The organism is Spirillospora sp. CA-128828 (assembly GCF_050945415.1).
Lineage (GTDB): Bacteria > Actinomycetota > Actinomycetes > Streptosporangiales > Streptosporangiaceae > Spirillospora.
This window is the reverse complement of the sequence record NZ_CP191986.1, coordinates 5,767,618-5,879,140: the sequence shown is the minus strand read 5'-3', so window position 1 is coordinate 5,879,140 and position 111,523 is coordinate 5,767,618. Positions and strand designations below refer to the sequence as shown.

The window sequence follows — 111,523 nt, the reverse complement described above, 5'->3', positions numbered from 1 at the left end:
CACCCGCTGCCAGCCCGAGAACAATCTGGGCTTCAGCGCGCACGACGGCGTCGAGATCGCGGCCATCATGCAGGCTCACCTCGACGCCCGAAGGTGTCGCACTCAGTTGGAGCAGCCGGCCGTCGACCGCGACCCCCACAGTTGACCGGTGGGCAGAGGCCTTGCCGGTGAACAAGGCTCGCAGAGCGACGACGAGCCATTCGGCGTGGAAGCGGTCGCCGTCTGGTCCGCGCATCATGAGCGGCGTGGACCAGCGGACGAGGCTCTCGATCGGTTCCCGCAGTTCGGCGCCCCATGGGGTGAGCGCGTATGCGATGGCGTTGCCCTCCTCGGCCAGCCGCCGCTCGACCACTCCGGCGGTCTCGAGGTCGCGGAGACGGTCGGTGAGCAGGTTCGTGGCCACACCGCCGAGCCCATCGAGCAGTTCGCGGTAGCGGGCGGGAGCGATGAGAAGCTGGCGGACGATGAGCAGGTTCCACCTGTCGCCCACGACATCGAGCGCCCGGGCGAGCCCGCAGTACTGGCCGTAGCTCCGACTCATGGCGACCACTTTACAATCTCAAGCACGCCTGACAATATCTAGCACCAGCCGATGGGGTGCGGCCAGGCATGACGCCATGCCCCAGGCGAAGCCCAGACCCAGGGAGGTGCGGACATGGTCCCGCCGGCGACGCCCAGTGGTGCGCCCGACACCATGCCCCAGGCCCGTGCGGCGTTGCAGGACGTTATCTCCAGCCTCGTCACACTGGTGCGGAGCGTGCCCGACGCCAACTCCGCTTCGGTCGGTACCTGGACGGTGGCCGATGTCGCGGCTCACCTCTCTCATGCTTTCCGCGTCGACACCGATGCCATCGCCGGAAGTCCGGTCCCCGAAGCCACGGTGACCACAGCGGGAATGGCCGAGGCCAACGCGAGAATGTTGGCCGAGGACGGCGAACGAGACCCAGCCGTACTCGCAGATCGCATCAGCGCGCTGGCACACGAGTTCGACGATGTCGCGTCGCGTTCGCGGGCGGCCGCCGTCGACTGGCTGCAAGGTACCCGCATGCCGCCTTCGGCCGTGGCGTGTCACCTGCTCGAGGAATGCCTGATCCACGGCCATGACATCGCCCGAGCGATCGGGCGCTCATGGCCGATCCGTCGTCACCATGCTCTGCTCGCGGTCGAGGGCGGCGTGTTCCCGCTCATCGCGGCTCTGCCGCCCACGGCCTTGCTGGACCAGGAGAAGGCCGGTTCTTTCCGAGCTCGCTTCGACCTGCGTCTGCGTGGAGGTGGACGCACGTCGATGGTCTTCGACCGCGGTTCGTTGACCCTTGACGCAGGGTGCACGCGTGACGTCGACGCCCATCTCTCTGCCGACCCGGCGGCTCTCATGCTGGTGTTCATCGGCCGACAGTGGATAGGGAAGCCGCTTGTTGAAGGCAAGCTCACCGCTTGGGGGCGCCGGCCATGGAAGCTCGCCCGCATGCTCACCGTCATTAGCCCCCCATAGCGTCCGAGCAGGCCGGCTCCGGCCGTGACCGTTGGCGGGTCAGTGCGCGAGCACGTCCGGGAAGCCGAACATCGCGGCCAGCGCGGGATCGTGGAACTTGATCACGCGGGACGCGCCGGTGGCGGTGGGGGCCAGCACCACGACGCCGTCGGCTCGGAGCGCGCCGTCAGCATCCCGGTGGTACACGACGGCGGCGGGCTGGCCGTTGGCCGCGGTGGCGATCATCCGCCAGTCGCCCGGTGCGCCCAGGACGTACGTGTCGAGCATGTGGATGCACATCGCGCGGCCCGCCTGCCATTCTCGGAACGGCGTCGCCTCCAGCGTGGCGTCCGCGCGCAGAACCTGTTCGAGCAGGCGAGCGTCGGAGCGCTCGAAGGCCGCGATGTAGCCGTCCAGGAGCGTGCGCGCTCGTTGGTCGGCCGGTTCGAGCAGTTCCTCGGACTCGGGCTCCAGTTCGTCCAGCCGGGCACGGGCGCGTTGCAGACCGCTCTTGACCGCCGCCGTGGTGGTGCCGAGGATCTCCGCGGTCTCGGCGGCGGAGAACGCCAGCACCTCGCGCAGGATGAGGATCGCACGCTGGCGGGCGGGCAGGTGCTGCAGGCTGGCGATGAGCGCCAGCCGCAGTGACTCTCGTTCGACCACCACCGCAGCCGGATCGTCGGCGGGCGGGGCGATCCATGCGTCCGGCAGCGGCTCCAGCCACGAGACCTCGCCCGGCGCAACCGGGTTCGGCGGGCGATCAGGCCCCTCCTGCGGGCCGGCCAGACCTGAGGGCAGCACCCGGATCGGGCGCGGCTTCAACGCCGTCAGGCAGACGTTGGTGGCGATCTTGTAGAGCCAGGATCGGATCGACGCCCGGCCCTCGAATCCGGAGTAGGACCGCCACGCCCGCAGATAGCTCTCCTGCACCAGGTCCTCGGCGTCCTGCGCCGAGCCGACCATGCGGTAGCAGTGCGCCAACAGCTCCCGGCGGAACCGCTCGGTCTCGGCGGTGAACCGGTCACGATCCGGTGCCGCCCGCGGATCCGATGTCACGCCGTGACCCTGGTGGTGCGGCACCTTTGGGCACTCTCTTGCAGAGGCGGCATCCGCGATCAGATCTCGTCGAGCTGCAGGACCATATGGCACGGCTCGCCGACCACGGCCGCCGGCTTATGGCTGCGCGTGTAACGGCGCAGGCCCGGATACTGTTTCGCCAACGGGATGTGGACGTCGTCGTAGTGGCGTTCGAACGCCTCGACGTCGGATGGGGTGTCGTAGATCACGACGAATCGCGCCATCTGTCTGACGGCCGGGTTCACGGTCGCGGTCATCTGCATCGACTCCTGTCATGGGAAACACCGGTGTGCGGTGCCACCGGCTCGGCACTAGCGGGCTTTTCAGGGGGTCTCTCAGGGCAGCAGGGCCAGTTTGCCGACGGTGGCCCTGGCTTCCAGTTCGGCGAGCGCCTTCGGGCCGTCGGCCAGTTCGTACCCCGTGGGCAGGCCGGGTGGAAGCACACCGGCCGCGATCAGCGCGGACAGCTCACCCATCAGCTCGCCGAAGATCTGTGGTGCGGTCTGGATCAGCACGCCGATATTGAGGCCGATGATGTGGACCTGGTGCTTGTACACCAGCTCCCAGTTGGTGATAGGGGCTTCGCCGCCCGCCACCCCGTAGACGACGACCCGGCCGGTGACCCGCTTGGCCGCGGCCAGGCCGGCGGCGAAGGTGGCGCCGCCGGCCGACTCCAGAACCACATCGGCGCCGGAACCGCCGGTCAACTCCATCACCTCGGCGGCGAGGTCGCCGCCAAGAGAATCCAGGACGTGGTCGGCCCCCAGCGCCAGCACTGTCTCGTGCTTGCCCGGCGAGGCGGTGGCGATGACCCTCGCGCCATAGTGCTTGGCCATTCTCACCGCTGCCTGGCCGGTCGCGCCCGCCGCGGCGTGGATCAGCACGACATGCCCGGCGGCGACGCCGCCCAGAGGCTTGAGTGCGGCCAGCGCGGTGGGCCAGTTCACGACCAGCCCCAGCGCCTCCTGCTCCGCCCAGCCCACCGGCACCGGCGCCGCCGCAGCGGCGGGCAGCACCATGTACTCGGCGAAAGCACCGGCTCCGACCCCGACGACGCGGGCCCCCCGTCGCGGGCCGGTCACCGCCCCGCCTACCGCGACGACCTCACCGGCGGCCTCGAAACCCGCCAGGTACGGTGGCCGCGGCCCGTCCAGGAACGTGCCGCGGGCCTTCGAGATATCGGCGAAGTTGACCCCTGCGGCGGTGACGCGGATCAGGACCTCGCCCTGGCCCGGGCTCGGCACCGGTGCGTCGGTGATCAGGCGCATGTCCTGCGGACCGTTGAGGGAAGTCTGCTGCAGCGCGCGCATGGTCGCGGGAATGCCCATGGTGGTCGGCCCTTCTTTCTCGGCGTACATGAGAGGGGCGCGGCCCCTCACGCGGGCCGCGCCTCCCACCATGTAGACCCCGGCCACCACCAAAAGGAATCGACGCTGCTGGGGGAGGATGGTCATGCGCCGGGCCGTGGCCTCTGATGCGGTCCACATCCCTCGATGTGACATGTTCGCAGCGAGTGGCGCTGAAGGGGTGTCGGCCGCACCCGCTAGCGCGCGGCCGCCGTGGGTCACCCCCTGTTGGGAAGCCGGGGATTTGGTGGCCGCCTCGCCCCTGGCCGACCCCGCCGGTCACGCCAGGGGCGAGGCCACGGGTCTTTGCGGGGTCAGCTGGTGTTGCGGTGGGCGAGGTCGTCCAGGATCTGCGCGGTTGCCGTGGCGCCGAAGCGGGTCGCGCCGGCGTCGGCCATCTGAAGGAGCGTGTCCAGTGTGCGGACGCCTCCGGCGGCCTTGACGCCGATGCCGGGGGAGACGCTCTGGCGCATCAGGCGCAGGTCGTCCAGCGTCGCGCCGGTGGGGGCGAACCCGGTCGAGGTCTTGACGAAGTCGGCACCGGCCTCCTCGGTCAGTCGGCAGGCTCGGACCTTCTGGTCGGCGGTGAGGTAGGCGTTCTCCAAGATGACCTTCACCAGGGCGCCGGTGACCGCCGCCCGCTCCACGACGGCGCGGATGTCGGCCAGGACGTAGGCGTCGTCGCCGGAACGGAGCCGGCCGATGTTCACGACCGTGTCGAGCTCTCGTGCGCCGCCGGCCAGGGCCGTGGCCGCTTCGGTCGCCTTGACGCCGGTCGCGCTGCCGCCGTGCGGGAAGCCGACCACGGTGCCGACGGCGACGCCGGTGCCGTCGAGGGCATGTGCCGCCAGCGGCACGTCGGCCGGTCGTACGCACACCGACACGACGCCGTAGCGGGCGGCCAGGGCGCATCCCCGGCGCACGTCGGCCGTGGTCAGCTCGGGTCGCAACAGGGAATGGTCGATCATCGCCGCCACCTGCTCGACGGTCATCGCGGCACTGGGCATGGTGATCTCCTATCGGCGGTCGAGATCAGGAAGCGGATGGTGAGGTCGCCTGAGGCGGTTCGACATGGAAGGCGACGTCGAGCGCATATCTATCGGCGGCATAGCGGGATTCGGTGAGCTCCACGGGACGGTCGTCACGGTCGAGGATGAGCCGGTGCTCCACGAGCAGCGCGGCGCCGGCGGCGAGCGCCAGCAGGTCGGCGTCCTGGGGGCCGGCCTGCCGGGCGCGGACGGTGGCGTGACCGGTGGCGGGGACGCGGCCCAGGGCGATGAGCGCCGCGTGTAGCGACCCACCGGCCAGGTCGGCCTCCAGCAGCGCCGCCAGGTCGGGTGGGAACACCGCCGACTCCAGGGCGACCGGTACCTCGTCGGCCAGCCGGACGCGCCGGATCGCGACCACCTTCGACGATGGGCGCAGCTTCAGCCGATCGGCCTCGTCGGAGGACGCCGGCCGCAGCTCCGCGCCGACCGGCCGGGAAGAGGGCCGCCGGCCGCGGCGGCGCATCTCGTCGCTGAACGAGACCAGCACTTCGGCGTGCCGCCGGGTGGGCGGGACGCCGACGAAGGTGCCCCTTCCCGGCTCCCGATAGACCAGCTCGTCATTCACCAGCCGCTGCACGGCGGCCCGGGCCGTCATCCGGCTGACACCGAACTCCGCGCACAGCTCGGTCTCCGAGGGCAGCGGATCGTGGGGACGCGCCGCCGCGACCCGGGCACGCAGCGCCTGTTCGATGGCGTAGTACCGCGGCGTGAAGTCAGGTTCTCTCCTGTGCACGAGGCTAAGCTAGCCCACTGGTTGTATATACAGCTAGCCCTCTAGCGATACCGAGCGCTTCAGTGACCTTGCGCACGCGGGAAGCTCGCGCTCAGAAGAACCCTGACTGCCGACGGATAGGGTGAGCACCGTAGTAGTGCCTAGGGTTCCGCCGCCGACGAGCCCGCTTGCGCGGAGCCCGGGGAAGGCTCCCCCTTGAACAGCCTGGCCCTCTCGCTCGTCCTTCTTGCCGCCGTCGCGCACGCGATCTGGAACTTCTCCGCGAAACAAGTGGGCCGCGGTGGAGCACCGTTCGTCTTTCTCTACTACACCGTTTCAGCCGTCGTTTTCGCTCCGGCCGCGGTGGTCTTCCTTGTGGCGGTCGAGCCCCAGCCTCCTCAATGGACCTGGCTGCTGGCAGCGGTGGTGACGGCGGCTCTGCACGTGATGTACGGGATCACGCTTCAGCGCGGGTACGCCGTCGGCGACCTCTCCGTGGTGTACCCCCTCGCCCGGGGCACCGGGCCGTTGCTGTCGGTCCTGGTGGCGATCTCCCTTCTCGGTGAACACCCCGGCCGGCCGGGCGAGGTCGGCGCGCTCCTGGTGATCGTCGGTGTCCTGGTCGTCAGCTCCGGCGCACCGGCGGAGGACGGTGCATCGCCTGCGCGGCGCCGTGCAGGCATCGTCTACGGCGTGCTCACCGGAGTCACGATCGCGGCCTACACGTTGTGGGACGCGCATTCGGTGACCGCCCTGGGGATCCCGCCGCTGGTCTACTTCGGCTCAGGCGCGCTCGCCCAGAGCCTGCTCCTCGCGCCGCTCGCGTTGCGGCAGAGGGCCGAGGTCAGCGAGTTGTGGCGGGACCATCGCCGCCAGGTGCTGACCGTCGGCCTGCTGTCGCCGGTGGGCTATCTGCTCGTGCTCTACGCGCTCCGGATGGCGCCTGTCAGCTTGGTCGCCCCGGCCCGCGAGCTGAGCATCGTCCTCGGCGGGGTGGCCGCATGGCGGGTCCTCGGCGAAGCGCACGCGGCCCGCCGCCTGGCGGGTTCCCTGGTGGTGCTGGCCGGTATCGCCGCCATCGCCATGGCCTGATCTATCTGCGCAGAAGGGCGCAGAAGGCCTTCGTGGCCGTTTCGATGTTGGCGACGGAACAGGTCTCGTCGGTGACGTGAGCCTGTTCCGGGTCGCCGGGGCCGAAGACCACCACGGCGGGCTCGCCGAGTTTCGCCGTCAGCACCGAGGCGTCGGTGAAGTACGTGGCGTACTGCGGGCGCCGTGCGGACGATCCCGGCTCCAGCCTCTCCAGGACGTCCGCCATGCCCGGCGCGGCGGGGTCGGTCGCGACGCCGGGCAGGTCCACCAGCCGCTCGATCCCGATCTCCGCGCCGCACAGTTCGGCGATCCTGGCGACGGCCTCGCCGGAGCCGAACTCCGGGATCGTGCGGACGTCGATGCGCATCTCGGCGTGGTCGGGAACCAGGTTCGGCTGCGCTCCGGCATGGAACGTGCCGACATTAACCGTCACCGGCCCGTGTGTCGGGCTGACGGGCCAGCCCTGGTGGCCGTGGACCCGCGTCGCCGCGGCGGCGAGCGCCACGAGGGCGTTGCGGCCCAGCTCCGGGCGGGAGCCGTGCGCGGAGACACCGCGGGCGGTGGCCCGCAGCCAGAGCGTTCCCTTGTGCCCGAGGACCGTCCGGTTGCCGGTCGGTTCGGCCACGACGAGCAGGTCGGCGGGGGCCAGCGCGTCCTCGCCGAGCCCGGCGGCGCCGTCGCAGCCGGTCTCCTCACCGAAGGTGAACACGAGCTGGACGGGGCACCCGCCGTCGCGCGAGGCCCGCACCGCCGCCTCGATCTGGCAGGCGACCCCGGCCTTCATGTCGCTGCTGCCGCGGCCCAGCAGCCGCCCGCCGCGCACCTCACCGCTCAGCGGGTCGAACGACCAGCCGGACGGATCGGCGGGCACGGTGTCCAGGTGCCCGGTGAACGTCACCGGCACCCGGGACACCGCCGGGCCCGTCCGCGCGATCACGTTGGCCCTGCCCCGCACCGGCTCCTGGAGCCGGACGTCGAACCCTGCGTCGTCCAACACCCCGGCGACGAGGTCGGCCGCCGCGCGCTCGCCGCCGCCCCGGGTGTCCAGCCGCACCAGCCGCCGCGCCAGCTCCAGCGCCTCCAGTACCTCGCCCATCTCCGTCCTTCCGCTCGAACCGCTCGCCGATCAGGGCGACGGGGCGTCCGCCCGCGTGCTCGCGCGGACGACCAGGGACGGCACGAGCGCGACGTGGGCGGACGGTCCGCGCCCGCCCCCCTCGCCGCGCTTGCCGCCCTCGCCCTGTCTGGCCGCCGCGGCGGCGCCCAGCAGCCGCACCGCCTCGGCCGCGATCCGCTCGCGCGGCTGGTCCACGGTCGTCAGCGCGGGCTCGCCGAGCCGCGCGAACTCGATGTTGTCGTACCCGGTGACCTGGATCGTCCCGGGAACGTCGACGCCGTGCGCCCGGCAGGCACGGGTGACCCCCAGCGCGATCAGGTCGTCGGCGCAGACGATCGCGTCGGGTGGATCGCCCGCCGCGAGCAGGCGTGCGACGGCGGTCTCGCCCCAGACCACGCTGTAGTCACCGAGGAGCACATGGTCGGGATCCACCGCCATCCCCAGTTCCTCTGCGCGGCGCCGGAACCCGGCGAAGCGCTGCTCGGTCGAGGAGTTGGTGAGCAGCGAGCCGACGAAGGCCGCCGAGCGGGCCCCGCCCTCCCGCAGATGGTCCATGACCTGGCGCATCGCGGCGATGTCGTCCACCCCGACCCAGTCGGTACTGGTGCCGCCGACGAACCGGTCGAGCTGGACGAGCGGCAGCCGGTCGGCCGTGGCCTGGACGGCCGGGCCGCTCTCGGTGCCGTGGCAGGGGCTGACGATGATGCCGTCGACGTTGCGCGCCACGAGCGTGGCCAGCCGCCGTGCCTCGATCTCCGGGTCGGAACGGGCGTCGCACAGGAACAGCTCCTTGCCCTCACGGCCGAGCGCGTGCTCGACGCTCTCCACCAGCGAGGTGAAGAACGGGTTGGAGATGCTCGGCACGACCATGCCGACGGTGTCGGTGCGGCTGTTGCGCAGCGCGCGGGCGATGGGGTTGACCTGGTAGCCGAGCTCCTCGGCGGCACGCCGCACTTTGCGCTGGACCCCGGCCGACACCGGCCCGCGGCCCGACAGCACGCGCGAGACCGTCGCGGTGGAGACCCCCGCGCGCTGGGCGACCTGGGCGATCGTGGGCCGCTGCAATCGTTTACCTCTCCAATCCGATCCGACAGCTGATCTCAGTGGTCAGAAACGCACTGACCGAAGCATAGACCCTTGACGGCCTGGGGGTCCGGTATCTACGGTTCACCAAACCGTACTGCAATCGATTACATGGAGGCGACATGGCGGAGCCGGCCGGGAGCGATCGGGCGCCGGGGGTGTTCCCCTCACGGCCGAACGCGCTGGTGGAACTGTTCGGCGCCCCGAAGGTCGTCATCGGCGTCGTGCACCTGCCGCCGCTGCCGGGCAGCCCCCACTACGAGGGCGTCCCGCTGGACGAGATCTGCGCGTTCGCGGTAGAGGAGGCACGGGCCTACCTGGAGGGCGGCTGCCACGGCCTCATCGTGGAGAACCACTGGGACATCCCGTTCCTCAAGCCCGGCGAGCACGGGTACGAGACCGCGGCCGCCATGGCCGTCGTGACCGACAGGGTCCGGCACGCCACCGGCGGACGGCCCGGCGTCAGCGTGCTGTCCAACGCGGCCGAGTGCTCGATCGCCTCGGCCTGGTCGGGAGGCGCGGGCTTCGTCCGGGTCAACCAGTGGGCCAACGCCTATGTCGCGAACGAGGGGATCATCGAGGGGCAGGCGGCCCACGCCGCCCGCTACCGCAGCCGGATCGGCGCCGGCCCGGTGAAGGTCTTCGCCGATGTCCACGTCAAGCACGGCGCGCACGCCATCGTCGCCGACCGCACACTGGCCGAGCAGACCGAGGACGCCGAGTTCTTCGGAGCCGACGTGCTGATCGCCACCGGCTCGCGCACCGGAGACGCCGCCGCCCTGGACGAGGTCGAGGGCATCGCCGCGCACACCGCGCTGCCGGTGGTGATCGGGTCCGGGATCACCGCGGGCAACGTCGGGGGGCTGATCTCCGCATGCGACGGAGTGATCGTCGCGTCCTCGGTCAAGGACAACGGCCGGTGGTGGGGCCGCGTCGACGCGGCGAAGGTGCGCGAGCTGACCGCCGCCGCGGCCAGGGCGGGCGTGGTCCTGCCGTGATCGTCTTCTGCGGCTACGCGAACGCCGACCTCACGGTCGCCGTCCCGGTGCTGCCGGGCCCCGGGGCGCGAGTCCAGGCGACCGGCGTACGCCGCGGCGACGGCGGGATGGGGGCCAACGCGGCCGTGGCCGCGGCCCGGATGGGCGCCGACGCCCGGTTCGCCGGCGTGGTCGGCACCGACCCGCTGAGCACGGAGTTCCTGCGCATCCTCGCCGCCGACGGCGTCCGGACGGACTGGACGTCGCGTGCGGGCACCCTCACCACGGCCGTCGTCCTGCTGACCCCGGACGGCGAGCGCTCGATCATCAGCCAGGACGACCAGGTCACCACCGCCCACGTCGCGGACGTCGCCGCCCGTGCCCGCGCGGCGGGGGCGGACTGGCTCTACCTCGACGGCTACCGGTTCCCCGCGGCGGCGGCCGTGCTGGGCGGTCCCGGCGGTCCCGCGCTCGTGGTCGACCTGGACGGCTGCGACGGCCCGCAGGCCACGCGCGCCGCCCTGGACGCCGCCGACCACGCGATCGTCGGCCGGGCCCAGGCCGCGGCCTTCCTGGGCGGAGGCGCCGACGCGTTCGCCGCCGCGGCGACGGCCCATCGGGTAAACCTGGTGGTCACCGACGGTGCTCGCGGCTGGACGCTGTTCACGCCCGACGGCGGGCGGCACGGCGGCCGGGCGATCGAGGTGACCGCCGTTGACGCCACGGGCGCGGGCGACTGCTTCGCCGGTGCCTACTGCGCGGAGCTGGACCGGGGCGCGTCGCCGCCGGCGGCGGCCCGGGTCGCCGCCGTCGCGGCGGGCCTGTCGTGCACCCGGCCCGGCGCCCGCGACGGCCTGCCCCGCCGCGAGGCCGTTCTCGCCCACATCCAAGCGACCCCTACAGAACCGACCCGGTCGGCGCTCGCCCGATCCCACCGAGAGGAGATGAGATGCGACGAACGGTGACGGCCGCGGCCGCGGCCGTCCTGCTGCTCACGACCGTCGGCTGCGACGTGCAGGCCCGGCGCGAGATCGCGGCCGAGAAGAAGGCGACCGAGCAGGGCCCGCCGCCGCCCGCGCGGGTGGCGCAGGCCTGCAAGGTGCAGGGCCGCACGCCCAAGATCGGGATCGTGCCGATCAACCTGCAGGCGCTGTTCTTCAACCAGATCAACACCGGCGCGCAGACGGTGGCCCGCAAGGCGGGCGCCCAGGTGCAGATCGTCAACGGCAACGACGACTCCACCACCCAGGCCAACGCGATCGACGACATGGTGGCCGGCCACTACGACGCGATCATCGTGGACGCGGTGGACACCGAGGGCATCAAGCCCGCGATCCGGCGCGCCAAGGCGGCCGGGATCCCGGTCGTCGCGGTGGACGCCACCGTCGACGACCCCGCGGTCGCCACCCAGGTCGGCACCGCCAACGCCGAGGGCGGCAGGCAGCTCGGGGAGGCGCTGGTGAAGTCGTCGGGCGGCAAGGGCGAGATAGGCGTGGTCGGCGCGCTGAACAGCACGATCCAGAACGAGCGGCAGAAGGGCTTCACCGACGCGGTCACCGCCGGCGGCATGAAGATCAAGACCGTCGTGGACGGCCGCAACATCCAGGAGAACGCCCAGACCGCCGCCGAGAACCTGCTCACCGGCAACCCCGGCCTGCCCTACGCCTACGCCACCGGCGAGCCCGCCCTGATCGGCCTGGCGGCCGCGGTGGTCGGGCAGCAGCGCACCGACGACCTGAAGGTCGTCGGCTGGGACCTGTCGACACAGGCGGCGGACGGGCTGCGGGCCGGCTGGATCACCGGCGTCGTCCAACAGAACACCTTCCAGTTCGGCTACGAGGCGATGAACGCCGCGATCGACCTGGCCTGCAAGCGGACCGCCCCGAAGGACGTGCCCGTCCCGACCCAGATCGTGACCCCGGCCAACGTCAAGGACTACCTGTACTACCTGGAGAAGTGATGAGCGATCGACCATTGGTCGCGCTGCGCGGCATCACCAAGTCGTTCGGCGCGGTGCAGTCGCTGCGCGGGGTGGACCTGACGCTGGCGCCCGGCGAGGTGCTCGGCCTCGTGGGCGACAACGGCGCCGGGAAGTCGACGCTGATGAAGGTCCTGGCGGGGGCGGTGCAGCACGACTCCGGCCAGATCACGCTCGACGGCCGCGACATCCGGTTCGCGAGCCCGGCCGACGCCCGCCGGGAGCGGATCGGCATCGTCTACCAGGACCTGGCGCTGTGCGACACCCTCGACGTCGCGAGCAACCTGTTCCTCGGCCGCGAACCGCGCAGGGGCCCGTTCGTGGACCGCCGGACGATGCACCGCAAGGCCGCCGAGACCCTGTCGGAGCTGCACGTCCGCGTCAAGTCGACCTACCAGGAGATCGGTCACCTGTCCGGCGGGCAGCGGCAGGCGGTCGCGATCGCCCGCGCCGTGTCGTTCGAGCCGAGGGTGCTGATCCTGGACGAGCCGACCGCGGCCCTCGCCGTCGCCGAGGTCCGCCAGGTGCTGGCGATGATCCGGGACGTGGCCGCGCGCGGCGTCGGGGTCATCCTGATCACCCACCGGCTGCAGGACCTGTTCGAGGTCTGCGACCGCATCACCGTCATGTACGAGGGCCGCAGCGTCGAGGACGAGCCGGTGTCCGCCCTGGACATCGAGCGGCTCGTCGCCATGATCACCCGTTCCGGGACCGGCACCGCAGAGGAGGTGGCCTGAGCATGAGCGCCCCGGCAGCGCCCGCGCCCACCGTACTGGCCGAGACGCCCGGCTGGTGGGAACGCGCCAACAAGGCGACCCTGGCCATGGCCGCCGTCACCGTCCTGCTGTTCGCCGGCTTCGGGATCGGCGCGGACAACTTCCTGAGCTTCGACAACATCTCCAACCTCGCCACCCAGGTCGCGATCACGCTGATCGTCGCGGTGGCCATGACGTTCGTGATCACCACCGGGCAGATCGACCTGTCGGTCGGCTCGACGGTCGCCTTCGTCGCGGTCGGCACCGCCGAGATGCTGAAGGCCGGCTGGGACTCGTCCCTGGTGATCGTCGCCGCGCTGCTCGCCGGTCTGTTCTGGGGCGCGGTGAACGGCTGGCTGGCGGCCTACCAGAAGATCCCGCCGTTCATCGTCACGCTGGCGACGATGTCGGTGATCCGGGGGCTGGCGCAGCTGTGGACCCAGGGCTTCTCCGTCCCGATCGACCGGCGGCTGTACGTCGCCAAGATCGGCGAGGCGAAGTTCCTCGGCTTCTCCGCGCTGGCCTGGATCGCGCTGGCCGCCGTCCTGATCGGCGCGGTGCTGCTGGCCAGGACGCGGTTCGGCGGCTACGTCAACGGCATCGGCTCGCAGGAGGAGTCGGTGCGCCGGGCCGGGGTGAACACCGACCGGATCAAGATGATCACGCTGATGCTGGCCGGGCTGGCGGCCGGCGTGGCGGGCCTGCTCACCGCGGCGCGGCTCGGCTCGGGATCGGCCAACTCGGGGCAGGGCTTCGAGCTCACCGTGATCGCGGCGGTGGTGCTCGGCGGCACCGACCTGTTCGGCGGCCGGGGCACGATGACCGGCACCATCATCGGCGCGGTGATCACCGGCGTGATCGCCAACGGGCTGACCCTGCTCGACGTGAGCCCGTTCCTCACCCCGATCGTCACCGGCCTGGTCCTGCTCGCCGCGATCTGGGTCAACCTGCGCGGCCGCTCCTTGGCCGACCTGGCGTCCCACCTGGTCCGCGGGCCATGACGGCGGACGGCGGGACCGGACCGGCCGCGGGGGGAGCGGTCACGGTGACGACGGTGACCGGCCCGGTCTCCAGCGCAGGGCTCGGGCTCACCCTCACCCACGAGCATCTGCGCAACGACCTCAGTGCGGCGGTCATGGCGCCGGACGACCCTTCGCTGGCGTTCCTGCGCGACGCCCGCACCGAACCCGGTCTGGCCTGGCTGCTGCGCGAGCAGCCGTACGCCTGCCTCGACCACTGCCGGCTGGACGACGACGCGGCGATGCTCGGCGACCTGCGCGCGTTCGCCGAGGCCGGCGGCGGCACCGTCGTCGACGTCACCCCGGGCGGCATCGGACGCGACCCGCTCGCACTGCGCTCGCTCGCCGAGCGCAGCGGGCTGCGGATAGTGATGGGTTCGGGCTGGTACCTGGAGCGCTACCACCCGGCCCACCTGTCCGGGACGGACGAAGCAACCCTGGCCGCCGATCTGGTCGCCGAGTTCGCGGACGGCGCCGGCGGCACCGGCGTCCGGCCCGGCGTGATCGGAGAGATCGGAGTCTCACCGGACTTCACCCCCGACGAGCACACGGCGTTGCGCGCCGCCGCGCGGGCGCAGCGCGAGACGGGCGTCCCGCTGTACGTGCACCTGCCGGGCTGGCAGCGCCGCGCGCACGAGGTGCTCGACGTGGTCCTGGGGGACTACGGCGTCTCGCCCGGCGCCGTCGTGCTGTGCCACATGGACCCGTCCCACGACGACCCGGGCTACCAGAACACCGTCGCCGAGCGCGGCGTCTGGCTGGAGTTCGACATGATCGGGATGCCGTTCAGCTACCCGGGCGAGGGCCAGTCGCCCGCCCCGCACGAGACGGCGCGCGCGATCGCCGGGCTCATCGGGCGCGGGCACGCCGGACGCCTGCTGCTCAGCCACGACGTGTTCCTCAAGAGCATGCTCACCGCTTACGGAGGCAACGGCTTCCGGTACGTGCCGGAGCTGTTCGTCCGGCGGCTGGCCGGGCTCGGCGTCGCCGCGGACGTGGCGCACGGGCTCCTGCGGGCCAACCCCGCCCGGCTGTTCGAGGACGCCGCGGCCTGACGACGGCGCCGCCCCGGACCAGTACATCCCACCCAGAAACGAACGGAAAGGATCACAAGTGAGCCGCGTCCTGATCGCAGGCGAGAGCTGGGTCACCCAGTCCACCCACATCAAGGGGGTGGACTCGTTCACCACCAGTTCCTACGTCGTCGGCGTCGAGCCGCTGCGGCGGGCCTTGGAGAGCCGGGGCCACCAGGTGACGCACCTGCCCGCGCACCTCGTCCCCGCGCAGTTCCCGGCGGACGCGGACGCCCTCGCCGCCCACGACGTGGTCGTGCTGTCCGACATCGGCGCGAACTCCCTGCAACTCGCTCCCGAGGTCTTCGAGCAGGCGGTGCCGGGCACGGACCGGCTCGGCGCGCTCAGCGCCTGGGTCCGCGACGGTGGCGGCCTCCTGATGGTGGGCGGCTACCTGTCGTTCACCGGCTTCGAGGCCAAGGGCGCGTTCCGCAACACCGTCCTGCACGAGGTGCTGCCCGTCGAACTGCTTCCCGAGGACGACCGCGTAGAGCTCCCCGCGGGGGCGCGTGCGGCGGTGACCGCCGCGGACCACCCGGCCCTGGGCGGCGTCACCGGCGAATGGCCGCTCCTGCTCGGGTACAACCGCGTCCTTCCGAGGCCCGGTACCGAGGTCCTGGCCACCCTCGGCTCCGACCCGCTGGTCGCAGTCGCGACGTACGGGTCGGGGCGCTCGGCCGTGTTCACCTCCGACTGCTCGCCGCACTGGGCTCCCACGCCGTTCTGCGAGGAATGGGACGGCTACGCCCAGGTCTTCGGCGGACTCGTCGAGTGGCTGGCGCGATGAGCCGTTCGCGCCGGCTGCTGGAAACGTGCGCGGAGCCGATGCGGCGGGCGGTGGCCATGCGGTTCGCCGAGGAGGTCCGCACAGGCGTGATCGGCGACCAGGCATACGCCGACTACCTGGCGATCGAGGCGTCCTTCGTCGAGACGGCGGCACGGCTGCACGGCCTCGCGGTGTGGGACGCACCCGGCCGGCAGGCGATGGAACGCAACTCCCGCGCCGTCCACGCACTGATGACCGAACAGGCCGCCTATTTCGACGCCGCGCAGGCGGCGTGGCCCGTCCGGCCGCGCCCGGACGCGGCGGGGCGGGCGGCGATCCTGTCGGAGTTCGCCCTCGCGAGTGCGCGCGAGGGCGGCTATCCGGCGGTGATGACCGTGCTGTTCGCCGCCGAGAGCCTCTACCTCACCTGGTGCACCCGTGCGTACCGTGAGGGACGCGTCCAGGCGGGCCCGGTCGCCGACTGGGTGGCCTTGCACGCGGACCAGGCGTTCCGCGCGGGCGTGGACGCGCTCGCCCGGGAGGTGGACGCACTGCCCGCCGACATCCCGGACGAACTGCTCGCCCGCTGGTTCACGGGGATGCTGGAGGCCGAGATCGCCTTCCATGACGCCATCTACACCTAGGCGACCTGCTCCCAGTGCTGTCGCCAGGTCAGTGATCGTTGATGGCCAGGCCCGCGGCGGCGGCTTCGGAGTAGGCGTCGTCGATATGGACGGTCTGGCGCCCGGCCCGCTGGAGCAGGCTGCCGGCGGCGGCGGCCCGGTAGCCGGTGCCGCAGTGCACCCAGATGACTCCGTCAGGTATCTCGTCCAGCCGACGGGCCAGATCGGGCAGCGGGAAATGGACGGCGCCGTCGATGTGCCCGTCCGTCCACTCGCCGGCCATGCGTACGTCCAGCACGACGTCCGGCGGAGGCAGGTGGCCGGGTACGCGGCCGGATCGGGCGGCGGACAGGTCGGTGAACGTCGCGACGGGTGTGTCCTCCAGTCTGCCGCTGTCGCCTCCTGCCCACTGCTCGGGAGCGCCGGTGGCGGCGGCGGCCGGACGGTCGATGCCGATGCGTGCCAGTTCCCGCTGGGCGGCGGCGAGCTGTTCGGGACTCTCGCCGAGCAGGGTGAGCGGCGCGCCCCAGGGGGCCAGCCAGCCGAGCCACGTCGACATCGATCCGTCCAGACCGAAGCTGAGGGTTCCGGCCAGGTGCCGCTGGGCGAAGACCTTGCGGGAGCGCAGGTCCACGACCCACTCCCCGGCGGCTATGCGGTCGTGCAGTTCGGCGGGATCGGCGGCTCGGGCGGGGGTGAGGTCGATCAGATCGGCACCGGCGCGGTTGCGGACGCCCATATGCGCGTAATAGGCGGGATAGACGTCGAGTCCGTCCAGGGTCTGGTCGACGAAGTCGTCGGCTTCCAGGCGCAGCGCCGGGTTGGCCCGCCTCTCCCGGCCGATGGTCGAGGACGCGGCGTCGGACTGGCCCGCCGAGCAGAAGCTCCCGAAACCGTGCGTGGGCCAGACGTGCGCGCCGTCGGGCAGCAGGTCGGCAAGGCGCTGCGCCGAGGCGTGCTGCCGGTAGGCCAGGACGTGAGTGTGCTCGGAACCGACCAGGTCGGTGCGGCCGGTGGTGCCGAACAGCAGGGCCCCGCCGGTGAAGACGCCTTCAGGACCGTCTGGGCCGGAAAGGATGTAGGACAGGTGGTGGAAGGTGTGCCCGGGCGTGGCCACGGCTCGAACGCGGAGCGCGTGGGAGACGGTGACCTCGTCGCCGTCGGAGATGCCGGTCCGGCCGAAGTCGACGCCCTCCTCGGCGGCGATCAGGTACGTCGCACCGGTCGCCTTGGCCAGGGCCAGACCGCCTGAGACATAGTCGTTGTGCAGGTGGGTCTCGGCCACATGCGTGATGCGGACGTCCAGTCGCCCGGCCAGGGCCAGGAAACGGTCGATGTCGCGCTGTGGGTCGACCACCAGCGCCACCCGCCCGTCGTGGGCCAGGTAGCTGCGATCGCCCAGCGACGAGGTCTCCACCACCTCGACGTGCATCATCTATGGTCGCTCCTCATACCCCGGAGGTAGACGCCGACGCGGCGCTGTTCTTGGCCTCCGACGAATCGGCGTACATCTCTGGCGTGTGCCTGCCCGCGACCGACGGCGGCAACCTGGCTCGGATCGATCATCTTCCCCGGCGACCTCGGTGGCGACGCCGGCGTCCTGCCACCACAACTCGCGGGCAAGATCAGCGAGGCGTGAACTTCGAGCGCGGCTACGCGGCTCCTACGGTGCCTCGGTCTCCGCGGCGAGGTCGGGCAGTAGTCCGCACATCGCCTCGTGCTGGGTCGGGCCCATGACGTGCGTGAGGGCCTGGACGACCGTCTCGGCGAGCACGCCGGACGCGTCGGACAGCAGGCCGCGGGCCTTCTCCGTGAGGGCGACCTCGATGCCCCGCTTGTCGCCGCAGACCGACTTGCGGGTGACCAGGCGGCTGTGCTGGAGGCACATGATCTGGTAGGTCAGCCGGGTCTTGGGGCGACCGAGGAGCTCCGCGATACGCGTCATGCGCAGGCCCTCCCCGGGCTGCTCGGCGAGCAGGCAGAGGATCAGGAACTCGTCGTGGGAGACGTCCAGCCTCTCCTTCAAGACGGAAGTCAGCCGCTGCTCCACCGCCCCCATGGCCGCCAGCATCACCATCCAGGCCCGCAGTTCCTTGGGCAGCAGTCCGGCGCCCTGCGCGGACGGGCATTCGGGCAGAGTGCCGGGGTGCTCCTCGGGGTCGGCCATGCGATCAAGTCTACCTGTTGTCCAATTTTGGACGTGGTTGTTCAGATTTGGATAATAAGCTAGCGTGCAGTCATCCAAATTTGGACCACATCGCTCACTGGAGAAGACCGTGACCGTCGCCGTCGAAACCGGCCTGTGGCAGCTGGATGCCGTAGCCTCCACCGTCGCCGTGCGCCACAAGACGATCTGGGGCCTCGTCACCGTCAAGGGCACCTTCACCGCCGTGGGCGGGCAGGGCGAGGTGCGGCCCGACGGCTCCGCCGTCGGCACCCTGACCCTGGACGCGGCCTCCCTCGACACCAAGAACAAGAAGCGCGACGAGCACCTGCGCTCCGCCGACTTCTTCGACGCGGCCAACCATCCCGAGATCACCTTCGCCGTCCGCAGCGCGGAACCAGGCGACGGCGACACCGTCCAGGTCTCCGGCCAGCTGACCGTGCGCGGCATCAGCCGCCCGCAGCCCCTCACCGCCCGGCTCGCCGCCGCGGACGACGGCGCGCTCACGCTGGAGACGGAATTCACCGTCGACCGCGCGGAGTTCGACCTGAACTGGAACCAGATGGGCATGATTCGCGGCCTGACCACGGTCACCGCGGCCCTGCGTTTCGTACGGAGCCCGGCCTGACGACCCGTCGACCGATGCTCACGCGGCGGCCCGGTGCATGCGCTACGCCTCGTTCAGTGGCCGGACCGGCACCAGGCGCACCGCCGCGTCAGAGGCCCGCCGGTCGCCCTGATCGGCATGGCGCCCCCGGCGGGCCCCATCTCCCCGGTGTTGCGGCGGTGTGGCTCGACGTACCCGCGGTCTACGTGCGGATCGCGCCGGACTTGGCGTCCACGTGGACGGCGACCGCGCCGCCCGCCGGTATCGTCACGGTCGCCGTCCCGCCGGACACCGTGACCGCGGTGCCCGCGCAGCCGTCCGATGTGAGACCGCCCGTGATGACATCGCAGTAGACGCCGTCGGCGAGCCCGGTCCGGTAGGACGCCGTGGACGGGCTGGAGGAGTCATTGAGGCCGATCCAGCCCTTCGAGCCGCGGCGGAACCCGATGACGTCGCCCGCGGTCGCGGTGAAGTCGGAGACCGTCGTGGCGGACGCCGTCGCGTTGTGCCAGCCGACCATGCCCTTCATCCCGGTCGACAGGGTGATGCACTGCCAGCCGTTCGAGCAGTCCGCACCGGTGACGAGACCGCTGGTGTCGGCGGGCGGCGACTGCCCAGTGGACGACCACGTGAACCCGTCGAACACCGACGGCTTTCCATACGGGTAGGCGAGCAGGAAGTAGTTCGCCAGGGTGTAGTCGCTGCCGTTCTTGTAGCTGAGCGTCGACCCGTCCCGCTCGGTGTCGTGATTGGTGATCATCGCGAACGTCTGGGAGCCGCTCGCGTCCAGCGACCAGGACGGGATGCCCGACAGGTTCGACAGGGTGCCGTTCTGGAACTGCGTCTTCAGGCCACGCGCGTAGGAGAAGCCGAGCACGTCACCGTTCGAGGTGAAGGCCGACGGTTTCAGTTCGGCCGTCGTCGCTCCTGGGACGACCTCCTGCGTGATGTAGGGCGCCTCGCCCTCGGCGGTGGTGGTGTGGAGGGCGCCCTTGATGGCGGCGAAGTCGCTCTGCGCGATGTGCTTGGCGGCGTCGATCCGGAACCCGTCCACGCCCAGCCCGATCAGGTCGTTGAGGTACCCGGCGATCTTGTCGCGCATGTAGTCGGCCTGGGTCTTGAGGTCCGACAGAGACACCAGTTCGCAGTTCTGCACCTCGGACGTGTTGTTCCAGTCGTCGATGCCTCCGTCGTCGTCGTTGCAGTACCCGTCGTTGGGGTGGTGGAAGTCGCCGTATCCGTACGGGACTGCGGGGTAGGAGAACCCGCCCGGATCGAACGTCGAGCCGCCGTATGAGGTGTTGACCGTGTTGTTGTGGCCCGCCATGTGGTTGATGACGGCGTCCACGTACACGCGGACGCCCGCGTTGTGGCAGGCCGTGACCATCGCGGAGAACTGGGCGCGCGTGCCGAGCCGGCTGGTCAGACCGTAGGAGACGGGCTGGTACACCTCCCACCAGGGGTGGGCGCCGTCGCTGGTGGAGCCGAGGCTGACCGATTCGGCGGGCGGCGCGACCTGGACGGCTCCGTATCCGGCGGGGCCTAGGTGATCGCTGCACGCCGCCGCGACCGACGGCCAGTTCCACTCCCAGAGGTTGGCGGTGACGTCACTGTCGTTGAGGGAGGCGGCGGCCTTGGCGGGGCCGGGTAGCAGGGCGGTGGCGGGTATCGGCCCGCTGAGGGCGAGGACGACGGCGGCGAGCAGGGAACGATGGCGGGGGACTCTTGCACGTTGCATTGCGGCGAACTCCTGTCACTAGGCACTTGCGGGGTGCCTGGAGGGGCGGGGGACGGCCGTCCGCGAGCACCGTGAGAATGCTCCCTTCTTGCAGTCTGGTCAAGAGTTTGCGCAAGATTTCAAAGCGCTTGCAGAAAGATCGCAGGCTGACCCCCTCCGTGGTCGGCCGCATACCCGGGCTGGTGAGCTGGCTGGCGGTGGCCGGGGCCGAGCGCGGCGCCGGTGAGTTCACGTCGATGCCGAGTAGCTCGCCGTCCTGCCGCCTGCGCGCATCCCCCGAAGCACAAGGATCGACCCCGGATTGAGGCACTCCGGCCGGTCGCGGGTCCGCTCCGGGACCGGTCCCCCGCGCACGGCCGTACCGTGCGGGCGTGACCATAGCGCGCGCCCCGGCGCCCAGCACGCGGATGCGGTGCTGGGGCCCGGATGGAGGACCATTCCGTGATTGCGAAGCGGTCGGCATAAGCGAGGACGGAAATCATTTCGGACGACAAGGAGTTCAACGTGGAGCATGACATCGCGGTTGAAGAGCCGCTAGAACACATGCGGTCGTGGTCTCGTTCGGCCGGGGAGAGGGATTGATGCACGCGCGCCCGCCGGGCCGCCGCCACGGCCGCAGAGGATGCCCCTCCCGAATGGCAAGATATGCCCGGCCTCCGTCGAGACACTCCTGGCCGCTCGAACGAAGATCGCTCATCGTCATGAGCGTGGTGACCGCTGTTGGCGTCGCCTCCATGCTCTGGGCAATGCCGGACCGCCGTGCCGAGGGGCCCCAGGCCACGGCCCGCGTCCCGTCCGCGAGGCCTTCCTCCCCGTCCCTGGAGGGGTCGGCCGGACTCGCACCGACATCGACACCGACGAGCGCTTCCCCCCTCGCACCCGAGACCCTGCTGCCCGCCTGGAGGCCACCTGCCGTGAAGGCACCTGGCCACGCGCAGGTGACGGCGGTCGAACTGACCCGCCCGGCCGACGGCGATCTGATCGATGAAGACCGCGATTTCACGGTCGAGGGTACTGTCCGCAATCTCGGCGACGCCGATCTGCGCGTCTTCATCTACGCCGTGGAACGCCGAAGGTTCTACCTGGCCGACTACGGCCCGGAGGACATTGACGGGAACGGCCGCTGGAGCATCCAGTCCACCGGTATCGGCTACGAATTTGGAGACGACGGCGACGCCTACCAGGTGCAGATCGTTCGCGCCGACGACACGTGCCGGGGCCGACTGCGCGGCCTGGAACTCGGCGACGACCATTATCCGGAGTTCTCCGTCCTGCCGGACGGCTGCCAGGTCCGGACCCAGGTGCGCGTCATCGAGGGGGAGGAGTGAGCGCGGCACAGGGGCATCCGACGAGCCGACCACATGGGCGTGCGTGAAACTGGCCGGCCCTGTCGAATACACGCAGCCCGAACCCGCCGCCAACCGGCTGATCTTGCTCTGCGCCTTGAGCGTCCGTCCGGTGGTCGGGCTATTGATGCCTAGGGCTGTTCAGGATGCGGTGTCTTGACCGGCGTCACGTTCAGACCAGTGCCTCGCAGACCCAATGGACCTCGTAGAAGGGACCGGGGTCGGGACGCTGTCTGACGCGGAGCTTGTCGAAGCGCGGGTAGTGCCACTGGCAGGACTCTTGCAGAACGATGGGTTGCAGGTCGCCCCCGGAGTCCTCACACCACCATTTCCGGCCCCCTTCGGTGTACAGGGACGTCTCCTTGTACCCGAGCTCCACGCAGTAGGGCGTCAGGCGATCCAGACCACCGATCTCGCGCCATTGCTTGGTGGGGCGCGTGACCGTGACCGTGGGCTTCGTGCTGGGTTTGTCGGTGCTCTTGGGTGGGCTGGGCGACCTGCTCGGCGACCTGCTCGGCGACGTGCTGGGTGTCGGCGAACTTGACAGGGGACTCGGTGCGGCGGTCGGCGACGAAGCCGCCACGACCGGTCCGGAGGGCCGGTCGTTGTCGGTACCGCGGCTGAGGGTATAGACCGCCGCGCCCGTCGTCCCCAGCAAGACCAGCGCGGTCACCCCGGTCACGACACCGGTCATGGCCCACCTCCGGCGCCTTGACGAACGCGGCGGAACCGCCCCCGACGGCCCGCCAGGCGGCGTGCCCACCGGAGAGGCCGGAGGAACGGCGCCGGACGGGGGTGGAGGTACGGCGTCGGACGGGACCGGCGGAGCGGCCTCTGATGAGCTCGGTCCGGGGCGCCACTCGTTGTGGATGAGGTCGATGGCCGTCTCGTCCGGAGCCTGCTCGCCCAGGAGCTGGACGAGCAGGGCCTCGGCGGTCGGCCGCCGAGCCGGGTCGGGGTGGAGGGCGGCCTGGACCATCGGCAGGAGGCCCTGCGGCACGGCCGACAGGTCGTACCTGGCCTGTTGCGCGCGGGCGGCGAGAACGGGCAGCGTCCCGAAGCCGAATGGGTTGCGCCCGGTGGCCGCGTACGCGACGAGCGTTCCCCATGCGAAAACGTCGCCGGCGGTGCTGACCTGTCCCTCAAACGCCTGCTCTGGAGCGACGTATCCGGGGCTGCCGATGACGGCGCCCCTCTGGGTGTGGTGGTCCTCGGAGTCCAGGGCGCGCGCGATGCCGAAGTCGATCACGCGGGGCCCGTCGGCCGCGAGCAGCACGTTGCGCGGCTTGAGGTCGCGGTGCACCAGCCGCACGGCGTGGATCGCGGTCAGGGCGGTCGCTACGCCCACCGCGAGGCTGCGCAGCGCGCCGGGCGGGAAGCGGCCGTGCGCCTTGATGTAGTCAGTGAGAGATGGCCCGTCGATGTATTCGGTGACCATGTAAGGAAGCCCGTCGGCCACGCCGTGGTCGAGCACCCGTGCCGTGCAGAAGGATGCGACACGCCGGGCGCTGGCTATCTCGGCGTCGAACCGCGTGCGGAACGCCGGGTCGCGGGCCAGATCGCGGCGGATCACCTTGACGGCGACCTTTCGCCCGGAGGGAGCCAGCCCCAGATAGACGACGCCCATGCCGCCCTCGCCGAGCCGGTTGAGGAGCCGGTGCGTGCCGACGGACGCGGGGTCGCCTGATTCGAGCGGGCGCACGCTGGCGCCGGCGGCGGACCAGCCCAGGGGGTTCTGTGGGGTCATCAATTCGGTTGTCCTGTGACGGGTGTCAGCGGCGATCGTGGGGGAGCGGCGCGGCCGAACGGTGCGGGGGGTGGTTCCCAATCGGTGGGCTGGCGTCAGGTTGAGTTGTGTGCTGTGGAGCCACCATCACCTCCGGCTCTATCGACCTACCTCCACCCGAGTCGGGACCGCCGCTCTAGGACCCGTGTTTGTCCAAAGCCGTAGGGGTCGACGTCGTTCGGCGGGACAGATGGGATGCGAGCGGATCCACAGGTCCGACCGCATGCCACTGCTCCGTCAGCCCTTCTTCATCGTCGAGCGCTGGATCTGGCCGTACAGCTCCTGTTCATGGAGACCTCCTTTCATGGGAGATCCCTATTCAGGGATCTTGTTTGTAGGGTCCTTGCGCTCCCGAGTACGGGTTTGGCCTATGAGAAAGTTCAACCCCGACACCTCGCAGGTGCCCGCAGGTGCTGACTCCTTCACCCATCTGGCACAGCGGGGGGCTCCGGGAGTCTCTGACCGGGCTGTCGGCGCCGCTGGACCGCAACCAAGACGTTGAGGTGCTTGGCCTGAACCGAGCCTGGGGTGCAGGCGGTCCGGCCGCAGATGCGGCGGCTGCACCAAGGCCGACCGCCCGGAGCCCCGGCCATCGGTAACCCATACCGATGACCTGCGTGCGGGCCGACTTGTTGACCAGGAGTTTCACCTTGAGTGGATTCCGTTGGAGGGGTTGACGTGCCATGTGCCGCTCCAGAATCTTGTCTGAGACAAAGAGGTGATCGAGGTGCATGAGTGGCGAGAGCGACTCACGGGAAGACGGGAAACACTGATATGGAGATCTCCAGACGACGGGTGATGGCAGGAGGGGCCACCCTCGCTGCGGCAACGACGGCCTTCCCCGCACTGGACTCCCCGGCGAGAGCGACCACGGCGAACCGGGCGCTCTCCGACCCGTCGCCGCAAGAGATCGCCAACGCCATCGGCACGTGGGACGCGCGCCGCACCACCCCGCGCGGCGAGGAGTTGTGCTTCCTGTCCGCCTCCGACCTGCTCCGCGCCATGCGGTCCAGGCGCGCCTCTCCGGTCGAGGTGGCCAAGGCATACCTGGCGCGCATCGACCGGCTGAACTCCAAGGTGAACGCCATTGTCTATCGCCACCCCGAGGAATTGGTGCTGGCCCGGGCGCGGGACGCGGAACGACGGTATATGAACGGCACCGCACGCCCAATGGAGGGGCTGCCCTACCTCATCAAGGACCTCTTTGATTTCTGGAAGGAAGCCCCGAACACCTTCGGGTCGGTGGTGTTCAAGGAAATGGGCTTCCGCCCGCCGTCCAACTCCATCTACATCCAGCGCCTACTGGACGCGGGGATCAACCCGATGGGCAAGACCAACACTCCGGAATTCGGCCATGAGGGTACCACTGACAATTACGCCTTCGGGCCCACCAGCACGCCGTTCGACCTCACCAAGAACGCCGGTGGCAGCAGTGGCGGAAGCGCAGCCGCCGTGGCTGGTTTCCTGACGGCCCTCACCCAGGGTTCGGACGCCGGAGGCAGCGTTCGCATCCCCGCGGCGTTCACCAATACGGTCGGGTTCAAGGCCACCTTCGGGCGCATTCCCCAGGACGCCCCGCCACTGCCGTATAACCCGATGCTGCACCCGGGCCCGATCTGCCGGACGGTGGAGGACACGGCCCTCAGCATGGAGGTGATGGGCGGGTTCCACCCCGGGGACAAGTTCAGCATCCAAGACCGGCCCGCCTACCTGCGGAGCCTTAAGCAACTCGGTGGCAGACTCAACGGTAAGCGCGTCGCGTTCAGCCCGAATCTGGACATCTTTCCGGTCGAGAGCCAGGTGGTGAAGGCCGTCCGGAACGGGGTGGCCGCACTGTCCGCGGCCGGGGCCAAGGTGAGCGAGATTCCGATCGGCATGGACAAGATGACCGCCACGGATCTGCTGTCGGGGACACAGCGGCCGGTCACCCAGGCGATGCTCAGCGACCTGTGGGTGATGCTGCAGAGCGCACTGTACGGCTTCGCCCGGGACCTGTTCCTGCACTACGGAATTCCCGTGGACCTGATGAAGGAGCCACACGCCGGCAAGCTGAACCCGGAGTTCCGCAGGATGCTTGAGCGCGCTGCGAAGACGAGTGTCATGGAGTACAAGCACGGGGAGTTCCTGGAGATCGCCGTCAATGATGCGGTCGAGGCCGTCTTCGACCAGGGTTACGACTACATCGTCTGTCCCACGCTTACGACTGTTTCGGTGACCAACACCGCCGACGGCAACACGCTGGGCCCCGCCTCGGTCAACGGCGTGCCGACCGAGCGCACCATCGGATGGTGCATGACCTACCCGTTCAACTTCACCGGCCACCCGGTGGTCAGCGTGCCCGCCGGGTTCGCCGACAAGATGCCTGTCGGAATGCAGATCGTCGGCCGCCGATTCGCGGACGTGGACGTGCTCAACGCCGCAAAGGCCGTTGAGGACCACAACCCCTGGTACGGCCGGTACCCGAAGGAGTTCTAGCGCGAACTATCCGCGGAAATCGACCTGATCCCCCCGGGGCTGCGGGTTACTTGAGACTCTGGAACCAGTTGAGTGTGTCGGGTACGCCTCGGCTGAGCGAGTCCATGTGTGTCGTGTCGGGGCCATAGTCGATGACTTGTGGTTCGGCGCCGTGTGCACGCAGGGCCTGCATACAGCTGAGCGTGTTCGTGTGGGCGACCTGTTCGTCTCCGGACCCGGCGAACAGCCGGACCGGGACCCGAGGCATCCAGTCGCAGGTGCCGTCCGAGGATTGCATGGCCCGCAGCAGCGGCCCGGAGGGGTGCAGCAGCCACCGCCGGTACCGGGGTGTGAGCAGTTCGATGGGGGTGTTCGGCAGTTGCGGCATGATCTGGGTGTCCTGGTCCTTGGTGCCGTCGAACAGACCTTCCACGATCTTGTCGTATGGGGATCTGAACACCTTGGACGGGGAGTCATAGAGGTCGTACATGCGGCCCCAGGACACCGTGATGTAGGCGAGGTAGAACACCGATGCCTTCGGTGCGAGTGTGGTGTGGGTGGTGAGTGACGCGGGGATCTGCGCGTGCCGCAGGTCGTAGGGCCCGCTGATCGGCGCGAGCGCGCCCAGCCGCAGGTAGGGGTCCGCGCCGCGCTGCAACTCGCGGCCCAGGGCCATCGCGGCCGCGCCGCCCTGGGAGAAACCGGTCACCATGACGCGCCGGTCGAACCGGCCGCCGTGGGCGGCGGCGACCGATCGTGCCGCGCGCAGCATGTCCAAGGAGGCCGACGCCTCGGAGTCGGCGTGCATGTAAGGATGCGGGCCGGGGCCGAGTCCCAGCCCGAGATAGTCAGGGGCGACGCCCGCGTATCCGGCGGCCGCACAGTAGATCGCGGCGGCTCGGCTCTGTCCGTCCTCGGCGATCGAGCCCGCGTAGTTCCTGGACGCGTGGGTGCCGTGGGTGAAGCTGACCGGTCGCAGTGTGGCCTTTCGCGGCGTCCGAGGCAGGGAGACTACACCGCTCGCGGTGGTGGGACGGCCGCCGGGGGAGACCGTCCGGTAGACGACCCGGTAGGTGTCCACCCCGTTGCGGGGACGCGGCGATCCGAACATCGGGTCGATCTCGGTGAGGTAGGCGCCGGTTTCGGCGGCCGACATGCCGGCGATCCGGGTCACCGACACAACGGCGCCACGCTGAACCGCCGCCGCGGCTGGATGAGCGTCCGGGACTCCGGCAGCAAGGGTGAGCACGGCAGGAACCGCGGTGAGAGCGATCCCGGCACCGACCAGCTTGGCGTGGCGGCCGCGGCCACTACGATCCGTTGGCTTCATGCCGCTGACGCTAGGCCGCGCCCTGAGCGCGCCCCATGGGCTTGAGCACCGGACGCTGGTGTACCTGCCGACACCCGCCACCCTCGACTTACGCCCCTGGCGCTGCATCCCCCGAGCCGCATCCCCCGAGCCGCGTCCGGGGGCTCCGCCGGACCTTCGGTGCCTATTTCGGTGGAAGGGTGCTGGCGTAGCCGATACCTCGGTCTACCCAGGTCGCCAGGTCGGGGCCGGGCCGGGCGACACCGATCCAGCCGCGCATTTCCCGGCCGCGCATGATGGTGGGCTCTGCGCCGGGAAGGTTGAGGGCGTTTTCGTGGTCCGCGGGGTCGAGCCGTAGCATGAGCCCGCCCTGGCCGCGTGCCACGATGGCCATGTTTCCGTTGACCAGCCACGCCAGCCCGCCGAACATGCGCCGTTCTGTCACGTCCGGCCGGTCACCGACCAGTTCGCGTACGTGCTCGGCAAGTTCTCGGTCGTAGGTCATCGCCTTAGTGTCCTGCCTGGCGGCGTTTGCAACGGCAGGCGGTCGAACCCGTTTGGCGGCCGGCACCGTTCATCGTGGTTGACCGCCGTTACCTTCTAGGAGACCCGGACGTTCCTGCTCAGTCTTCGGAGACTGCGGCCTGCTTTGGCAAGCCCAGTTGAGGAGGGCGAAGCCCAATGCCAGACCCAGCATCGTGTACACGCCCCGCGGCCAGAAGATGTGGCTGTCGATGAAGGACCAGCAAGAGATCAGGAGCACGGCCGCGCCAGGAAGAACTCTGTTACCACTCTGGGGCAGCAGCGCTACCGCGGTGGCCACGACCGCGACGATGAGGGCGTAGACGCCGACGTGCCCGAGCGCGTCGGCCATGTCATAGAGCGGGTTCTTCAGCGCTTGCAGGTCCGCCGCCTGGGGAGCGTGCTCGACCGTCGTACCTGCCGCGATGCCGGCGACCGCGTCGAGCCCTGTGTAGAAGGTGGCGTAGACGAAGACAGCGACCCAAGCGACCACGGTGGCCACCCCCGCGAGATCACCGCGGGGTCGACGCCACAGGGCGGCAACCAGCCCGACCGGCAGCAGCGGGAAGACCGGCAGGAGCACAATGTGCAACTGTGCCCAGTCCGCGGCGGTCGCGCTGGACAGCCCGTGAGGGTGCACCAAGCCCGCAATAGCGAGGACCAGGGGCGTAGCGGTTACCAACGCCATGCTTCGGATGGTCGACACGCAGCGATCCTAGGATCGCCCGGTCTACCTGTCCGGTCGCGTAAGTGGTTCGTAATGCGGGGACGAGATCGAGGTCACCCGGCGTGCCGCGAGCGGCGACGGTGCACTGGGTGTTCACCGCGCAGTCGAAGTTGTGCTCGCAAGGCGGATGCTGTGGGGCGTGTATCGAACGCGGCCATCCCGCGCGTCGCGCAGACAGGAGGCAAGACGTCACGGCCGTTCCGCCGTGCCCGATCTTGTCAGCCGAGACCGGTGGGGTGGTCAGTTCTGCTCGCCGGCTGGTTCACCGGCCGGGAAGGGACCGCATTGGTCGAGTCGATCGTCGGTTCGTGGTCGCTGGTGTCATGGCCGTCATGGTGACCGTTGTGATCCAGACGCTCCGACTGGTTCTGGTGCGGCCGCGGATATGGGTGACCGAAGACGAGAGCGTCATCTGGGACGGTGCTGCGGCCACGTACCAGCGTCGTGGCGGTCCGTCATGGCAGTGAGCCAGGTCGATGGCAAGGGGAGGAAGAGACGGCCCATCTGACGCCCTTCGGGGGGAGATGGGTGCTCTGCGCCGAACCGGAGCACGTTCGCCGTTCCGTCGGGGGCGGTGCTCCAGGCCAGGGCCTACAGGACCGAGTAGCGGATCGACGCGGCGCCACTGGAGCAAGCGGTCGTCCGCTACCTGGGACCACCGGGGCGCGTGCTGTTCCGTGGAGGCGGCGGCTGCGGCCTCGTGCATCTCGGTGCCACTCTCCCCCCTTGCGGACGCTCGTGCTCCCGGCCGGAGACCAGTCACGCTCAGAAACGCGCGGCTACGCGGCCGACGAGGTCGGCCAGGAGGCAGGTGTGCAACGGACGGAGGCGCATATCTTCGCTGTAGTCGATCGGTTGGCTCCGGGGGTGTCATCGGTCGTCCGCTATGCGCGTCATTACGCGTTGTATGCCGCGCTCGCGTCTTACGTTCGGGTGAACGATCTCGTTCCGCTACGCCGGGACGGCAGTCTCCTCGGGCTTCTCCTCGGCCGGGATGCGGTGCAGTCCCTTGCGGTCGTACCAGCCCGTCACCCCGAACCCGAACAGTGCGGCCCCGGCCAGGCCGGCGGCCATCATCACCCAGCCCCGGGTCAGGCCCGCGTCGGCCTGGGCGTCGTAGTAGAGGATCGAGCGGATACCGCCGGTGATCTGCCGCAGCGGTTCGAACTCCGCGAGGAAGCGGTAGAAGCCGGGCAGCGCCTCGATGGGGGTGGTGGCACCGGCCGTCGGCACCGCCATCCCGATATAGACCAACGTGACCACCAGCATGCCGGGCGTGCCGAACACGGCAAGGAGTGTGAGCGCACCGATCCCGGAGACCGCGATGGCGCACACCGAGTACAGCCACAACAGCGGCAGGTGGGAGGCGTCCATGCCCATGATGCCGACCGCGCCGACCATGACCAGGGTGCCCATCAGCAGCGACAGACCGATCATGAGCGTGCTGCTGATGGCCAGGGTCTGTACCCGGGTCGCCCGGATCAGCGGGCGGTGCCGGCGCAGCGGGCCCATGTCGTTGTGGGTGTAGCCGAGGGCGTGGTCCACCTGGCCGCTGATGACATTGGCGGAGAGCATGCCGCAGACCACGAGGACAAGCGCGTAGTAGAACGCGGTCAGGCCCAGGCCGCTGTGCGAGTCGAGCGGATGGCCGTCCTCAACCGTGACGGCGGCCGGGTCGGCCAGCAGGACCCGTGCCACGGTGGGCAGCTTCGCCTGCTCGGCGCCGTTCTGCGCGGTCAGCTCCTTGCCGACCTTGAGCGAGGCGCTCTCGGCCGCCGCCGTCGAAGCCGCCCGAGCCAGGCTGGAGCCCACGCTGCCGGCGGACTGGTTGGTCAGTACCGTCAGGATCGGACGAACCGGGGTCCCCGTGGTCGCGGTGCCGGCCAATGCGGTGACGGAGGAGGTGAAGTCGGCAGGGACGACGAGCGCGCCGAACAGCTCGCCCTTGCCGAGTTCCTCCTTCACCTCCTTCATGTTCATCACCTTCCAGTCGATCTTGTCCCCGCTTACAGAGGACTTCTTGATCGACTCGGTGATCTGCGCCCCCAGGTTGACCTGCCTGCCACCGACAGCGGCCCCCTGGTCGGCGTTGACCAGGCCGACGGGCAGCTTCTTCATGTGATCGACCGGATCGATGTTGGCGCCGACGTAGAACACGGTGAACAGCAGCGCGAGGATGCCCGTGATGACGCCGTTGGCGATCCATAGCGGTTTGGCGCGCAGGACGCGGAAGGGGTGAATTCCATTCATGACTTACTCCGGTCTGGACAACACGAAGAACGAGAGCACACCGGGTCAGGAGGGTTCGGGGCGTTTCGCCGGGGGCTGCCAGCCGCCGGTCACCTCTTTGACGGGCTTGTGGGGGAAGCGGCGCTGGGCGTACTCCTGCGCGTGTGAGCCTGGCAGGACGTACAGGGTCTCGGTCTTGTCCTGGAGCGGTCGCAGCACGGTGTCCATGAAGGCCTTGCGGTCCTCCAGGTACGGGCCCAGGACGTCCTCGCCGCCGGGGCAGACGGCCAGGCAGTACCCGGACTTGTAGCCGGGGGGAGAGGCCAGGCTCTGCCACATGGAGGCGTTCTCGGAATCGGTGACCCGGGAGCGGTAGTCGGCGGCGTCCTGGCTGTCGGCAACGGTCTGCGCCCAGTCGGTGAACCCGCTCATGAACTCGCGGTAGTTGTGCGTGGTGCAGGCGAAGAAGTCGAAGTCCCCGTCCTTGCTGATGGCGCCGACCGGGCAGGCGGCGACGCACAGCTTGCAGTCGATGCACGGGTTGTAGTCCAGCGCCTGCCCGTGCCCACTCACCTCGGCGTCCACCAGGACGGTGGCCAGCAGCACGAAGCTGCCGAACTTGGGGTGAATGACGTTGCGGTGCAGGCCCATCACCCCGAGTCCCGCGGCCACCGCGACCGTCTTGTGCGCCACCACCCAGATCCGCCCGGGGAAGCGGCCCATCTCCTGGGGGAACCCGACCGACGGATTGAGCGCGTGATGGCCGGTGTCCTGCAGTGCCCGGGTCACGCTGCGGGCGGCATGGTTGGCCTGCTCGTCGGTCTGGTGGAACTCCTGGTTGGCCACACTGCGGGCCGGGGAACGGCAGTTGTCGCGGTTCATCCGGAACACCATCGAGATCAGGGTGCGGGTGCCGGGCAACGCGGCCAACACGTGCTCGCGCTCACCGGCCAGGTCGGGGTGGTCCACGCTGACCGCGGCCGCGTCGTCCGCACCTGCCGCCAGACAGAGCTCGCGCAGCCAGGCCGCGTCGATCACTGCCGGCGGGGTCGTGATCTCACCGGCCCTGCGCCGGGCGAGTACGGCCTGGACCGACGGGTGCGCAGCCAGCTTCGCCGGCAGCTTGGGATCATTGGCCGCAGGTCCGGGGCGGGTGGAGTCGGGTTCGGGCTGGTTCATGTGACCGTGTTGAGCAGGTCGGCGGGCACGTCGGGTCGTTCCAGTGAGATGAAGTGGCCGGCGTCGGGGATCTGGGTGTACTCGGCGTTGGGCAGCTGCCGCCTGTTGGCCTGCCGGTCTGAGAGGCGGGACCAGTCCTTTTCCCCGTAGATGAGGTGGACCGGTGCGGTGACCTTGGGGTAGCGGGCGCGGGCCGCGACGAGGCTGGGAAGGCTGCGGTACACGGCGCGGGCGACGGTCGGGTAGCCCGGGTGGCGGCCGACGTCGAGGAGTTCGTCCAGGTAGTCCTCGCGCAGTGCGGCCGGGTCCGCGAGGCCGCCGGCCAGTATGGCGCGCATGACGGGCTTGGGTTCCAGTCGGGCGAGCACCGGGCCCACGCCTGGTGCGATGACACCTGTAACGATCAGTCGTGCCAGGAGGCTGGACCGGGCGATTCCACCGGCGTAGTCGTAGGCATTGATCGCTACGACGCGTTGGACCCGGTCGGGGAGGTCGGCCGCTGTGGTCAAGGCGAGCACGGCGCCCATCGACTCTCCGAGCAGTGTCACCTCGTGCAGGTCGAGTTGTGTGATGAGTCGTTTGACGGCGGCGCGCATGGCGGGCTCGTCGTAGGAGGCGCCGGGCACGATCTGGGAGTAGCCCATTCCAGGTAGGTCGAGCGCGTACACGGTGTATCGCTGCTGGACCAGCGGGATGAGGTGGCGGAAGTGCTCGGCCTGGGTGCGCACGGTGTGCAGCATGACCAGTGGCGCGCCACTGCCACCGGTGAGATAGCGCAGCCGGCCTTGCCCTTGATCGCGCGACCCGGCCGGGTCGAGGAAGTGGCTACTGGTTCCGGGGATGGTGATTCCGGATCCGGTGTTGTTGATCATCGACATGTTCGTCTCCTCGCAGCGAAGTCATGGCCCATGGGTGCTGTTCCAGCGGGTACCCGATCGGGCAACTGATCGCGCCCCTGAAGGTCTGCCGAGCCCGGGCCGCCATTCGGGGCTCAGCCCTGGCCGGCCTCCGCCTGTGCGGACACCTCGGCCCACTCCTGCCAGGTGGTGAGCCGCTCGGTGTACAGCTGCGGGATCACCTGGAGGGCGAGGGTGCCGAAGAAGACCCGCAGCGGGGGGTTGTCGGCATCGACGATGTTCAGCAGCGCCGGGCCGACACCGTCCGGACCGGGACTGGGGAGGGCAGCGAAGGCTGCGCCGGTCGCCTCACGCACGCCGTCGTAGGCGGCCACCGGCTCGGACCAGGTGGAGGAGGCGGCGAACTCGGTGCCGAAGGCACCGGGCTGCACCACGGTGACCTTGATGCCCAACCCCGCGACCTCCTGGGCCAGGGAGTCGGCGAACCCTTCCAGGGCTGCCTTGGAGGCGGTGTAGGCGCCCGTGGTCGGGAAGGCGGCAACGCCGAGCAGGCTGGACAGCATGATGATGTGACCGCTGCCCTGAGCGCGCAGGTACGGAAGCGCCGCCTGGGTCACCCACAGCGCGCCGAACACGTTCGTGTCGAACTGGGCGCGGACGTCATGTTCGGTCAGCTCTTCAAGCATGCCGAACAGGCCGAAGCCAGCGTTGTTGACCACCACGTCCAGACGCCCGAAGTGCTCGTGGGCCACCTTCACGGCCTCGGCCACGGCGGCCTTGTCCGTGACGTCCAACGGCAGCGGCAGGATCGCCTCGCCATGGGCGGCGACCAGTTCGGCCAGGGAATCGGTGGAACGGGCGGTCGCCGCGACCTTGTCACCGCGCGACAGCGCCGCCTGGGCGAACCGGCGGCCGAAGCCGCGGGAGGAACCGGTGATGAACCAGACCTTGGACATGGACGGCGCTCCTCGGAAGTGGTACGAAGTCAACATGAGCGACTGTAGCTCAACATGGAACTAAGTACCATATAGGGTCTGTGTACACTTGCGGTATGGCCGAGACCTCCAAGACCTCCCCAGCCCGCGCCACCCCCCGCCCCGCGCAGCCCTCGCTGCGCGAGCGGACCCGAGCCGCGATGCGCGCCGAGGTCAGCGACGTCGCGTTCCGGCTGTTCGCCCAGCAGGGCTACGACAACACCACCGTCGAGCAGATCGCCGCCGAGGCGGGCCTGTCCCGCACCACCTTCTTCCGGTACTTCGGCACCAAAGAAGAGGTCGTCCTCGGCAAGCTGGGCGAAGTCGGCCACCAGATCGCCGCCGCACTCACCGCCCGCCCCGCACACGAGCGTCCCTGGGATTCACTGCGCCGCGCCTTCGACGTGATCACCCAGACCGATCCCGACCAGCCCGAGCAAACCCTGAATTTCATACGGCTGCTCAACGACGCCTGCGCACTGATGACCCACCAGTGGCAGAGGACACAAGGCTGGCAAAGCATCCTGGTCCCGGAGATCTCCCACCGACTCGGCAACGACCCGGCCAGCGAGCTTCGCGCCCGCGCACTCGCAGCCTCAGCGATCGCCTGCCTGAACGCCGCCATCGACACCTGGACCATCAGCGACGGCAAGACCCCCCTGTCCGCACTCCTCGACCAGGCAATGAGCACGCTGAGCGAACTGACCGCGTAGCCCTGCGCACCACGGTGATCGAGGATGTGCAGAGGAAGTCCAGCATCTGTGCAGGCGACTGCGGAAAATTGACCAGCGGCGCGGCGCCAGGCCCGGCGCCGAGTCTGGCCACTCCCTCGGCGTCATCGCCGCCGAAAACTCACATCCCCAAGACCTCGCTGCACTGCTACCTCCGCAGCGCCGCCGACTGCTCGGGCCCGAGGTCGGCGACCAAGCCGTCGTGGTCGCTGGCCTGCACGCCATCGATCGGCGGTGTGAACACCCGCCGGCTGTCGCGGATCGCCAGCGTCGGACCACCGGTTTCGGCATACCGGTTCGCACGCAAGGGTTCACGCACGAAGCTGTGAGGCCAGCCCGGGCGATGTCGACCATCTCGTTGGGACAACAGGGGATGCTGCTGCAGGCCGCGCGGTGGCTGTGAGCTGCGTCGTTCCGGATCGGGCGTGATCGTTTCCTTGGACGGTCGGCGCGCTTCCGGCAACGTCAGGCAGTTCCAGCGACGTCCCCAGGGCCCTTACCGCCGAGCAAGTCCAGTGCGATCATTTCGGCCGCTTGGATGAGTTTCACTGCAGCGGCCGTGTCCGGGCTGCCTTTGATCTGCTCAAGCACAGCGGTGACCGGCGGCGGCCAGCAGGAGATCGGCGAGCTCACCGCCTCGGCCATCCTGGGCGGTCAGCTTTCCATAACGGGCGATTCGACTCATGACCCGCGAGGCTACCGATGGCATGCGCGACCACCAACGCGAGCTTGGAGGTCAAGGATCCAGCAGGCCTGCCGGGTGAACCGCACCGGGTTTGTAGAGCACCTATCCGGACACCTGCTGCTCGTGGCGGGTGGGGTGTCCGGCCTGCCGCCCGATGGTGCTCTCGCGTACGACGAGCCGATGCGGTGCCCGGATTTCCAGACCGGGCATCGGCGCCGCGCTGCCGATCCGCTTGAGCAGCCGCTCGACCGCCGTCTCGGCGATCATCTTCTTGTCCGGTGAGATCGTCGTGACGGGCGGATTGGAGTACCTGCCGTCCTCTATGTCGTCGTAGCCGACGATGGCGACGTCCTCGGGTATCCGCAGCCCACGGCGGGCCAGCGTGTGCATGGCGCCCAGGGCCACCAGATCGCTGTAGCAGAAGACCGCGTCGGGGGGCTCGTCGAGTTCGAGCAGGTGGGCCATGGCGCCGGCGCCGTCGGAGCGGTTGAAGCGCGGCGTGGCGATGATCAGGTTCTCGTCGACGAGGACCCCGGCGCGTTCGTGGGCCAGCCGATAGCCGCGGGTGCGCAGTTGGGCGGCCTCACCAGTCGGGTAGGGCTGGTCGCCGATCGCCGCGATGCGGCGCCGCCCGAGGCCGAGCAGGTGCTCGGTCGCCTCCCGGGAGGCGGCGACGTCGTTGATGCCGACGTGGTCGAAGGAGCCGTCGCTGACCCGCTCACCCAGCACGACCAGAGGCAGGCTCGGATCGCGGGCGGACAGATCCGACTGGCCGAGCCCCAGTGGGCTGAAGATGACCCCGTCGAAGAGCAACTGCTGGGAGCCGCGGGTGAGGAACATCCGTTCATGTTCCGCGCCGCCGTCGGTCTGGTCGATCAGGACGTTGTATCCCTGGACGCGGGCCGCACGGATGACGCCCTGCAGCAGTTCGACGAAGTACGGCGTGTCCAGATACGGCACGACGAACGCGATCTGGCCTGAGCGCCCGGCGGCGAGGTTGCGCGCCAGCACGTTCGGCCTGTAGCCGAGTTCGTCCACCGCCTTCTGCACCCGGGCGCGAGTGGCCTCCGCGACCGGCGCATAACCGTTGACCACGTTGGACACGGTGCGGCTGGACACGCCGGCGCGCGCCGCCACGTCGCTGAGCGTGACGCGTCTTTCCATCAGTCACCTTCGCCTGGCATCGGGGGTCGACCTGCTGAAGTTTTGCCGCGTTACCTCATGCAGCGTGGCAAGACCTCGGGTAATACTCTTGCAGCGCTGCAAGCGCGTAACAGAGATCACAACCCGCGAGGAAGTCTTCGGATACCTCGCGCCCATCGCCGGCCTCCGCCCCGTCTCCCAGCCCCGCACCCCAGCACCTCACTCAGGAGAATGCTCATGCCCCCCAGCAGAAGGCCGGTTCCCTCCGCCGCGCCGTGACCGCAGCGGTGTCCGCCGTCGTCGCCGGCGCGCTCCTGGCGGCCTGCGGCGGCTCCGGCGGCGGAAGTTCCGCCTCCGGCGGCCCGGTGCACATCAAGGTGTGGGCGTGGTACCCGTCGTTCAAGCCGGTCGTCGACGAGTTCAACAGGACCCACAAGGACGTTCAGGTCGACTGGGTCCAGCCAGGTGTCGGCCAGGACGAGTACACCAAGCTGAAGACGGTGCTGAAGGCCGGGCAGGGCGCCCCGGGCGTCGTGATGCTGGAGTTCCAGGAGCTGCCGACGATCCAGCTCACCAAGGGCCTGCTCCTGACCGACGAGCCCACCCTGGTTCAGCCGGTGAATGATCGCAGTGGCCAGCCTCCAACTTCGCTGGTGCCAGCCGCCACGAGGCCGCCGTAGGGGTTCAGGGACGAGTAGAGGTCCCACAGTCGATCTGGATTCCAGGGGTGATCGCAACAGGTGATCGGTCGGTTGTGGGGCAAGCCGAGTGAAGCGCCGGCGGGAGTCCGCCCAGGCAGGACTACCGGCTGGCCGGAGATCGGGGGAAGGAGCGAGTGGCAATAGAATGCCCGAATGCGCTCAGGTCCCGCTCGCACTTGGATGGCCGGTTACCGGTGTGGGCATGGCTGAGCCGCGAGAGAGCATCACGTCCACTGCCGCGTTCGGGGACGCCTCCCAGGAGAGGTTCGTTCTGTCGCGCCGGTACGCGGCGGGCACGGGCGGGGCCCGTGGGCTGCTGATCACAGTTCTCGGTGAGTACGTGCGCCCGGCCAGGCGACCTGCGCCCACGTCCGCCTTCATCGATGTGCTGGGTCGTCTCGGCGTTGACGAGAAGGCCTGCCGGCAGGCCCTGACACGTGCCTCGGCGGACGGCTGGCTCACCTCCAGACGTCAGGGGCGCTACACGTGGTGGCATCTCAGTCCTGCCTTCGAAGAGTTCCTTGACCTCGGCGCACAGCGGATCTTCGGCTTCACCGCGACCCAGCGGGAGTGGGATCGCCGGTGGCTGGTGGTGCTGGCGCGAGGCGCCGAGACCAACCGGGCGGGCCGTCACCTGCTGCGCACGCGGTTGAGCTGGGCGGGCTTCGGTAACCCGGTCCCCGGAGTCTGGATCAGCACCCATACCGATCGGGTGAAGGAAGCCGAGTTCATCCTGCAGGAAGCCGGGATGCACGAGGATGCCCAGATCTTCCTTTCGGAGTACCTCGCCGGCGGAGAGCTGTCGACTCTCGTCGGTCAGGCGTGGGACCTCGACGAAGTCGAGCGGGAGTACGCGGCGTTCCTCGCGGCGTTCAAACGGCAGCCTTCCAGCGATCCGCTGGTGCGGCTCACGCGGCTCGTGCACGCCTGGCGTCGGCTTCCGCTCGTCGATCCCGCGCTTCCCAAGGAACTGCTCCCCGAGGGATGGGGCGGCGTTCGCGCCGCGAAGCTGTTTCAGCGGCAACACGCCAAGTGGCTTCCGGACGGGACGCGCGAGTGGGGACGGATCAGCAGGCAAGCCTGATGGCGCACCGGACCTGGTCCCCGCCCGGAACGGGTCATGCCCAGGCGCGTCGGAGGGCCGTGGCGGCCTGTTCTAGGGCGTCTCTGGCGGCGGGGATGGCTGCGGGCATGGTGAAGAACGCGTGGATCTGGCCGTCGTAGCGGACGTGCTCGACGGCGACACCGGCCTCGCTCAGCCGGTCGGCGTACGCCTCGCCCTCGTCGCGCAGTGGGTCGTACTCGGCCGTGATCACCAGCGCCGGAGGGGCGGTGGCCAGCGTCGAGGCGTCGGCGTAGAGGGGTGAGACGCGCGGATCGCGCGGGTCGGCACCACCACTGAGGTAGTGGCCGGTGAACCAATCTATGGCCGCCTTGGTCAGCAGCAGGCCTTCGCCGTTCTCCTCGACCGAGGGGTGCGGCCGTGCCAGGTCGGTGGCCGGGTACACCAGCACCTGCAGGGCGAAGACGCCGGGTAGTTCGCAGGCGAGCACGGCGCTGAGGGTGGCCCCGGCCGAGTCCCCGCCCACGGCGATTTTCGCGGCGTCGCCGCCCAGCGCCCCGATCTCGCCGGACGCCCACTTGGCGACGGCCGTGACGTCCTCGACGGCGGCAGGGAAGGGATGTTCGGGCGCCAGCCGGTAGTCGACGTTCACCACCAGGCAGCCGGCGCGACGGCACAGGTCCCGGGCCGTCGCGTCCGACCCGGCGGCGCTGCCCAGCGTCCATCCGCCGCCGTGGATCCAGATCAGGACGGGGTGCGGGCCCTCACCGTCCGGCCAGTACAGCTTGACCGGGACCCCCGCGGCCACCAGGTCCTCCGTCCGGGCCGCTTCCGTCGGCTCGCCCGCCAGGGCCGACAGGCCCGTGTACGCGTCGCGGGCCTCGAGTACGGGCAGATCGTTGAGCGGCGGCACGCCGGGCGCTTGGAGCATGTCGAGCACGGCCTGCGCTGCGGGGTCGAGGGCCATCGTCTTCTCCTGTCCTTGTAGGAGGCTCGCTGAGCCGGTGAGCCGGTGAGCAGGTGACTGCACCCGAGGGGAAGGAAGGCCGTCCCTGGGACGGGCCGCCTTGTCACTGAACAGATCGATGTGAGACCGCTTTATATCTGTCGACAGTGCGGAGGTCAAGGTCGGGGCTGTTGCCCCCCAAAGATGGCGCTGTCCTGCTGGTATTCGATAACTCTGTCTTCGACAGACTCTTGACGCCGATTCCAGGAGATGTAGATTCTTGCCCACTTCTCCATCTTCAGGAGTCATCATGGGCGCTCTCCCCGTCTTCTCCCCAATCAGATCGATCGCCGGGGTGGCTTTGTGCGCCCTGGCGCTGTCGGGCTGCGGATCAAGTCTTGGCCAGTCCGGCGGCGGGAAGTCCGGTGGCGACGTCAAGATCGGTCTCCTGGTGCCCCTGTCGGGCGTGTACGCGCCGCTCGGCCAGGACATGCGCAACGGCTTCCAGCTCTACCTGGACCAGCACGGCGGCAAGCTCGGCGGACGCACCGTCAAGGTCGTCACGGCCGACGAGGGCGAGGGCCCGCAGACCGGCGTGCCGGCCGCCCAGAAACTGGTGACTCAGGATCAGGTCACCACGGTGGTCGGCGTGGTCAACTCGGCCACCGCGCTGGGCCTGCGGGACTTCTTCGACGAGGCGAAGAAACCGCTGATAATCGCCAACGCCGGGGCCGACGCCATCACCGGCGCCCGCAAGTCCCGGTACATCTGGCGCACCAGCTTCAGCAACGGCAAGGTGTCCGGCGCCCTGGGGCCGACTGTGGCCAAGGAGGTCAAGGGCAGGGTCTACCTCATCGCCCCTGACTACGCCGCTGGCAAGGAGATGGTGGCCGGGTTCCGCAAGACCTTCGAGGCGGCGGGCGGCAAGGTCGCTGGCGAGAAGTACACCCCATTCGGCACGACCCAGGATTTCCAGCCGTACCTGTCGGCGATCCGAGGGTCGGGCGCCAAGGCCGTGTACACGTTCTACAGCGGCGCGGAGGCGGTGAACTTCGTCAAGCAGTACAAGCAGTTCGGCCTGACGGGCAAGGTGCCGCTGTACGGGCCAGGCTTCCTCACCGAGGGCGGGGTCCTCGCCGCACAAGGCCAGGCTGCCGTGGGCGTGAAGACCTCGCTGCACTACTCCACCGAGCTGGACAACCCGCGCAACAAGGAGTTCGTGGACGCCTACCGCAAGAAGACCGCCAAGCCGCCGACCGTCTTCGCCGTCCAGGCCTACGACGCAGCGGCAGTGCTCGACAAGGCGCTGGCGTCCGGTACCGGTGGCGACGAGCTGGTCAAGGCGCTGGGCGGTGTCGGGACGATCGACAGCCCGCGCGGGCAGTGGACCTTCGACGGCGACCACAACGTGCAGCAGAAGTACTACCTGCGCGAGGTCAAGGCCAACGGCGGCACGTACGTCAACGCGATCATCGGCGACCTGGGCTGAGCGGGACCGGATGGCAACCTACTTGGTCACCGTTCTCAACGGGCTGGCGATGGGCTCCCTGTTGTTCGCGATCGCGCTGGGCCTGTCCCTGGTGTTCGGCATGATGGACGTCCTCAACCTCGCCCACGGCGCGATCTACCTGGTCGGCGCGTACGTCGCGGTGGCGGTCGTCGGCGACGCCGGAGGCCTGCCGTCCTTCGTCCTGGCGGTGCTGGCCGCGGCGGCGGCGGGGGCCGTCCTCGGGGGCGTGCTGGCCGGATTGAGCCGGGCCACGCCGCACCATCTCGACCAGGCTCTGCTCACACTCGGCGTCGCCCTGGTGACCACCGAACTGCTGTCGGTGGCCTTCGGCAATGACGTGCACTCCATCGCCGCTCCCGCGCCGGTCGGCGGCAGCATCGGGGTGGCCGGTGAGACCTACCCGGTCTACCGGCTGCTGGTGATCGCTTTTGGGGTCGGGCTGTCGCTGGCGGTCTACGTCCTGGTCGAGCGCAGTTCGCTGGGCGCGGTGATCCGGGCCACCGTCGCGGACCGCGCCATGGTCGCGGCGCTGGGCGTCAACACCGGCCGGGTGCTGGTCGGGGTGTTCGCGGCGGGCGCCGCGCTGGCCGCGGCAGGCGGTGTGCTGGCAGGTCCCATCCTGGGGGCCCAGCCCGGCCTGGACGACAAGGTGATGCTGCTCGCACTGGTCGTGGTGGTGGTCGGCGGCCTGGGTTCGGTTCGCGGTGCGCTGCTCGGCGCCGTCTTGATCGGGCAGGTGCAGGCGCTGGGCACCGCGCTGCTGCCGGAGTACGCCTCGTTCCTCATCTTCGCGGCGATGGCGCTGGTGCTGCTGCTGCGCCCGGCGGGATTGCTGCCGGCGCGGGCGGGGGTGCACGCGTGAAGCCGGCACACGGTGGCGCGCACACCATGAAGGTCGACGCGTCCACGCCCGGCCTGCTCGACACCGGGATCGATGACGGTGCGGCGGGCGGGCGGACGCGCCGCAAGACCGTGATCGCCGTGGCCGTCTTGACGCTGTTGTTCGCGGTCCCGGTGGTGGTCGGTCCCTATCCGGTGACGACCATGACCCGGATGCTGGCGTTCGCGGTCCTGGTACTCAGCGTCGACCTGCTGACCGGGGTCACGGGACTGCCGACGCTGGGGCAGGCGGCCTACTTCGGTGTCGGCGCCTACACAGCCGTGCTGGTCGGGCTGCACGTCACGCCGGACGCGATCGTGCAGACGCTCGCGGGCCTGGTGACCGGGCTGGTCGCGGCAGCCGTCACCGGTTGGGTCGCCGTACGCGCCCGCGGGATCGTGTTCCTCATGCTCACCCTCGCCATCGGCGAGTCGGTGCACCAGGTCGCCGACTCCTGGTCGGCCGTGGGCGGCAGCAACGGCCTGGCAGGGATGCCCCCGATCAGCCTGTTGGGCGGCCCCACGCTGCTCGCGGCGGGGTTCGTCTATTGGTGGGTGCTGGCCGTGGCGGTCTCAGTGTTCGCCGCGGTGGCGCTGGTCGCCCGTTCCCCCTATGGCCGGACGCTGCGCGGCGTGCGTGACAACGAGCCGCGGATGCGGGCGCTCGGCTACCGCCCGGCGCTGGCCCGCTACGGGGTCTTCTGCCTGGCCGGAGCGGTCGCGGGGGTGGGCGGTGCCCTGTGGGCGGCGCAGGCCCGGTTCATCTCGCCCGGGGACCTGGGTTTCGAGGTCGCGGCGCTCGCCCTGCTCAGCGTGGTGATCGGAGGCTCAGGCAGCCTGTGGGGGCCGTGCCTGGGCGCGGCTCTGGTGCTGCTGGTCCGGGACAACCTGTCGGCTTATGTGGGGGGCCACGGGCCGCTGGTGCTGGGCGCGGTATTCATCGCGGTCGTCTTCCTGATGCCACGCGGCCTGGCAGGCCTCACCCGTGCCCGTCGCCGGAAGGAGAAATCGTCGTGACCCCCGTTCTGGAGTTGCAGGGGCTGACCCGTTCCTACGGCGTGCTCACCGCGGTTGACCAGGTGAACCTGACGGTCGCCCAGGGGGAGCGGCACGCGCTCATAGGCCCCAACGGCGCCGGCAAGTCCACGCTGTTCGCGACCGCGGCCGGGACGCTGCGTGCTTCAGCCGGACGCGTCCTGTTCCGCGGCCACGACGTCACCTCACTGCCGGAATCGGAACGAGCCCGCCGCGGCATGCTGCGCACCTACCAGCACTCCAGCCTGTTTCTCGGCTGCTCCGTCCTGGACAACGTCGCGCTCGCCGCCCAGCGCGTCCAGAAAGTGGCCCACCGGTTCGACCGGGCCGCACGACGATTCCGGCACACCGAGGCGGAAGCTCGCCGTCACCTGGACTCGGTCGGGCTGGCCGGGCGGGCACACGACACCGTGGCCGACCTGTCCCACGGCGAACGGCGACAACTGGAAGTCGCGATGGTCCTTGCCACCCAACCCGCTCTGGTCATGTTCGACGAGCCCACCGCGGGGATGTCCGCAGCCGAGACCGAACGGTTCGTGACCCTGATGGAGCAGCTTCCCCCGACACTGACGGTTCTCATCGTCGAACACGACCTGGATGTGGTGTTCCGGCTGGCCGACCGGGTCACCGTGCTGCACCTGGGCAAAGTCCTGGCCTCCGGCCCGCCGGAAGCCATCCGCGCCGACGAGGCCGTCCAGCGCGCCTACCTCGGCTCGGCCAGGACCGAGGACCTGTTCACCGACGCCGGAGGATCGCGATGACGAACCTGCTCACCGTCTCCGATCTGCACGCGGGCTATGCGGGCACCACCGTGCTCGACGGCATCGACTTCACCGTTCCAGAAGGCGCCGCGGTGGCGCTGCTCGGCCGCAACGGCGTGGGCAAGACCACCTTCATCCACACGGTGATGGGAATGCTCAGGCCCTACTCCGGCAGCATCCGCCTTCACGACCGCGAACTCGCCGGGCGACCCGCGCACACCATCGCCCGCAACGGCGTCGCGATCGTCCCCCAGGGACGCCGCGTGTTCGCGCCCCTCACCGTCGAGGAGAACCTGCGCATTGCCGCCGAAGGCCACCGGCGTGGCCGCTGGACGCCTGCACGGATCTACGAGCTGATGCCCCGTCTGGCCGAGCGCCGCACCCACCGAGGCGATCAGCTCTCCGGCGGCGAGCAGCAGATGCTGGCCATCGGCCGGGCGCTGCTGCGCAACCCGCGGCTGCTACTGCTGGACGAGCCGTCCGACGGCCTCGCCCCCGCGATCGTCGACCACGTCGCCGAGGTGCTGAAGGGCCTGCGCGCCGAGGGCATCACCGCCGTCCTGGTCGAACAGGACCTGCACATGGCCTTCCGCCTCGCCGACGAGGTGGCCGTGATGCAGAAGGGACGCATCGTCCACCGGAGCCCCACCGCTGACTTCCGCCGCGACCGCGACCGCGCCCACACCCTCCTCGGCGTGGGCTGATCAACCGCGCGGCCCATCTCGGCCAGGACTCGGGGAGAGAGAGGAAACCACCACATGAGACCGCCCCGCCCCACCGGCAGATCATGGATTTCCGTCTTGTTCACCTTGATCGTGGCGGCCGGCCTGACGGGCCTGGCCTCGGTAGGCCACGCCACCACGTCGCGGCAGGGAGAACCGATCCGATCCTGCGCCGGTCTGGCCCAGCTGACCTTCACCGACGGCACCCGCGTCACCAGCGCCGAACAGACCACCACGACTCCGGCCATCTGCCACATCACTCTGCTCGTCCCCGAGAGCATCAACATCGCGATCTCCCTGCCGGTGCACTCCTGGAACGGACGCTTCCAGGGCGTCGGAGGCGGCGGCTACGACGGCATCCTCACACCCCCGGACGACGCCGCCAAGGCGGGCTACGCCGCGGCGTCCACCGACACCGGACACACCGGAACCCCGCTGACGGGCGACTGGGCATGGTCACCCACCGGAATGAAGCGGAACCAGATCAAGGACTTCGCCTACCGATCGCTTCACGAACTGACCGTCAAGGGCAAGGCCGTGGCCCACGCCTACTACGGGCGCCAGCCCGCCTACTCGTACTGGAACGGCTGCTCCACCGGCGGCCGGCAGGGTCTGATGGAGGCCCAGCGCTACCCGCAGGACTACGACGGCGTCCTCTCGGCCGCGCCCGCCATCAACTGGGACCGATTCCTCCCGGCCGAACTGTGGCCCCAGGTTGTGATGCGGCAGGCCCACGACGTGATCCCGCAATGCAAGTTCGACGCGATCAACCAAGCCGTGATCAACGCCTGCGACGCGAAGGACGGCGTCACCGACCAGATCATGGACCCGCGTGTCTGCCGCTTCGATCCCTCGACGCTGATCGGTATGAAGACCGCCTGCGGCACCATCACCGCCCAGGACGCGGCCGTCGTCAAACGCATCTGGCAGGGACCGCGCCGCAAGAACGGCTCGTTCCTCTGGTACGGACTGACGCCGGGGACGACGTTTGCCGGACTCGCCGGAAGCACCGCCGGAAGCGTCCCGACACCATTCCCGATCACGGTCGACTGGTTCAAATGGTGGCTGGCCAAGAACCCCGCCTTCGACTGGCGCAGCGTGACCACGGCCAATTTCGCGGACTACTTCGACCAGTCCCGCACCGAATACCACGACGTGCTCGGCACCGATAACCCTGACCTGCGTGCCTTCCGCAACGCGGGAGGGAAACTGATCATCTGGCACGGGTCGGCCGACCAGCTCATCTTCCCCCAAGGCACCATCGACTACTATCAACGCGTCACGGCCACGATGGGCGGGCCGCACCGCACCGGCCAATTCGCCCGGCTCTTCATGGCCCCCGGCGTCGAGCACTGCGCGGGCGGCACCGGCGCCGCCCCGGCCGATCCCCTCCCCGCGCTGGTGACATGGGTGGAACACGGCAAGGCCCCCAACACCCTGCTGGGCCGCAACGGCGACATGACCCGGCCACTGTGCCGCTGGCCCGCCGTGCCCCACTACAACGGCCACGGCAGCACCAACGACGCCGCCAACTTCCGCTGCACCCCAAAGCACTGACACGCGCCAGGCCAAACCACCGCCCCGACCACAACCGACAGGGCGCGTCGGGGCGGTGGAGTTGCTGGATGAGGAACATATGCGCGGTTGGCGAGGGCGGCCGCCCTGGCGGTTGAGGTCCGGCGTGGCGTAGCCAGCCGGTGTTGAGCGCTGCGACGGCTTCGGGGATCAGCGGTTTGAAGCGCCGGCGGTGGCGATCCGTTCATAGAAGTGGGGGCCGCTTTGATGGTGATCTGTTGACCGATGAGGTGGAGGGGTTTTCGACCACCGCTGCCTCTCCGAAGCCTCCATGGCTGGCTCTGGTCCGTCGTGCCGTTCCGGTGCCCTTCAACGGCTCGGTGGCGCGGCTGGCGATCGGGTTCCTGTCCGCGAACCGCGTGCGCCGCTGGATCCGGGAGGGCGGTTGAGGATTCCGTCCCACAGGTGCCGGTTATGCAGGGTTTGGGCAACACGACCCAGGCGTGACTTGATCCGCATGGTGCCTTGGTCGCGCGGTGCTGCGCCCTCTGCTGGACCTGCCCGGTTCTGAAATTGAACATCGATCGCTTGACGGGAGGATGACTTGCTGAAGCGAGGAGGTCTTGACCTGCACTGATCGGGGAGCGAGGCGCGGTGTGAGCGCGGGCTACGGTCATGTCACGGTCGGGATCTGGCTGATTTCACAGGGTGATGGCGGTGCACCGACTTTGCGTCCGCGCACCACCTAGGGCCGAGTGACCTGTTGTTTGCCGCGCCGGCACAACCACTACGTCCGGTGCCGCCGCTGTTGCCGGGCGGTGGTGACCTGGGTGCGACGGCGCCGAACTCGGCCGGCCGTACCTACCGGCACGGCACGTTGACGGGCTATTCGATGGGCCGTTGCCGCTGCGCGCATTGCCGCAGGGCGTATGCGCATTACCGGGCGATGCGCCGGGCGCAAGGTAAGGATCAGCCGTGCCAGGGCCGGGTGCTGGCCGGAGGAGCCGATGTGCAGATCGTACGGGAACGCCTGGGACATGCCAGCCTGCGCGCCACCGAGCGGTACCTGCACACCCTTCCGGATGCGGGTGACACCGCGCTCGCGGCGCTGGCGTACACCCGCAATGGGATCCGGTTGACCGGCGGGTGATGGCGTGTCCCACGGTCATATCACGGTCAAGGGATCAATTCTTGCCTACCGTGAGTGACAGCCGGTGCTGCCACCTGGGCTTGTGTGGTGGGCGATACTGGGATTGAACCAGTGGCCTCTACCGTGTCAAGGTAGCGCTCTCCCACTGAGCTAATCGCCCTTGCGAGGTGGAGACGGGATTTGAACCCGTGTACACGGCTTTGCAGGCCGTTGCCTCGCCTCTCGGCCACTCCACCAGAGCGAGACCTGACGGGGGCCTCTCAGAGCGGACGACGGGATTCGAACCCGCGACCCTCACCTTGGCAAGGTGATGCTCTACCAACTGAGCCACGTCCGCTTGTCTGTCCGGAGGTCGCCCTCCGGGCTCGCATGGACAACTCTAGCGGAATCCGGGAGTGGTTGCGTACTGAGCGGGCTCCGAGTCGGTGAGCTCCGCGTGGAGGGTGTTCCAGAAGTCGAGTTCCTTGTCCTCTTCGAGGTGGGCGATGCGGCCCCAGAACTCGCGGTCCTCGGCCTCGTGGGCGGCGGCGAGGGAGATGGCGGGCATCAGGGTGGTGCTGGCGTCCGCGGCGTCGAGGTCGGCCGGGGTGACGTCGGCCGGGAGCGCGACGGGGGTGGACGGGCGGTGGTGCTTCCCGCGTTTGCGGACGCGGATCGGCGGCGTCGTGGGGGCCTTCGCGGCGGCGGCGCGGCCGGCGGCGAGCGCGACGGTGCCGCAGAGGACGAAGGCGAGGATGCCGCCGAGGACGACCTCCTGGGTGGGGAGATGCTCGGGGGCGGCGGAGTGCTCCTGCTCCTGGGCGTGCGTCGAGGTGACGGGGGAGCCGATCCGGTCGACGGTGGGGGCCGGCGCGGCGTGCTTCGGGGCGTACTTGGCCTCGACCTTGATCTTGGATGGGTAGCCGAAGCCGACGACGTTGTCCATGTCGCGGGTCTTGCGCATGAGCTTGTAGCCGTCGGCGTTGCCCTCGATGGTGTGGAGGGTGTGGCCGTCGACCTTCTCGACGATGCCGACGTGGTCGACCTGGTCGATGTCGCCGGAGCCGTTCCAGTCGTAGAAGACGATGGCGCCTGGCTCAGGGTCGTGGCCCCAGGCGTCGTTCTTCTTGAACCACTTGGCGTGCTCGATGGTGGAGGCGAACTGCCCGGCCTGATCGGTGACGTCCGCCTTGTCGGCGGCCCAGGCGAGGAACATGTCGCACCATGGCGCCGTCGAGAAGTACTCGTCGTGGTCGCCGTCGACGTTCTTGCGGTACCACTCGCCGAACTTCGTGTAGCCGTCGCCCTTCTCGGTGTAGCCGAGTTCCTTCTGGGCGATGTCGAGCAGCTTCTTGCCGATCGGGTCCATCTCGCTCCCTGCCGCACCTCGCTCGTTCGGGCAGGGTGACGCCCGACCGGGGGGACGGAACGCGCCAAGGCCCCAGACCGCGGTTCCAAGGTCACGTTCCGATCTCGACGGAATGTAGCGGAGGTAAACGGGGAGCGGCAAGTCGTTCCGCACAACCGGCCAAAAGGGACTACCTAGTAGTAGCCACGCGGGAGGACGGTGACCGGGCACGGCGCGGCCCGCAGGACCTTGAGGGCGACCTCGCCGACGAAGACGCGGTGGGCCGCGGCGTCCTCGCTGGACGCGCAGACGAGCAGCTCCCCGTCGAGCCAGTCCACGTCGTCCAGGGCGTCGGCGACGTCGTCGCCCTCGGCGAGGTCGGCGGAGACGTCCTCGGAGAGCAGGTCGGCGGAGTCCAGGGCGAGGCGGATGGCAAGGGCCAGGTCGTCGCGCAGCCGCTCGCCGTTCACGTCGCCGATGGCCAGCGTGACCAGGCGGAGCGGCACCTCCAGGCGGTCGGCGGCCTGGGCGGCCCGGATGACCGCCTCGTCGCACTGGGGCCGCCGGACGTACATGACCGTGATGCGGGCCAGGTCGTCCGGCGGGGTGTAGCCGGACGGGGCGAGCATCACGGCCTCCGTCGCCGAGTGCAGCAGGTGGTCGGCGGCGGCGCCGACCCCGATGCGGCCGCGGGCGCCGCCGTCGGGGGAGCCGACGACGATCAGGTCGGCGCCGATCCGGCTGGCGAGCACGGTCAGCCCCCTGCCGACGCTGCGGCCCTCCTGGACGAGCAGGTCCGCGGGCTGCCCGTCCAGGACGTCCGGTAACTGGTCCAGGACCGCGCGCGCCTCGCCGGCCGCGGCCGGGAGGTCCGGCGGGTGGACGGTCGCCACGCTCAGCCGGCCGCCGGTCAGCATCACGATCCCGCGCGCGAGGTCGAGTGCCTCCCGGCCGCCCGCGTCCTGGACGTAACCCGCGAGCACATGTTCACCGATCATGTCCTGAGCATTCCCCCGGAGGCCCCCGGCAGACCAGGGGAGATATGCGGTAGTTTTTCCTGGTTGTCAATGTTTGGGGGGATTTTCATGGGGGCCGAGGTGTCCGACCTCGAAGCCGGCCGCTGGACCATCGACCCGGTCCACTCCGAGATCACCTTCACGATCCGGCACCTCATGACGACGGTGCGCGGCTCGTTCCCCGACTTCGGGGGCGAGGTGGTGATCGCGGACGACCCGCTCGACTCGACCGCCCGCGCGGAGATCCGGATGGGCTCGATCGACACACGCAGCCCCGAGCGGGACGAGCACGTCCGCTCCGCCGACTTCCTGGACGTCCGGCGGCACCCGGTCATGATGTTCGCCGGCACCGGATTGGAACGTGCCACCGTGGGCCGCCGCGCCCGCGCGCCCCGCTACCACCTGGTCGGCGACCTGACGATCAAGAACGTGACCCGCCCCGTCCGGCTGCTGACCGAGTTCCACGGCGTGGACTCCGACCCGTGGGGCGGCGTCCGCGCGGGCTTCACCGCGACCGCGTCCATCAGCCGCCGCGACTTCGGCATCGAGTTCAACGTCCCGCTGCAGGGCGACCGGGTCATGCTCGGCGACGAGATCGCGATCTCCCTGGAGATCCAGGCCCTCCGGGCCGGCGCCGAAGCCCCCGCCTGAGCGCCCCTCAGGACCCCGGGCGGGTGAGGGCCAGGAGGTCGCGGGCGGGGCCGGCGGGCCGCTGGCCGGACGGCCAGACCGCGCGCAACGGCCGGGAGAGGTCCAGCTCGGGGACGGGGACGCGGATCAGCCGCCCGGCGGCGAGTTCGTCCGCGACGGCGAGGTCGCTCACCACGACCGGGCCGGCGCCCGAGACGGCCGCCGCCTTGAGCGCGGTGGTGGACGCGAGCTGGAGCAGCGGCGGCGCCGTCCCGCCGTGCGCGGCGAGCGCCCGGTCGAGGACCTCGCGCGTCCCCGAACCCTCCTCGCGCAGGACGAGCGGCGTGGCCGCCAGTTCGGCCGCGGAGACCCCGGAACGCCGCCGCGCCCAGGCGTGGCCCGGGCCGACCACGACCACGAGCCGGTCCGCGGCGACCACCGTGCCGTTCAGGCCCGGCGGCGTTCGCACGCCCTCGACGAACCCCAGGTCCGCGCCGCCGCCGTGGACCTGCTCCGCGACCACGGTCGAGTTGGCGGTGCGCAGCGTCACCGCCACGCCGGGACGGACGGTCTTGAGCGTCACCAGCCACCCCGGCATCAGGTACTCGGCGACCGTCAGGCTCGCCACGACGCGCAGTCTCCCGTCCCGCTGCTCTCGCAGCGCGTCGATGCCCGCGCCGAGCGCCTCCGCCGCCGTGACCACCTGCCGGGCCCACTCGGCGACCAGCGCGCCCGCTTCGGTGGGGCGGGAGCCGCGCGGCGACCGTTCGAGCAGCGCCACGCCGATCTGCCGCTCCATCGAGCGGATCCGGGCGCTGGCGGCGGGCTGGGTCACGCCGAGCTCGGCCGCGGCGCGCCCGACGCTGCCCAGCCGGACGACGGCGAGCAGCAGTTCGAGGGCGGCCAGATCGGGGACGCGGTGCGAAACGGCCATGACGCCGATCCTACGGTGCCCATAAGGGTGCCTTATGACCTCATAGAGGCATGACCTCTACTGATGGCTCATGCGAGAGCGGAGCCTGGGTCTCATGAGCCTCCACTCCGTGACCGGCGCCCCGCTGAGCGCGCTCGACCGCCCGGCCGACGTGTTCCGCCACCTCGGACCCAACTGGTATGCGGCCGTCATGGGCACGTCCATCGTCGCGAACGGCGCGAGCGCGCTGCCGGTTGACGTCCCAGGGCTGCACGGCTTCGCCGTCGCCGTGTGGGCGCTCTCGCTCGTGATGCTCATGGCGCTCGTGGCGGCGCGGGCCGTCCATTTCGCCCGGCACGGGGACGTGGCGCGGTTCCAGCTCCTGGAGAACCCCGCGACCGCCGTGTTCTACGGTTGCCCGCCCATGGCGCTGCTCGCCGTCGGCTACGGGACGCTCGTGCTCGGCCCCGGCGTGATCGGAACCGGGGCGGCGATCGTGCTGGACGCCGTCCTCTGGACCGTCGGAACGATCTACGCAGTGGCCGCCGCCGCCGGCGTGCCCTACCTGATGATCACCAGGCACCGGCTCGAACCGGGGTCCGCGGATCCGACCTGGCTGCTGCCCGTCGTCGCGCCCATGGTCGCCGCCGCGCTCGGGCCCGCGCTCGTGCCGCACCTGCCGGAGGGGCAGGCCCGCGCCACGCTGCTCTACGGCTGCTACGGCATGTTCGGCGCGAGCCTGCTCGCCACGCTCGTCCTGCTCCCCGGGATCTGGACGCGGCTCGCCGGCGGCCGGCCGTCGCCGGTCGCCCTCACCCCGACGCTCTTCCTCGTGCTCGGGCCGCTCGGGCAGTCCACGACGGCCGTCGTCCAGATCGCGGAGGCGGCGGGGCGGGCCGCCCCCGGCTACACGGCGGCGATGCGCGCCTTCGCCGTCCTCTACGGCACGCCGGTCATGGGTTTCGCGATGCTCTGGCTCGTTCTGGCGGGGACGGCGAACGTGCGGGCGCTACGCGGCGGCATGCCGTTCGCGATGACATGGTGGGCCTTCACCTTCCCCGTCGGAACCTGCGTGACCGGCGCGTCCGGCCTGTCCAGGATGACCGGCGTGGACGCACTGGCCGACCTTGCCGTGATCCTCTACCTTCTCCTCGTCGCGGCCTGGGCCGTCGCCGGGTTCCGGACGCTCCGGGGCGCGCTGAGCGGCCACCTCTTCCTGCCGGCCGCCCGGGCCGTCGCCCGGCCCTGAGTGCCAGGAATACCCGCCCGTCCGGCACGGTTCGGTAGGATGGTTGAAAGTTCTACTACCTGGAGGACGGCATGCAGTTCGGGATCTTCACGGTCGGCGACGTCACCCCCGACCCGACGACCGGGCGCGTCCCGTCCGAGGCCGAGCGGATCAAGGCCATGGTCGCGATCGCGGACAAGGCCGAGGAGGTGGGGCTGGACGTCTTCGCGACCGGCGAGCACCACAACCCGCCGTTCGTGCCGTCCTCCCCGACGACGATGCTCGGCTACATCGCGGCCCGCACCGAGCGGCTGATCCTTTCCACCGCGACGACCCTGATCACCACCAACGACCCGGTGAAGATCGCCGAGGACTTCGCGATGCTCCAGCACCTCGCCGGCGGCCGGGTGGACCTGATGATGGGACGCGGCAACACCGGCCCCGTCTACCCGTGGTTCGGCAAGGACATCCGCGACGGCATCCCGCTCGCCATCGAGAACTACCATCTGCTCCACCGGCTCTGGCGCGAGGACGTCGTCGACTGGGAGGGCAAGTTCCGCACGCCGCTGCAGTCCTTCACCTCGACGCCCCGTCCGCTGGACGGCGTCCCGCCGTTCGTGTGGCACGGCTCGATCCGCAGCCCGGAGATCGCCGAGCAGGCCGCCTACTACGGCGACGGCTTCTTCGCCAACCACATCTTCTGGCCCAAGGAGCACTTCCAGCAGCTCATCGGCCTGTACCGGCAGCGCTTCGAGCACTACGGCCACGGCTCCGCCGACCAGGCGATCGTCGGCCTCGGCGGGCAGGTCTTCATGCGCCGGAACTCGCAGGACGCCGTCCGCGAGTTCCGCCCGTACTTCGACAACGCCCCCGTGTACGGGCACGGGCCGTCCCTGGAGGAGTTCACCGCGGAGACGCCCCTCACGGTCGGCAGCCCGCAGCAGGTGATCGAGAAGACGCTGACGTTCCGCGACCACTTCGGCGACTACCAGCGCCAGCTGTTCCTGATGGACCACGCCGGCCTGCCGCTGAAGACCGTCCTGGAGCAGATCGACATGCTGGGGGAGGAGGTCGTCCCCGTGCTGCGCAAGGAGTTCGAGTCGCTGCGCCCGGCGCACGTCCCCGCGACAGCGCCGACCCACGCCTCCCGCCTCACCGAGGAGGTGCGATGACCACGCTCGCCCTCGTCTCAGCGGGCCTCGGGCAGCCGTCGTCCACCCGCCTCCTGGCCGACCGGCTCGCCGCGGCGACGTCGGACGCCATAGCGGCGGACGTCGCCGTCGAGGCGATCGAACTGCGCGACCACGCCCACGCCATGGTCGACGCGACCCTGACCGGCTTCGCTTCCGGGACGTTCCGCTCCGCCGTCGAGACGGTGACGAACGCCGACGGCCTCATCGCCGTGACGCCCGTCTTCAACGCCTCCTTCAGTGGCCTGTTCAAGACCTTCTTCGACGTCCTGGAGCGGGGTTCCCTGGACGGCGTCCCGGTGCTTCTGGGCGCGACCGGCGGTACCGCCCGGCACTCGCTGGCCATCGACCACGCCATGCGCCCGCTGTTCGCCTACCTGCGCGCGGCCGTCGTCCCGACCGGCGTCTACGCGGCGTCGGAGGACTGGGGGAGCGGCGACCGTGCCCTGCCCGACCGGATCACCCGGGCCGGCACGGAACTGGCCGCCCTCATGGCCGCCCGACCGGCTGCGCCGAAGGACGACCCGTTCGGCGACCCCGTCCCCTTCGAGGAGCTTCTCAGCGGCCGATGATTCTTAAGGCTTGGCTTATATAAGCCGTTCCTGTAGCTTGGCCTTCGTGCACGCATTCGATGTGCTGGGCGACCCGGTCCGCCGCCGGATCCTGGAGATGCTCGCCGACGGCGAGCGCTCCTCCGGCGAGGTGACGGCGGTCATCCGCGAGGAGTTCGGGATCTCGCAGCCCGCCGTGTCGCAGCATCTGAAGGTGCTCCGGGACAGCGGGTTCGCGGTCGTGCGGGCGGAGGGGACGCGCCGGCTCTACGCCGTCGACTCGGCGCCTCTGCAGGAGGTCGACGCGTGGCTCGACCGCTTCCGCCGCTTCTGGACGCCGCATCTGGACGCGCTGGCGACCGAGATCGCCCGCGGCAAGCGCGCACGCCGCCAGACGGAGAGCGACCCAGGGAGCGAGTCATGGTCGAAGTGACGGGACAGATCAACGCCGTCCGCCGCACGGTCGGCGAACGCGTACTGGAGGCCGGCACCGCACGGACCTGCACGGTCAGCCAGGTCTACGACACCGGCGTCGAGGACCTGTGGGACGCCGTCACCATTCCCGAGCGCATCGCCCGCTGGTTCCTGCCCGTCTCCGGCGACCTGCGGCTCGGCGGCCGGTACCAGCTGGAGGGCAACGCCGGCGGGACGATCGAGCGCTGCGACCCGCCCAAGAGCTTCTCCGCCACCTGGGAGTACGGCGGCCAGACCAGCTGGATCGAGGTGCGGCTGACCCCCGAGGAGGACGGCAGGGCGCGATTCGAGCTGGAGCACATCGCGCACGTCGACGACCGATGGGGCGAGTTCGGCCCGGGCGCCGTCGGCATCGGCTGGGACATGGGGCTCCTCGGCCTCAGCCTGCACCTGGCGTCCGGCGGGAGCGCCCCGGACGAGGTCGGCGCCGACTGGCCCGTGACCGACGAGGGCAAGGAGTTCAGCCGGCAGAGCGGCGAGGCATGGTTCAAGGCGCACGTCGCCTCGGGCGCCGACGAGGCGGCCGCGCGCGCGTCCGCGGACCGCACCATCGCCGCCTACACCGGGGCGGCCGAATGAGCCGCGGCCTTCTCGCCTGACCGCGATGGCGGCGTCGTCCGCCATCGCGGTGCGGCGCGTCCGCGGACACGCCTCGCGCGGCGGCTTCCCGGCCCGGCAGGCCCCGGACGGGACAATGGCCGGGTGGACGTCCGGGTCGGCGTCCGCGTCGAGGGGGTCGTGCAGGGCGTCGGGTTCCGGCCGTTCGTGCACGGCCTCGCGACGGGGCTCGGGCTGTCCGGGCTGGTCGGAAACGACGCGGGCGGCGTGTTCATCGAGGTCGAGGGCGCACCCGACGCGGTCGGGCGGTTCCTGGACGGCCTGCGCGCGCGCCCGCCCCGGCTGGCGGTCGTCGAGCGCGTCACCACCCGTGAACTGGACGCGGACGGGCGCGACGGGTTCGCCATCGTCGGCAGCGACGGGTCGGGGGAACGCCGGGCGCTCGTGTCGTGGGACTCGGCGACCTGCGACGACTGCCTCCGCGAGATGCGCGATCCGGCCGACCGGCGCTACGGATACCCGTTCATCAACTGCACGAACTGCGGGCCGCGCTTCACGATCGTCACGGACGTCCCCTACGACCGTCCCAACACGACCATGGCGGGCTTCGCGATGTGCAAGCCATGCGCCGCCGAGTACGAGGACCCTGCCGACCGCCGCTTCCACGCCCAGCCGGTGTGCTGCCCCGGCTGCGGCCCGTCCCTGACCCTGCGCCCGCACGCCGCCGCCGACCCGCTGAACGTCGCGCGATCGATGCTCGCGGAGGGCGCCGTCCTCGCCGTCAAGGGCCTGGGCGGCTACCACCTGGCGGCGAAGGCGGACGGCGACGCGGTCGCCGCGCTGCGCTCCCGCAAGCACCGCGAGGACAAGCCCTTCGCGGTGATGGTCCCCGACCTGGCCGCGGCGCGGGCTCTGTGCGTCCTCTCCGAAGCCGAAGAGGCGCTCCTCACCGGGTCTCGGCGTCCGATCGTCCTGGCCCGCCGCCGCCCGGACGCGGTGCTCGCCGATGCGGTCGCGCCGGGGAACCGGGCGGTCGGCCTCCTGCTGCCCTACACGCCGCTGCACCACCTCCTCGTCACCGAGCCGATCGTCATGACCAGCGGAAACGTCACGGACGAGCCGATCGCCCACCGCGACGACGACGCACTGGAACGGCTGTCCGGCATCGCCGACGCCTTCGTCATGCACGACCGGCCCATCCATACGCGTACCGACGACTCGGTGCTGCGGGTCTTCCGCGGCCGGCCGCTCCCGGTCCGCCGGTCGCGCGGGTACACGCCGGAGCCGGTTCCCGTCGCCGAAGGCCCGTCCGTGCTGGCCTGCGGCGCGGAACTGAAGAACACGTTCTGCCTGACCCGCGGCGGCCGGGCGTTCCTCTCCCACCACATCGGCGACCTGGAGAACTACGCGACCCTCCGCGCCTTCGAGGAGGGCGTCGAGCACTTCCGGCGACTGTTCGACATCACCCCCGAACTCCTCGCCCACGACCCGCACCCCGAGTACCTTTCGACCAAGTACGCACTCGACCAGGACCTGCCCGCCGTCGCCGTCCAGCACCACCACGCGCACATCGCGTCCTGCCTCGCCGACAACGGGGTGGACGGGCCGGTGATCGGCGTCGCGTTCGACGGCACCGGGTACGGGACGGACGGGACGCTCTGGGGCGGCGAGTTCCTGGTCGCCGACCTTCGCGGCTTCGAGCGTGCGGGGCATCTGGAGCCGGTCCCGATGCCGGGCGGCGCCGCCGCGATCCGCGAGCCCTGGCGCATGGCGGCCGCCTACGGCGTGCCGGACGATCTGCCGGTCGCCCGCCGCCCCGGCTGGTCCACCGTCGCGGACATGGCCCGGCGCCGGGTCAACGCCCCGCTCACGTCCAGCATGGGCCGCCTGTTCGACGCGGTCGCCGCCGTCCTCGGCGTCCGGGACCGGATCAACTACGAGGGCCAGGCCGCCGTCGAACTGGAGCAGCAGGCCGACCCCGCCGAGTTCTCCGCGTACTCGGTGTCCCTCAGCGGAACGTCCGCCTTCACGGCCGCGGGCGCCGACCTGATCGGGGCGGTGGTGGCCGACTTGAGGGCGGCCGTCCCCGTCCCGGTGATCGCCGCGCGGTTCCACAACGGCGTCGCGGCGCTGATCGTCGACGCGGCGTCCCGCATCCGCGCGGGCAACGGGCTCGGCGTGGTCGCTCTCTCCGGTGGCGTGTTCCAGAACATGCTCCTGCTGGAACGCGCTGTGTCGGGCCTCACCGCCGCGGGTTTCGAGGTGCTGACGCACCACCGGGTCCCGCCCAACGACGGAGGCGTCAGCCTCGGCCAAGCCGCCGTGGCCATCGCCCAGGAGCGACCGTGAACTCACCAGGCGGCACCGCTCACTGCGCATCCGCTTGCGCCTACTGACCGCCGATCGCAGTGATCTGCTTTCACGGCGGGATTCGTTGCCTTCAAGTACGCTCGAAGGCAACATGTCCGATCATGTGCTGACCATCGGAGAGCTGGCGCGCCGCGCCGGCGTCGCCGCCTCGGCCCTCCGGTACTGGGAAGAACTCGGCCTGCTTCCCGCGCCCGCCAGGATCTCCGGTCAGCGGCGCTATCCCGAATCGGCGGTCGCGCTGGTCGGCGTCATCCTGATCCTGCGCGACGCCGGGTTCTCGCTCACCGAGCAGAAGGCCCTCCTGCCTCTTCCCGGCGCGGGGCTGGACGAGTGGCGCCGGCTCGCCCGTCGCAAGCAGGCCGAACTGGACGAGCAGATCGCCAGGGCGCAGGCGGCCCGTGACGCCATCGAGCACGCTCTGCAGTGCCCCCACGAGGACCTCCGGGACTGCCCCAACTTCTCCGGTCTCGTCGCCGCCCGCCTGTCCGGCCGGTCGCTCCAAGAGGCCCACCGGCACTGAAGCCGCCGGTGCGGGGCCGCCCCGTCAGAGGCTGCCCAGGACGCGGGTCACGGTGATCTCGATGACCACGCGGTCGGGGTTGGGGCGCGGGGGCTTGTACCGGGCGGTGTAGCGGTTCTCCGCGTCGGCCACGGAGGCGGCGTCGGTCCTGAGGGTCGCGCGGCCCTCGATGGTCGACCAGCGGCGGCCGTCCACCTGGGTGACGGCGACGGGCAGGCCGGCCTCGCCGGCCTGGCGGACGTGGCGGGCCTTCGCCGAGCCGGCCGAGGTGATCACGCGGACGGTGCCGCCGTCCAGGGTGGCCCCGACCGGGACGGCATGAGGGGTCCCGTCCGGACGGAGCGTGACCAGGGTGCACAGGTGGCGTTCCCGCCAGAACGCGATGAGGCGTTCGTCGGCCGCGTCGAGCCGGTGTCTCCGCTTTCCGTTCACCCGGAGATCCTAGGAGGTCACGTTCGCGGCAGGTTTTCCGGTCTGGCGGGGTATGCCTGGCATATGATTAGTTAGCGGAAGCAACTATTCGACTGGGGAGGGTCGGCGTGCCGTCCAAGCACTATCCGTGGGTCGCGCTCAGCAACACGACGCTGGGCATGCTGCTGGCCACGGTCAACTCCTCGATCGTGATCATCTCGCTGCCGGCGATCTTCCGCGGCATCCACCTGAACCCGCTGGAACCGGGCAACGTCAGCTACCTGCTGTGGATCCTGATGGGCTACATGCTCGTGTCCGCGGTGCTGGTGGTGACGCTCGGGCGGCTCGGCGACATGTTCGGGCGCGTCCGGATGTACAACGCCGGGTTCGCGGTGTTCACGGTCGGGACGCTCGTCCTCGCGCTGGACCCGCTGCACGGGAGCGCCGGGGCGATCTGGCTCATCGGCTGGCGGGTGTTCCAGGGGATCGGGGGCGCCATGCTGATGGCGAACTCGGCCGCGATCCTCACCGACGCGTTCCCGGCGCACCGGCGCGGCATGGCGATGGGCGTCAACCAGGTCGCCGGGATCGCCGGGACGTTCATCGGCCTGGTGGCCGGCGGGCTGCTGAGCGAGATCAACTGGCGGCTGGTGTTCTTCGCGTCCGCGCCCATCGGGATCATCGGCACCGTCTGGGCGTACCGCAGCCTGGTCGAGACCGCGACGAAGGCGGTCGCCGCGAAGATCGACTGGCTCGGCAACGTGACCTTCGCCGCCGGGCTGACCGCGCTGCTCGCCGCGATCACCTACGGCATCCAGCCCTACGGCGGGCACGACATGGGCTGGACGAACCCGTGGGTGCTGGGCGGCGTCGCGGGCGGCGTCGCGGTCCTCGTGCTGTTCTGCTGGATCGAGACCAGGGTGCCGCAGCCGATGTTCAACCTCGCGCTGTTCCGCATCCGGGCGTTCACGGCAGGCAACGCGGCCGGGCTGCTCGCCGCGATCTCGCGCGGCGGGATGCAGTTCATGCTGATCATCTGGCTGCAGGGCATCTGGCTGCCGCTGCATGGCTACGACTATGAGGACACACCGCTGTGGGCGGGCATCTACCTGCTTCCGCTCACCGCCGGGTTCCTGGTGGCCGGGCCGATCTCCGGGCACCTGTCCGACCGGCACGGGGCGCGCGCCTTCGCCTCCGGCGGGCTGGTGCTGTCGGCGCTGGCGTTCGCCGGCCTGCTGGTCATCCCGACCGACTTCGGGTACACGACGTTCGCGCTGCTGATCTTCCTCAACGGGATCGGCTCGGGACTGTTCGCCGCCCCGAACACCACCGCGATCATGAACGCCGTCCCGGCGGACCAGCGCGGGGTGGCGTCCGGCATGCGCGCCACGTTCATGAACGCCGGCATGGTGCTGTCGATCGGCGTCTTCTTCTCGCTGATGATCGCGGGGCTGTCCAACACGCTGCCGAAGACGCTGACGCAGGGGCTGGCCGAGCACGGCGTCCCGGCGGGCCCGGCGGCCGAGGTGGGGAACCTGCCGCCGGTCGGCACGCTGTTCGCCGCGTTCCTCGGCTACAACCCGATCCAGAACCTGCTCGCGCCGTTCCACGTGCTGGGCGGGCTCGCGCCGGACGACGTGGCGACGCTCACCGGCCGCTCGTACTTCCCGCACCTGATCTCCGAGCCGTTCCATCACGGGCTCGTCATCGTGTTCAGCATGGCGATCGCGATGTCGCTGGTGGCGGCGCTCGTGTCGCTGCTGCGAGGACGGCGCTACGTGCACGAGGAGGACGTCCGGGACGAACCCGCGCTGCAGGGCGCGGGCCGCGACACCGCCTGATCCGGCCCCGTTCGAAGCCCCCGGCCCACCCCGCCCGGCCGGGGGCTTTTCCACGCCGCCTATTGACACTGTTCCGCAAACGTTTTCATAATTCTCGGCATGAGCGCGGACCGTACGGGCGCGGACGGCGCCCCCGCCGGCGGACGGCGGGGCGCCGACGGCCCGCGGGCCTCGATCCGGGCCGTGGCGAACCTCGCTGGAGTGTCGCCCTCCACGGTCTCGCGCGCGCTGAACTCCCCTGAGCTCGTCAACGCCGAGACCCGGCGGCGCGTGCTCGAATGCGCCGAGCGGCTGGGCTACCAGCCGAACCGCGCGGCGCAGTCGCTGGTCCTCGGGCGGACCCGCAACGTCGGGCTGATCGTCCCCGACATCGCCAACCCGTTCTACGCGCCGTTCATCAAGGGCGTGGAGGCGTACTTCAGGGACACCGAGTTCGCCGTCTTCCTCGCCGACACCGACGAGGACACGGCGACGGAGATCAGGCTGGCCGAGGCCATGATCGAGCGGGTGGACGGGCTGATCCTGTGCGCCCCCCGCATGTCCGGGACGCGGCTGAGCGCCGTCGCGGCCAGGACGACCGTGGTCCTCGCCAACCGGACCAGCCGGAACGCGCCGTCGGTCCTGCTGGACTTCCAGCCCGGCATGGACCAGGCGGTCGCGCACGTCCACGCGCTCGGCCACCGCCGGTGCGCCTACCTGGCCGGCCCGCCCAACTCGTGGTCGAACCGGCAGCGGCGCAGGCTGCTCGGCGCCGCCTGCGCGGAACGCGGCATCGAACTGGTGGACCTCGGCCCCTACGAGCCGCGGTTCACCGGCGGGTACCGGGCCGCGGACGAGGTGCTCGCCGCGGGCGTGTCCGCGGCGTTCGGCTACAACGACCTGGTCGCGCTCGGGGTGCTGTCCCGGCTCACCGCGCGCGGCGTCCCGGTGCCCGGCGAGCCCGGGTCGCCCGGCGGGCTCAGCATCGTCGGGTTCGACGACGTCCCGATGGCGTCGATGACCAATCCACCCCTCACCACGGTCGCCAACCCCGTCAACGCGCTGTCCCGGGCGGCGGCCGCCGCCATGCACACCATGCTCGACCCCGGGGCGTCGAAGGCGCCTCCCCCGCCGCCGGCCTCCGCGCTGGCGACCCGACTCCTCATCCGAGGCACCACCGGGCCGGTGTGATCCGGCCCTGCCCGTGGGACCGCATGTCCCGCCAGGAGGACCCACCCCATGAGAACCCCCCGATCCGCCCTCCTCACGATCACGACCGCCGCCGGCCTGCTGCTGGCCGCCTGCGGGGCGCCCGACTCGGGCGGGAAGTCCGCCTCCGAACCGGCCGCGGCGGACGTCAAGCTGCCGTCCAAGCCCGTCACCCTGAACATCATCGACGTCGCCGGGAACCTCCAGCTCACCCAGCAGATCTTCGAGAACTACCAGAAGGAGCACCCGAAGCTCGTCAGCAAGGTCACCTACACCAAGGCGACCGCGCCCGAGCTGGCCGGCAAGGTCAAGGCGCAGCAGGACGCCGGGCGCCTCGACATCGACCTCGTGCTGACCGGCACGGACGGCCTGTCAGCCGGCCTTGAGCAGAACCTGTGGGTCGACCTGGCCGGCAAGTACTCCGCGAAGCTGCCGGACCTGAAGTCGCAGTACCTGGAGCCGGCGTCCAAGATGCAGGACCTCGCGCAGGGCAAGGGCGTCGTCGTGACCTACTACCCGTCGGGCCCCCTGCTGGAGTACAACCCGAAGAAGGTCGCCGACCCGCCCAAGACGGCCGAGGCGCTGCTGGCGTGGGCGAAGGCCCATCCGAAGAAGCTGGAGTACGCGCGCCCGTCCAACTCCGGGCCCGGGCGCACATGGCTGATGGGCCTGCCCTACATCCTCAAGGACTCCGACCCCAAGGATCCGAACAACGGCTGGGCCAAGACCTGGAAGTACCTCAAGGACCTCGACCAGTACATCGAGTACTACCCGACCGGCACCACGCAGACGATGAAGGAGCTGGGCGAGGGAACCCGCGACATCATCCTCAGCACCACCGGCTGGGACATCAACCCGCGCGTGCTCGGCCAGGTGCCGAAGGACGTCAAGATCCAGCCCTTGGACGGCTTCACCTGGGTCACCGACGCGCACTACATGGTCGTCCCGAAGGGCGTGTCGGGGGAGAAGCTCGCCGTCCTGCTCGACCTGATGAAGTTCGCGCTCCAGCCGAAGCAGCAGGCGATCACCTACGACAAGGGCTACTTCTACCCGGGCCCGGCCGTGAAGGGCGTGACCCTCGACATGGCGCCCGCGGAGAGCCAGCAGGCGATCAAGGAGTACGGGCGCCCCGAGTACGACTCGCTCATCGCCGGCAACCCGAAGGCGCCGCCGCTGGACGCCAAGGCCCTCGTCGCCGCGTTCGACCGCTGGGACCGCGAGATCGGCGGTCAGAAGGTCAAGAAGTCATGACGGTGGAGACCGCGCCGGAAAGGGTCTCGCGCGCGGCGTTCGGGCATCTGCGGCTGGAGGGCGTGACCCGCCGGTTCGGCAAGGCCACGGCGCTGAGCGGCTTCGACCTGCGGATCGAGGGCGGCGAGTTCATCGCGCTGCTCGGGCCGTCCGGATGCGGCAAGTCGACCGCGCTGAACTGCCTGGCCGGCCTGCTGCCGCTGTCGGACGGCGCGATCTGGCTGGACGAGGAGCGCATCGACACCCTGCCGCCGGAGCGGCGCGACTTCGGGATGGTGTTCCAGAACTACGCGCTGTTCCCGCATCTCTCCGTCCGCAAGAACGTCGCGTTCGGGCTGTCGGTCCGGCGCGTCGGGAAGGCGGAGACGGCCCGCCGGGTGGACGAGGCGCTGCGCACGGTCGAGCTGACCGAGCACGCGGACAAGCTGCCCGGCCAGCTGTCCGGCGGCCAGCAGCAGCGGGTGGCGATCGCCCGCGCGATCGTGCTTCGGCCGAAGCTGGTGCTGATGGACGAGCCGCTGTCCAACCTGGACGCCAAGCTCCGCATCCAGATGCGCACGGAGATCCGCCGCATCCACCAGACGCTCGGCCTGACCACCGTGTACGTGACGCACGACCAGGAGGAGGCGCTCGCGCTCGCCGACCGGGTCGTGGTGCTGCGGTCCGGGCGGATCGAGCAGATCGGCACCCCCGAGGAGGTCTACACCTACCCGGCGAGCACCTACATCGCCGGGTTCATGGGCTACCGGAACCTGCTGGAACTGCCCGTCGTCTCGGCGGGCGACGGGACGGCGACGCTCGGCGAGCCGGACGGGCCGCACCTGACCGGGGTGAGCCGGCAGCCGGTCGGCGGGGCGCGGGCGGTCGCGGCCGTCCGGCCCGAGGACTTCCACGTCGCCGGGCCGCCGGACGCGGCGCAGGGGGAGAACCTCCTGACGGTCCGCGTGGAGGTGTCGGAGTTCCACGGGCGCGAGGTCGCCGCCGAGGGCGTCACCGACGACGGCCGCGTCGTCCACTTCCGGTCCCCGGAGCGGATCGCGCCGGGGGAGCGGGTGGCGCTGACCGTCCAGCCGGAGCGGGTGCTCGTGTTCGATGAGAGCGTGCGGGACGCGGCCGAGGCACTCGACGTGTCCACCGCCGAGACGCTCGGCGGGACGGGGGCGCGAGATGGCGGTTGAGGCTCCCGTCCGTCCCGAGGCGCCGGCGCCCCGGCGCGGCGGCCTGCGGCACCGGCTCGCCGAACGCGGCGTGGACCGGGTGCTGCTCCTGCTGCTGCCCGCCGTCCTCGTCGTCGGCCTGCTGTTCCTCTACCCGATGATGTACGGGGTCGGGCTGTCGCTCCAGCCGAAGAACGGCGGCGGGCCCTTCGCCAACTACGCCGACTTCTTCCGCGACTCCTACCAGCGCGACACCGTGTGGAAGACGCTCAAGCTCGCGCTGCCCGCCTCGCTGATCAACGTGGGCGCGTCGGTGCCGATCGCCTACCGGCTGCGGGGCAGGTTCCGGGGGCGCCGGCTGCTGACGGCGCTGCTCGTCCTGCCGGTGACGCTCGGCACGGTCCTCGTCGCGGACGGGCTGCTGCGGTACCTCGGCCCCAAGGGCTGGTTCAACCGGGTCCTGCTCGACCTCCACCTCGTGGACGAGCCCGTCCGGCTGATCTACAACTACTGGGGCGTGCTGTTCTCCCTGCTCATCACCGGGTTCCCGTTCGCGTTCCTGCTGGTGCTGGCCTACATGTCCGGGATCGACCCGACGCTGGAGCGAGCCGCCGCCACGCTCGGCGCCGGGCCCTGGCAGCGGATGCGGCGGGTCATCCTGCCGCTCCTGGCGCCGGGCCTCGCCACCACGTTCGTCCTGGCGTTCGTGCTGGCGTTCTCGGTGTTCCCGTCCGCGAACCTCGTCGGCGAACCGGCCGGCGAGACGCGGGTGATGGCGATCGCCGCCTACCAGGCGGCGTTCGAGAAGTACGACTACTCGATGGCCTCGACCATCGCCGTGCTGATGGGCGTGTTCGAGCTGCTCGTCATCTCCGTCACGCTGCTGCTGCGCGGCCGCCTCTACACCGGCCCGGCGATGGGAGGTAAGGGATCATGACCGCCGTGTCCCGCCCGCGGGGCCTGTCGAGAAGGGGCCTGCCGAAGGGCGGGCTGAGCGGCTGGCTCGTCTGGGCCTTCGTCGCGTTCTTCCTGGTCAACCTCGCCGCGCTGATCCTGTCCGTGGTCGTCAACTCGTTCGGGACGAAGTGGTTCGCCGGGTGGTTGCCGCAGGGCTTCACCAGCGCCTGGTACTCCGACGCGTGGGACGAGTTCGCGCTCGGCGACGTCCTGACAGTCACGCTGGAGATCACGCTCATCGTCGTCGCGCTGTCGCTGCTGATCGGCGTCCCCGCCGGGTACGCGCTGGCGCGGCGCGACTTCCCCGGCAAGCGGATCGTGATGTTCCTGCTGCTCCTGCCGGTGCTGCTGCCGCCGATCACCTACGGCATCCCGCTCGCGACCGTCCTGTACAAGGTGCATCTCGCCGGGACGATGACGGGTGTCGTGCTGGCGAACCTCGTCCCGGCGCTGCCGTTCGTCGTCCTCGTGATGACGCCGTTCGTGGAGCAGATCGACACGAACGTGGAGTCCGCGGCGCGGATGTGCGGTGCCCGAACCCGGCAGGTGTTCACGCGGGTGCTGGTGCCGCTGCTGCTGCCCGGCATCCTCGCCGCCGGAATCCTGGTGCTGGTCCGGACCGTCGCCATGTTCGAGCTGACGTTCCTGGTGGCGGACGCCGACAGCCAGACCCTGATCGTCGCGCTGTACAGCGCCGCGTTCACGCCCGGGATCCGCGCCGCCCAGGCCATCGACGCGATGGCCGTGATCTACATGGCGCTGTCCGCGGTGCTGCTGGTCATCGCCCTGATGTTCGTCAACCCGACGCAGATCGTCGCCCAGGTGAGGGAGGCCCCGGCCGAATGAGCGCTGTCCAGTTCGACTACACGGGGGAGCGGGTGCTGGTCACCGGCGCCGCCGGGCTGATCGGCCGCGCGCTGGTGCGGCGTTTCGCCGACGCGGGCGCCGCCGTGCTCGCCGTGGACGTGGACGCCGGCGGGCTCAAGGTCTACGGCGACGATCCGCGGGTGACGACGATGCCCGGCGACCTGGCCCGCGAGGACGTCGCCGACGCCGTCTTCGAAAGGCTCCGGGAGGACGGCGGCCTGGACGTGCTCGTCAACAACGCCGCGATGACCGAACTGCGCACCCCGTTCATCGACATCGACGCCGGCGTCTGGGACGCGGTGATCGCCGCCAACCTCCGCTCGGCGTACCTGCTGTCGGTGCGGGCCGTCCGGTACTGGCGGGACGCCGGACGGGGCGGCGCGATCGTCAGCATGTCGTCGCCGGGCGGGTCCCGCGCGCACGAGAACCAGAGCGCCTACGACGTGACCAAGGCGGGCATCGAGGCGCTCAGCCGGGCGATCGCCGTGGAACTCGGCGGGCTCGGCATCCGCGCGAACTGCATCGCGCCGGCCAGCGTCGTCGGGGAGATCCGGTCGGCGACCGACATCCCGGCCGGCCGCACGACCTCGCCGGAGGAGGTCGCGGACGCGGCGCTGTTCCTGGCGTCCCCGTCGGCGGCGCAGCTCAACGGGCACGTCCTGCGCGTGGACGGCGGGCTGCACGCGCGGCTGCGGACCGATCCGTCCCAGGAACAGCAGCGCGACCAGGACTAGGGCGAGGCGGGTCCCGGGCAAGGGCCGGGCGACGCCGGCGGTTTCGTGGAGGCCGTCGGCGTCGGCGTGCGGCCAGGCGGCAGGGCGGGCCGGGTCCGGCGCAGGTTGTGGCGTTTCATCACGGACTGGAGGTCGGGGGCGCCGCCCCGCCCGGTGGCGTCGGCGAGAGCCGGGCATGCCCAGGCGTCCTGGCGGCCCCACGAGTAGCTGATGTCGAACGCCGGCCGTGGCACGAGCCGGTCCCAGCGACGGAGGATGGACCGCAGCTGGGCCTCGTCCGGCAGCCGCCAGTTCCGCTCGCCGTCGTTGCAGGACTGGCCGAACGTCTGGAACACCGGGACGATCATGCCGCGGGGGAAGCCGGCGCGGGCGGCCTGCCCGACCATGGTGTCGATCGCGTCGAGGTCGCAGCCCTTGCCGTCCGTCCGGCACGGGTAGGGGTCCAGGCCGATGAGGTCGAGGTGGGTGGCCGACGGCTTGAGCGGACGCATCGGCCAGTCGGTCAGCGACGCGAACGCCTTCTGGCCGGGTGCGTACCGGTGGACGATGTCGGCGCGCCGGCGGATCTCGTCGACGATTCCCGGGCATTCGTCCGGGTTCGGCTCGTCGGACAGGTACCAGCCGTAGACGCGGTCGTTCCCGGCGAACCGCTTCACGGTGTCCACGAAGGCGGAGGCGCTCTCCTGCTGGAAGCCGCCGCAGGTCGTGTTGCCGACCCAGAGCAGCGCCCGCCCGCCTTGCGGGAGGGACGCGATCTCGTCCGCGTCGGGGTCGACGTCGAACAGGTCGTAGCCGAGCGAGGCCGCCTTGGCGCGGTCGCCGGCCGGCATGTTCAGCGCGAGATGTAAGGTGCCGCTCGCGGTCTCGTGGGCCACGGGACGGGCGGAGGCGTCCCCGGGCGAGGGGGCGATCAGGTACCCGAGGGCGGCTCCGCCGAGGGCGGCGGCCGCGGCCACTGCTGCCAGACGCGTCTTCATCGGCTCTCCCGGCGTCGCTGGTGTCCCCAGCGTCGCACGGACGGAGCGTGATCACGCCGATACAGCGAAGACCGGCCGCCCGCAATGGAGGGGGCGGCCGGTCCGGAACGCGCGGAGCGGCGGGGTCAGACCCGCCAGGACTGGACGAGCGCGTCCAGCGTCGCCTGGTCGTAGACGATCCCCTGCGAGGTCAGTTCCGCGGCGACCATCTCGCCGTCGCCGTGGTGCTTGGCGAGCAGCCGGTACACCGCGTACGGGAACCAGTGGTTGTCGCTGATCCGCTGGATCTCGGCCTCGTCGCAGCTGTAGCCCTCGGCCCTGACCTCGGCGAGCGTCCCGGCGACGTCCCCGTGGCGCCGTTCGAGGATGTCGATGACGATCGAGCGCAGGTTCTCAGGGTTGGGGACCGCGGGCGCGGGCTCCTCGATGGTGGAGCCGTAGGAGCTGCGTCCGTTGAGGCTGCCGCGCGTGGCGGCGCTGACGACGGCCAGTTCCGGTTCCGGCTCGGGCGCCGGGGCGGGAGCGGGGGCCGGCGCAGGCGCCTCGGGCGCCCGGGCGGCGGCCGGAGCCGCGGCCTGGGTGGACGCACCGGAAGTGGACTCGGCGGGGGCGTCGGCCTTGGCCTCGGCGCCGGACTCGATCGCCTTGCCGGAGTATCCGGGGACCTGGATCTGCGGGAAGGGGCCGGTGTTCCGCAGCGGCATCAGCGTGATCTGGTTCAGCGTGACCGGCCCGGCGATCGCGCGCGTCTGCGGCTCGGGCTGCTTGGGCTCGTCCTCGTCCCTGTCGGACACGTACCTGTGCAGTGTGCGCAGCAGGACGAACAGGCCGAGCATCGACACGATCGGCGGGACGGCGGCCGTCGCCTGGTAGGAGAACGTCTTGTGGCCGACGTGCCCGACGTTGAAGATGAGGCTGGCCGTCCAGCCCGCGAGGGCGATGGTCAGCGGCAGGCAGAAGTCGAGCCAGCTCAGCAGGGCCCGGCGGCGCAGGACGAAGGCGTCGACGGCCAGCAGGAAGAGGCCGAGCTCCCCGACGATGATGAACAGGTCGACCAGCAGGGGGAACGACTCGGCCTTCCAGCCCCGCAGGCCGTGTTCCAGTGCCCAGTGGTAGAGCCCGGCATAGGACTGGGCGAAGCCACCGGCGGTGGCGGTCAGGACCGCGGCCGCCATGAAGGCGATGGCCCCCCACCGTGTGATGACCTGTGCCCGGTTGGCAGCGTCCATGCGGCGTGTGCTCCCAGATTTCCTTACTCAACCAAAAGTTATCGCTGGGAGACTATCCATTTCTTTGACGTTTCGTGGGGGATTCGCATCACGTCTCGGTCGCATTCCCGGCGATTCGGGATGAGGCGCCGCGCGGACGTGCGCCCGAGGCGTCAATTGTCGCAATTGCCGTAATAGTCCACTTTTGGCCACGGTGGTCCGGTGCGGGGCGACGGTCCTGCCGCCGTGTGCCCGGGCTTTGGCGGCGAGTGCCAAAGCTCGTGCGCAGCCTCGTGCTGACTCGCTCATTGACCTTCCTGACGGGCCATAGAAGCCTTGCGGTGGCGTCCGAGACCCCGCCCGCCGACCGGAGGAGCGTCATGCCCACGCTCGTTGACAGCTCGGCCCACCATGGTCATGACCAGGCGGATGAGGGGGCGGAGACGCTGCCGGCGATCCAGGACTGGATCGAGGCGCGGCTGCACGACCCGTCCCTCTGCCCGGCGGACATCGCCGCGGCGCACCACATCTCCGTCCGCCAGCTGCACCGGGTGTTCCGGCCGACCGGGACGACCGTCGCCCGCTATATCCGCACCCGCCGCCTCGAACACTGCCGCCGGGAGCTCGGCGACCCCCTCCTCGGCGCGCAGCGGATCGGCGCGATCGCGAACCGGTGGGGCCTGCCCGACGCCGCCGCCTTCAGCCGGGCGTTCCGCGCCGCCTACGGGCAGACCCCCACCGCCTACCGCTCCCGTGCGGCCCGGCGCCCTCCGGCAACGGGCCGACCTGGAAAAAGACTCGCGGTCGGGCCCACTGGTGTCGCATGATTCCGGCATGGTGGACACCTCTCTCTATGCGGCGTTCGTCGTCGCGGCCGTCGCTCTCTGCCTCACCCCCGGGCCCGACATGATGTTCATCGTCGCGATGGGCGGACGCGGCGGTCCCGGCACGGGGGTGATGGCCGCCGTGGGCGTCGCGACCGGCGCTCTCACCCACGCCATCGCCGCGACGCTCGGGCTCTCCGCCCTGTTCACCGCCTTGCCCGCGCTGTACCACGTCCTGCGCTGGGCCGGTGCCGCCTACCTGCTGTATCTCGCGGTGAAGGCGTTCCGGGACCGCGGCGAGACCGGCGAGGGCACGGCCGTCGTCGGCCCGGGGCGGCTCCGCGCGTTCTGGCAGGGCGTCCTCACGAACCTGCTGAACCCGAAGGTGATCCTCTTCAACATCGCCTTCCTGCCGCAGTTCGTGGACCCCTCCCTCGGGCACCCGATGATGCAGCTCCTCGTCCTCGGGATCACGCTCGTCCTCATCGGGCTCGCCGTGGACGCCTCCGTGGGCCTGCTCTCCGGCCGGCTCGCGAACCTGCTGCGGCGCAGCCGCCGGGTGGCGCGGGGCCTGAACCTCTTCAGCGGGACCGTCTTCACCGGGCTGGCGCTGCGGCTCATCGCCGTCCCCAAGTGACGCGCCCCGGGTTTACAGTTCAGATGACCCTGGGAAAAGGAGGCGGCTGTTGGCACCGTACGCGGCGTCCTCCCCGCCTCCCGCGTTCTGGGCCGCGCTCGACTCCGCGCAGCGGTCCGCCCTGCGCGCCGCCGCCCGTCCGAGGACGTTCCCGGTCAGGGCGCCCCTGGTGTATCAGGGCGACGAGTCCGACCATGTGATGATCATCGAGCGGGGCTGGGCCAAGGTGACCTCGTCCACCGAGGACGGTCACGACGTGGTGCTGGCCGTCCGCGGCCCCGGCGACCTGCTCGCCGAGAGCGCGGTGCTCGGCGGCCGGCCGCGGGCCGCGACCGTCACCGCGCTGTCGCCGATCCGCGCGCTGGTCGTGCCCGCGGCCCGCTTCACCGGTTTCCTGGACGCGCATCCGGCCGTGTGGATGCTCGTCACCGGAACGTTCGTCCAGCGCATGGACGACTCGGACCGGCGGCTGACGGCGCACGTCACGAGCCGGGGCCCGCAGCGCCTCGCGGCCCTCCTCGCCGACCTCGCGGAACGCTCGCTCCACCACGTCCCGCCCGCGGCGGACGGGTCGATCGAGATCGGGCCGCCGCTGTCCCAGGAGGAACTCGGGAGCTGGATGGACGCGTCCAGGGAGACCGTCGCCCGGGCCCTGAACGGCCTGCGCCGCGAGGGCCTGATCCGCACGGGCTGGCGCAAGATCACCGTCATCGACCTGCCCCGGCTCCGCGAGTTCGGCAAAGAGGCCGACTGACGGCCGTGCGCCCGGACGCCGTCCGGCCGCCGGAACTTGTCAATGCCAAGATAGGATTCCCGCATGAGCGGCGACGGCTACCACCACGGGAACCTGCGGCACGTGATCATGGCGGCCGCCGTCGAGGCGATCGCCGAGTCGGGTCCGGCGACCTGGAGCCTGCGCGAGCTGGCGCGCCGCGCGGGGGTGTCGCACGCTGCTCCCGCCCACCACTTCGGCGACAAGACCGGCCTCCTCACGGCCGTCGCGGCGGAGGGCTACACCCTGTTCGCGGACGCTCTGGAAGCCGCCGGCGGCGACCTGCACGATGTCGGTCTCGCCTACGTCCGCTTCGCCGCCGGCCACCGGGCGCATTTCGAGGTCATGTTCACCCCCGCGCTCTACCGCGGCGACGACCCCGGCCTGAGCGCCGCCCGCGCGCGTGCCGGCCGGGTCCTCGCCGAGGGGGTGCGCGACGTCTCGGCGGGCCGCCCGGAGGACGGCCGGACGGCCGCGATCGCCGCCTGGTCGATCGTGCACGGCTTCTCCCACCTGTGGCTGAGTGGCGCGCTGCCCCCCGCCCTCGGCGACGATCCCGTGGCCGCGGCCGGTCCGGTCATTCGTCTCCTCTTCGAGCGCTGATCTCTTTCCGGGCCCCGGCCGGCACTGCCTCCCGCTCTTCGGACCGGGTGTCGGAGGACCGCTCGGGGACGACGGCGAGGTCGGCCCGGAAGCGGCGGTTGAGGGCCGCGCGGACGCGGCCGGCGACCGTCCTGCCGCGCGGGCTCTCGACGTCGCCGACGGGCGGCGGGACGTCCAGGTCGACGGCCGGTGCGGGACGCGAGTCGGTGATCGCGGCGATCGCCTCGTCCGGGAGCGGCCGCTCGGCCTCGCTGTACCCGCCGTCCGGCGACCGGCGGATTATCCCGGTCTCCAGCCCGTGGTGGGCGAGCGCCAGATCGCGGCGCTGCAGGCCGACGCAGAGGCGGTAGGTGACGGCGTAGGTCAGCACCGGCCCGAGGATGATCGCGCCGCGGAAGAACCAGGTCGTCAAGAACAGCGGGACGTCGAACCGGTCGGCGAGCACGTCGTTGCCGCCGGCGAGCCAGAGCGTCCCGTAGAAGGCGACGCCGCCCATGCCGATGCCGGTGCGGGCGGGGACGTCGCGCGGCCGGTCCAGCAGATGGTGGATCTGGTGGTCGCCCGTCACCCAGCGTTCCAGGAACGGGTAGACGGCGAGCCCGGTGAACAGCAGCCCGGGCACCACGAGCGCCGGCACGACCACGCTCAGCGCGACGGTGTGGCCCCACGCGTTGATCTCCCAGGCGGGCATGATCCGCAGCGCGCCCTCCAGCCAGCCCATGTACCAGTCGGGCTGTGATCCGGAGCTGATCGCGCCCGGGTCGTACGGCCCGAAGAGCCAGATCGGGTTGATCTGGACGAACGCGGCCAGCAGGGTCGTGATGCCCATCACCCACAGGAACAGCGACGTCGTCTTGGCGATGAACACCGGGAAGAACGGGTAGCCGCGGACGGTGGTGTTCGAGCTGCCCTTGCCGGGGAACTGGGTGTGCGTCTGCCGCCAGGTCAGCACGATGGCGTGCAGCGGGATCAGGGCCGCGAGCAGGCCCGGGATCAGCAGCACGTGGATGATGTACAGGCGCGGGATGATGTCGGTGCCCGGGTACTCCCCGCCGAACAGGAACATCACCGCGTAGGAGCCGACCAGCGGGATCGAAGCGGTGACGCCCTCCAGGATGCGCAGGCCTGTGCCCGACAGCAGATCGTCCGGCAGCGAGTAGCCGAACAGCCCGTTCAGCATGACGAGCATGAACATGGCGATCCCGATGAGCCAGTTCAGCTCGCGGGGCTTGCGGAACGCGCCGCTGAAGAAGTTGCGCAGCAGGTGCACGAGGATCGCGCCCATGAAGATGAGCGTCGCCCAGTGGTGGATCTGCCGGACGAGGAGCCCGCCCCGCACATCGAAGCTGATCTTGAGGGCGGAGGCGTACGCCTCGCTCATCTCCACGCCCCGCAGCTTGGTGTAGGAGCCGTTGTAGACGACCTCGTGCATGCTCGGCTTGAAGAACAGCGTGAGGTACACCCCGGTCAGCAGGATGATCACGAACGCGTACATCGCGATCTCGCCGACGAGGAAGCTCCACTGGTCCGGGAACGCCTTCTTCAGCGCCTTGCGGGCGAAACCGGTGGTGCCGAACCGCTCGTCCAGGGCCCGTGCCGTGCCGTCCACGGCCCTCGGGGGCCTCCTGGTGCCGGCCCGCGCCCCACCGGGCGTGCTCATCCCCGCCATCGTCAACATCCCTCCATCGCGCTCTGGGCATGCCGCGCTTCTGGGATTAAGACCGAATCAATGCGGACGGATGTGACATCGGCGCGGTGTGCACCGCGTCACACCGCGGATCCTCAGTGGGCGGGCGCGGTGAGGCGGCTGCCGCGCTGGTAGCGGGGACGCCAGTGGGCCCGGTAGCAGAGCCGGATCGGCGGCGGCAGCAGCCGCAGGACCGCGCGGCCGGTGGCGGCGGGGGCGCCGTCCAGCAGCCAGGGAAGGAAGACGCCGAGGCCGCGCAGGCCCAGTTCGCGGCGGAACTCCACGTCGAAGGTGCCCCATTCGAACGGGGTGAGCGTCTCCTGGATCAGCGGCAGGACGTTCGACTCCTTGAAGTCCAGGAGGGCGTCGACGGACGCGCGCAGATCCCCTGTGTACTGCGCGAACGCGGAGCGGTCGTGGTGCTCCAGCGCCGCGTCCACGCCGTCCATGAGGGGAACGACCTTCACCGCCTGCAGAGCCATCGCGTCGAGGACTACTCCGACCCGCCCCGGCGCACCGGCGTCCTTGGCGTACATGACCGTCCACAAGGCGGCCTTCTCCGCGTGGTCCTGGAGGCGCCAGTGGCCGGTGAACAGGGACCAGCTGTTCGCGGTCGCCGCACCGTCGAGGCCCGTGCCGGTCCGTCCCGCCGCCTCCAGCCCGGCGGCGTCGCGGCGGAACGCGTCATATGCGGCGTACAACATCGTCAGGTCGAACCGTCTTGCCACGCTGTCCATGCCGCCTCCGATTCCCTCCGTGCCGCTACAGAGGAAGATGCGTCGGACACCCCCGAATGTGACGCCGTGCGGGGCCTGACTTGTGTGATCTGCCCCACGGAAGGCGGGATATGCGAGCCGCCCGGGCGCGTCGTCAGCCGCGCGCGGCGAGACGCTCACGCTGGGGAACGACGGTGTACTTGGGGTCCTTCGCCGACTGCATGCCGGCGTGGAAGACGCCGAAACGCGTGCAGGCCGAGCCCGCCAAGAGCGCCGCCCCGCTGAGCGCCGCCGCCGTGCGGCTCCGCCCGCCGAGCAGGGCGCCCCCGGCGGCGCCCGCGGCCGACAGGATCTCGCCCGCGTGCATGAGCCGGCCGGCCTTCTCCACCTTGTACGGCTCGGCGGCGAGCCCGGCTCGATGTTCCATCAGCCTGGCCGCGGCGACCTCCAGGGCCGTCCCCGCGACGGCGGCCGTCCGCATCGGGCCGGTCTCGCGGACGGGCGACGCGACCAGCGCCATTCCGGACGCGGCCGCCGTCCCGGAACCGACGAACACGAACGGCAGTTCTCGGTGCACCTCATGCCAGGCAGGCACCGCTGTGTCGGCGACGAGTACGGCGGTGTAGGCGGCGACGCCGGGGCCGAGCGCTGCGGCGACCGCAGTGGCGGCCCGGCCGAGCCGCGGGAACAGCCCGGTCACGTCCAGCACCGCGGCGGCGCCCGCCGCCGGACCGTAGGCGGCCAGCGTCCAGGACCCCATGCTCATCGGCGACGTCGGCTTCATGACGCGAAGCATGTTGAAGAACCGTGCGGGCCGTCCGAGATCGTGGATCAGCGCGGCGGTGGACCCGCCGAGGGCGAGCAGCGAGGAGACCTTCAGCGCCCGCGCGGCGGCGGGACGTCCGGTCAGCTGCGCGCCGGCCGCCAGCACCGAGCCGGCGCCGGCCAGGCCGCCGAGGAAGAGGTACGCGGCGACGTCGCGTGCCTTCCAGACGGGCGGGTTCAGGACGGGCTTGCCGTAGTAGGACGTGAACTCCGCCTCCGGCACCATCGCCTTCTCGCCGCGCCGTCCGCCCTGCCGCCCCTCACGGCGATGCAGCCCCTTGCCCACCTGGGCGTCGCGGCCGGGCTTCGCGCCCCGCACGCCTTCCTTGCCGACATCGGACGTGCTCACCGTCAGGCCCCCTCACGGCCGTGCGCCGCGAAGACGGCGGCGAGCCCGCCGAGCAGCGCGGCGGCGGCCACGCCCGCGTGCTTCCACATGGACGGCAGGTCGCGTGTGGTGACGACCGGGTCCGGTGGCAGCCCGTACACCTCCGGCTCGTCCAGCAGCAGGAAGAAGGCGCCGTCGCCGCCGACGCCGTCGTCCGGGTCGTGCCCGTAGAGGCGCGCGTCCTCCACGCCGAGGTCGTGAAGCTGGTCGACCCGCATCGCGGCCCGCTCGCGCAGTTCGTCCAAGGGCCCGTACTGGATGGAGTCGGTCGGGCACGCCTTCGCGCACGCGGGCTCCTGGCCCGCGCCGAGCCGGTCGTAGCACAGCGTGCACTTCCACACGCGGCCGTCGTCCTTACGCTGGTCGATGACCCCGTACGGGCAGGCGGGCACGCAGTAGCCGCAGCCGTTGCAGATGTCCTCCTGGACGACGACCGTGCCGAACTCGGTGCGGAACAGCGCACCGGTGGGGCAGACGTCCAGGCAGGCCGCGTGCGTGCAGTGCTTGCACACGTCGGACGCCATCAGCCAGCGGAGGTCGGTGTCACCGGGCGCGTCGCCGTGGTCGACGCCGGACTCGGCGTTCCCCATGGGCTTGTCCTGCTCGATGAACGCGACATGCCGCCAGGTGTCGGCGCCTAGCCCCTGAGTGTTGTCGTAGGACATCCCGGTGAACTCCAGGCCGTCCTCAGGAATCGCGTTCCACTCCTTGCAGGCCACCTCGCACGCCTTGCAGCCGATGCACACGGACGTGTCGGTGAAGAAGCCCATGCGGGGAGGGGCGTCGGGATAGCCCGCGTCGGCGGCGACGTCGGGTTCGGCTCCGGCGAGCAGGTTCCGTCCGACCAAACTGCCCATTCCAGGACCTCCCCTCCACGGCGCCAGCCCCTTGCCGACTTCCCGAAGAGGCGCCTCCTACACACGTTCAGCAGGTTCGACGGGCCGTTGACGGTGGTTTCGGCGGCTGTATAGCTTCTGGGGATGACGGTCGAACGCGCCGGTTACGCGGGTCCGCTGGACGAGACGCTCGGCCTGCTGGTGACAGAGGCGTCCGACCGGGAGGTCGTGGCCGAGCTGGAGGTCACCGACAAGCTCATGCAGGGGTACGGGATCGTCCACGGCGGCGTCTACTGCGCGATCACCGAGACCGTGTGCAGCGTCGGCGCGGCGCTCACGGTCGGGCTGGGGAACCGGGTCGTCGGCGTCAGCAACCACACCCGGTTCGTCCGGGCCGTGCGCGGCGGCAGGCTGGTGGCCCGCGCCCGCCCGGTCGACCGCGTGGACGACCACGTGACCTGGCAGTCGACGATCACCGATGAGAAGGGCCGCGTGGTCGCCGAGGGAACGGTCAACCTGCTGAGACTGTCCCCGAAGATCTGATCGGGCGACGACGCCGTCAGATGTTCGTCGCCTTCCACTGGCGGTCGGCGATGGGGCGCCAGGTGTCGTGGCGCTCGTGGAAGAGGGCGAACGCCTGCGAGCCGCTCCAGTCGTCCGGCAGCAGCTCCGCCGGGAGGGCCGGGTCGAGGAACGGGAACCGGCGCCATTCCTGGACCAGCCTGGTGTGCGCGGCGAACGTCCCGGGATCGTCGGCGGGACGCAGCGCGCGGACGGCGTCGAGGAAGTCCTCGTAGGCGAGCTCGATCTCGTCCAGGTCCCATGCCTGCCGGGCCACCCTCCGCGCCTCGGACAGGTCGCCGAGCCGCCCGACGAACAGGGTGGAGGTGCCGGCGACGCCGATCTCGGCGAGGACCTCCCGGACCTCCGGCTCGCGTTCGGGGTGGGGGCTGACCCACACGCCGGGGGAGAGGTTGCCGAGGCCGCTCCAGGCGAGCCGCGTGCGCAGCAGATGACGGAGCCGGCGGCTGGTCTCCGGGACGGTGGCGAGGACCATGAGCCACTGCCCGTCCCATTCGCCGACCGGGCCGCCGAAGCCGTAGATCCGTTCGGTGCCGTCGGTGAGCAGCCGCTCGCCGGACGGGGTGAGCCGCCAGGCGGTGCGCCGGCCGTGCCGTTCCCCGGCGAGCCAGCCTTCGCCGCCGCTGCGGGCGAGCGCCTGCCGGACGGCCTTCTCCTCGACGCCGAGCAGCCCGAGCGCGCGCAGGAACGTCGCCGTCCACACCGGTTCGCCGGCGGGGAGGACGAACTCGCCGAGCACGGTCAGCAGCAGCGACCGCGCGCTCGCCGCGCCGAGTTCGCGGCGGCGCCGGAACCTCGGCTCGGGGTGCGCCGCGTCGTCGCCGGTTCGGGCCATGTGCTCCTCCTTCTGGGCCCTTCTGGGGCGCGACCGTCCATGGAACGCTGTCCAGTATCGCGCGAGTCCGGACGGGTTCCGTGCGGGTTTCCCGCGTGAACGTCCATCATTCCACAAGTCTCTTGACTAGCGTTTTGTCTCTGTAGAGCATTAGTGGCACGGTTCCCGGCGAGGGGAGACCCCGATGACCGCTGAAACGGCGACCGCCCCGGTCCCGCCCGACACGTTCAACGCCTCCGAGTACCTGCTCCAGACCGCGTTCCGGCCGGACACCGCCGGTCGGACGGCGCTGACGGGCCCGGGCGGCGATCTCAGCTACGGCGAGCTCGCCGAGCTCGCGGGGCACATCGCCGCCGGGCTCGGGCGGTGGGGCCTGCGCGCCGAGGAACGGGTCGTCCTGTTCATGGCCGACGGCCCGCTCATGGCCGCCGCGATCCTCGGGGCGATGCGGCTCGGCGCCGTCCCGGTCCCGGTGTCGACGATGCTGACGGGCGCCGAGCTGGCCGCCCTGCTGAACGACGCGCGCGCCAGGGTCCTGCTGGTCAGCGACCGGTTCGCGGTCGCCGCCGAGTCGGCCGTCGCGCACGCCCCCGGCATCGGGCGGGTGGTGGTGGAGGGCGAGGCGACGCTCCGGGCTCCCGCGGGCGTGCAGGTGAGCCCGTTCGAGGACCTGGTCCAGGAGGGGCGGGCGCACGGCGGTGAGCTGAGCGAGCCCTACATGACCTCGGACGACTCCAGCGCGTTGTGGCTCTACACCTCGGGGACGACGGGCAAGCCGAAAGGCGCGATGCACCGGCACGCCAACATCCGGCACGTCGTGGAGACCTACGGCCGCCAGGTCCTCGGGATCACCCCCGAGGACCGCTGCTACTCGGTCGCCAAGCTGTTCTTCGCCTACGGGATCGGCAACTCGCTGTTCTTCCCCCTCGCCGTCGGCGCCACGACGATCCTGGACCCCGACCGCCCGACGCCCGCGTCGGTGGCCGAGCGGCTGGCCGAGTACCGTCCGACGCTGTTCTTCGCCGTTCCCACCTTCTACGCCGCGATCCTGAACGCCGACGTTCCGGTGGAGGCGTTCGCGTCCGTCCGGCTGGCGGTGTCGGCGGGCGAGCCGCTGCCGGCCGAGCTGTGCCGCCGCTTCACCGAGAGGTACGGCGTGGAGATCATCGACGGGATCGGCTCGACGGAGTGCCTGCACATCTTCCTGTCGAACCGTCCGGGGCAGGTCCGCGCGGGGACGACGGGCACCGCGGTGCCCGGCTACGAGCTGCGGGTCGTGGACGCCGACGGGACCGAGGTCAAGCCGGGAACGCCGGGCTCGCTGCTCGTGAAGGGCGAGTCGATCGCGACGGGCTACTGGTGCCGTACCGAGACGACCCGCAAGGTCTTCCAAGGGGAGTGGCTGCGCACCGGCGACACCTACGTGGTGGACGAGGACGGCTACTACACCTGCCTCGGCCGGACGGGCGACATGCTCAAGGCCGGCGGCATCTGGGTGTCGCCCGCGGAGGTGGAGGGACGGCTCCTCGAGCATCCGGCGGTGTCGATGGTCGCCGTCGTCGGGCTTCCGGACGCCGACGGCCTCGACAAGCCGATCGCCTGCGTCGTCCTCAAGGAGGGCGCGTCGGCGGAGCCCGCGGAGCTGATCGAGTTCTGCCGGGCGGGACTCGCGTCGTTCAAGCGTCCCCGCGAGGTCCTGATCGTGGACAGGCTGCCCACGACGCCGACCGGCAAGCTGCGCCGCTTCGCCGTCCGCGAGATGGCCGCGACCAGGCTCGCCGCACCCTGAAATCCGCCCCGGGGCCGCCCCCGCCCGGGGGCGGCGCCGGAGATTGATATGCTACAAACTCTTGACGTATTGAACGAAACTTGTGGAACATGGTGGAGACGACACCGGCGGAAGGACATCTCATGAGCACCGCCCCGCATGTGGAGTTCCGGGTGGACCCGTCCGGCTACCGGCACTGGAGCCTGGACGTCGACGGCCCGGTCGCCACCCTCACGATGGCGGTGGACGAACAGGGCGGGCTGGTCCCCGGCTACGAGCTGAAGCTCAACTCCTACGACCTCGGCGTGGACATCGAGCTGTACGACGCCGTTCAGCGGCTCCGGTTCGAGCATCCCGGGGTCCGCACCGTGGTGATCACCAGCGGCAAGGACAAGATCTTCTGCGCGGGCGCCAACATCCGGATGCTCGCCGCGTCGCCGCACGCCTGGAAGGTCAACTTCTGCAAGTTCACCAACGAGACCCGCAACGGCATCGAGGACGCGACCGCGAACTCCGGCCAGACCTACCTGGCGGCGGTCAACGGCACCGCGTCCGGCGGCGGGTACGAGCTGGCCCTCGCCTGTGAGCACATCATGCTCGTGGACGACCGCTCCTCGGCGGTGTCGCTGCCGGAGCTGCCGCTGCTCGGCGTACTGCCCGGGACCGGCGGACTGACCCGGGTGTCGGACAAGCGGCACGTCCGCCGTGACCGCGCCGACTACTTCTCCACCAAGGCCGAGGGGCTCGGCGGCAAGAAGGCCGTCGCGTGGCGCCTGGTGGACGAGGCCGTCCCGCGCACCGCGTGGGACACGACGGTCGCCGAGCGCGCGAGGGAGCTGGCGGCCCGCTCGTCCCGCCCGGACGACGCCGAGGGCATCGCGCTCACGCGGCTCGGCAAGGAGCGCACCGAGACCTCCATCACCTACCGGCACGTGTCGGCGAAGCTTGACCGCGAAGCCGGCGCCGTGGAGATCACGATCGCGGGCCCGGACGCGGCCCCCGGAGACCTGCACAATGAAGGTTTCTGGACGCTCGCCATGACCCGCGAGCTGGACGACCTGATCCTCGACCTGCGCACCAACGAGCTGGAACTCGGCACCTGGGTCTTCCGCACGACCGGCACGGCGGAGCACGTCCTCGCGCATGACCGGCTGCTGCTCGAGAACGCCGGTGACTGGCTCGCCAACGAGATCGTGCACTACCTCAAGCGGACCTTGAAGCGCCTGGACGTGACCAGCCGCAGCATCATCGCGCTGATCGAGCCGGGCAGCTGCTTCGCCGGTTCGCTCCTGGAGGTCGCGCTGGCCGCCGACCGCACCTACCACCTTGAGGGCGTCTTCGAGGACATCGATCCGGACGCCGACCCCGCCACGATCAGCGTGGACGCGATGAACCTCGGCCCGCTGCCGATGAGCAACGGCCTCACCCGGCTGAGCACCCGGTACCTCGGCGACGACGACGCCCTGAGCGCCGTCCGCGACGCGGCCGGCAAGCCCCTGGAGGCCGGTGACGCCGAGCGCCTCGGCCTGGTCACGTTCGCGCCCGACGACATCGACTGGGACGAGGAGGTCCGCATCGCGATCGAGGAACGGGCGAGCTTCAGCCCGGACGCCCTCACCGGGCTGGAGGCCAACTACCGCTTCCCCGGCCCGGAGACCCTGGAGACCAAGATCTTCGGCCGGCTGACCGCCTGGCAGAACTGGATCTTCACCCGTCCGAACGCGTCCGGCCCCGACGGCGCCCTCCGCCGCTACGGCACCGGGCAGCGCGCCGACTTCGACCGAAAGCGAGTCTGACCGATGGCGACCACCGCCGACTACACCGAGAAGATCCCGAACAACGTCGACCTGCACGAGGACCGGCGGCTGCAGCGCGCCCTGGAGTCGTGGCAGCCGAACTTCCTGTCGTGGTGGGAGTCGATGGGCCCGACCCTGCCGACGCAGGAGGTGTACCTGCGCACGGCCGTGAACGTCGGCCGCGAAGGCTGGGCGCACTTCGGGCATGTCGCCATGAAGGACTACCGGTGGGGCATCTTCCTGGCCGAACGCGACGGCGACCGCCGCATCGGCTTCGGCGCCCACAAGGGCGAGCCCGCCTGGCAGAAGGTCCCGGGCGAGTACCGCGCGGACCTGCAGCGCCTCATCGTCATCCAGGGCGACACCGAGCCCGCGTCCGTCGAGCAGCAGCGCAACCTGGGGGCGACCGCGCCCAGCCTTTACGACCTGCGCAATCTGTTCCAGGTGAACGTCGAAGAGGGACGCCACCTCTGGGCGATGGTCTACCTCCTGCACGCCTACTTCGGACGTGAGGGGCGCGAGGAGGCCGAAGAGCTGCTACACCGCAACTCCGGGAGCGAGGAGTCGCCCCGCATCCTCGGTGCCTTCAACGAGGAGACGCCCGACTGGCTGTCCTTCTTCATGTTCACCTACTTCACCGACCGGGACGGCAAGTACCAGCTCGGCACGCTGAAGGAGTCCGGCTTCGACCCGCTGTCCCGGACCTGCGAGTTCATGCTCAAGGAAGAGGCCCACCACATGATGGTGGGCACGACGGGCATCGACCGGGTCGTCGAGCGGACCGTCCAGCTCATGAAGGAGCACGACACCGACGACGTCACGCCGCACGGCGCGATCTCCCTGGACGTCATCCAGAAGTACCTGAACTTCCACTACTCCGTCTCGCTCGACCTGTTCGGCTCCGAGACGTCCAGCAACGTGGCCAACTACTACACGGCCGGGCTCAAGGGACGGTGGATGGAGGGCCGCCGCAAGGACGACCACCGCCTCACCGACGACGCGATCATGGTGGACGCCTTCCTCGACGGCGCCATCGCCCAGACCGAGGTGGCCGCGCTCACCGGCCTGAACACCGACCTGCGCCGCGAGTACATCTCCGACTGCCAGAGCGGCGTCAACCGGTGGAACCGGATCCTGTCCGAGGCCGGCCTCCCGCAGCGGCTCTACCTCCCCAGCGTCGCCTTCAACCGCAAGGTCGGCGCGTTCTCCGGCATCGAGGCGGGCCCGGACGGCGAAGTGCTCGACGCCGGTGAATGGGAGCGCCGCAAGGGCGCCTGGCTTCCGACGGAGGTCGACAAGACCCACGTCCGGTCGCTGATGAGGCCGGTGCACGAGCGCGGCAAGATCGCCGGCTGGATCGCGCCGCCCCGCAACGGGATCAACGGGCAGCCGTTCGACTACGAGTACGTGCGGCTCTGATCAGGAGACCCGTACCGGGAGGGTCTTCCAGGCCCGCAGCCTGTTGTTGTGGTGGCGCACCGGGGCGCCGGCGAGTTCGATACGCCGGACGCGGCGGGCCAGCGCGGTCAGGAGCGCCTCGGATTCCAGGCGCGCCACGTGCTGGCCGGCGCACTGGTGGATGCCCATGCCGAAGCCGACGTGGCCAGACGGGTCGCGGGACAGGTCGAACGCGTCGGGCTCGTCCCAGCGGCGGGGGTCGCGGTTGGCGGCGCCGAGGAACATGAGGATCTTCCGGCCGTCCGGGACCACGGTCCCGGCGATCTCCCGGTCGCCGACCGCGGTGCGGAAGAACGTCTGGACGGGCGACTGCCACCGGACGGCCTCATCGAACGCCGTCCGGGTAAGGGCCGGGTTCCGCCGCAGCCGCCGCCACTGGTCCGGGTTGACGGCGAAGGCGTAGAGGACGGTGGCGAGGCCGTGGACGGTGGTGTCGACGCCCGCCGACAGCAGGGACCGGACGACGAGCGGGGCCTGCTCGTGCGTGATGTCGCCCCGGTCGGCCGCCGCCCAGATCTGCGCGCCGAACCCGTCCGGTGCAAGCCGGTCACGGGCGCACTGGGCGTTGACCCAGCCCGAGAGTTCGGCCACGCGCGGCTGTCCCTTCCCCACCAGGTCGTTCACCGGCCCGAACGCGTTGAACAGGTGGTCGCCGTAGGGGAGGAGGTTTCCACGGCCGTCCGTCCCGAGACCGACGGCGTCCGGGAACACGCGAAGCGGGAACGCCTCGGCGAGACGCGCCACGGCGTCGCACGATGTTCTGCGGGTTTTGTCGGTGGTGGTCGGTAGCTTTCCGGGCATGCCCGGTTCGTGTGGAACCTGGCGGTCGAGCAGCACGCTTGGTGGCGGCCGGGGCGCGGTTCGGCGCCGGGGTTCGCCGATCAGTGCCGCCAGTTCACCCAGGCGCGGGTGGCGTTCGCCTGGTTGCGTGGCGGGTCGGTGACGGTGCAGCAGCAGGCGCTCGAGGACTTCCATCAAGCCATGAGCAATTTCTTTGCCGGTACCCACCGGCGCCCGACCTGGCGTAAGGCCGGACGTCATCAGGGGTTCCGGATCGTGGCGGTCAAACCCGGCGACGTGCGGCGCGTGTCCCGCCGGGTCGGCCAGGTGAAGGTCCCGAAGGTGGGGTGGGTGCGGTTCCGCTGCTCCCGGCCCGTCCCCGACACCGCCAAGTCTTACCGTGTCACCCGGGACCGGGCGGGGCACTGGCATGTCGCGTTCGCCGCGATCCCCGACCCCATCCCCGCACCCGGCAGCGGCGAGCCTGCGCAGGCTCGCCCGCGCCCAGCCGGGTTCCAAGCGGCGGGCCAGGGTCAAGGGCCGCGATCGCCCGGCTGAAAGCCCGCGAGACCGACCGCCGCAAAGATTGGATCGAGAAGACCTCCACCGGCCTGGCCCGCCGGTTCGCCGTAATCGGCGTCGAGGATCTCAACATCGTGGGGATGACCCGGTCTGCGCGGGGCTCGGTGGAGGCGCCGGGCCGCCGCGTGGCTCAGAAGGCCGGGTTGAACCGGGGCATCCTGGCCAACGGGTGGGGCGCTCTGGTGCGGCGGCTGGAGGACAAGGCGCCCGTCCGCGTCGTGAAGATTGATCCGCGTAACACGTCGCAGACCTGTAATGCGTGCGGGCATGTCGCCGGGGAGAGCCGTGAGAGTCAAGCGGTCTTCTTGTGCGTGGCCTGTGGGTTCGGGTCAACGCCGACGTGAACGCGGCAACCTCAACCACCACCATGGGACGATCGCTGCCGCGTCCGCAGGCGACCACGGCTTTCTATCCGCCACGAGGGCGCGCAGCCGACGCGGCTCCACGACGGTTTCGCCCGTGTAGGCGACCGGTTCGCCGGACAGGATGTCGTCCAGCAGTTCGGGCGAGGCGTGCGCGAGGAGCACGAGCCCGCTGGACGAGGCGTGCAGGGGCAGCCGCCCCGCGACCCGCGTCACGTTGATCACGGAGTTCGGCATCGAGAGCCGCTCGGCGAACAGCACCTCCCGCCCGTCGAGCACCCCGAGCTGGGTGTGGTGGCCGATGACGGCGTGCAGGTCCTCCATGAACGGCATCGCCGCCTCACGCAGCCCGAGCGTCGGCGCGGCCCGGGACGCCAGCTCCCACAGCCGCATCCCGACCCGCACCCGCCCCTGCTCATCCCGCGCCGGCAGCCCGTGCCCGACGAGCTCCGCGACGAGCCGCGACGCCGTCGCCACGTGCAGCCCCGTCCGCCGCGCGATCTCCGAGACCGACAGCGCCGGATGGTCCGGATCGAACGCCTCGAAGATCGACAAGGCCCGCGTCAGAACGGACTCCCGCGTCATCCCACCATTCTCGCGGGCCGCGGAGACGGCGCGGGCACGGGCGCCACCGCGAGACAATGGCCGTCTTCGTGATCGGGCGGTATCGGCTGATCGCGGAGGAGATCGACTCACGGAGGAACCCTTGGCCGAGCCCACGCAAGCCGCACCCGAGCCCACCGGGCTGAGCGACCGGATGAAGGCGTACGAGCAGGCGACCCGCACCGTCCTGCCGCGCCGTACGTACACCATCTGCCGCGTCGACGGCCGCGCCTTCCACACCTTCCTCCACCACGCCGACCGCCCGTTCGACGACACGGTGATGGCCGCGATGGACTCCGTCGCCGAAGCGCTCTGCGGGGAGATGTCCGGCGCGGTGTTCGCCTTCACGCAGTCCGACGAGTGCTCGGTGCTGCTGACCGACTTCGCCGGCTCGGGGACGGAGCCGTGGTTCGGCGGCGTGGTCCAGAAGATGGTGTCGATCGCCTCATCGATGGCCACCGTCGCGTTCAACCGGGCATACGAGGCCGACCAGGGGGCGACGTTCGACGCCCGCGTGTTCACCGTCCCGAGCCCGGTCGAGGTCGCGAACTACTTCCTGTGGCGGCAGCGCGACGCCGTGCGCAACTCGATCTCGATGGCCGCGCAGGCGCACTTCTCCCACAAGCGGCTCCACCGGGTGAGCACCGACCAGATGCAGGACCTGCTGTGGCGCGAGGCCGGGATCAACTGGAACGACTACCCGGCCGGCTGCAAGCGGGGCCGGGCCACGGTCCGCCGCGTGGGGGAGCGGCCGGTGTCGTACACCGACCGCCGGACCGGGCGGCAGGTGACGACCACGGCGGTCCGGTCGTGGTGGGAGACCGGTGGCGCCCCCCACTTCACCGCGAACCGGGACGGCTGGCTCGCCGAGACGATCCCGCCGCTCCCAGCCCTGACCGGCGGGGAGGGCCCCGAAAGCGACCAGTGACGGCCGCTCACGCTAGCGGAGGGCGTCGACGAAGCGCTGCGCCTCGTCCCACTGCATCCCCGTCTCGGCACGCACCAGCGCGATCGCGGACTCATGGTCGCCGGCCGCCTTGAAGGCCCGGACCCGGTCCGACAACACCGCGCCCGGCTGCGGGGGCATCCGTCCCTCCCGGACGGCGTCGACGTAGTCCTTGGACGCCCTCAACCCGAGGCCGGTGTCCCTGCGGACCAGCTTCGCCGCGTCCTTCCACCTGCCGTCGGCGATCAGCGCCCGCGCCTTGGCCTGCACCTCGGGCGGCACCACCCTGCCGAACGCCTCCCCCTTGAGACCGTCCACATACTCCTTGGCCTCCTTGAGACCGGCTCCGGTGGCCTCCCGGACCAGCTTGATGGCGGGAAGGTACTGGCCCCGCGAGACCAGCTCGATGACCCGCTCCCGAGCCTCGGGCAGCACGTACGGGACGGACGATTTCACCAGTTCTCCCCTCAGCGCTGCAACCACACGGCAGGCGTCCGATTCTTCCATTTCCGGAGGCGGCCGCCACTCCTCACGCCCGCCTCGACGGGCTCCGCGCCCAGGACGTCGACCACCGACGGCGCGGCCGCCGGCACCACCTCGATCATGAAGAACGGCGGACCTCCATGATCACGTGGCGTGCCCGCATCCGTGTGCGAACGCGCCGACCTCCCCCAAGACCGACCTACCAAACATAAAGGGGCGAATCCGGGAGCACCGGCGTGGCCGTTAACGGCCTCGTCCCGACGACCCTTATCGGAATCGGCACGTCTCATACTCGAACGGTGAGTCTTTCCAAACTCGCCACCGCGACATTGATCGTTTCAGTCGCGGCGGGCATTGCGGGGTGCGGGGGTTCCTCCGGTGGCAAGGGCGGCAAGGGGCCGTCGGCGAACCCCGCACCGCTGGGCTCGGCGCTTCAACAGTCACCGCAGGCACCGGGCCAACAGGGCCAGCCAGGGCAGGGGCAGCCGCCGCCCGTCGGCCCGTCGGCGCAGGCCTGGCAGACACCCCGGGTCTCCACCGGAAGCGGCGCGTCCCTCGAAAACCAGACCCCCAACAACGTTTGCCGGGCGGTCTGGGCGCCCTATCCCGTGCGGATCGAGAGGTTCGCGATCGACAAGACGGGAGGACCCGATCCTCGGCCATTTCTGAACCCCGAGTCCGAAAACCAGGCGGTGCGGGCGGGAGCGAAGTTCGCAGGGTTGAGTTACCAGCCCGTCTCCGACTGTCCAGGTTCGAAAGAGCTCGGCACACGGGGAGCTCAGAAGCCCTGCGCGGCCGACACGGTGATATCCCTCGCCGAACCGTGCGGCATAATTCCGTATTTCACTGAAGCCGACCCACAGCCCGCCAGGCCCGCCAGATACACGTTCAACATCACCTGGTACCTCTCCAAACTGTGCACCGACGCGACGACGGGGCCGTGCCAGAGCCTCCAGGGAGCTCAGCCGGGTCCAGGACGTCCGGTACGGGCGACCTGGCAGTCGACGACGATCGTCACGGCGTGCGTGGTCTGGGTCGACGCGCCGGGGCTCGAAGCCGGAGGCGAGGGCGAGATTGCCCAGTGCTGACGACAGGTCAGACCGGCTGGCGAGGGTTCGCCGGAGAGCCGAGCGGCGGCCGATGGACGAGGAGCCTCCCGCCGCCGATCCCGCTCAGGACTGGACGCAGCGGCTGACGGCGCTCAGCACGTTCGGGCCACCGACGACGATCATCGCGGGCGTCCTGATCTGGTACGGCTATGTCGCCACCCTGCAGCGTTTCCGGTACTTCGGCGTCGATCTGCAGCTCACCGACCTGGCCAACCAGGACCTGCTGAAGCTCGGTGTGGAGGTCGCGTATCCGGCGGCGGTGCTGCTCCTGCTGGTCCTGCTGGTCGCGCTGGGCTCGCATGCGTTGATCAGCGGGGTGGTGCTGCCCGCCCGGCCGGGGCTGGTTCCGTGGATCGCCGCGGCCACCGCGCTGGTGGGGCTGGCAGTGCTTGTGCGGGCGTTGGTCGGGCTTCTCTCAACGCAGGTCGCGAGGAACGAGACGCCGGGTGTCACGCCTTTGTCTCTGACCATGTCCGTGCCGTTGCTGGTGTACGCGTTCTGGCTGGCACGCCACGCCGGGGAAGGCGGATGGCGGGACCGGCCCGTCATGGACGCCCTCGAACGCGGCGGCCGGCTGGTATCCATCGGGGTCGTCGTGATGGGCCTGTTCTGGGCCGCCAACAGCCTGGCCGGTGAGGTCGGTATTGCCCGCGCGTACGACGACGCCAAGAATCTGCACAAGCGCCCCGAGGTCGTCCTTTACTCGAAGGAGCCTTTGCATGACGTCCCACCGGAGACGATGTACGCCGACTTCGGCGCGAAGGTCCCGTTCCGGTATCGCTACCGCAACTTGCGCCTTCTGCTCGCCTCGGGCGGACGACTCTTCCTTGTACCCCTGACATGGAAACCCCACGATTCCACGGCCCGCATCTCGACCTTCGTCGTTCCCTATGACGGGAACATCAGGCTGCAGCTGATTCCGCAGAGGAACCGCTAGTGGAGCACGGATGTCGCAGCGCGGTTTTCGCGGTGCCGGGATGGTCTTCACTGCCCTGCGCCGCCGGCGGCTATCGGGCGAGGTGGCGGGAGATGACGAGGCGTTGGATCTGGTTGGTGCCTTCGAAGATCTGCATGACCTTGGCTTCGCGCATGAAGCGTTCCACTGGGAAGTCGCGGGTGTAGCCGGCGCCGCCCAGGACCTGGACGGCGTCGGTCGTCACCTTCATGGCGTTGTCGGTGGCGATCAGTTTCGCGATGGACGCCTCGCGGCCGTAGGGGCGGTCCGCGTCCTTCAGGCGGGCGGCGGAGAGGTAGGTGGCGCGGGCCGACTCCACGGCGGCGGCCATGTCGGCGAGGACGAAGGCCAGGCCCTGGTGATCGATGATCGGCCTGCCGAACGCCTCGCGCTCCTTGGCGTAGGCGACGGCGGTGTCGAGGGCGCCCTGGGAGAGGCCGGTGGCGACGGCGGCGATGCCGAGGCGGCCGGCGTCGAGGCCGGCGAGGGCGAGGGAGAGGCCCTGGCCCTCGGCGCCGATCAGGTTGCCGGCGGGGACGCGCGCGTCCACGAGCCGGACGGTCGCGGTGGTGGAGCCCATCAGGCCCATCTTGTCCTCGGGCTCGTCGAACTCCAGGCCGGGGGTGCCGGCGGGGACGTGGATGCAGGAGATGCCTCGTGCGCCGTCGTCCGAGGTGCGGGCCATCACGGTGTAGAAGTCGGCCTTGCCGCCGTGGGTCGTCCAGGCCTTGGCGCCGTTGAGGACATAGGAGTCGCCGTCGCGGACGGCCTTGGCGCGCATCGCGGCGGGGTCGGAGCCCGCGTGCGCCTCCGACAGGCAGTACGCGCCCAGCTGTTCGCCGGAGAGCATGTCCGGGAGCCATCGGGCCCGTTGTTCGTCGGTGCCGTAGGCGAAGAGAGGGAAGCACGAGAGCGAGTGGACGCTGACGCCCACGCCGACGCTCGCCCAGACCGCACCGATCTCCTCCAGGACCTGCAGGTAGATCTCGTACGGCTGGTCGCCGCCGCCGAACTTCTCCGGGTAGGGGAGGGTCAGCAGGCCCGCCCGGCCCAGCGTCGTGAACGCCTCGCGCGGGAACGTGCCGGTGCGCTCGGCGTCGGCGACGCGGGGCGCCAGCTCCTTGGCCGCGATCTCGCGGGTGAGCGCGATCAGGTCCTCGGACTCGGGGGTCGGCAGGTGCCGGGTGGCGGGCATGGGCGGACTCCTTTCGGCAGGTCAACAGTACCAAAGTCGGTACTGGCGAACCCATTTTGGTACTGTCTCTCCCATGACCTCGGTGGACGAGCGGGCGACGCGGGCCTCGCGGCGGCGTGATTCGCTCATCGAACGGCTCATGGAGGTCTTCCTCGCCCGCGGGTTCGCCGAGTTGAGCGTCGCTGACCTGGCCGCCGTGCTGCGGTGCTCGAAGAGCACGCTGTACTCGGTCGCGGCGAGCCGGGAGCAGATCATCGTGGCGGTGGTGCGGGCGTTCTTCCGCCGGGCCACCGAACACGTGGAGGCCGTGCTCGACGCCAGCGCCGACCCCCGGGAGCGGGTCGGCGCCTATCTGCGCGCCATCTCGGACGAGCTCGCCCCCGCGTCGCCGGCGTTCTTCGCCGACTTGGACGCGTTCGCTCCCGCGCGTGAGGTGTACAAGCGGAACACCGGGTTCGCGGTACGGCGCGTGCAGGGGCTCGTGCGGGAGGCGTCGCCCGACTCGGACGCCGCCTTCGTCGGCGCCGTCGCCGGCCAGGTGATGGAGTCCATCCACCGCGGCGAGATCAAGGCGCAGACCGGCCTGGACGACTCGGCCGCCTACGCCGCGCTGGCCTCCCTGATCGTCGCCCGGATGGCGTCCGGCTAGCCCTGCGCCGTCTGGAGCGCGTGCTCGACGAGGGCGACCAGCACGCCCCGCGCCACCTCGCGGCTCCGCACGTCGCACAGCATCACCGGGACGCCGGGGTCGACGTCGAGGGCGTCGCGGATCTCCTCCACCGTGTAGCGGCGGGCGCCGTCGAACCGGTTCGCGGCGATGACGAACGGGATGTCCCGCTGCTCGAAGAAGTCGATGGCCGCGAAGCTGGTGCTGAGCCGGCGGGTGTCGACCAGGACGATCGCGCCGACCGCGCCGTAGGCGATCTGGTCCCACATGAACCAGAACCGCTCCTGCCCGGGCGTCCCGAACAGGTACAGCCGGACGCTGCCGGAGAACGTCAGCCGGCCGAAGTCCATCGCGACGGTCGTGGTGGTCTTGCCCTCGACGCCGCCGAGGTCGTCCACCCCGACGGACGCGTCGGTGAGGGTCTCCTCGGTGCGCAGTGGGCGGACCTCGCTGACCGCGCCGACCAGGGTCGTCTTGCCGACGCCGAAGCCGCCGGCCACGAGGACCTTCAGGGTGTGCAGCGGGACGTCCTCGTCCCGCTCGTAGGGCGTCACGTCAGAGACGGCGGAGTTCATCGAGCACTCTCATCAGGATGCGGGGGTCGGGGCGTTCGGTGTGCGCGGCCTGCGGCATCTCTTCGATCAGGCCGTACTGGTGCAGGTCCTCCAGCAGGATCTGCACCACCCGGAACGGCAGGTCGGTCTCCGAGGCGAGGTCGGCGGGCGTGGAGGGCCGCCGGCACAGCTCCAGCAGCCGCCGCTGCTCGCGCGACAGCCAGACCCGGCCGTCCGGGGGGCGGCCGGTCGCGACGAGGACCGACACCAGGTCGATCACGAGCCCGCGGGGGCGGGTGCGCCCGCGGGTCACCGCGTAGGGGCGGACGACCGGGCCGGCGTCCGCCCCGACCCAGCGTTCTCTCGGGCTCTCCACGGCCCGCTCTAGCCTGACGCGCCCGTGCGCACCGGCGGATCCTGCGGCCCGGCCGCGGCGCGCGGCTGGGTGGACAGCGTGCGCCGCACCCGCTTGATCAGCATGGTCGTCTCGTAGGCGACGAGCCCGGCGTTGCCGCCGGCGTCGCTCAGCACGGCGAGGCAGCTTCCGTTGCCCGCCGGCATGACGAAGAACAGCAGGCCGTCCAGTTCGACGACGGTCTGCCGCACCTGCTTGGCCTGGAAATGATCGCGGGCGCCATTGGCCAGGCTGTGGAAGCCGGACGACAGCGCCGCGAGGAACTCGGCGTCCTTGCGGGTGACGTCCCCGGAGGCGCCCATGACCAGCCCGTCCCTGGACAGCAGGACGGCCTGGCGGACCTCTCCCACCCGCTGCACCAGATCGTCGAGCAGCCAGTCGAGCTCGCCTGTGGCGTGGCCCTGCCCCATCATGATTCCCCCCATTCATCGCGTGGATCAAGATCGCCCGGTTCGTCGTCGACCCTGCCGCGCAGCCATCCGGACTGTAGCGAGGCCATCAGGTCGCGGCTGAGCTCCGGGCTCGGCTCGTCGAAGTCGTCGTCCGCCGGCCGGGGATGCCGGGCCGCCGGACGCCCGCGCAGCTGCGGGGCCAGGGAATGCTGCCGCACCCGGCGCGGGAGCCGCCCGGTGACCTCGCTGTCCTCCACCTCGACCGGCTCCGGTTCGCCGCCGGGCGGCCGGGTGCGGCCACCGGGCGGCTCGGGCGGGTCGAGCAGCGGTCCGGGCGACGGCTCGGGCGGCCCGGCGGGCAGGCCGGCGGGCTCGCCGGAAGGCTGCGCCTGGACGACCCCGCCGGGCAGCGCCGGACGGGACGGGCGGCCGAGCCGCGCCCCGGACCCGCCCGCGGACGCCCCGACCGGCTGCGGCGCCCCGGCGCCCCGGCCCCGCGCCATGTGCCAGTCGTCGTCCAGGACGACCAGCGCGTGCGGGACGAGGACGATCGCGGTCGTCCCGCCGTACGCCGACGGCTGCAGCGACACCTGTACGCCGTGCCGGGCGGCGAGCCGGGCTACGACGAACAGGCCGAGCCGTTCGGTGTCGACCAGGTCGAACTCGACGGCGCTGGCGAGCCGCCGGTTGAGGTCGTCCAGCTCGTCGGAGGCCAGGCCGACGCCCCGGTCGATGATCTCGACGGCCAGCCCGTTCGCGACCGTCTCGACCTTGACGGTGACCTCGGTGGCCGGCGGGGAGAACGACGCCGCGTTCTCGATCAGCTCGGCCAGCAGGTGGATGACGTCGGCGACCACGGCGCCGGTGACCGCGGCCGACGACACGCCCGTCACCTCGACCCGCGTGTAGTCCTCCACCTCGGCGATCGCCGCGCGCACCACGTCCTCCGCGGCGACCGGATGCTCGAAGGCGCGGACCGTCGGCGACCCGGACAGGATGACCAGGCCCTCGGCGTGCCGCCGCATGCGGGTGGTCAGGTGGTCGAGCCGGAACAGGTCGTCCAGCTCCTCCGCACTGGACGCGCGCCGCTCCATCTGGTCCAGCAGCCGCAGCTGCCGATGCAGGAGCGACTGGCTGCGCCACGACAGGTTGACGAAGACCCGGTTGATGCCGGCGCGCAGCTCCGCCTCGCCGATCGCCGTGCTGAAGGCCGTCCGCTGGACGGCGTCGAACGCGTCGGCCACCAGGGCGATCTCCCGCGTCCGCCCGGGTTCCGGGCGCGGCGCCTCCGCCCCGACGTCGACCCTCTCACCGCGCCGCAGCCGCGCCACGACCGCGGGCAGCCGCTCGTGCGCGAGCCGCTGCGCCGACACCTGGAGGTCCCGCAGCTCCCGCGTCAGCCGCCGCGCGAACAGCAGCGGCACCGTCACCGACGCGGCCACGATCAGCAGCCCGACGACGCAGGCCAGATAGAACCGCAGCATGATCAGCCGGCCGGCCGGCTCGACGAGGTCGTCGTTCTGCACGTCCCCCGCCCTGGCCGCCGCCTTCTGCCACAGCGGCGTCAGATCCCGCATGACGGCCCGCCACTGCTCGGCGCCGGGGATCAGGCCCTGCCGGATGATCTGGCCTTCCAGCAGGCTGAAGCTGCCGAACGCGCTCGAATTGACCAGGCCCTCGACGATCGTGGAGATCGTGCCGTCCACCTCGCCGCGGGCCAGCTGGAGGAACTCGTCGCGGTTGCCCGCCCAGCGGGCGAAGGCCATCCGCTCCACGGCGTTCAGCCGGTGCCCGCCGACCGCGGACAGCAGCGCGTTCTCGCGCAGCATGAAGTCGCGCGCCCAGGTGAAGTGCAGGATGCCGGCGCTCTGCCGGTAGATCGCCGTGTCGTCGACACCGACGAAGGTCGTCAGCACCCGGAGCGTGTTGTCGGAGATCTCGCTGTAGGCGTCGATGGCCTGCACGGTGCCGGCGGCTCCCTCGCCGACCTGCGTCCGCAGCGGCCGCAGCTCGCCGAACCGGCGGTCGAGCGCCCCCAGGCGGCTCCACATCTCGTCGTTGGTCGCGTCCCTGGCCGTGGACGAGCGCGCCGACGTGCGGAACGCCGAGACGGCGGCGTCGGTCTGGCGCGCGACCTCCTGGTACGCCCGCACGTTGCCGGGGGTGTGCGCCTTCAGCACGGCCACCGCTCCGGCGCGCTCCCGCTGGATCATCTCCATGACGGCGCCGGCCGGCCGCCCGACGTCCTTGTACAGCCGCGTGAAGTCCGACCGCTGCAGCGCGGCGGACAGCGTCGTCCCCGCGGCGAACGCCCACAGCGCGACGAGCGCGGCCAGCGGGATCGCGAGCAGCGTCGCGATCCGCCGGCCGACCGGACGCGTACGCGGCCGTTCATGGGAGCCATGAACCTGCTGGGGGTTCGTCAACGGCCCTCACTCCTGATCGTCCTCAAGCCGCGGTCGCCTCGACCGATGTCGGCGGGACCGGAGCATACTTAGTTCGATTTGCCGACGACCAGGGGTCTCACCTGGGGCTACTTGTGATCTCTCGGGTGCGGGGCGTGAGCCTGCGGCACCGGTCCGGTGGGGGGCTCGCCCCGGATGCGCCGCGGCCGCGACCGGTGCGGGCGCGCGGCCGCACGTCCCCTTTCACGATGTCGCCGCAGGTCAGAAAGTCGCCCTCGGAATTGATGACCTTGCAGGGCGATGCGTGCCCGCACTTTGATGATCAAGCCCTGGATGGGGGACGAGCAGGGTGAGCGGTATTCGCCGGGGCGGATGTTGATCTTGTAAGTCGGGTGCAAAGAGAGGCCAATATTGGCCGTTTTGATGCAGAGTCGTGTCTTGTTGCAGGAAATGACGCATGTCAGGCTTCGGGCTACTTTGTCCCCCACCACCGGAGACCGAGACATGCGCAGAGCCGCGCTAGCCTCCCTCACCGGGCTGTCGCTCGCCATCACTCTGGCCGCAGCTCCCGCCCAGGCCGCCGCGCCGGCCACCTCCAAACTGGCCGGGCTGGTCACGCTGAAGAACGTCCGCCACCACCAGCTGAACCTGCAGAAGATCGCGGACGCCAACGGCGGCAACCGGGCCGCCGGCCTCGCCGGCAACAAGATCACCGTCAAGTACATCGCGGACCAGCTGAAGCGGGCCGGATACACCCCCACGATCCAGAACTTCGAGTTCGACTTCTGGCAGGAGCTGTCGGCGCCGGTCTTCGCCGAGACCGCGCCGGAGCCGAAGACGTTCGCGCCGGACACCGACTTCGCGACGCTCCAGTACTCCGGGTCGGGCGATGTCACCGCTGCGGCGAGCCCCGTCGACCCGGGCGCCACCGGCGCCGGCAGCGGGTGCGAGGCCGACGACTTCGCCGGCTTCCCCAAGGGGAACATCGCGCTGATCCAGCGCGGCGGCTGCTTCTTCTCGGTGAAGGCCGACAACGCCATCGCCGCCGGTGCGACCGCCGTCGTCATCTACCAGCTGCCCGACCAGCCGGGCCCCGTCGGCGGCACGCTGACCAAGCCCTACGGCATCCCGGTGATCGGCCCGTCCAACGCGGTCGGCAAGGCGCTCGTCCAGCAGGCGCAGAACGGCGGCGTGACGCTGCGCGTCAAGACCGACACCGTCAACGAGAAGCGCCAGACGTCCAACGTCATCGCCGACACCAAGCGCGGCAGGGCCGACAACGTCGTGGTCCTCGGCGCGCACAACGACAGCGTCACCGACGGGCCGGGCATCAACGACGACGGCTCGGGGACCGCGACGCTGCTGGAGACGGCCAAGCAGATCGGCAAGCTCGGCGGCAAGGTCCGCAACAAGGTGCGGTTCGCGTTCTGGGGCGCCGAGGAGGAAGGCCTGCTCGGCTCCCAGCACTACGTCGACAGCCTCTCCCAGGCCGAGCGCGACAAGATCGCGCTGAACCTGAACTTCGACATGCTCGCCTCGCCGAACTTCGTCCGCTTCGTCTACGACGGTGACAACAGCGAGGGGCAGAACGACGCCGAGGCCCCCGCCGGGTCCGGCGCGATCGAGAAGGCGTTCAACGACTACTTCGCGACGCGCAAGCTGGCCACCGCCCCGACGCCGTTCAACGGACGCTCGGACTACAACGCCTTCATCACCGTCGGGATCCCCGCCGGCGGCCTGTTCACCGGCGCCGAGGGCATCAAGACGGCCGAGCAGGCGAAGGTGTACGGCGGTCAGGCCGGGACGGCCTACGACCCGTGCTACCACTCCGCGTGCGACCGCTACGACAACGTCAGCCTCAAGGGCTTCGACCAGATGATCGACGGCGCGGCCGCGGTCACCGAGCTGTTCGCGCACAGCACCCTGACGGTCAACGGCAACGAGCTCGCCCGGAAGCAGGCGCAGGCCCAGCCCAGGAAGCGCATGGTGCCCGACGAGATCGGCAAGTACACGACCAGGTAGGAATCGGTCCTCGGAGGGACGCGCCCGGCACCCGGGCGCGTCCCTCGCCGTGTCCGGGTCAGCGCAGGGTCTCGATGATCGACCGCAGCGCGGGACGCGGGTCGCCGCCGGGCTCGGTCAGCACCTGGACGGCCACATGGTCGGCGCCCGCGTCCAGATGCCCGGTGAGCCGGCCGGCCAGCGCCGCGGCGTCGCCGTGCGCGATCAGCGCGTCCACGAGCGCGTCGCTTCCGCCGTCCGCGACGTCCGCGTCGGTGAAACCGAGCCGCTTGAAGCTGTTCACGTAGTTCCGCAGGCCGAGGTAGATGCCGAGCATCTCCCTGGCCAGCGCGCGGGCGCGTCCGGGGTCGGCGTCCAGCACGACCTTCTGCTCCGGCGCGAGCAGCGGGCCCTCGCCGAGCGCGTCCCGCGCCTCGCGGGTGTGCTCGGGCGTCGTCAGGTACGGGTGCGCGCCCGCCGCCCGCTCGGCCGCCAGCCGCAGCACCTTCGGCCCGAGCGCGGCCAGCACCCGTCCCCCGGCCGGGACGTCCGCGGCGTCCAGCGCGTCGAGGTAGCGGACGATCGTCTCGTACGGGCTGCGGTACTCCTGCGTGGCCTCCGGATGGCCGATGCCCACGCCGAGCAGGAACCGCCCGCCGTGGGCGTCGTTGAGCCGGTGGTAGGACGCGGCGACCTCCGTGGCCGGCGTGCTCCACATGTTCACGATGCCGGTCGCGATCACGATGCGGTCGGTGGCCGCGAGGAGCCGGTCGGCGATGTCCAGGTCACCGGCCGGCGAGCCGCCGATCCAGATCGCCCCGTAGCCGAGGTCCTCGATGTCCTTGGCGAGCCCCGGGTCCAGCTGGCTCCACGGCCGCCAGATCCCGAGCCTGCCCACGTTGATCTCCGTCATGTCGCCCCCAACACGTCGTCCTGCCGTTTCATGCCCCCTTCCCCGGATGCCAGGATGTGATCCATGACCGACCGGTCCCGCCTGCTGCTCCTGGACGGCCACTCGCTGGCCTACCGGGCGTTCTACGCGCTGCCGGTCGAGAACTTCAGCACCACGTCCGGGCAGCCGACGAACGTCGTGTACGGGTTCGCGAACATGCTGGCCAACGTGCTGCGGGACGAGCGCCCGACGCACGCGGCGGTGGCGTTCGACGTGTCGCGCCAGACGTTCCGCACCGAGGCGTTCCCTGACTACAAGGCCACCCGGTCGCGGTCGCCGGAGGAGTTCGGCAGCCAGCTGCGGATCCTGGACGAGTTCCTCGCCGCGATGAGCCTGCCGGTGCTGCGGGCGCCCGGTTACGAGGCCGACGACATCATCGCGACGCTCGCCACGGCGGCCGAGGCGGACGGCATGAACGTGCTGATCGTCACCGGCGACCGGGACGTGCTCCAGCTCGTCAGCGACAGGGTCACCGTCCTGTACTTCTACCGGACGGCCTCGGAGATGATCCGGTACACGCCCGAGGCGGTGCGGGAGAAGTACGGGCTGACCCCGGCGCAGTATCCGGACTTCGCGGCGCTGCGCGGCGACCCGTCCGACAACCTGCCGAGCATCCCGGGCGTCGGGGAGAAGACGGCCGCGAAGTGGGTCCGCGAGTTCGGGTCGCTCGACGCCCTGCTGGACCGCGCCGGTGAGGTGAAGGGCAAGGCGGGGGAGAAGCTGCGCGCCGCGCTGGACTCGGTGCGGCTGAACCGGCGGCTGACCGAGCTCGTCCGCGACCTGGACCTCGCGGTGTCGCCAGGCGACCTGCTGCGCCGGCCCTACGACCTGTCCGCGTTCACATCCCTGCTGGACGACCTGGAGTTCCGCAACGCCAGCCTGCGGCAGCGCCTCTTCGCCGCCGACCCGGGCGGCGGACGTCCGCCCGAGGCGGCCGGACCGGAACCGGTCAGGGGCCGCGAGCTGGGTTCGGACGAGCTGGCCGGCTGGCTGCGGACCCGCGCGACCGGCCTGACCGGACTCGCCGCCGACGCCACCTGGGTGCGCGGCGCGGGCGACATCACCCGGATCGCGCTCGCCACCGGCGACGGGTACGCGGCCTCCTTCGACCCGTCCGAGCTCACCGAGGAGGACGAACGGGCCTTCGCGGAATGGCTGTCCGACCCCGGCCGTCCCAAGGCGCTGCACGACGTGAAGTCGCTGCTGCGCGTCTTCGGCGAGCGCGGCTGGCGCCTCGGCGGCGTCGCCGCCGACGTCGCGATGGCCGCCTACCTTCTCCTGCCGGGCCTGGCCGCCTACGGGATCGCCGACCTCGCGGGCCGTCATCTCGGGCGCCGCCCGTCCGCCGAGGGCGCGGCGGGGCTGATGCTGAGCGCCCGCGCCGTGCTCGACCTGGCCGGGACGTTCGCCGCCGACCTCGCGTCCACGGGCATGGCCGATGTCCTTCGCGACGTCGAGCTGCCGCTGTCGGGCCTGCTCGCCCGCGCCGAACGCGCCGGCGTCCACGTGGACGCCGATCTCCTCCACGACCTGGAGCGGCACTTCGCGGACGCGATGGAGCGCGCCGCCGACGAGGCCGCCGAGATCGCCGGCCGCCGCTTCAACCCGGGCTCGACGAAGCAGCTCCAGGAGGTGCTCTTCGGTGAGCTGGGGCTGCCCAGGACCAAGAAGATCAAGTCCGGGTACTCCACCGACCTGGACGCGCTGACCTGGCTCGCCACCCAGACCGACAACGGCCTCCCGCAGGTGCTGCTGCGCCACCGCGACCAGGCGCGGCTGCGCACCACGGTCGCCGGCCTGATCCGCGAGATCGGCGCGGACGGCCGGATCCACACCACCTTCCAGCAGACCGTCGCGGCGACCGGGCGGCTCACCTCGACCGAGCCGAACCTGCAGGTCATCCCCGTCCGGACCGAGGACGGGCGGCGCATCCGCCGCGCGTTCCTGCCCGGCGGCGGCTACGAGTCGCTGATGACGGCCGACTACGGCCAGCTCGAACTGCGGGTCATGGCGCACCTGTCGCAGGACCCGACGCTGCTCGCGGCGTTCGAGTCCGGCGAGGACCTGCACGCCACGATGGCCGCGCAGGTCTTCCAGGTCGCCCGGGACGCCGTCACGCCGGACATGCGGCGCAAGATCAAGGCGATGTCGTACGGGCTGGCCTACGGGCTGTCGGCGTTCGGCCTGGCCAAGCAGCTCGGCATCCCGATGGCGGAGGCGCGCCCGCTGATGGACGCCTACTTCGCGCGGCTCGGCGGCGTCCGCGACTACCTCGGCCACGTCGTCGCCGAGGCCCGCGGCACCGGCTACACCCGGACGATCCTCGGCCGCCGCCGCTACCTGCCCCATCTGACCAGCGACAACCGGCAACGCCGCGAGACCGCCGAGCGGATGGCGCTGAACGCCCCGGTCCAGGGCTCCGCCGCCGACATCGTCAAGATCGCGATGCTGCGGGTGGACGAGGCGCTCACCGCGGCCGGCCTCGCCAGCCGCCTGCTGCTCCAGGTGCACGACGAGATCGTGCTGGAGGTGGCGCCCGGCGAACGGGACGCCGTGGCGGAGATCGTCCGCACCGGGATGACCACCGCCTACCCCCTCACGGTCGGCCTGGAGGTCGCGCTCGGCACCGGTCCCGACTGGAACGCCGCCGCCCACTAATCGACCCGTCGGACTCGTGTCACGCCTGCCGCGCGGGTAGTGCTCAACAGGGGGAGGGATTCATGGAGATCGACATGCTCGTCGAGATCCCGAGGGGATCGCGCAACAAGTACGAGATGGACCACCGGCTCGGCCGCATCCGGCTCGACCGGATGCTGTTCACCTCGACCCAGTATCCGCTGGACTACGGCTACATCCCGGAGACCTGCGCCGAGGACGGCGACCCGCTGGACGCGATGGTGCTGCTGGAGGAGCCCACCTTCCCCGGGTGCATGGTCACCGTCCGCAGCGTCGGGGTGTTCTGGATGCACGACGAGGGCGGCCCCGACGCCAAGATCCTCACCGTGCCGGCCCGGGACGTCCGCTACGAGGGCATCCGCGACCTGCGGGACGTCCACGAGCACCTTCTCGACGAGATCGCCCACTTCTTCGACATCTACAAGAGCCTGGAGCCGGGCAAGGACACCGACGTGCGCGGCTGGCAGGACCGGCGCGTCGCCGACCGGACGATCGAGCTGTCGAGGGCCGCGCACGCGCGGGACATGGCCGGGAGTGGCACGGCCTGAGCGCCGCCCGGCCCGGCGCGGCCGCTTTACGGCGGGCCGCCGGGCGGCGCACCATCGCGAAGGTGGGATCTGTGACGGACAGCGAGCCGGTCGTCGTCGCCGGCGCCGGGCCGGTCGGCCTGGTCACGGCGCTGCTGCTGGCACGGCACGGTGTGCCGAGCGTGGTGCTGGAGGCCGCCGCGCGCCGTGACCCGTCCGGGTCCAGGGCCATCTGCTTCCAGCGGGACGTGCTCGACGTCCTCGACCGGGTCGGGTGCGCCGAGCGGATGATCGCTCGCGGTGTGACCTGGACGACCGGCCGCACCTACTACCGCGGCGACGAACTGTTCTCCGTCACCTTCCCGGACGCGGGGCGCAGCGCCGTCCCACCCTGGATCAACATCTCGCAGGCCGAGGTGGAGGCGTGGCTGCGGGACCTCGCCGCCGCCGAGCCGCTGGTGGAGGTCCGCTACGGGCATACGGTCGACGGCCTCCGCCAGGACGCCGGCGGTGTGGAGGTCGACGCCGGCGTCACCGTGCGCGGAACCCATCTGGTCGGTGCGGACGGCGGGCACGGCGCCGTCCGTGAACTGCTCGGCATCGGCTTCCCCGGGCGCACCTTCGCCGACCGGTTCCTCATCTGCGACATCCGCGCGGACCTGCCGTTCCCGAGCGAGCGGCGATTCTTCTTCGATCCGGAGTGGAACCCGGGCCGGCAGGTCCTGGTCCACCAGTGCCCGGACGGGACGTGGCGCATCGACTGGCAGGTCCCCGCCGACCACGACCTCGAAGCCGAGCGGCGGACGGGCGCACTGGACGCCCGCATCCGCAAGATCGTCGGGGACGTCCCCTACGAGATCGTGTGGGCCACCGTGTACCGGTTCCACGAGCGGTGCGCTGCGGCGTTCGCGTCCGGCCGCGCCTTCCTCGCCGGGGACGCCGCCCACCTGTACGCACCGTTCGGCGCCCGCGGCCTGAACTCCGGCGTCCAGGACGCCGAGAACCTCGCGTGGAAGCTCGCGTTCGTGCGGCGCGGCTGGGCTCCGCCGGAGCTGCTCGGCAGCTACGACATCGAGCGCCGCGCCGCTGCCGAGGAGAACCTCCGCGTCACCACGCGGACGATGGAGTTCCTCGTCCCGCAGACGCCGGAGCAGCGGGCGGTGCGGCTGGAGTCGCTGGAGAGGGCCCGGACCCACCCGGACCCGCGCACGATCATCGACTCGGGCCGGCTCGCCGAGCCGTTCTGGTACCTGGACTCGCCGCTGACGACCCCGTCCGGGCCGGTGGAGGGCTTCCCGCTCGAACCCGGGGCCGTCCGGCCGCCGGTGCCGGGCGTCATCTGCCCGGACGGCCCGTGCGTCGTCGAGGGTGAGCGGACCCGCCTTCGCCGCCTCTTCGGCACGCACTTCGCGGTCCTCACGCAGGCCGGGAGCCTCGCGGAACTGCCGACCGATATCCCGCACCGAATCCACGCATTGGACGACATCGACGTGGACGGAGTGCTCCGGGAGGCTTTGCACTCCGGTCCGGGCACGGTGCACATCGTCCGACCGGACGGCCACCTGGCGGCCGTCCTGCCGTCGTGCGATCCCGGAAGCGTGGTCGCGGCCCTGCACCGGGCCTGCGGACGAGGCTAACCGGCGTCCAGGAGGGCGCGGGCCGCGTTGTGCCCCGGAATGCCGCTGACCCCTCCGCCCCGCCGGGCTCCCGCCCCGCACAGCAGCACGCGGGGGTGCTCGGTCTCCACACCCCAGCGACCCCGCTGATCCGGCACCTCCGCGAAGGGCCAGGACAGGTCCCGATGGAAGATGTGGCCGCCGGGAAGCCCGGTCTCGTTCTCCAGATCGACCGGGGTCTTGACCTCTAGGCACGGTGTGCCGTCCGGGGCGCGCAGCAGGCAGTCTTCGATCGGCTCGGCGAGAACCGTGTCGAAAGAGGCCAACGTCGCGCGCAGGGCTTCCGCGCGTGCGCCTTCCGGATCGGATCGGAAGAGCCGCGCCGGCATATGGAGACCGAACAATGTCAGCGTGTGCGTCCCGGCCGTCCGCAATTCCGCTCCGAGAATGGACGGATCGGTCAGCGAATGGCAGTACACCTCGGCCGGCGGCAATGCCGGAATGCCGCCGTCGCGGGCCTCCCGATACGCCTTGCCGAGCTGCGTCCGGCTCTCGTTGATGTGGAAGGTGCCCGCGAAGGCCTCGTCCGGCCGGACGGACGCGTCGCGCAACCGGGGAAGCCGCGACAGCACCATGTTCACCTTCAGCTGCGATCCCTCGGCGGACGGGTCACCGGGCATGTTGACCAGCACCCACCGGGCCGAGACGGTGTGCTCGGCCCCTTCACGGTCTTGGAATGTCACCTCACCGGCAGGGTCGATGTGCAGGACCTCCATGCCGGTCCGCAGGTCCGCTCCCGCCGCCCGCGCGGCATCGGCGAGCGCCCCGGTGACGGCTCCCATGCCGCCGACCGGCACGTTCCAGTCGCCGGTTCCGTTCCCGATGACGTGGTACAGGAAGCATCGGTTGGCCAGGAGCGAAGGGGCCGACGGGTCGGCGAACGTGCCGATCAGTGAATCGGTCAGGACGACCCCGCGCACGGTGTCGTCCGCGAAACGCTCGTCGACCACGTCTCCGATGGGGCGCTCGAACAGATCGCGCCATGCTTCCTGGTCGTCCACCACCTGGCGGAGTTCCGCTCGGTCGCGCAGCGGCTCCAGCAGCGTCGGCGCGACACGTTCCGCGACCCGTCCGGCCATTTCGTAGAACCGCCGCCAGGCCTCGGCGTCGCCGCCGAGGGACGCCGCCGTCCGTGCCGGGTCCCCGTTGTCGATCAGCAGGCCGCCGTCGCCGGCCGGCGTGTACGAGGCGTATCGCCGTCCCCGCAGCTCGACGTCCAGGCCCAGATCCCGGACGATCCGCGACGGCAGCAGGCTCACCAGATACGAGTACCGCGAGACCCGCGCGTCCACCCCGGGGAATACCCGCGCCGAAACCGCCAGCCCGCCGAGATGCCCGAGCCGCTCCAGCAGCAGCACGCGCCGCCCGGCGCGGGCCAGGTACGCGGCGGCGACCAGCCCGTTGTGACCGCCGCCGGCGATGACCACGTCGTACATGACCCCCAGGGAACCACACTGATCACCGTCCCGGGTGAGGGCGGGGCCCGCCGAAACTCCGTTTGCCGGGGCGGCCGCGGCGAGGATGATGGGGCGGGTGAAGATCCGGCTTTATGGGGGCGTGGTGGCCTCGGGGCGTCATGCCTGGATCGCCGGACCCTCCGGCCCGGTCCGCCTGCTGGACGAGTCGGACGCTCGGCCGGGGACCGCCGTCGCGCTCGGGCCCGAGAACGCGTCCGGGGACGACGTGGCGCACGCCCTCCGGGAGCTGTCCTTGCTCGTGACCGACGGCGGAGCCGTCGCGGCCGGCGCGGGCGTCGACCTCGGCGCCGGCTTCCGCTCCGCCCGGCTGGACGGGGCGCGCGGGGACCAGCGGGACGCCGTCCTGGCCGCACTGCGGGCCGTCGGCCCGCGGAACGCGCACCGGCTCGGGGAGCGGGCCGGGATGCTGGTCGCGCTGTTCGGGCCCGCGGTCACCAAACGGGTCGGCGCCGCCGCCGCGCGGGCGGCCGAGGACGGACGATGGGCCGCCCTGCATCTGGCGTCGGCGGCCAGCGACGTCCTCGGGCCCGAGCAGCTCGAACAGGTCCTCGCCCTCCGTGCGCCCGAAGACGTCGACCTCACGCCCGGCGGACCGCCCTCGGTGCTCGCGCGGTACTTCCGGCAGGTGTTCGAGGACGTCCCCGCGCCCCGCCGGCTCGTGCTGGTCCTCGACCTGTGGGCGCGAGTCGTGGAGCGCCGGACCGGCCTCGCCCGGCGGGAGGCGCGGCTGGCGACGCAGAGCCGCCGCGACCGGCTCGCAGATCTGCGCAGGCGGCGCCGCCACGACGACGACGAACGGATCCTGTTGCGCGTCCGGACGGACCTGGAGACGCAGAAGCCGTCGCTCGCGGACGCGGCGCGCTGGATCCCCGACGAGTTCTACTGGCGCGAGCGGCTCGACCGCGTCCTCCAGGACGCGCTCGGCGCCACCGCCTTGCTCCGGACCGCGCTCGCCGTCGCCGACCACGGCCTGGAGGACGGCCTGGAGCGTTCGGCCCCGATCTTGCGCGCGGCGGTGGTGACGGTGCCGGACTGGGCCGCCGCCGCGGCCGCGCGGCCCGTGCCGGGGCTGACCGGACTTCCGGTGCGTCCGGCCGCCTATGTGCGCGACATCGTGCGCAAGGTGGCCGGTGGCAGGCCGAAGGACGCCAAGTTCACCGGTTACATCAAGCCGCGCCTGGCCTGCGCCCGCGATTTCGCCCTCGTCGTCATCGAGGACATCGGACTCCTGATGAACGAGATGGTCGGAGCTCACGACGACCTGCTGCGCCTGTGGGGAGGCGCCCGCTTGACGGGCTGGCGGGAAAGCGCCGGCTATGGCCGCCCTCCCGCCGAGTGGATGGGCATTCCGCAGTGGACCGGGCCGATGCTGGGCCACGAGGAGCCGCTCCAAAGCCGGCTCACGCCGGCCCAAGACCCGGCGACCGTGGAGAGCAGAGGTGACCTGCTCTGGTACGCGGACCTGATCGACGCCCTCGCCCGGCTGTACGGGCACGAGCTGGCACAGCCCACCCCAGGCACCGGCGAGCCCTGGTTCGACCATGACCCGCCGCCGGAGACCGAGCCGCTGACACCGCGCCTCGACTCGATCATGGTCGCCGTCTCCGGGGCCGCGCAGCTCGTCGCGCTCGGCGGCGTCCCGCCCCGGGCGCCGCGCACCTGGGCGGCCTTCACCGCGGGCCTCATGTCGGCCACCGCGATCACCGAGGCCCTCACCGGCGACTTCGCCGTACCGGCCGCGCTCGCCGCGCTGAACGGGACGGCCGTCCCCGGCGCGGGCGTCCGGCTCAAGATCGCACGCAGCGCCCGGGACGTCGCCGAATGGGCGGACTACATGGGCAACTGCATCGCCGGTCCCGCCTACGTCGAGGACGCCAGGAAGGGCCGGACCGCTCTCGCCGGCCTCTACGACGCGGACGGCCTCCTGGTCGTCAACGCGGAGCTGTCCCCGCTCCGGCCCGCGTCGCGGGGATGGCGCGTCGCCGAGATCGCGGCGAGGTTCAACGACACGCCGGACGCGACCCTGGAACAGCGGTTCCGCGACTGGGTCGGCACGCTCCCCGGGGACGTCGAGGAGGAGACCGTCCAGGCGCCGGAGGAGCTTCCGCCCCTTCGCACCGCGCGACGGCGGGCGGCCCCCCGCCTCGTGGAGGAGGTGGGCCCGGCGCTCAGCGAGCTCGCGGCCGGCGCCGGGACCGGCCCGGCGCGGTCCGGCCCCTTCGCCGCCGTCGCCGCGACCTCGCCGGACGCCGCGCTCGCCCGGCTGCGCCGGCTCGGCGGGGCGCAGCTCGCGGGAGCCGTCCGCCGCGCCCTGGACGAGGGCGCCACCGGCCTCGTCCCGCTCTGGACGAGCACCGGGCACCGTCCGCTCGCCGCCGCGCTCGACGCCCTCGACCCCGCTCTGCGGGACCGCTTCGACCGGCTTCCGCTCCTGCTCGGCGAGCCGCCGCTGCCGAAGACGCTGCGCAGGCTCGTCAAGCTCCCCGCCGTCGCCGACGCCTACTCCCTGGACCTGGTGGCGCGCCGGATCCGCCGCGCGATCGGCCGGCTCGCCGTCCAGGACGACCCGGTGATCGCCCGCGCCCTCGCCAAGCCCACGACCGAGCCGCTGCTCTGCGCGCTCGCCGTCGCGACCACCTGCGGTGCCCCGGAGGCGGACCTCGCGCCCGTGACGCGGCCGCGCACGATCACCGTCCCCGGCTACCCGGCCACCACGCTGGAGGACAAGGAGGGCTGCTGGCAGCGCGCCCTGCCCGCGGCCCGCGAACTGGGCGCCGACACCGCGGCGTTCTGGGACGAGATCGCCGAGCACGGCCTGCGCGTCCCCGCGTCGTGGCTCTCCCATGGCGGTTGGACGGCCCTCTGGTCCCGCGCCCACACCCACCACCACTGATCGCCGGGCCGGGGGCCGAGGTCTAGAGGCGGTGAGGGGGGCGGCGGAAGATGGTGATGGAGTGGCCGACCTCGCCGATCGGCTCGCTGGAGCGGATCAGCGGGGTCAGCCGTGGGTCGTCCTTGGCGATCCAGCTGTCGGACACCACCAGCAGCCCCCGCACTTGGGACGCGGGCGCCGTAAGCGGGTCGTTCGCGTGGATGCCGTAGTAGGACGGGACGCCGCTGCCCTTGTACACCAGCCAGACGGGCTCACCCGGGTAGCGCTCCCGGAGGCGGTCGGCGAGCCGTCCGAGATCCTGGCCCCAGTCGACGTTGGAGTCGTGCAGACGCAGATGGGTCTTCGACGGGCCGCCGAACGCCTCGTTGGAGTAGGGCAGGTAGTAGGGATAGGTCCGCAGCGAACTGACCGCGACGAACAGCAGCAGCGCGGCCGTGACGGCCTTCGTCCACCGCCATCGGAGGAGGGTCACACCGGCTGCCGCTACCCCCAGGAACATCGGGATGTAGACGACGTACCGGACGCCCAGGTCGCGGGCGCCGGTCATCGCCACCACGAGCAGCACGGCCGCGGGGGCGAGGAGGTACGGCGCGGCGGGACGCAGCCGGGGGAGCGCCACCATCGCCGCGACGCCCGCCAGCCACAGGGCCAGCATCCCGAGCGGCGTCTTCACCAGCAGCGCGGCCGGAAGGTAGTACCAGTGGGATCCCCGGTAGGTGTGGCCGAACAGGAAGCCCGTCCACCGCATGTCCTCGAACCCGAACTGGACGCGCATCCCGTCCTGGAAGGTCCTCGGGAAGGGCATCCAGGCGGCGACGAGCCCGCGCACACCGCCGATGGCGGGCACGTCGGCGGGAGTCGTCCAGCGTAGGCGAGGGTCGACCGCGAGATAGCTCGCCCACACCACCGCGACGGCCAGGACACCGACCCCGGCCGCCGACAGCACGCCGCTCACGATGGGGCGGCGGGACGGACGGAATGCCCAGACCGACACGAACACCAGCGCCAGGAGCACCGGCACGGCGGGCAGCGTGCTCATCTTGGTGGCCATGGCCGCGCCGAGCGCGACCCCGGCGAGCGGCAGGTAGAGCCGCGGCCTCCGTCTCGCCCGCCACAGGAGCCACACCGATGTCAGCAGGAAGCCGGCCATCGGGACGTCCAGCGTGGCCAGCGACCCGTGCGCGATGACATCGGGGGAGAAGGCGTAGAGCGTGAGCGCCGCCAGCCCGCCGCCCGGGCCGGTGAGATCACGCGCGAAGGCGAAGATCACCAGCCCGAACAGCAGGGTCAGGACGATGACCGGCAGGCGCGCGGCGAGGAGGATCCGCTGCGCGTCATTGCCCGACCTGTACAGCAGATGCGGCCCGACCTGGTACTGGCCGCCCGTGAAGGCGGTGTCCAGGTGCGGGCCGGCGAGCACCGCCCCCGCGCCGATGATCAGCTTGCCGAGCGGCGGATGCTCGGGGTTGTAGCGGAGGTCGTGCTCCCGCAGATAGACCACGCCGGTGCCGATGTAGACCGGCTCGTCGATGGTCGGCGTCTGCGCCACGGCCGTGGAGACCATCGCGAACGCCATCTGGGCCAGCAGCGCCACCACGGCCGCGACGACCGCCCACCGCCGCCAAGGCACCCGGGACCGCCCCGGCGGCGCCTCAGCCGGAGGCGCCGCGGGCCGGTCGGGGCCCTCGGTCAGCGAGGTCACTCCTCCACCATCGCATCACCCGCTCTGCCAGACGGCGACGTAGTCGACCAGCATGGGGTGGCCCAAGAACATTGCCGCTGTCGGCGTGCTTTGCCCGACGCCCCGATTCTGGTGGGCGCCGGGCATAGCCACGCCACGTTCAGCAGCAGGAATTGACGCGCTCCCTGGCCGGAAGGCCGGGCATTCGGCCTGTGCCGCACCGTCAGGGACGGCACTTCCGTGGCTTCCTGTTTCATTGGGGTTTGCCGCAGCGAACCGTGGTCTTACATCCCCTCCGCAGGCATTTTCTGTCTCCGCCCGTCCGGCGGCGACTGTCACGCTGTGTCCGTCGTGACGTTTCGGAGCTTCCGGAGTCACCCTTCGCCCCGCACATCGAACACACTAGCGCCTCCTATGCCGGTAGTCGGGCAGTCGCGCAAAGTGCGTGGGGCGCGCTCATGCCCTGGCGGACCGAGGACTGGAGTACAGGCCCATAGATCGGTAGCCGAGCGTCTGGGTTGCGATGACGTTCGGTATCTGGACGCGGCCCTCGATGTGCAGAATGCGGCAGTTAACCGCCTTGGAGTCGGTACGGGGCGTCTCGATGCGGGCGAAAGTCCATTCGCCTGACGCCCCTTTGATCGGTGATCTTCAGGTGTCCGGCGCCGCTCTGGCGATATTTGCCGAATCGGCGGTGTGGTGCTGGATCTCTCCGATGCCCCGGTTGCGGGGCGCCCTGGGTATTTGTGGCCGGTGTCATGAGCCAGTTATCCGAGGACGGAAGCGAAGCGGCAGATCCAGTGATGTCGTCGGCCCACACCAGCGGCCAGGACGCCGGCGATGGCGAGCGGGGCGGCGGCGAGCGCCGCCAGGGCGAGCTTCAGCGCTTTCGGGGAATGGAGCCGTGGGAGCGGGTGCGGCATGGTGTGGCCTCAGCCTCCGAAAGCGGTCAGGAAACGGTCACGGAAGGCGCTCATCGGCCACACCGGAGTGTTCTTGCCGGGGCGCAGGCCGTCCTGCCATCCCCAGCCGGAGATCCGGTCCAGCACGGCCTTGTCCTTGGCGACGATCGTGATCGGCACGTCCCGGCTCGCGCCCGGGCCGGTGATGAGCGGCGCGGGCTGGTGGTCGCCGAGGAAGATCAGGACCGAGTCGTCGTCGCCGTAGGTCCGCATGTAGGACACGAGCGTGTTCAGCGTGTACTCGATCGACTTGCGGTATTCGGTGCGGATCTGACCGGGCCCCGGCCAAGGAGCGTTGTACCCCTTGCCCATCCCGTTGAAGACCGAGCCGTCTCCGACCTGGTTCCACGGGACGAGACTGGGAATGGACGCCCACGGCGCGTGGCTGGATACCAGCGCCGTCTCGGCCATCACCGGCGCACGGTCCTTCTTGTCCAGCTCGGTGCGCTGGAGCGTCGACAGGGTGTACTGGTCCGGCATCGTGGCGAAGCTGAAGCGCGGCCCGCGGTAGCCGAGGGTGCGGTCGTCGTAGACCTTGTCGTAGCCGTAGAACGACGCCTCCGGCCAGGCCCGGGTGATCGCCGGCATGAGCGCGACCGTCCGCGCGTCCGCCCGGTGGAACGCCCCGTTCAGCGTCAGCCGGTCACTGTGCACGAGCGTCCGGTACCGCTGCTGGTTGTTGATCCACAGGCCCGACAGCAGGGTGGCGTGGGCCAGCCAGCTGCCCCCGCCCGCCGTCGACGAGGTGAGCCAGCCGCTGCGCGCGGCGAACCCGGACTCGCGGAGCTGCCGCGACCCCTGGTCCAGCACGGCGTCGACCTGCCCGGCGTACTCCGGGCTCTCGACCGCCGAACGCCCGTAGCTCTCGACGAACGCCAGGGTGACGTCCTTCCCCCGCAGCCCCGTCAGCAGCTTGTCGTCGGGCGTGTTGCGGAACTTGTCGACCGCGGCGGCCTTCGCGAACTCCTTCTTGTCGTTCAGGCTCGTCCGCACCTGCCGGGCGTGGTCATAGGCGAGCACCGCCGCGCTCCTGGACGCGACCGGCACACCGTGGACGAACTGCGCCCCGAGCGCGGCGCACAGGACCCAGATCGCGCCGAGGACCCCGGCCCCCCAGGCGGCCGGCCGGTCGTGCCGGACCACCACCCGGCTCAGGCGCAGCGTCGACAGCGCCATCAGCACTATCACGCCGACCGTCAGCACCGCCGCCCCCACGACGGCGCCGATCGCTCCGGCGGACCCCGCCGACTCCTTGACGAACTCCACGCCCGGCGCCAGCATCGGCCAGTCGAGCACCAGGTCGAACGGCCGGACGAGCACCGCGTCGAACCCGATGTCCATCACCTTCAGGACGAACAGCAGCCCGAGAACCGCCCCCGCCGTCAGGGCCACGTACCGCCGCGCCCTCGCCGGCACCACGAGGATCAGCGCGACGCCCAGCACGCCCTCCACGGGGATGCGCACGAAGGCGCCCGGCGTGAGACGCGCGAACTCGGCGGGCGCGACCAGCGCCGCGAGCACGAACAGGAACGCCGCGACGGTCACCGTCCGCCCGGCGACCCGCCGCCATCGCGGCCGCGCGTCCGCTTTCCGGGCTCCGGCCGGCACTTCCTCCTGTGTCTCCCGCTCCACGCGGCTATCGGTGGTCAGTTGGTCCTCCCAGGCTCGTTCCCCCTGCCGCGACCGCGACACCCACTGCACGTCCGCTTCGCGCCAGAGGGTTCAAACGTTTCCATGTTTCTCCCGGCGGGATGTCGAGGAGCGGAAGGCGGCTCCGATCTCCTAGTGAGAGGCGCCGCAAGGGGCGTCCGTTGAGGAGGCATCGACATGAGCAAGGTCACCTGTGACATCACGGTTTCCGTGGACGGCTACGCGGCGGGCCCGAACCAGCGGATGGACGAGCCGCTTGGAGACGGCGGCGAGCTGCTGCACCGGTGGATGTTCGAGGAGGCCGAGGCCAACGCCGAAGAGGTCGAGAAGATCACCTCGGCCGGCGCCTACATCATGGGACGAAACATGTTCGCGTCCGGCCGGGGCGACTGGGATCTGGAATGGAACGGCTGGTGGGGCGACGAGCCGCCGTACCACGCACCGGTGTTCGTCCTGACCCACTACCCGCGCGAGCCCGTCCCGATGAAGGGCGGGACGACGTTCTTCTTCGTCACCGACGGCGTCGAGTCGGCGCTGGCCCAGGCGCGGCAGGCCGCTGGGGACCGGGACATCGCGATCGCGGGCGGCGCCCACACCGTGAACCAGTACCTCGCGGCGGGGCTGATCGACGAGCTCCGGCTGCACGTCGCGCCGATCGTCCTCGGCCGGGGCGAGCGCCTCTTCGAGGGCGTCGGCGACCTCTCGCTCGAACCGGCCGGCGCGTCCCGCACCGAGCTGGTCACCCACGTGACCTACCGCGTCAGCCGACGCGGATGATCTTCAGCAGGCGGGCGACCTCGGCGGCGACCGCGTCGCGGGCCGCGGCGACGTAGCGGCGCGGGTCCACGAGGGCGGGGTCGGCGGCGAGCCGCTCGCGGACGGCCCCGGTGTACACCTTGTTCAGCTGCGTCGCGATGTTGATCTTCGTCATGCCGTGCCGGACGGCGGCGGTGAGCGCCTCGTCGGGCACCCCGGACGAGCCGTGCAGCACCAGCGGCACGGGCACGGCGTCGCGCAGCCGCGCGATGAGGGGAAGGTCCAGGACGGCGTCGCGGGTGAGCATGGCGTGGGACGTGCCGACCGCGACGGCGAGGGCGTCCACGCCGGTGGCGGCCACGAAGCCCGCGGCTTCCCCCGGGTCGGTCCGGGCGTGCGGGGCGTGCACGCCGTCCTTGCCGCCGATCTCGCCGAGCTCGGCCTCGACCCAGACCCCGCCCGCGTGGCAGCGCGCGGCGACCTCGGCGGTGGCCGCCACGTTCGCGTCGTGCGCGAGCCGGGAGGCGTCGAACATCACCGACCCGAACCCGAGGTCCACGGCCTCGCCGACCAGGCCGGCCGAGGTGGCGTGGTCCAGATGGACGACGACCGGCACGGCGGCGGCGCGCGCGACCGCCAGCACCGCCCGCCCGATCGGCGCGAGCGCGCCGTGGTAGGCGACGCAGTTCTCGCTGACCTGGAGCACCACGGGCGCCCCCATGCGCTCCGCGCCGGTGACGATCGCCTCGGCGTGCTCCAGCTGGATCACGTTGAACGCCCCGAGCCCCCGCCCGGGCGCGCCGACGGCCTCACTCATGGGGACGAGCGGCATGGTCCTCCTCGGCTCGGACGCTGAC

General features: G+C 70.9%; 107 protein-coding genes and 3 tRNA genes (2 of these 110 running past the window's edge). 59 read left to right on the top strand and 51 right to left on the bottom strand.

Features of this window, described 5'->3' with window-relative positions:
• A protein-coding gene (locus ACQPXG_RS28605; RefSeq protein ID WP_433462214.1) for a winged helix-turn-helix transcriptional regulator crosses the window boundary here: on the bottom strand, nt 1–541 show its 5' portion. The gene continues 110 nt to the left of window position 1, outside the view; 541 of the gene's 651 nt are visible here — the first part of the coding sequence; it begins with the start codon at nt 539–541; its stop codon lies off the left edge, out of view.
• A gap of 114 nt (nt 542–655) precedes the next feature.
• On the opposite strand from ACQPXG_RS28605, the gene ACQPXG_RS28600 reads away from it, so the two are divergent.
• The gene (locus ACQPXG_RS28600; RefSeq protein WP_433462213.1) at nt 656–1,492 is read left to right on the top strand and encodes a maleylpyruvate isomerase N-terminal domain-containing protein; all 837 of its coding nucleotides are present in this window, start codon (nt 656–658) and stop codon (nt 1,490–1,492) included.
• 39 nt (nt 1,493–1,531) lie between these two features.
• Here ACQPXG_RS28600 and ACQPXG_RS28595 read toward each other — a convergent pair whose 3' ends face one another.
• The 5 genes from ACQPXG_RS28595 to ACQPXG_RS28575 all read right to left on the bottom strand — a co-directional run bounded on the left by ACQPXG_RS28595 (nt 1,532) and on the right by ACQPXG_RS28575 (nt 5,676).
• Nucleotides 1,532–2,527: an RNA polymerase subunit sigma-70 gene (locus tag ACQPXG_RS28595; protein WP_433462212.1), complete on the bottom strand. Its 996-nt coding sequence runs from the start codon at nt 2,525–2,527 to the stop codon at nt 1,532–1,534.
• A 59-nt stretch (nt 2,528–2,586) separates the two neighbouring features.
• Complete coding sequence (locus ACQPXG_RS28590) at nt 2,587–2,805, bottom strand: EthD family reductase (RefSeq protein ID WP_433462211.1); 219 nt, start codon at nt 2,803–2,805, stop codon at nt 2,587–2,589.
• 78 nt (nt 2,806–2,883) lie between these two features.
• A complete protein-coding gene (locus ACQPXG_RS28585; protein ID WP_433462210.1) occupies nt 2,884–4,002 on the bottom strand; it encodes a zinc-binding dehydrogenase in 1,119 nt (372 codons plus the stop codon).
• Nucleotides 4,003–4,208: 206 nt separating this feature from the next.
• Nucleotides 4,209–4,901 (bottom strand): deoxyribose-phosphate aldolase, encoded by a 693-nt coding sequence (gene deoC, locus ACQPXG_RS28580; RefSeq protein WP_433462209.1) that lies wholly within the window; start codon nt 4,899–4,901, stop codon nt 4,209–4,211.
• A 25-nt stretch (nt 4,902–4,926) separates the two neighbouring features.
• Nucleotides 4,927–5,676, bottom strand: a complete 750-nt coding sequence (locus ACQPXG_RS28575) for a GntR family transcriptional regulator (RefSeq protein WP_433462208.1) — start codon at nt 5,674–5,676, stop codon at nt 4,927–4,929.
• A gap of 195 nt (nt 5,677–5,871) precedes the next feature.
• Here ACQPXG_RS28575 and ACQPXG_RS28570 point away from each other — a divergent pair, with 195 nt between their 5' ends.
• Nucleotides 5,872–6,747 (top strand): EamA family transporter, encoded by an 876-nt coding sequence (locus ACQPXG_RS28570; RefSeq protein WP_433462207.1) that lies wholly within the window; start codon nt 5,872–5,874, stop codon nt 6,745–6,747.
• A gap of 1 nt (nt 6,748) precedes the next feature.
• On the opposite strand, the gene ACQPXG_RS28565 is transcribed toward ACQPXG_RS28570, so the two are convergent.
• Together ACQPXG_RS28565 and ACQPXG_RS28560 are read right to left on the bottom strand one after the other, a co-directional pair.
• Nucleotides 6,749–7,843 (bottom strand): M20 family metallopeptidase, encoded by a 1,095-nt coding sequence (locus tag ACQPXG_RS28565; protein ID WP_433462206.1) that lies wholly within the window; start codon nt 7,841–7,843, stop codon nt 6,749–6,751.
• A 30-nt stretch (nt 7,844–7,873) separates the two neighbouring features.
• Nucleotides 7,874–8,929: a LacI family DNA-binding transcriptional regulator gene (locus tag ACQPXG_RS28560; protein ID WP_433462205.1), complete on the bottom strand. Its 1,056-nt coding sequence runs from the start codon at nt 8,927–8,929 to the stop codon at nt 7,874–7,876.
• Nucleotides 8,930–9,069: 140 nt separating this feature from the next.
• Here ACQPXG_RS28560 and ACQPXG_RS28555 point away from each other — a divergent pair, with 140 nt between their 5' ends.
• From ACQPXG_RS28555 to ACQPXG_RS28520, 8 genes are read left to right on the top strand one after another with little or no spacing between them, the layout of a single operon-like run.
• Nucleotides 9,070–9,945: a BtpA/SgcQ family protein gene (locus tag ACQPXG_RS28555; protein WP_433462204.1), complete on the top strand. Its 876-nt coding sequence runs from the start codon at nt 9,070–9,072 to the stop codon at nt 9,943–9,945.
• Nucleotides 9,942–10,889 carry a carbohydrate kinase family protein gene (locus ACQPXG_RS28550; RefSeq protein ID WP_433462203.1) on the top strand — a complete coding sequence of 316 codons (948 nt, stop codon included), beginning with the start codon at nt 9,942–9,944 and terminating at the stop codon, nt 10,887–10,889. Before ACQPXG_RS28555 ends, ACQPXG_RS28550 begins: the two co-directional genes overlap by 4 nt.
• Entirely contained in the window at nt 10,874–11,884 is a 1,011-nt protein-coding gene (locus tag ACQPXG_RS28545) for a substrate-binding domain-containing protein (protein ID WP_433462202.1), read from the top strand. The genes ACQPXG_RS28550 and ACQPXG_RS28545 overlap by 16 nt, the downstream gene beginning before the upstream one ends.
• Nucleotides 11,884–12,639, top strand: coding sequence for an ATP-binding cassette domain-containing protein (locus tag ACQPXG_RS28540; RefSeq protein ID WP_433462201.1), 756 nt, complete (start codon nt 11,884–11,886; stop codon nt 12,637–12,639). Before ACQPXG_RS28545 ends, ACQPXG_RS28540 begins: the two co-directional genes overlap by 1 nt.
• Nucleotides 12,640–12,641: 2 nt before the next feature.
• Complete coding sequence (locus ACQPXG_RS28535) at nt 12,642–13,658, top strand: ABC transporter permease (RefSeq protein ID WP_433462200.1); 1,017 nt, start codon at nt 12,642–12,644, stop codon at nt 13,656–13,658.
• 44 nt (nt 13,659–13,702) lie between these two features.
• Nucleotides 13,703–14,731, top strand: a complete 1,029-nt coding sequence (locus tag ACQPXG_RS28530; protein ID WP_433462199.1) for a phosphotriesterase family protein — start codon at nt 13,703–13,705, stop codon at nt 14,729–14,731.
• Between the two features lie 58 nt (nt 14,732–14,789).
• Nucleotides 14,790–15,536: a glutamine amidotransferase gene (locus ACQPXG_RS28525; protein WP_433462198.1), complete on the top strand. Its 747-nt coding sequence runs from the start codon at nt 14,790–14,792 to the stop codon at nt 15,534–15,536.
• Nucleotides 15,533–16,159 carry a TenA family protein gene (locus tag ACQPXG_RS28520; protein WP_433462197.1) on the top strand — a complete coding sequence of 209 codons (627 nt, stop codon included), beginning with the start codon at nt 15,533–15,535 and terminating at the stop codon, nt 16,157–16,159. Before ACQPXG_RS28525 ends, ACQPXG_RS28520 begins: the two co-directional genes overlap by 4 nt.
• A gap of 28 nt (nt 16,160–16,187) precedes the next feature.
• On the opposite strand, the gene ACQPXG_RS28515 is transcribed toward ACQPXG_RS28520, so the two are convergent.
• A complete protein-coding gene (locus ACQPXG_RS28515) occupies nt 16,188–17,573 on the bottom strand; it encodes an MBL fold metallo-hydrolase (protein WP_433462196.1) in 1,386 nt (461 codons plus the stop codon).
• A 228-nt stretch (nt 17,574–17,801) separates the two neighbouring features.
• Complete coding sequence (locus ACQPXG_RS28510; RefSeq protein WP_433462195.1) at nt 17,802–18,305, bottom strand: MarR family winged helix-turn-helix transcriptional regulator; 504 nt, start codon at nt 18,303–18,305, stop codon at nt 17,802–17,804.
• 109 nt (nt 18,306–18,414) lie between these two features.
• Between ACQPXG_RS28510 and ACQPXG_RS28505 the strand changes: the two genes are divergently transcribed.
• Nucleotides 18,415–18,930, top strand: a complete 516-nt coding sequence (locus ACQPXG_RS28505; RefSeq protein ID WP_433462194.1) for a YceI family protein — start codon at nt 18,415–18,417, stop codon at nt 18,928–18,930.
• Between the two features lie 181 nt (nt 18,931–19,111).
• On the opposite strand, the gene ACQPXG_RS28500 is transcribed toward ACQPXG_RS28505, so the two are convergent.
• Complete coding sequence (locus ACQPXG_RS28500; protein WP_433462193.1) at nt 19,112–20,647, bottom strand: alpha-amylase; 1,536 nt, start codon at nt 20,645–20,647, stop codon at nt 19,112–19,114.
• A gap of 914 nt (nt 20,648–21,561) precedes the next feature.
• Between ACQPXG_RS28500 and ACQPXG_RS28495 the strand changes: the two genes are divergently transcribed.
• Nucleotides 21,562–21,975, top strand: coding sequence for a hypothetical protein (locus ACQPXG_RS28495; protein ID WP_433462192.1), 414 nt, complete (start codon nt 21,562–21,564; stop codon nt 21,973–21,975).
• Between the two features lie 190 nt (nt 21,976–22,165).
• Here ACQPXG_RS28495 and ACQPXG_RS28490 read toward each other — a convergent pair whose 3' ends face one another.
• Nucleotides 22,166–23,740 carry a serine/threonine-protein kinase gene (locus ACQPXG_RS28490; RefSeq protein ID WP_433462191.1) on the bottom strand — a complete coding sequence of 525 codons (1,575 nt, stop codon included), beginning with the start codon at nt 23,738–23,740 and terminating at the stop codon, nt 22,166–22,168.
• Between the two features lie 813 nt (nt 23,741–24,553).
• Here ACQPXG_RS28490 and ACQPXG_RS28485 point away from each other — a divergent pair.
• Complete coding sequence (locus tag ACQPXG_RS28485) at nt 24,554–26,254, top strand: amidase (protein ID WP_433462190.1); 1,701 nt, start codon at nt 24,554–24,556, stop codon at nt 26,252–26,254.
• Between the two features lie 46 nt (nt 26,255–26,300).
• On the opposite strand, the gene ACQPXG_RS28480 is transcribed toward ACQPXG_RS28485, so the two are convergent.
• The 7 genes from ACQPXG_RS28480 to ACQPXG_RS28450 all read right to left on the bottom strand — a co-directional run bounded on the left by ACQPXG_RS28480 (nt 26,301) and on the right by ACQPXG_RS28450 (nt 34,012).
• Entirely contained in the window at nt 26,301–27,563 is a 1,263-nt protein-coding gene (locus tag ACQPXG_RS28480; RefSeq protein ID WP_433462189.1) for a hypothetical protein, read from the bottom strand.
• 163 nt (nt 27,564–27,726) lie between these two features.
• Nucleotides 27,727–28,047 (bottom strand): TfoX/Sxy family protein, encoded by a 321-nt coding sequence (locus ACQPXG_RS28475; protein ID WP_433462188.1) that lies wholly within the window; start codon nt 28,045–28,047, stop codon nt 27,727–27,729.
• A gap of 69 nt (nt 28,048–28,116) precedes the next feature.
• Complete coding sequence (locus ACQPXG_RS28470) at nt 28,117–28,770, bottom strand: hypothetical protein (protein ID WP_433462187.1); 654 nt, start codon at nt 28,768–28,770, stop codon at nt 28,117–28,119.
• A gap of 972 nt (nt 28,771–29,742) precedes the next feature.
• Entirely contained in the window at nt 29,743–31,041 is a 1,299-nt protein-coding gene (locus tag ACQPXG_RS28465; RefSeq protein WP_433462186.1) for a DUF3533 domain-containing protein, read from the bottom strand.
• A 45-nt stretch (nt 31,042–31,086) separates the two neighbouring features.
• Complete coding sequence (locus tag ACQPXG_RS28460) at nt 31,087–32,199, bottom strand: 4Fe-4S binding protein (RefSeq protein ID WP_433462185.1); 1,113 nt, start codon at nt 32,197–32,199, stop codon at nt 31,087–31,089.
• Complete coding sequence (locus ACQPXG_RS28455; protein WP_433462184.1) at nt 32,196–33,077, bottom strand: alpha/beta fold hydrolase; 882 nt, start codon at nt 33,075–33,077, stop codon at nt 32,196–32,198. The genes ACQPXG_RS28460 and ACQPXG_RS28455 overlap by 4 nt, the downstream gene beginning before the upstream one ends.
• A gap of 113 nt (nt 33,078–33,190) precedes the next feature.
• Entirely contained in the window at nt 33,191–34,012 is an 822-nt protein-coding gene (locus tag ACQPXG_RS28450) for an SDR family NAD(P)-dependent oxidoreductase (RefSeq protein WP_433462183.1), read from the bottom strand.
• Between the two features lie 95 nt (nt 34,013–34,107).
• Here ACQPXG_RS28450 and ACQPXG_RS28445 point away from each other — a divergent pair, with 95 nt between their 5' ends.
• The gene (locus ACQPXG_RS28445) at nt 34,108–34,743 is read left to right on the top strand and encodes a TetR family transcriptional regulator (RefSeq protein WP_433462182.1); all 636 of its coding nucleotides are present in this window, start codon (nt 34,108–34,110) and stop codon (nt 34,741–34,743) included.
• A 166-nt stretch (nt 34,744–34,909) separates the two neighbouring features.
• On the opposite strand, the gene ACQPXG_RS28440 is transcribed toward ACQPXG_RS28445, so the two are convergent.
• Together ACQPXG_RS28440 and ACQPXG_RS28435 are read right to left on the bottom strand one after the other, a co-directional pair.
• The gene (locus tag ACQPXG_RS28440; RefSeq protein WP_433462181.1) at nt 34,910–35,080 is read right to left on the bottom strand and encodes a hypothetical protein; all 171 of its coding nucleotides are present in this window, start codon (nt 35,078–35,080) and stop codon (nt 34,910–34,912) included.
• Nucleotides 35,081–35,548: 468 nt separating this feature from the next.
• On the bottom strand, nt 35,549–36,610 hold the full coding sequence (locus ACQPXG_RS28435) for a LacI family DNA-binding transcriptional regulator (protein ID WP_433462180.1): 1,062 nt from the start codon (nt 36,608–36,610) through the stop codon (nt 35,549–35,551).
• A 254-nt stretch (nt 36,611–36,864) separates the two neighbouring features.
• Here ACQPXG_RS28435 and ACQPXG_RS28430 point away from each other — a divergent pair, with 254 nt between their 5' ends.
• Both ACQPXG_RS28430 and ACQPXG_RS28425 read left to right on the top strand, forming a co-directional pair.
• Nucleotides 36,865–37,269, top strand: a complete 405-nt coding sequence (locus ACQPXG_RS28430) for an extracellular solute-binding protein (RefSeq protein WP_433462179.1) — start codon at nt 36,865–36,867, stop codon at nt 37,267–37,269.
• Nucleotides 37,270–37,492: 223 nt separating this feature from the next.
• A complete protein-coding gene (locus tag ACQPXG_RS28425) occupies nt 37,493–38,374 on the top strand; it encodes a PaaX family transcriptional regulator (protein WP_433462178.1) in 882 nt (293 codons plus the stop codon).
• Nucleotides 38,375–38,408: 34 nt separating this feature from the next.
• Here ACQPXG_RS28425 and ACQPXG_RS28420 read toward each other — a convergent pair whose 3' ends face one another.
• A complete protein-coding gene (locus ACQPXG_RS28420) occupies nt 38,409–39,320 on the bottom strand; it encodes an alpha/beta hydrolase (RefSeq protein ID WP_433462177.1) in 912 nt (303 codons plus the stop codon).
• A 289-nt stretch (nt 39,321–39,609) separates the two neighbouring features.
• Between ACQPXG_RS28420 and ACQPXG_RS28415 the strand changes: the two genes are divergently transcribed.
• The 8 genes from ACQPXG_RS28415 (at nt 39,610) to ACQPXG_RS28380 (ending at nt 46,871) form a co-directional block, all read left to right on the top strand.
• The gene (locus ACQPXG_RS28415) at nt 39,610–40,788 is read left to right on the top strand and encodes an ABC transporter substrate-binding protein (protein WP_433462176.1); all 1,179 of its coding nucleotides are present in this window, start codon (nt 39,610–39,612) and stop codon (nt 40,786–40,788) included.
• A 10-nt stretch (nt 40,789–40,798) separates the two neighbouring features.
• Nucleotides 40,799–41,671: a branched-chain amino acid ABC transporter permease gene (locus ACQPXG_RS28410; RefSeq protein WP_433462175.1), complete on the top strand. Its 873-nt coding sequence runs from the start codon at nt 40,799–40,801 to the stop codon at nt 41,669–41,671.
• The gene (locus ACQPXG_RS28405) at nt 41,668–42,705 is read left to right on the top strand and encodes a branched-chain amino acid ABC transporter permease (RefSeq protein ID WP_433462174.1); all 1,038 of its coding nucleotides are present in this window, start codon (nt 41,668–41,670) and stop codon (nt 42,703–42,705) included. Before ACQPXG_RS28410 ends, ACQPXG_RS28405 begins: the two co-directional genes overlap by 4 nt.
• Nucleotides 42,702–43,484 carry an ABC transporter ATP-binding protein gene (locus ACQPXG_RS28400; RefSeq protein ID WP_433462173.1) on the top strand — a complete coding sequence of 261 codons (783 nt, stop codon included), beginning with the start codon at nt 42,702–42,704 and terminating at the stop codon, nt 43,482–43,484. The genes ACQPXG_RS28405 and ACQPXG_RS28400 overlap by 4 nt, the downstream gene beginning before the upstream one ends.
• Complete coding sequence (locus ACQPXG_RS28395; RefSeq protein ID WP_433462172.1) at nt 43,481–44,188, top strand: ABC transporter ATP-binding protein; 708 nt, start codon at nt 43,481–43,483, stop codon at nt 44,186–44,188. The genes ACQPXG_RS28400 and ACQPXG_RS28395 overlap by 4 nt, the downstream gene beginning before the upstream one ends.
• 96 nt (nt 44,189–44,284) lie before the next feature.
• Nucleotides 44,285–45,763: a tannase/feruloyl esterase family alpha/beta hydrolase gene (locus tag ACQPXG_RS28390; RefSeq protein WP_433462171.1), complete on the top strand. Its 1,479-nt coding sequence runs from the start codon at nt 44,285–44,287 to the stop codon at nt 45,761–45,763.
• A gap of 236 nt (nt 45,764–45,999) precedes the next feature.
• The gene (locus ACQPXG_RS28385; RefSeq protein WP_433470181.1) at nt 46,000–46,170 is read left to right on the top strand and encodes a hypothetical protein; all 171 of its coding nucleotides are present in this window, start codon (nt 46,000–46,002) and stop codon (nt 46,168–46,170) included.
• 347 nt (nt 46,171–46,517) lie between these two features.
• Nucleotides 46,518–46,871, top strand: a complete 354-nt coding sequence (locus ACQPXG_RS28380; RefSeq protein ID WP_433462170.1) for a hypothetical protein — start codon at nt 46,518–46,520, stop codon at nt 46,869–46,871.
• Nucleotides 46,872–46,956: 85 nt separating this feature from the next.
• Here the strand turns inward: ACQPXG_RS28380 and ACQPXG_RS28375 are convergent.
• The 5 genes from ACQPXG_RS28375 to ACQPXG_RS28355 form a co-directional block, all read right to left on the bottom strand.
• Nucleotides 46,957–47,031 (bottom strand) — tRNA-Val (locus tag ACQPXG_RS28375).
• Between the two features lie 5 nt (nt 47,032–47,036).
• Nucleotides 47,037–47,107 (bottom strand) — tRNA-Cys (locus tag ACQPXG_RS28370).
• Nucleotides 47,108–47,135: 28 nt separating this feature from the next.
• Nucleotides 47,136–47,208 (bottom strand) — tRNA-Gly (locus tag ACQPXG_RS28365).
• A gap of 42 nt (nt 47,209–47,250) precedes the next feature.
• Entirely contained in the window at nt 47,251–48,219 is a 969-nt protein-coding gene (locus tag ACQPXG_RS28360; protein WP_433462169.1) for a CHAP domain-containing protein, read from the bottom strand.
• A 173-nt stretch (nt 48,220–48,392) separates the two neighbouring features.
• Nucleotides 48,393–49,196, bottom strand: a complete 804-nt coding sequence (locus tag ACQPXG_RS28355) for a universal stress protein (RefSeq protein WP_433462168.1) — start codon at nt 49,194–49,196, stop codon at nt 48,393–48,395.
• 87 nt (nt 49,197–49,283) lie between these two features.
• On the opposite strand from ACQPXG_RS28355, the gene ACQPXG_RS28350 reads away from it, so the two are divergent.
• Nucleotides 49,284–49,865, top strand: coding sequence for a YceI family protein (locus ACQPXG_RS28350; protein WP_433462167.1), 582 nt, complete (start codon nt 49,284–49,286; stop codon nt 49,863–49,865).
• Between the two features lie 7 nt (nt 49,866–49,872).
• Here the strand turns inward: ACQPXG_RS28350 and ACQPXG_RS28345 are convergent, their stop codons facing one another.
• Complete coding sequence (locus ACQPXG_RS28345) at nt 49,873–50,778, bottom strand: LysR family transcriptional regulator (RefSeq protein WP_433462166.1); 906 nt, start codon at nt 50,776–50,778, stop codon at nt 49,873–49,875.
• A 94-nt stretch (nt 50,779–50,872) separates the two neighbouring features.
• Between ACQPXG_RS28345 and ACQPXG_RS28340 the strand changes: the two genes are divergently transcribed.
• From ACQPXG_RS28340 to ACQPXG_RS28310, 7 genes are all read left to right on the top strand, one after another.
• Entirely contained in the window at nt 50,873–52,006 is a 1,134-nt protein-coding gene (locus ACQPXG_RS28340) for a TDT family transporter (RefSeq protein WP_433462165.1), read from the top strand.
• Between the two features lie 71 nt (nt 52,007–52,077).
• Nucleotides 52,078–53,157, top strand: a complete 1,080-nt coding sequence (locus ACQPXG_RS28335; protein ID WP_433462164.1) for an LLM class flavin-dependent oxidoreductase — start codon at nt 52,078–52,080, stop codon at nt 53,155–53,157.
• Complete coding sequence (locus ACQPXG_RS28330) at nt 53,154–53,747, top strand: CE1759 family FMN reductase (RefSeq protein WP_433462163.1); 594 nt, start codon at nt 53,154–53,156, stop codon at nt 53,745–53,747. The genes ACQPXG_RS28335 and ACQPXG_RS28330 overlap by 4 nt, the downstream gene beginning before the upstream one ends.
• A 46-nt stretch (nt 53,748–53,793) precedes the next feature.
• The gene (locus ACQPXG_RS28325; RefSeq protein WP_433462162.1) at nt 53,794–54,159 is read left to right on the top strand and encodes an ArsR/SmtB family transcription factor; all 366 of its coding nucleotides are present in this window, start codon (nt 53,794–53,796) and stop codon (nt 54,157–54,159) included.
• Nucleotides 54,147–54,779: an SRPBCC family protein gene (locus ACQPXG_RS28320; protein ID WP_433462161.1), complete on the top strand. Its 633-nt coding sequence runs from the start codon at nt 54,147–54,149 to the stop codon at nt 54,777–54,779. Before ACQPXG_RS28325 ends, ACQPXG_RS28320 begins: the two co-directional genes overlap by 13 nt.
• Before the next feature lie 123 nt (nt 54,780–54,902).
• Nucleotides 54,903–57,107 (top strand): carbamoyltransferase HypF, encoded by a 2,205-nt coding sequence (hypF, locus tag ACQPXG_RS28315; RefSeq protein ID WP_433462160.1) that lies wholly within the window; start codon nt 54,903–54,905, stop codon nt 57,105–57,107.
• A gap of 112 nt (nt 57,108–57,219) precedes the next feature.
• Complete coding sequence (locus tag ACQPXG_RS28310) at nt 57,220–57,648, top strand: MerR family transcriptional regulator (protein WP_433462159.1); 429 nt, start codon at nt 57,220–57,222, stop codon at nt 57,646–57,648.
• Nucleotides 57,649–57,672: 24 nt separating this feature from the next.
• On the opposite strand, the gene ACQPXG_RS28305 is transcribed toward ACQPXG_RS28310, so the two are convergent.
• Nucleotides 57,673–58,080, bottom strand: a complete 408-nt coding sequence (locus ACQPXG_RS28305) for a PPOX class F420-dependent oxidoreductase (RefSeq protein WP_433462158.1) — start codon at nt 58,078–58,080, stop codon at nt 57,673–57,675.
• Nucleotides 58,081–58,187: 107 nt separating this feature from the next.
• On the opposite strand from ACQPXG_RS28305, the gene ACQPXG_RS28300 reads away from it, so the two are divergent.
• From ACQPXG_RS28300 to ACQPXG_RS28270, 7 genes are all read left to right on the top strand, one after another.
• The gene (locus ACQPXG_RS28300) at nt 58,188–59,900 is read left to right on the top strand and encodes an MFS transporter (RefSeq protein WP_433462157.1); all 1,713 of its coding nucleotides are present in this window, start codon (nt 58,188–58,190) and stop codon (nt 59,898–59,900) included.
• Between the two features lie 99 nt (nt 59,901–59,999).
• Complete coding sequence (locus tag ACQPXG_RS28295) at nt 60,000–61,070, top strand: LacI family DNA-binding transcriptional regulator (protein ID WP_433462156.1); 1,071 nt, start codon at nt 60,000–60,002, stop codon at nt 61,068–61,070.
• Nucleotides 61,071–61,118: 48 nt separating this feature from the next.
• A complete protein-coding gene (locus ACQPXG_RS28290) occupies nt 61,119–62,339 on the top strand; it encodes an extracellular solute-binding protein (protein WP_433462155.1) in 1,221 nt (406 codons plus the stop codon).
• On the top strand, nt 62,336–63,517 hold the full coding sequence (locus ACQPXG_RS28285) for an ABC transporter ATP-binding protein (protein WP_433462154.1): 1,182 nt from the start codon (nt 62,336–62,338) through the stop codon (nt 63,515–63,517). The genes ACQPXG_RS28290 and ACQPXG_RS28285 overlap by 4 nt, the downstream gene beginning before the upstream one ends.
• Nucleotides 63,507–64,433, top strand: coding sequence for an ABC transporter permease (locus ACQPXG_RS28280; RefSeq protein ID WP_433462153.1), 927 nt, complete (start codon nt 63,507–63,509; stop codon nt 64,431–64,433). The genes ACQPXG_RS28285 and ACQPXG_RS28280 overlap by 11 nt, the downstream gene beginning before the upstream one ends.
• Nucleotides 64,430–65,299: an ABC transporter permease gene (locus ACQPXG_RS28275; protein WP_433462152.1), complete on the top strand. Its 870-nt coding sequence runs from the start codon at nt 64,430–64,432 to the stop codon at nt 65,297–65,299. Before ACQPXG_RS28280 ends, ACQPXG_RS28275 begins: the two co-directional genes overlap by 4 nt.
• Nucleotides 65,296–66,054, top strand: a complete 759-nt coding sequence (locus ACQPXG_RS28270) for an SDR family NAD(P)-dependent oxidoreductase (RefSeq protein WP_433462151.1) — start codon at nt 65,296–65,298, stop codon at nt 66,052–66,054. The genes ACQPXG_RS28275 and ACQPXG_RS28270 overlap by 4 nt, the downstream gene beginning before the upstream one ends.
• Here the strand turns inward: ACQPXG_RS28270 and ACQPXG_RS28265 are convergent.
• Together ACQPXG_RS28265 and ACQPXG_RS28260 are read right to left on the bottom strand one after the other, a co-directional pair.
• A complete protein-coding gene (locus ACQPXG_RS28265; protein WP_433462150.1) occupies nt 66,051–67,031 on the bottom strand; it encodes a hypothetical protein in 981 nt (326 codons plus the stop codon). The two genes, ACQPXG_RS28270 and ACQPXG_RS28265, sit on opposite strands and share 4 nt — an antisense overlap.
• Nucleotides 67,032–67,156: 125 nt before the next feature.
• Nucleotides 67,157–68,260, bottom strand: coding sequence for a DUF2637 domain-containing protein (locus tag ACQPXG_RS28260; protein ID WP_433462149.1), 1,104 nt, complete (start codon nt 68,258–68,260; stop codon nt 67,157–67,159).
• A gap of 359 nt (nt 68,261–68,619) precedes the next feature.
• Between ACQPXG_RS28260 and ACQPXG_RS28255 the strand changes: the two genes are divergently transcribed.
• The 4 genes from ACQPXG_RS28255 (at nt 68,620) to ACQPXG_RS28240 (ending at nt 71,075) form a co-directional block, all read left to right on the top strand.
• On the top strand, nt 68,620–69,066 hold the full coding sequence (locus ACQPXG_RS28255) for a helix-turn-helix domain-containing protein (RefSeq protein ID WP_433462148.1): 447 nt from the start codon (nt 68,620–68,622) through the stop codon (nt 69,064–69,066).
• 7 nt (nt 69,067–69,073) lie between these two features.
• Entirely contained in the window at nt 69,074–69,700 is a 627-nt protein-coding gene (locus ACQPXG_RS28250; RefSeq protein ID WP_433462147.1) for a LysE family translocator, read from the top strand.
• A 49-nt stretch (nt 69,701–69,749) separates the two neighbouring features.
• The gene (locus ACQPXG_RS28245; RefSeq protein ID WP_433462146.1) at nt 69,750–70,454 is read left to right on the top strand and encodes a Crp/Fnr family transcriptional regulator; all 705 of its coding nucleotides are present in this window, start codon (nt 69,750–69,752) and stop codon (nt 70,452–70,454) included.
• 63 nt (nt 70,455–70,517) lie between these two features.
• The gene (locus ACQPXG_RS28240; RefSeq protein ID WP_433462145.1) at nt 70,518–71,075 is read left to right on the top strand and encodes a TetR/AcrR family transcriptional regulator; all 558 of its coding nucleotides are present in this window, start codon (nt 70,518–70,520) and stop codon (nt 71,073–71,075) included.
• On the opposite strand, the gene qcrB is transcribed toward ACQPXG_RS28240, so the two are convergent.
• The 4 genes from qcrB to ACQPXG_RS28220 form a co-directional block, all read right to left on the bottom strand.
• Entirely contained in the window at nt 71,050–72,735 is a 1,686-nt protein-coding gene (gene qcrB / locus ACQPXG_RS28235) for a cytochrome bc1 complex cytochrome b subunit (RefSeq protein ID WP_433462144.1), read from the bottom strand. The genes ACQPXG_RS28240 and qcrB overlap by 26 nt on opposite strands.
• Before the next feature lie 122 nt (nt 72,736–72,857).
• Nucleotides 72,858–73,499 carry a hypothetical protein gene (locus ACQPXG_RS28230; RefSeq protein WP_433462143.1) on the bottom strand — a complete coding sequence of 214 codons (642 nt, stop codon included), beginning with the start codon at nt 73,497–73,499 and terminating at the stop codon, nt 72,858–72,860.
• Between the two features lie 133 nt (nt 73,500–73,632).
• Nucleotides 73,633–74,652, bottom strand: a complete 1,020-nt coding sequence (gene nrfD / locus ACQPXG_RS28225) for an NrfD/PsrC family molybdoenzyme membrane anchor subunit (RefSeq protein ID WP_433462142.1) — start codon at nt 74,650–74,652, stop codon at nt 73,633–73,635.
• Nucleotides 74,653–74,654: 2 nt separating this feature from the next.
• On the bottom strand, nt 74,655–75,461 hold the full coding sequence (locus ACQPXG_RS28220) for a 4Fe-4S dicluster domain-containing protein (protein WP_433470065.1): 807 nt from the start codon (nt 75,459–75,461) through the stop codon (nt 74,655–74,657).
• Between the two features lie 210 nt (nt 75,462–75,671).
• Between ACQPXG_RS28220 and ACQPXG_RS28215 the strand changes: the two genes are divergently transcribed.
• Nucleotides 75,672–76,070 carry a PaaI family thioesterase gene (locus ACQPXG_RS28215; protein WP_433462141.1) on the top strand — a complete coding sequence of 133 codons (399 nt, stop codon included), beginning with the start codon at nt 75,672–75,674 and terminating at the stop codon, nt 76,068–76,070.
• A gap of 16 nt (nt 76,071–76,086) precedes the next feature.
• Here the strand turns inward: ACQPXG_RS28215 and ACQPXG_RS28210 are convergent, their stop codons facing one another.
• The gene (locus tag ACQPXG_RS28210; protein WP_433462140.1) at nt 76,087–76,944 is read right to left on the bottom strand and encodes a PaaX family transcriptional regulator; all 858 of its coding nucleotides are present in this window, start codon (nt 76,942–76,944) and stop codon (nt 76,087–76,089) included.
• A gap of 184 nt (nt 76,945–77,128) precedes the next feature.
• On the opposite strand from ACQPXG_RS28210, the gene ACQPXG_RS28205 reads away from it, so the two are divergent.
• The 3 genes from ACQPXG_RS28205 to boxB all read left to right on the top strand — a co-directional run bounded on the left by ACQPXG_RS28205 (nt 77,129) and on the right by boxB (nt 81,927).
• Complete coding sequence (locus ACQPXG_RS28205) at nt 77,129–78,733, top strand: benzoate-CoA ligase family protein (RefSeq protein ID WP_433462139.1); 1,605 nt, start codon at nt 77,129–77,131, stop codon at nt 78,731–78,733.
• A 122-nt stretch (nt 78,734–78,855) separates the two neighbouring features.
• Complete coding sequence (gene boxC, locus ACQPXG_RS28200; protein WP_433462138.1) at nt 78,856–80,508, top strand: 2,3-epoxybenzoyl-CoA dihydrolase; 1,653 nt, start codon at nt 78,856–78,858, stop codon at nt 80,506–80,508.
• A 3-nt stretch (nt 80,509–80,511) separates the two neighbouring features.
• On the top strand, nt 80,512–81,927 hold the full coding sequence (gene boxB / locus ACQPXG_RS28195; protein ID WP_433462137.1) for a benzoyl-CoA 2,3-epoxidase subunit BoxB: 1,416 nt from the start codon (nt 80,512–80,514) through the stop codon (nt 81,925–81,927).
• Here the strand turns inward: boxB and ACQPXG_RS28190 are convergent, their stop codons facing one another.
• Nucleotides 81,928–82,710 carry a cytochrome P450 gene (locus tag ACQPXG_RS28190; protein ID WP_433462136.1) on the bottom strand — a complete coding sequence of 261 codons (783 nt, stop codon included), beginning with the start codon at nt 82,708–82,710 and terminating at the stop codon, nt 81,928–81,930.
• Nucleotides 82,711–82,776: 66 nt separating this feature from the next.
• On the opposite strand from ACQPXG_RS28190, the gene ACQPXG_RS28185 reads away from it, so the two are divergent.
• The gene (locus ACQPXG_RS28185) at nt 82,777–83,304 is read left to right on the top strand and encodes a hypothetical protein (RefSeq protein WP_433462135.1); all 528 of its coding nucleotides are present in this window, start codon (nt 82,777–82,779) and stop codon (nt 83,302–83,304) included.
• A gap of 104 nt (nt 83,305–83,408) precedes the next feature.
• Entirely contained in the window at nt 83,409–83,672 is a 264-nt protein-coding gene (locus ACQPXG_RS28180) for a zinc ribbon domain-containing protein (RefSeq protein WP_433462134.1), read from the top strand.
• Here the strand turns inward: ACQPXG_RS28180 and ACQPXG_RS28175 are convergent.
• Entirely contained in the window at nt 83,658–84,275 is a 618-nt protein-coding gene (locus tag ACQPXG_RS28175; RefSeq protein ID WP_433462133.1) for an IclR family transcriptional regulator, read from the bottom strand. The genes ACQPXG_RS28180 and ACQPXG_RS28175 overlap by 15 nt on opposite strands.
• Before the next feature lie 121 nt (nt 84,276–84,396).
• Here ACQPXG_RS28175 and ACQPXG_RS28170 point away from each other — a divergent pair, with 121 nt between their 5' ends.
• Nucleotides 84,397–85,221, top strand: coding sequence for a tRNA(His) guanylyltransferase Thg1 family protein (locus tag ACQPXG_RS28170; RefSeq protein ID WP_433462132.1), 825 nt, complete (start codon nt 84,397–84,399; stop codon nt 85,219–85,221).
• Between the two features lie 12 nt (nt 85,222–85,233).
• Here the strand turns inward: ACQPXG_RS28170 and ACQPXG_RS28165 are convergent, their stop codons facing one another.
• Nucleotides 85,234–85,695, bottom strand: coding sequence for a ribosomal protein L7/L12 (locus ACQPXG_RS28165; RefSeq protein WP_433462131.1), 462 nt, complete (start codon nt 85,693–85,695; stop codon nt 85,234–85,236).
• 11 nt (nt 85,696–85,706) lie between these two features.
• Complete coding sequence (locus ACQPXG_RS28160) at nt 85,707–85,844, bottom strand: hypothetical protein (protein ID WP_433462130.1); 138 nt, start codon at nt 85,842–85,844, stop codon at nt 85,707–85,709.
• A 177-nt stretch (nt 85,845–86,021) separates the two neighbouring features.
• Here ACQPXG_RS28160 and ACQPXG_RS28155 point away from each other — a divergent pair, with 177 nt between their 5' ends.
• Together ACQPXG_RS28155 and ACQPXG_RS28150 are read left to right on the top strand one after the other, a co-directional pair.
• Complete coding sequence (locus ACQPXG_RS28155; RefSeq protein ID WP_433462129.1) at nt 86,022–86,810, top strand: hypothetical protein; 789 nt, start codon at nt 86,022–86,024, stop codon at nt 86,808–86,810.
• Between the two features lie 52 nt (nt 86,811–86,862).
• Nucleotides 86,863–87,768, top strand: a complete 906-nt coding sequence (locus ACQPXG_RS28150; protein ID WP_433462128.1) for a hypothetical protein — start codon at nt 86,863–86,865, stop codon at nt 87,766–87,768.
• 70 nt (nt 87,769–87,838) lie between these two features.
• Here the strand turns inward: ACQPXG_RS28150 and ACQPXG_RS28145 are convergent, their stop codons facing one another.
• Nucleotides 87,839–88,981, bottom strand: a complete 1,143-nt coding sequence (locus tag ACQPXG_RS28145) for an acyl-CoA dehydrogenase family protein (protein WP_433462127.1) — start codon at nt 88,979–88,981, stop codon at nt 87,839–87,841.
• Between the two features lie 73 nt (nt 88,982–89,054).
• Here ACQPXG_RS28145 and ACQPXG_RS28140 point away from each other — a divergent pair, with 73 nt between their 5' ends.
• Entirely contained in the window at nt 89,055–89,630 is a 576-nt protein-coding gene (locus ACQPXG_RS28140) for a TetR/AcrR family transcriptional regulator (RefSeq protein ID WP_433462126.1), read from the top strand.
• Here ACQPXG_RS28140 and ACQPXG_RS28135 read toward each other — a convergent pair.
• The 4 genes from ACQPXG_RS28135 to ACQPXG_RS28120 are packed head-to-tail and all read right to left on the bottom strand — an operon-like array spanning nt 89,627 to nt 93,435.
• Nucleotides 89,627–90,223, bottom strand: coding sequence for a GTP-binding protein (locus ACQPXG_RS28135; RefSeq protein WP_433462125.1), 597 nt, complete (start codon nt 90,221–90,223; stop codon nt 89,627–89,629). The two genes, ACQPXG_RS28140 and ACQPXG_RS28135, sit on opposite strands and share 4 nt — an antisense overlap.
• Nucleotides 90,204–90,578 carry a DUF742 domain-containing protein gene (locus tag ACQPXG_RS28130; RefSeq protein WP_433462124.1) on the bottom strand — a complete coding sequence of 125 codons (375 nt, stop codon included), beginning with the start codon at nt 90,576–90,578 and terminating at the stop codon, nt 90,204–90,206. The genes ACQPXG_RS28135 and ACQPXG_RS28130 overlap by 20 nt, the downstream gene beginning before the upstream one ends.
• An 8-nt stretch (nt 90,579–90,586) precedes the next feature.
• The gene (locus ACQPXG_RS28125; RefSeq protein WP_433462123.1) at nt 90,587–91,030 is read right to left on the bottom strand and encodes a roadblock/LC7 domain-containing protein; all 444 of its coding nucleotides are present in this window, start codon (nt 91,028–91,030) and stop codon (nt 90,587–90,589) included.
• Nucleotides 91,027–93,435: a nitrate- and nitrite sensing domain-containing protein gene (locus tag ACQPXG_RS28120; RefSeq protein WP_433462122.1), complete on the bottom strand. Its 2,409-nt coding sequence runs from the start codon at nt 93,433–93,435 to the stop codon at nt 91,027–91,029. The genes ACQPXG_RS28125 and ACQPXG_RS28120 overlap by 4 nt, the downstream gene beginning before the upstream one ends.
• 483 nt (nt 93,436–93,918) lie before the next feature.
• Here ACQPXG_RS28120 and ACQPXG_RS28115 point away from each other — a divergent pair, with 483 nt between their 5' ends.
• Entirely contained in the window at nt 93,919–95,436 is a 1,518-nt protein-coding gene (locus ACQPXG_RS28115; RefSeq protein ID WP_433462121.1) for a M20/M25/M40 family metallo-hydrolase, read from the top strand.
• Between the two features lie 58 nt (nt 95,437–95,494).
• Here ACQPXG_RS28115 and ACQPXG_RS28110 read toward each other — a convergent pair whose 3' ends face one another.
• Nucleotides 95,495–96,328, bottom strand: a complete 834-nt coding sequence (locus ACQPXG_RS28110) for an LLM class F420-dependent oxidoreductase (RefSeq protein WP_433462120.1) — start codon at nt 96,326–96,328, stop codon at nt 95,495–95,497.
• Nucleotides 96,329–96,391: 63 nt separating this feature from the next.
• Between ACQPXG_RS28110 and polA the strand changes: the two genes are divergently transcribed.
• The 3 genes from polA (at nt 96,392) to ACQPXG_RS28095 (ending at nt 101,207) form a co-directional block, all read left to right on the top strand.
• On the top strand, nt 96,392–99,025 hold the full coding sequence (polA, locus tag ACQPXG_RS28105) for a DNA polymerase I (RefSeq protein WP_433462119.1): 2,634 nt from the start codon (nt 96,392–96,394) through the stop codon (nt 99,023–99,025).
• 62 nt (nt 99,026–99,087) lie between these two features.
• The gene (locus ACQPXG_RS28100; protein WP_433462118.1) at nt 99,088–99,591 is read left to right on the top strand and encodes an inorganic diphosphatase; all 504 of its coding nucleotides are present in this window, start codon (nt 99,088–99,090) and stop codon (nt 99,589–99,591) included.
• Between the two features lie 62 nt (nt 99,592–99,653).
• Nucleotides 99,654–101,207: an FAD-dependent monooxygenase gene (locus ACQPXG_RS28095; protein ID WP_433462117.1), complete on the top strand. Its 1,554-nt coding sequence runs from the start codon at nt 99,654–99,656 to the stop codon at nt 101,205–101,207.
• Here ACQPXG_RS28095 and ACQPXG_RS28090 read toward each other — a convergent pair.
• Nucleotides 101,204–102,682, bottom strand: a complete 1,479-nt coding sequence (locus ACQPXG_RS28090; protein ID WP_433462116.1) for a phytoene desaturase family protein — start codon at nt 102,680–102,682, stop codon at nt 101,204–101,206. The two genes, ACQPXG_RS28095 and ACQPXG_RS28090, sit on opposite strands and share 4 nt — an antisense overlap.
• A gap of 97 nt (nt 102,683–102,779) precedes the next feature.
• Between ACQPXG_RS28090 and ACQPXG_RS28085 the strand changes: the two genes are divergently transcribed.
• Nucleotides 102,780–105,617 carry a hypothetical protein gene (locus ACQPXG_RS28085; protein ID WP_433462115.1) on the top strand — a complete coding sequence of 946 codons (2,838 nt, stop codon included), beginning with the start codon at nt 102,780–102,782 and terminating at the stop codon, nt 105,615–105,617.
• 22 nt (nt 105,618–105,639) lie between these two features.
• On the opposite strand, the gene ACQPXG_RS28080 is transcribed toward ACQPXG_RS28085, so the two are convergent.
• Complete coding sequence (locus tag ACQPXG_RS28080) at nt 105,640–107,319, bottom strand: ArnT family glycosyltransferase (protein WP_433462114.1); 1,680 nt, start codon at nt 107,317–107,319, stop codon at nt 105,640–105,642.
• A 911-nt stretch (nt 107,320–108,230) separates the two neighbouring features.
• Complete coding sequence (locus tag ACQPXG_RS28075; RefSeq protein WP_433462113.1) at nt 108,231–109,892, bottom strand: sulfatase; 1,662 nt, start codon at nt 109,890–109,892, stop codon at nt 108,231–108,233.
• Between the two features lie 195 nt (nt 109,893–110,087).
• Here ACQPXG_RS28075 and ACQPXG_RS28070 point away from each other — a divergent pair, with 195 nt between their 5' ends.
• The gene (locus ACQPXG_RS28070; protein WP_433462112.1) at nt 110,088–110,687 is read left to right on the top strand and encodes a dihydrofolate reductase family protein; all 600 of its coding nucleotides are present in this window, start codon (nt 110,088–110,090) and stop codon (nt 110,685–110,687) included.
• Here ACQPXG_RS28070 and ACQPXG_RS28065 read toward each other — a convergent pair.
• Together ACQPXG_RS28065 and ACQPXG_RS28060 are read right to left on the bottom strand one after the other, a co-directional pair.
• Nucleotides 110,671–111,498 carry a class II fructose-bisphosphate aldolase gene (locus ACQPXG_RS28065; RefSeq protein ID WP_433462111.1) on the bottom strand — a complete coding sequence of 276 codons (828 nt, stop codon included), beginning with the start codon at nt 111,496–111,498 and terminating at the stop codon, nt 110,671–110,673. The genes ACQPXG_RS28070 and ACQPXG_RS28065 overlap by 17 nt on opposite strands.
• Nucleotides 111,476–111,523, bottom strand: partial view of a 1-phosphofructokinase family hexose kinase gene (locus tag ACQPXG_RS28060; protein WP_433462110.1) — the 3' portion only. The gene runs 876 nt beyond the window's last position; the window shows 48 of its 924 coding nt (coding positions 877–924); its start codon lies off the right edge, out of view; the stop codon is at nt 111,476–111,478. Before ACQPXG_RS28060 ends, ACQPXG_RS28065 begins: the two co-directional genes overlap by 23 nt.

Bases quoted from the DNA above. Each gene is read 5' to 3' on its own strand.
- ACQPXG_RS28485 (WP_433462190.1), top strand. From the start codon at position 24,554: ATGGAGATCTCCAGACGACGGGTGATGGCAGGAGGGGCCACCCTCGCT.
- ACQPXG_RS28535 (WP_433462200.1), top strand. From the start codon at position 12,642: ATGAGCGCCCCGGCAGCGCCCGCGCCCACCGTACTGGCCGAGACGCCC.
- ACQPXG_RS28590 (WP_433462211.1), bottom strand. From the start codon at position 2,805: ATGACCGCGACCGTGAACCCGGCCGTCAGACAGATGGCGCGATTCGTC.
- ACQPXG_RS28355 (WP_433462168.1), bottom strand. From the start codon at position 49,196: ATGATCGGTGAACATGTGCTCGCGGGTTACGTCCAGGACGCGGGCGGC.
- ACQPXG_RS28425 (WP_433462178.1), top strand. From the start codon at position 37,493: ATGGCTGAGCCGCGAGAGAGCATCACGTCCACTGCCGCGTTCGGGGAC.
- boxC (WP_433462138.1), top strand. From the start codon at position 78,856: ATGAGCACCGCCCCGCATGTGGAGTTCCGGGTGGACCCGTCCGGCTAC.
- ACQPXG_RS28090 (WP_433462116.1), bottom strand. From the start codon at position 102,682: ATGTACGACGTGGTCATCGCCGGCGGCGGTCACAACGGGCTGGTCGCC.
- ACQPXG_RS28205 (WP_433462139.1), top strand. From the start codon at position 77,129: ATGACCGCTGAAACGGCGACCGCCCCGGTCCCGCCCGACACGTTCAAC.
- ACQPXG_RS28490 (WP_433462191.1), bottom strand. From the start codon at position 23,740: ATGACCCCACAGAACCCCCTGGGCTGGTCCGCCGCCGGCGCCAGCGTG.
- ACQPXG_RS28320 (WP_433462161.1), top strand. From the start codon at position 54,147: ATGGTCGAAGTGACGGGACAGATCAACGCCGTCCGCCGCACGGTCGGC.
- ACQPXG_RS28450 (WP_433462183.1), bottom strand. From the start codon at position 34,012: ATGTCCAAGGTCTGGTTCATCACCGGTTCCTCCCGCGGCTTCGGCCGC.
- ACQPXG_RS28110 (WP_433462120.1), bottom strand. From the start codon at position 96,328: ATGACGGAGATCAACGTGGGCAGGCTCGGGATCTGGCGGCCGTGGAGC.
- ACQPXG_RS28515 (WP_433462196.1), bottom strand. From the start codon at position 17,573: ATGATGCACGTCGAGGTGGTGGAGACCTCGTCGCTGGGCGATCGCAGC.
- qcrB (WP_433462144.1), bottom strand. From the start codon at position 72,735: ATGAGCACGCCCGGTGGGGCGCGGGCCGGCACCAGGAGGCCCCCGAGG.
- ACQPXG_RS28070 (WP_433462112.1), top strand. From the start codon at position 110,088: ATGAGCAAGGTCACCTGTGACATCACGGTTTCCGTGGACGGCTACGCG.
- ACQPXG_RS28520 (WP_433462197.1), top strand. From the start codon at position 15,533: ATGAGCCGTTCGCGCCGGCTGCTGGAAACGTGCGCGGAGCCGATGCGG.
- ACQPXG_RS28230 (WP_433462143.1), bottom strand. From the start codon at position 73,499: ATGGACAGCGTGGCAAGACGGTTCGACCTGACGATGTTGTACGCCGCA.
- ACQPXG_RS28270 (WP_433462151.1), top strand. From the start codon at position 65,296: ATGAGCGCTGTCCAGTTCGACTACACGGGGGAGCGGGTGCTGGTCACC.
- ACQPXG_RS28555 (WP_433462204.1), top strand. From the start codon at position 9,070: ATGGCGGAGCCGGCCGGGAGCGATCGGGCGCCGGGGGTGTTCCCCTCA.
- ACQPXG_RS28565 (WP_433462206.1), bottom strand. From the start codon at position 7,843: ATGGGCGAGGTACTGGAGGCGCTGGAGCTGGCGCGGCGGCTGGTGCGG.
- ACQPXG_RS28100 (WP_433462118.1), top strand. From the start codon at position 99,088: ATGGAGATCGACATGCTCGTCGAGATCCCGAGGGGATCGCGCAACAAG.
- ACQPXG_RS28135 (WP_433462125.1), bottom strand. From the start codon at position 90,223: ATGAACTCCGCCGTCTCTGACGTGACGCCCTACGAGCGGGACGAGGAC.
- ACQPXG_RS28545 (WP_433462202.1), top strand. From the start codon at position 10,874: ATGCGACGAACGGTGACGGCCGCGGCCGCGGCCGTCCTGCTGCTCACG.
- ACQPXG_RS28350 (WP_433462167.1), top strand. From the start codon at position 49,284: ATGGGGGCCGAGGTGTCCGACCTCGAAGCCGGCCGCTGGACCATCGAC.
- ACQPXG_RS28175 (WP_433462133.1), bottom strand. From the start codon at position 84,275: ATGACGCGGGAGTCCGTTCTGACGCGGGCCTTGTCGATCTTCGAGGCG.
- ACQPXG_RS28410 (WP_433462175.1), top strand. From the start codon at position 40,799: ATGGCAACCTACTTGGTCACCGTTCTCAACGGGCTGGCGATGGGCTCC.
- ACQPXG_RS28345 (WP_433462166.1), bottom strand. From the start codon at position 50,778: ATGGCCGTTTCGCACCGCGTCCCCGATCTGGCCGCCCTCGAACTGCTG.
- ACQPXG_RS28140 (WP_433462126.1), top strand. From the start codon at position 89,055: ATGACCTCGGTGGACGAGCGGGCGACGCGGGCCTCGCGGCGGCGTGAT.
- ACQPXG_RS28600 (WP_433462213.1), top strand. From the start codon at position 656: ATGGTCCCGCCGGCGACGCCCAGTGGTGCGCCCGACACCATGCCCCAG.
- ACQPXG_RS28255 (WP_433462148.1), top strand. From the start codon at position 68,620: ATGCCCACGCTCGTTGACAGCTCGGCCCACCATGGTCATGACCAGGCG.
- ACQPXG_RS28240 (WP_433462145.1), top strand. From the start codon at position 70,518: ATGAGCGGCGACGGCTACCACCACGGGAACCTGCGGCACGTGATCATG.
- ACQPXG_RS28455 (WP_433462184.1), bottom strand. From the start codon at position 33,077: ATGTCGATGATCAACAACACCGGATCCGGAATCACCATCCCCGGAACC.
- ACQPXG_RS28435 (WP_433462180.1), bottom strand. From the start codon at position 36,610: ATGGAAAGACGCGTCACGCTCAGCGACGTGGCGGCGCGCGCCGGCGTG.
- ACQPXG_RS28310 (WP_433462159.1), top strand. From the start codon at position 57,220: ATGTCCGATCATGTGCTGACCATCGGAGAGCTGGCGCGCCGCGCCGGC.
- ACQPXG_RS28330 (WP_433462163.1), top strand. From the start codon at position 53,154: ATGACCACGCTCGCCCTCGTCTCAGCGGGCCTCGGGCAGCCGTCGTCC.
- ACQPXG_RS28210 (WP_433462140.1), bottom strand. From the start codon at position 76,944: ATGGCCCGAACCGGCGACGACGCGGCGCACCCCGAGCCGAGGTTCCGG.
- ACQPXG_RS28145 (WP_433462127.1), bottom strand. From the start codon at position 88,981: ATGCCCGCCACCCGGCACCTGCCGACCCCCGAGTCCGAGGACCTGATC.
- ACQPXG_RS28340 (WP_433462165.1), top strand. From the start codon at position 50,873: ATGAGCCTCCACTCCGTGACCGGCGCCCCGCTGAGCGCGCTCGACCGC.
- boxB (WP_433462137.1), top strand. From the start codon at position 80,512: ATGGCGACCACCGCCGACTACACCGAGAAGATCCCGAACAACGTCGAC.
- ACQPXG_RS28065 (WP_433462111.1), bottom strand. From the start codon at position 111,498: ATGCCGCTCGTCCCCATGAGTGAGGCCGTCGGCGCGCCCGGGCGGGGG.
- ACQPXG_RS28290 (WP_433462155.1), top strand. From the start codon at position 61,119: ATGAGAACCCCCCGATCCGCCCTCCTCACGATCACGACCGCCGCCGGC.
- ACQPXG_RS28250 (WP_433462147.1), top strand. From the start codon at position 69,074: ATGGTGGACACCTCTCTCTATGCGGCGTTCGTCGTCGCGGCCGTCGCT.
- ACQPXG_RS28280 (WP_433462153.1), top strand. From the start codon at position 63,507: ATGGCGGTTGAGGCTCCCGTCCGTCCCGAGGCGCCGGCGCCCCGGCGC.
- ACQPXG_RS28585 (WP_433462210.1), bottom strand. From the start codon at position 4,002: ATGACCATCCTCCCCCAGCAGCGTCGATTCCTTTTGGTGGTGGCCGGG.
- ACQPXG_RS28510 (WP_433462195.1), bottom strand. From the start codon at position 18,305: ATGGCCGACCCCGAGGAGCACCCCGGCACTCTGCCCGAATGCCCGTCC.
- deoC (WP_433462209.1), bottom strand. From the start codon at position 4,901: ATGCCCAGTGCCGCGATGACCGTCGAGCAGGTGGCGGCGATGATCGAC.
- ACQPXG_RS28220 (WP_433470065.1), bottom strand. From the start codon at position 75,461: ATGGGCTTCTTCACCGACACGTCCGTGTGCATCGGCTGCAAGGCGTGC.
- ACQPXG_RS28115 (WP_433462121.1), top strand. From the start codon at position 93,919: ATGCGCAGAGCCGCGCTAGCCTCCCTCACCGGGCTGTCGCTCGCCATC.
- ACQPXG_RS28265 (WP_433462150.1), bottom strand. From the start codon at position 67,031: ATGAAGACGCGTCTGGCAGCAGTGGCCGCGGCCGCCGCCCTCGGCGGA.
- ACQPXG_RS28500 (WP_433462193.1), bottom strand. From the start codon at position 20,647: ATGCAACGTGCAAGAGTCCCCCGCCATCGTTCCCTGCTCGCCGCCGTC.
- polA (WP_433462119.1), top strand. From the start codon at position 96,392: ATGACCGACCGGTCCCGCCTGCTGCTCCTGGACGGCCACTCGCTGGCC.
- ACQPXG_RS28150 (WP_433462128.1), top strand. From the start codon at position 86,863: ATGGACGAGGAGCCTCCCGCCGCCGATCCCGCTCAGGACTGGACGCAG.
- ACQPXG_RS28275 (WP_433462152.1), top strand. From the start codon at position 64,430: ATGACCGCCGTGTCCCGCCCGCGGGGCCTGTCGAGAAGGGGCCTGCCG.
- ACQPXG_RS28160 (WP_433462130.1), bottom strand. From the start codon at position 85,844: ATGATCGAGGTGGTGCCGGCGGCCGCGCCGTCGGTGGTCGACGTCCTG.
- ACQPXG_RS28360 (WP_433462169.1), bottom strand. From the start codon at position 48,219: ATGGACCCGATCGGCAAGAAGCTGCTCGACATCGCCCAGAAGGAACTC.
- ACQPXG_RS28460 (WP_433462185.1), bottom strand. From the start codon at position 32,199: ATGAACCAGCCCGAACCCGACTCCACCCGCCCCGGACCTGCGGCCAAT.
- ACQPXG_RS28180 (WP_433462134.1), top strand. From the start codon at position 83,409: ATGACCCGGTCTGCGCGGGGCTCGGTGGAGGCGCCGGGCCGCCGCGTG.
- ACQPXG_RS28465 (WP_433462186.1), bottom strand. From the start codon at position 31,041: ATGAATGGAATTCACCCCTTCCGCGTCCTGCGCGCCAAACCGCTATGG.
- ACQPXG_RS28475 (WP_433462188.1), bottom strand. From the start codon at position 28,047: ATGACCTACGACCGAGAACTTGCCGAGCACGTACGCGAACTGGTCGGT.
- ACQPXG_RS28420 (WP_433462177.1), bottom strand. From the start codon at position 39,320: ATGGCCCTCGACCCCGCAGCGCAGGCCGTGCTCGACATGCTCCAAGCG.
- ACQPXG_RS28445 (WP_433462182.1), top strand. From the start codon at position 34,108: ATGGCCGAGACCTCCAAGACCTCCCCAGCCCGCGCCACCCCCCGCCCC.
- ACQPXG_RS28395 (WP_433462172.1), top strand. From the start codon at position 43,481: ATGACGAACCTGCTCACCGTCTCCGATCTGCACGCGGGCTATGCGGGC.
- ACQPXG_RS28285 (WP_433462154.1), top strand. From the start codon at position 62,336: ATGACGGTGGAGACCGCGCCGGAAAGGGTCTCGCGCGCGGCGTTCGGG.
- ACQPXG_RS28415 (WP_433462176.1), top strand. From the start codon at position 39,610: ATGGGCGCTCTCCCCGTCTTCTCCCCAATCAGATCGATCGCCGGGGTG.
- ACQPXG_RS28540 (WP_433462201.1), top strand. From the start codon at position 11,884: ATGAGCGATCGACCATTGGTCGCGCTGCGCGGCATCACCAAGTCGTTC.
- ACQPXG_RS28260 (WP_433462149.1), bottom strand. From the start codon at position 68,260: ATGGACGCTGCCAACCGGGCACAGGTCATCACACGGTGGGGGGCCATC.
- ACQPXG_RS28480 (WP_433462189.1), bottom strand. From the start codon at position 27,563: ATGAAGCCAACGGATCGTAGTGGCCGCGGCCGCCACGCCAAGCTGGTC.
- ACQPXG_RS28215 (WP_433462141.1), top strand. From the start codon at position 75,672: ATGACGGTCGAACGCGCCGGTTACGCGGGTCCGCTGGACGAGACGCTC.
- ACQPXG_RS28335 (WP_433462164.1), top strand. From the start codon at position 52,078: ATGCAGTTCGGGATCTTCACGGTCGGCGACGTCACCCCCGACCCGACG.
- ACQPXG_RS28125 (WP_433462123.1), bottom strand. From the start codon at position 91,030: ATGATGGGGCAGGGCCACGCCACAGGCGAGCTCGACTGGCTGCTCGAC.
- ACQPXG_RS28295 (WP_433462156.1), top strand. From the start codon at position 60,000: ATGAGCGCGGACCGTACGGGCGCGGACGGCGCCCCCGCCGGCGGACGG.